At 71.8% G+C, this 83,352-nt stretch carries 89 protein-coding genes, 1 tRNA gene and 1 other RNA gene; 35 read left to right on the top strand and 56 right to left on the bottom strand.

Features of this window, described 5'->3' with window-relative positions; translation table 11 throughout:
* From VM889_08320 to VM889_08310, 3 genes are all read right to left on the bottom strand, one after another.
* On the bottom strand, nt 1–1,121 hold a 1,121-nt coding region (locus VM889_08320; GenBank protein ID HVL48545.1), incomplete at its 3' end, for a hypothetical protein.
* Nucleotides 1,122–1,185: 64 nt separating this feature from the next.
* Nucleotides 1,186–2,874, bottom strand: coding sequence for a hypothetical protein (locus tag VM889_08315; GenBank protein HVL48544.1), 1,689 nt, complete (start codon nt 2,872–2,874; stop codon nt 1,186–1,188).
* A gap of 75 nt (nt 2,875–2,949) precedes the next feature.
* The gene (locus VM889_08310; protein ID HVL48543.1) at nt 2,950–3,966 is read right to left on the bottom strand and encodes an LLM class flavin-dependent oxidoreductase; all 1,017 of its coding nucleotides are present in this window, start codon (nt 3,964–3,966) and stop codon (nt 2,950–2,952) included.
* A 123-nt stretch (nt 3,967–4,089) separates the two neighbouring features.
* Here VM889_08310 and VM889_08305 point away from each other — a divergent pair, with 123 nt between their 5' ends.
* A complete protein-coding gene (locus tag VM889_08305) occupies nt 4,090–5,733 on the top strand; it encodes a hypothetical protein (protein HVL48542.1) in 1,644 nt (547 codons plus the stop codon).
* 46 nt (nt 5,734–5,779) lie between these two features.
* Nucleotides 5,780–6,181, top strand: a complete 402-nt coding sequence (locus tag VM889_08300) for a VOC family protein (GenBank protein ID HVL48541.1) — start codon at nt 5,780–5,782, stop codon at nt 6,179–6,181.
* Nucleotides 6,182–6,691: 510 nt separating this feature from the next.
* Here VM889_08300 and VM889_08295 read toward each other — a convergent pair.
* From VM889_08295 to purE, 6 genes are all read right to left on the bottom strand, one after another.
* A complete protein-coding gene (locus VM889_08295; protein ID HVL48540.1) occupies nt 6,692–7,321 on the bottom strand; it encodes a choice-of-anchor J domain-containing protein in 630 nt (209 codons plus the stop codon).
* Nucleotides 7,322–7,744: 423 nt separating this feature from the next.
* A tRNA-Lys gene (locus VM889_08290) sits at nt 7,745–7,819 on the bottom strand.
* 113 nt (nt 7,820–7,932) lie between these two features.
* Nucleotides 7,933–8,241: a hypothetical protein gene (locus VM889_08285; GenBank protein ID HVL48539.1), complete on the bottom strand. Its 309-nt coding sequence runs from the start codon at nt 8,239–8,241 to the stop codon at nt 7,933–7,935.
* Between the two features lie 4 nt (nt 8,242–8,245).
* On the bottom strand, nt 8,246–9,241 hold the full coding sequence (locus VM889_08280) for a sodium-dependent bicarbonate transport family permease (protein HVL48538.1): 996 nt from the start codon (nt 9,239–9,241) through the stop codon (nt 8,246–8,248).
* Nucleotides 9,241–10,380, bottom strand: a complete 1,140-nt coding sequence (locus VM889_08275) for a 5-(carboxyamino)imidazole ribonucleotide synthase (GenBank protein HVL48537.1) — start codon at nt 10,378–10,380, stop codon at nt 9,241–9,243. The genes VM889_08280 and VM889_08275 overlap by 1 nt, the downstream gene beginning before the upstream one ends.
* Nucleotides 10,377–10,865: a 5-(carboxyamino)imidazole ribonucleotide mutase gene (gene purE, locus VM889_08270; GenBank protein HVL48536.1), complete on the bottom strand. Its 489-nt coding sequence runs from the start codon at nt 10,863–10,865 to the stop codon at nt 10,377–10,379. The genes VM889_08275 and purE overlap by 4 nt, the downstream gene beginning before the upstream one ends.
* Before the next feature lie 129 nt (nt 10,866–10,994).
* Here purE and ribA point away from each other — a divergent pair, with 129 nt between their 5' ends.
* A complete protein-coding gene (gene ribA / locus VM889_08265; protein HVL48535.1) occupies nt 10,995–11,618 on the top strand; it encodes a GTP cyclohydrolase II in 624 nt (207 codons plus the stop codon).
* Here ribA and VM889_08260 read toward each other — a convergent pair.
* Nucleotides 11,596–12,873, bottom strand: a complete 1,278-nt coding sequence (locus VM889_08260; GenBank protein ID HVL48534.1) for a DUF4147 domain-containing protein — start codon at nt 12,871–12,873, stop codon at nt 11,596–11,598. The genes ribA and VM889_08260 overlap by 23 nt on opposite strands.
* A gap of 37 nt (nt 12,874–12,910) precedes the next feature.
* The gene (locus VM889_08255) at nt 12,911–15,265 is read right to left on the bottom strand and encodes a PQQ-dependent sugar dehydrogenase (GenBank protein HVL48533.1); all 2,355 of its coding nucleotides are present in this window, start codon (nt 15,263–15,265) and stop codon (nt 12,911–12,913) included.
* 106 nt (nt 15,266–15,371) lie between these two features.
* Here VM889_08255 and glyA point away from each other — a divergent pair, with 106 nt between their 5' ends.
* Nucleotides 15,372–16,673, top strand: a complete 1,302-nt coding sequence (glyA, locus tag VM889_08250; GenBank protein HVL48532.1) for a serine hydroxymethyltransferase — start codon at nt 15,372–15,374, stop codon at nt 16,671–16,673.
* Here glyA and VM889_08245 read toward each other — a convergent pair.
* A complete protein-coding gene (locus tag VM889_08245; GenBank protein ID HVL48531.1) occupies nt 16,649–17,137 on the bottom strand; it encodes a hypothetical protein in 489 nt (162 codons plus the stop codon). The genes glyA and VM889_08245 overlap by 25 nt on opposite strands.
* Nucleotides 17,121–17,864 (bottom strand): helix-turn-helix domain-containing protein, encoded by a 744-nt coding sequence (locus tag VM889_08240; GenBank protein HVL48530.1) that lies wholly within the window; start codon nt 17,862–17,864, stop codon nt 17,121–17,123. Before VM889_08240 ends, VM889_08245 begins: the two co-directional genes overlap by 17 nt.
* Nucleotides 17,865–17,980: 116 nt before the next feature.
* Between VM889_08240 and VM889_08235 the strand changes: the two genes are divergently transcribed.
* Nucleotides 17,981–19,990, top strand: coding sequence for a 3-hydroxyacyl-CoA dehydrogenase/enoyl-CoA hydratase family protein (locus tag VM889_08235; protein ID HVL48529.1), 2,010 nt, complete (start codon nt 17,981–17,983; stop codon nt 19,988–19,990).
* Here VM889_08235 and VM889_08230 read toward each other — a convergent pair whose 3' ends face one another.
* The 3 genes from VM889_08230 to VM889_08220 are packed head-to-tail and all read right to left on the bottom strand — an operon-like array spanning nt 19,991 to nt 22,453.
* Complete coding sequence (locus tag VM889_08230; protein HVL48528.1) at nt 19,991–20,320, bottom strand: hypothetical protein; 330 nt, start codon at nt 20,318–20,320, stop codon at nt 19,991–19,993. It abuts the gene before it with no gap.
* The gene (locus tag VM889_08225; protein ID HVL48527.1) at nt 20,317–21,300 is read right to left on the bottom strand and encodes a S26 family signal peptidase; all 984 of its coding nucleotides are present in this window, start codon (nt 21,298–21,300) and stop codon (nt 20,317–20,319) included. Before VM889_08225 ends, VM889_08230 begins: the two co-directional genes overlap by 4 nt.
* 25 nt (nt 21,301–21,325) lie before the next feature.
* Nucleotides 21,326–22,453, bottom strand: coding sequence for a CaiB/BaiF CoA-transferase family protein (locus tag VM889_08220; GenBank protein HVL48526.1), 1,128 nt, complete (start codon nt 22,451–22,453; stop codon nt 21,326–21,328).
* Between the two features lie 91 nt (nt 22,454–22,544).
* Here VM889_08220 and VM889_08215 point away from each other — a divergent pair, with 91 nt between their 5' ends.
* The 3 genes from VM889_08215 (at nt 22,545) to VM889_08205 (ending at nt 26,343) form a co-directional block, all read left to right on the top strand.
* The gene (locus VM889_08215; GenBank protein HVL48525.1) at nt 22,545–24,317 is read left to right on the top strand and encodes a methylmalonyl-CoA mutase family protein; all 1,773 of its coding nucleotides are present in this window, start codon (nt 22,545–22,547) and stop codon (nt 24,315–24,317) included.
* A 181-nt stretch (nt 24,318–24,498) separates the two neighbouring features.
* Nucleotides 24,499–25,752 (top strand): zinc-dependent metalloprotease family protein, encoded by a 1,254-nt coding sequence (locus VM889_08210; GenBank protein HVL48524.1) that lies wholly within the window; start codon nt 24,499–24,501, stop codon nt 25,750–25,752.
* Between the two features lie 54 nt (nt 25,753–25,806).
* Nucleotides 25,807–26,343 (top strand): DUF1684 domain-containing protein, encoded by a 537-nt coding sequence (locus VM889_08205; protein HVL48523.1) that lies wholly within the window; start codon nt 25,807–25,809, stop codon nt 26,341–26,343.
* Here the strand turns inward: VM889_08205 and VM889_08200 are convergent, their stop codons facing one another.
* Both VM889_08200 and VM889_08195 read right to left on the bottom strand, forming a co-directional pair.
* The gene (locus VM889_08200; GenBank protein ID HVL48522.1) at nt 26,344–26,565 is read right to left on the bottom strand and encodes a hypothetical protein; all 222 of its coding nucleotides are present in this window, start codon (nt 26,563–26,565) and stop codon (nt 26,344–26,346) included.
* 26 nt (nt 26,566–26,591) lie between these two features.
* Nucleotides 26,592–27,029 (bottom strand): NUDIX domain-containing protein, encoded by a 438-nt coding sequence (locus VM889_08195; protein HVL48521.1) that lies wholly within the window; start codon nt 27,027–27,029, stop codon nt 26,592–26,594.
* A 104-nt stretch (nt 27,030–27,133) separates the two neighbouring features.
* Here VM889_08195 and VM889_08190 point away from each other — a divergent pair, with 104 nt between their 5' ends.
* The 3 genes from VM889_08190 (at nt 27,134) to VM889_08180 (ending at nt 30,994) form a co-directional block, all read left to right on the top strand.
* The gene (locus tag VM889_08190) at nt 27,134–27,982 is read left to right on the top strand and encodes a class I SAM-dependent methyltransferase (GenBank protein ID HVL48520.1); all 849 of its coding nucleotides are present in this window, start codon (nt 27,134–27,136) and stop codon (nt 27,980–27,982) included.
* A gap of 43 nt (nt 27,983–28,025) precedes the next feature.
* Nucleotides 28,026–28,742, top strand: a complete 717-nt coding sequence (locus VM889_08185; protein HVL48519.1) for a class I SAM-dependent methyltransferase — start codon at nt 28,026–28,028, stop codon at nt 28,740–28,742.
* Between the two features lie 68 nt (nt 28,743–28,810).
* A complete protein-coding gene (locus VM889_08180) occupies nt 28,811–30,994 on the top strand; it encodes a hypothetical protein (protein ID HVL48518.1) in 2,184 nt (727 codons plus the stop codon).
* On the opposite strand, the gene VM889_08175 is transcribed toward VM889_08180, so the two are convergent.
* The 3 genes from VM889_08175 to VM889_08165 form a co-directional block, all read right to left on the bottom strand.
* A complete protein-coding gene (locus VM889_08175) occupies nt 30,981–31,907 on the bottom strand; it encodes a site-specific DNA-methyltransferase (protein ID HVL48517.1) in 927 nt (308 codons plus the stop codon). The two genes, VM889_08180 and VM889_08175, sit on opposite strands and share 14 nt — an antisense overlap.
* Before the next feature lie 303 nt (nt 31,908–32,210).
* Nucleotides 32,211–32,384, bottom strand: a complete 174-nt coding sequence (locus VM889_08170) for a hypothetical protein (protein ID HVL48516.1) — start codon at nt 32,382–32,384, stop codon at nt 32,211–32,213.
* 64 nt (nt 32,385–32,448) lie between these two features.
* Complete coding sequence (locus tag VM889_08165; protein ID HVL48515.1) at nt 32,449–33,222, bottom strand: hypothetical protein; 774 nt, start codon at nt 33,220–33,222, stop codon at nt 32,449–32,451.
* An 85-nt stretch (nt 33,223–33,307) separates the two neighbouring features.
* Between VM889_08165 and VM889_08160 the strand changes: the two genes are divergently transcribed.
* From VM889_08160 to VM889_08140, 5 genes are read left to right on the top strand one after another with little or no spacing between them, the layout of a single operon-like run.
* Nucleotides 33,308–33,772, top strand: coding sequence for an NUDIX hydrolase (locus VM889_08160; GenBank protein ID HVL48514.1), 465 nt, complete (start codon nt 33,308–33,310; stop codon nt 33,770–33,772).
* On the top strand, nt 33,655–34,125 hold the full coding sequence (locus tag VM889_08155; GenBank protein HVL48513.1) for a DUF309 domain-containing protein: 471 nt from the start codon (nt 33,655–33,657) through the stop codon (nt 34,123–34,125). The genes VM889_08160 and VM889_08155 overlap by 118 nt, the downstream gene beginning before the upstream one ends.
* Nucleotides 34,122–34,796, top strand: a complete 675-nt coding sequence (locus VM889_08150; GenBank protein ID HVL48512.1) for a DNA-3-methyladenine glycosylase — start codon at nt 34,122–34,124, stop codon at nt 34,794–34,796. The genes VM889_08155 and VM889_08150 overlap by 4 nt, the downstream gene beginning before the upstream one ends.
* Nucleotides 34,793–35,314, top strand: a complete 522-nt coding sequence (locus VM889_08145) for a class II aldolase/adducin family protein (protein HVL48511.1) — start codon at nt 34,793–34,795, stop codon at nt 35,312–35,314. Before VM889_08150 ends, VM889_08145 begins: the two co-directional genes overlap by 4 nt.
* The gene (locus VM889_08140) at nt 35,311–35,598 is read left to right on the top strand and encodes a MazG nucleotide pyrophosphohydrolase domain-containing protein (protein HVL48510.1); all 288 of its coding nucleotides are present in this window, start codon (nt 35,311–35,313) and stop codon (nt 35,596–35,598) included. Before VM889_08145 ends, VM889_08140 begins: the two co-directional genes overlap by 4 nt.
* Here the strand turns inward: VM889_08140 and VM889_08135 are convergent, their stop codons facing one another.
* From VM889_08135 to VM889_08110, 6 genes are read right to left on the bottom strand one after another with little or no spacing between them, the layout of a single operon-like run.
* The gene (locus VM889_08135; GenBank protein ID HVL48509.1) at nt 35,599–36,753 is read right to left on the bottom strand and encodes a hypothetical protein; all 1,155 of its coding nucleotides are present in this window, start codon (nt 36,751–36,753) and stop codon (nt 35,599–35,601) included.
* A complete protein-coding gene (locus VM889_08130) occupies nt 36,750–37,307 on the bottom strand; it encodes an isoprenylcysteine carboxylmethyltransferase family protein (GenBank protein HVL48508.1) in 558 nt (185 codons plus the stop codon). The genes VM889_08135 and VM889_08130 overlap by 4 nt, the downstream gene beginning before the upstream one ends.
* Nucleotides 37,308–37,311: 4 nt before the next feature.
* Nucleotides 37,312–38,382 carry a 3-oxoacyl-[acyl-carrier-protein] synthase III C-terminal domain-containing protein gene (locus tag VM889_08125; protein HVL48507.1) on the bottom strand — a complete coding sequence of 357 codons (1,071 nt, stop codon included), beginning with the start codon at nt 38,380–38,382 and terminating at the stop codon, nt 37,312–37,314.
* Nucleotides 38,383–38,429: 47 nt separating this feature from the next.
* On the bottom strand, nt 38,430–39,365 hold the full coding sequence (locus tag VM889_08120) for a hypothetical protein (protein HVL48506.1): 936 nt from the start codon (nt 39,363–39,365) through the stop codon (nt 38,430–38,432).
* Nucleotides 39,362–41,077: a helix-hairpin-helix domain-containing protein gene (locus VM889_08115; protein HVL48505.1), complete on the bottom strand. Its 1,716-nt coding sequence runs from the start codon at nt 41,075–41,077 to the stop codon at nt 39,362–39,364. The genes VM889_08120 and VM889_08115 overlap by 4 nt, the downstream gene beginning before the upstream one ends.
* Nucleotides 41,058–41,849, bottom strand: coding sequence for a Ku protein (locus tag VM889_08110; GenBank protein ID HVL48504.1), 792 nt, complete (start codon nt 41,847–41,849; stop codon nt 41,058–41,060). Before VM889_08110 ends, VM889_08115 begins: the two co-directional genes overlap by 20 nt.
* A 109-nt stretch (nt 41,850–41,958) precedes the next feature.
* On the opposite strand from VM889_08110, the gene mtnA reads away from it, so the two are divergent.
* Nucleotides 41,959–42,954 carry an S-methyl-5-thioribose-1-phosphate isomerase gene (gene mtnA, locus VM889_08105; GenBank protein ID HVL48503.1) on the top strand — a complete coding sequence of 332 codons (996 nt, stop codon included), beginning with the start codon at nt 41,959–41,961 and terminating at the stop codon, nt 42,952–42,954.
* Nucleotides 42,936–43,067 carry a hypothetical protein gene (locus VM889_08100; protein ID HVL48502.1) on the top strand — a complete coding sequence of 44 codons (132 nt, stop codon included), beginning with the start codon at nt 42,936–42,938 and terminating at the stop codon, nt 43,065–43,067. The genes mtnA and VM889_08100 overlap by 19 nt, the downstream gene beginning before the upstream one ends.
* 5 nt (nt 43,068–43,072) lie before the next feature.
* Here VM889_08100 and VM889_08095 read toward each other — a convergent pair whose 3' ends face one another.
* Both VM889_08095 and VM889_08090 read right to left on the bottom strand, forming a co-directional pair.
* On the bottom strand, nt 43,073–43,807 hold the full coding sequence (locus VM889_08095; protein ID HVL48501.1) for a PAC2 family protein: 735 nt from the start codon (nt 43,805–43,807) through the stop codon (nt 43,073–43,075).
* 21 nt (nt 43,808–43,828) lie between these two features.
* Nucleotides 43,829–44,338, bottom strand: a complete 510-nt coding sequence (locus VM889_08090; GenBank protein HVL48500.1) for a uracil-DNA glycosylase — start codon at nt 44,336–44,338, stop codon at nt 43,829–43,831.
* A gap of 109 nt (nt 44,339–44,447) precedes the next feature.
* On the opposite strand from VM889_08090, the gene VM889_08085 reads away from it, so the two are divergent.
* Together VM889_08085 and rnpB are read left to right on the top strand one after the other, a co-directional pair.
* Nucleotides 44,448–44,696, top strand: coding sequence for an HRDC domain-containing protein (locus tag VM889_08085; protein ID HVL48499.1), 249 nt, complete (start codon nt 44,448–44,450; stop codon nt 44,694–44,696).
* A gap of 85 nt (nt 44,697–44,781) precedes the next feature.
* Nucleotides 44,782–45,145: RNase P RNA component (rnpB, locus tag VM889_08080), an RNA gene on the top strand.
* Between the two features lie 86 nt (nt 45,146–45,231).
* Here rnpB and VM889_08075 read toward each other — a convergent pair.
* From VM889_08075 to VM889_08060, 4 genes are all read right to left on the bottom strand, one after another.
* On the bottom strand, nt 45,232–45,621 hold the full coding sequence (locus tag VM889_08075) for a hypothetical protein (GenBank protein ID HVL48498.1): 390 nt from the start codon (nt 45,619–45,621) through the stop codon (nt 45,232–45,234).
* Nucleotides 45,622–45,704: 83 nt separating this feature from the next.
* The gene (locus VM889_08070) at nt 45,705–46,115 is read right to left on the bottom strand and encodes a hypothetical protein (protein ID HVL48497.1); all 411 of its coding nucleotides are present in this window, start codon (nt 46,113–46,115) and stop codon (nt 45,705–45,707) included.
* On the bottom strand, nt 46,112–50,728 hold the full coding sequence (locus tag VM889_08065; protein HVL48496.1) for a choice-of-anchor X domain-containing protein: 4,617 nt from the start codon (nt 50,726–50,728) through the stop codon (nt 46,112–46,114). The genes VM889_08070 and VM889_08065 overlap by 4 nt, the downstream gene beginning before the upstream one ends.
* A gap of 245 nt (nt 50,729–50,973) precedes the next feature.
* Nucleotides 50,974–51,480 (bottom strand): hypothetical protein, encoded by a 507-nt coding sequence (locus tag VM889_08060; GenBank protein ID HVL48495.1) that lies wholly within the window; start codon nt 51,478–51,480, stop codon nt 50,974–50,976.
* Nucleotides 51,481–51,639: 159 nt separating this feature from the next.
* On the opposite strand from VM889_08060, the gene VM889_08055 reads away from it, so the two are divergent.
* Nucleotides 51,640–52,617, top strand: coding sequence for a transcriptional regulator (locus VM889_08055; protein ID HVL48494.1), 978 nt, complete (start codon nt 51,640–51,642; stop codon nt 52,615–52,617).
* On the opposite strand, the gene VM889_08050 is transcribed toward VM889_08055, so the two are convergent.
* Together VM889_08050 and VM889_08045 are read right to left on the bottom strand one after the other, a co-directional pair.
* A complete protein-coding gene (locus tag VM889_08050; protein ID HVL48493.1) occupies nt 52,618–52,878 on the bottom strand; it encodes a hypothetical protein in 261 nt (86 codons plus the stop codon).
* 54 nt (nt 52,879–52,932) lie between these two features.
* Nucleotides 52,933–53,445, bottom strand: a complete 513-nt coding sequence (locus tag VM889_08045) for a helix-turn-helix domain-containing protein (GenBank protein ID HVL48492.1) — start codon at nt 53,443–53,445, stop codon at nt 52,933–52,935.
* A gap of 455 nt (nt 53,446–53,900) precedes the next feature.
* Here VM889_08045 and VM889_08040 point away from each other — a divergent pair, with 455 nt between their 5' ends.
* Nucleotides 53,901–54,470, top strand: coding sequence for an AAA family ATPase (locus VM889_08040; GenBank protein ID HVL48491.1), 570 nt, complete (start codon nt 53,901–53,903; stop codon nt 54,468–54,470).
* Here VM889_08040 and VM889_08035 read toward each other — a convergent pair whose 3' ends face one another.
* From VM889_08035 to VM889_07995, 9 genes are all read right to left on the bottom strand, one after another.
* Nucleotides 54,471–55,073 (bottom strand): dCMP deaminase family protein, encoded by a 603-nt coding sequence (locus tag VM889_08035; protein HVL48490.1) that lies wholly within the window; start codon nt 55,071–55,073, stop codon nt 54,471–54,473.
* Between the two features lie 55 nt (nt 55,074–55,128).
* Nucleotides 55,129–55,539 (bottom strand): SUF system NifU family Fe-S cluster assembly protein, encoded by a 411-nt coding sequence (locus VM889_08030; protein ID HVL48489.1) that lies wholly within the window; start codon nt 55,537–55,539, stop codon nt 55,129–55,131.
* Nucleotides 55,536–56,762 (bottom strand): cysteine desulfurase, encoded by a 1,227-nt coding sequence (locus VM889_08025; protein HVL48488.1) that lies wholly within the window; start codon nt 56,760–56,762, stop codon nt 55,536–55,538. The genes VM889_08030 and VM889_08025 overlap by 4 nt, the downstream gene beginning before the upstream one ends.
* A 446-nt stretch (nt 56,763–57,208) precedes the next feature.
* Nucleotides 57,209–57,478, bottom strand: coding sequence for an elongation factor 1-beta (locus VM889_08020; protein ID HVL48487.1), 270 nt, complete (start codon nt 57,476–57,478; stop codon nt 57,209–57,211).
* A 1-nt stretch (nt 57,479) separates the two neighbouring features.
* Nucleotides 57,480–57,650: a zinc finger domain-containing protein gene (locus tag VM889_08015; protein ID HVL48486.1), complete on the bottom strand. Its 171-nt coding sequence runs from the start codon at nt 57,648–57,650 to the stop codon at nt 57,480–57,482.
* Nucleotides 57,651–57,712: 62 nt separating this feature from the next.
* Nucleotides 57,713–60,409, bottom strand: coding sequence for an SNF2-related protein (locus VM889_08010; protein ID HVL48485.1), 2,697 nt, complete (start codon nt 60,407–60,409; stop codon nt 57,713–57,715).
* A 521-nt stretch (nt 60,410–60,930) separates the two neighbouring features.
* Complete coding sequence (locus VM889_08005; protein ID HVL48484.1) at nt 60,931–61,713, bottom strand: ATP/GTP-binding protein; 783 nt, start codon at nt 61,711–61,713, stop codon at nt 60,931–60,933.
* A 40-nt stretch (nt 61,714–61,753) separates the two neighbouring features.
* A complete protein-coding gene (locus tag VM889_08000) occupies nt 61,754–62,464 on the bottom strand; it encodes a hypothetical protein (GenBank protein HVL48483.1) in 711 nt (236 codons plus the stop codon).
* 24 nt (nt 62,465–62,488) lie between these two features.
* Nucleotides 62,489–63,130, bottom strand: a complete 642-nt coding sequence (locus VM889_07995; protein HVL48482.1) for a TOBE domain-containing protein — start codon at nt 63,128–63,130, stop codon at nt 62,489–62,491.
* A 63-nt stretch (nt 63,131–63,193) separates the two neighbouring features.
* Here VM889_07995 and VM889_07990 point away from each other — a divergent pair, with 63 nt between their 5' ends.
* From VM889_07990 to VM889_07980, 3 genes are read left to right on the top strand one after another with little or no spacing between them, the layout of a single operon-like run.
* A complete protein-coding gene (locus VM889_07990) occupies nt 63,194–64,009 on the top strand; it encodes a substrate-binding domain-containing protein (protein HVL48481.1) in 816 nt (271 codons plus the stop codon).
* Entirely contained in the window at nt 64,006–64,662 is a 657-nt protein-coding gene (locus tag VM889_07985) for an ABC transporter permease (protein ID HVL48480.1), read from the top strand. Before VM889_07990 ends, VM889_07985 begins: the two co-directional genes overlap by 4 nt.
* Nucleotides 64,659–65,369, top strand: a complete 711-nt coding sequence (locus VM889_07980) for an ATP-binding cassette domain-containing protein (GenBank protein HVL48479.1) — start codon at nt 64,659–64,661, stop codon at nt 65,367–65,369. The genes VM889_07985 and VM889_07980 overlap by 4 nt, the downstream gene beginning before the upstream one ends.
* Here VM889_07980 and purD read toward each other — a convergent pair.
* The 5 genes from purD to VM889_07955 all read right to left on the bottom strand — a co-directional run bounded on the left by purD (nt 65,366) and on the right by VM889_07955 (nt 69,006).
* On the bottom strand, nt 65,366–66,694 hold the full coding sequence (gene purD, locus VM889_07975; protein HVL48478.1) for a phosphoribosylamine--glycine ligase: 1,329 nt from the start codon (nt 66,692–66,694) through the stop codon (nt 65,366–65,368). The genes VM889_07980 and purD overlap by 4 nt on opposite strands.
* The gene (pyrE, locus tag VM889_07970) at nt 66,691–67,209 is read right to left on the bottom strand and encodes an orotate phosphoribosyltransferase (protein ID HVL48477.1); all 519 of its coding nucleotides are present in this window, start codon (nt 67,207–67,209) and stop codon (nt 66,691–66,693) included. Before pyrE ends, purD begins: the two co-directional genes overlap by 4 nt.
* A gap of 63 nt (nt 67,210–67,272) precedes the next feature.
* A complete protein-coding gene (locus VM889_07965) occupies nt 67,273–67,872 on the bottom strand; it encodes a CDP-2,3-bis-(O-geranylgeranyl)-sn-glycerol synthase (GenBank protein ID HVL48476.1) in 600 nt (199 codons plus the stop codon).
* Nucleotides 67,873–67,912: 40 nt separating this feature from the next.
* The gene (locus tag VM889_07960; protein ID HVL48475.1) at nt 67,913–68,716 is read right to left on the bottom strand and encodes a hypothetical protein; all 804 of its coding nucleotides are present in this window, start codon (nt 68,714–68,716) and stop codon (nt 67,913–67,915) included.
* Nucleotides 68,695–69,006: a helix-turn-helix domain-containing protein gene (locus tag VM889_07955; GenBank protein ID HVL48474.1), complete on the bottom strand. Its 312-nt coding sequence runs from the start codon at nt 69,004–69,006 to the stop codon at nt 68,695–68,697. The genes VM889_07960 and VM889_07955 overlap by 22 nt, the downstream gene beginning before the upstream one ends.
* A gap of 85 nt (nt 69,007–69,091) precedes the next feature.
* On the opposite strand from VM889_07955, the gene VM889_07950 reads away from it, so the two are divergent.
* The 9 genes from VM889_07950 (at nt 69,092) to VM889_07910 (ending at nt 76,020) form a co-directional block, all read left to right on the top strand.
* Nucleotides 69,092–69,388, top strand: a complete 297-nt coding sequence (locus VM889_07950; GenBank protein HVL48473.1) for a hypothetical protein — start codon at nt 69,092–69,094, stop codon at nt 69,386–69,388.
* 24 nt (nt 69,389–69,412) lie between these two features.
* Complete coding sequence (moaA, locus tag VM889_07945; GenBank protein ID HVL48472.1) at nt 69,413–70,435, top strand: GTP 3',8-cyclase MoaA; 1,023 nt, start codon at nt 69,413–69,415, stop codon at nt 70,433–70,435.
* A 218-nt stretch (nt 70,436–70,653) separates the two neighbouring features.
* Nucleotides 70,654–71,007, top strand: a complete 354-nt coding sequence (locus VM889_07940; protein HVL48471.1) for a hypothetical protein — start codon at nt 70,654–70,656, stop codon at nt 71,005–71,007.
* A 55-nt stretch (nt 71,008–71,062) separates the two neighbouring features.
* Nucleotides 71,063–71,350, top strand: coding sequence for a hypothetical protein (locus VM889_07935; GenBank protein HVL48470.1), 288 nt, complete (start codon nt 71,063–71,065; stop codon nt 71,348–71,350).
* A gap of 35 nt (nt 71,351–71,385) precedes the next feature.
* A complete protein-coding gene (locus tag VM889_07930) occupies nt 71,386–72,219 on the top strand; it encodes a carbon-nitrogen hydrolase family protein (GenBank protein ID HVL48469.1) in 834 nt (277 codons plus the stop codon).
* 25 nt (nt 72,220–72,244) lie between these two features.
* Nucleotides 72,245–73,480 (top strand): hypothetical protein, encoded by a 1,236-nt coding sequence (locus VM889_07925; GenBank protein HVL48468.1) that lies wholly within the window; start codon nt 72,245–72,247, stop codon nt 73,478–73,480.
* Nucleotides 73,477–74,556 carry a branched-chain amino acid ABC transporter permease gene (locus VM889_07920; GenBank protein HVL48467.1) on the top strand — a complete coding sequence of 360 codons (1,080 nt, stop codon included), beginning with the start codon at nt 73,477–73,479 and terminating at the stop codon, nt 74,554–74,556. The genes VM889_07925 and VM889_07920 overlap by 4 nt, the downstream gene beginning before the upstream one ends.
* Nucleotides 74,546–75,316 (top strand): ABC transporter ATP-binding protein, encoded by a 771-nt coding sequence (locus VM889_07915; protein HVL48466.1) that lies wholly within the window; start codon nt 74,546–74,548, stop codon nt 75,314–75,316. Before VM889_07920 ends, VM889_07915 begins: the two co-directional genes overlap by 11 nt.
* Nucleotides 75,313–76,020: an ABC transporter ATP-binding protein gene (locus VM889_07910; protein ID HVL48465.1), complete on the top strand. Its 708-nt coding sequence runs from the start codon at nt 75,313–75,315 to the stop codon at nt 76,018–76,020. The genes VM889_07915 and VM889_07910 overlap by 4 nt, the downstream gene beginning before the upstream one ends.
* 32 nt (nt 76,021–76,052) lie before the next feature.
* On the opposite strand, the gene VM889_07905 is transcribed toward VM889_07910, so the two are convergent.
* From VM889_07905 to VM889_07895, 3 genes are all read right to left on the bottom strand, one after another.
* Nucleotides 76,053–77,450: an ABC transporter substrate-binding protein gene (locus VM889_07905; protein ID HVL48464.1), complete on the bottom strand. Its 1,398-nt coding sequence runs from the start codon at nt 77,448–77,450 to the stop codon at nt 76,053–76,055.
* A gap of 77 nt (nt 77,451–77,527) precedes the next feature.
* Nucleotides 77,528–78,418, bottom strand: a complete 891-nt coding sequence (locus tag VM889_07900; GenBank protein ID HVL48463.1) for an MBL fold metallo-hydrolase — start codon at nt 78,416–78,418, stop codon at nt 77,528–77,530.
* Complete coding sequence (locus tag VM889_07895) at nt 78,409–79,251, bottom strand: FKBP-type peptidyl-prolyl cis-trans isomerase (GenBank protein ID HVL48462.1); 843 nt, start codon at nt 79,249–79,251, stop codon at nt 78,409–78,411. Before VM889_07895 ends, VM889_07900 begins: the two co-directional genes overlap by 10 nt.
* Before the next feature lie 74 nt (nt 79,252–79,325).
* Between VM889_07895 and VM889_07890 the strand changes: the two genes are divergently transcribed.
* Nucleotides 79,326–80,306 carry a CARDB domain-containing protein gene (locus VM889_07890; protein HVL48461.1) on the top strand — a complete coding sequence of 327 codons (981 nt, stop codon included), beginning with the start codon at nt 79,326–79,328 and terminating at the stop codon, nt 80,304–80,306.
* Between the two features lies 1 nt (nt 80,307).
* Here the strand turns inward: VM889_07890 and VM889_07885 are convergent, their stop codons facing one another.
* From VM889_07885 to VM889_07870, 4 genes are read right to left on the bottom strand one after another with little or no spacing between them, the layout of a single operon-like run.
* Complete coding sequence (locus VM889_07885) at nt 80,308–81,228, bottom strand: M48 family metallopeptidase (protein HVL48460.1); 921 nt, start codon at nt 81,226–81,228, stop codon at nt 80,308–80,310.
* Nucleotides 81,225–81,785 carry a LemA family protein gene (locus tag VM889_07880; protein HVL48459.1) on the bottom strand — a complete coding sequence of 187 codons (561 nt, stop codon included), beginning with the start codon at nt 81,783–81,785 and terminating at the stop codon, nt 81,225–81,227. The genes VM889_07885 and VM889_07880 overlap by 4 nt, the downstream gene beginning before the upstream one ends.
* 42 nt (nt 81,786–81,827) lie before the next feature.
* Nucleotides 81,828–82,781: a methylmalonyl Co-A mutase-associated GTPase MeaB gene (gene meaB / locus VM889_07875; protein ID HVL48458.1), complete on the bottom strand. Its 954-nt coding sequence runs from the start codon at nt 82,779–82,781 to the stop codon at nt 81,828–81,830.
* A gap of 4 nt (nt 82,782–82,785) precedes the next feature.
* A complete protein-coding gene (locus VM889_07870; GenBank protein HVL48457.1) occupies nt 82,786–83,199 on the bottom strand; it encodes a cobalamin B12-binding domain-containing protein in 414 nt (137 codons plus the stop codon).
* Nucleotides 83,200–83,352 lie beyond the last annotated feature (153 nt).

The following is an 83,352-nucleotide window of genomic DNA, read 5'->3' as shown; positions in this document are numbered from 1 at the left end:
GGGTAGGGGCGGGGCGGGAGGAGGCTGACGGCCGAGATGAAGGGCGAGTAACCGGGAAGGACGTCGGCCCAAGCGTGGAACGCCTCCTTGTAGTCGTCCGCGCGCCCCGGCTGCGCCGCGAACGGGTCGGACGCCTCCGTCTCGAGCGGGTAGTTCGAGTACACCGCGCCCCCGACGGGCGCGACGTCGTTTGCGGGGAAGGGCGGGAAGACGCAGGATTCCGGGCAAAGCCCGATGCCCGGCGTGTTCACGGCCTGGACGACGGGCGACGCGGTCGCGCGGTAGAGGGTTTCGATGGGTCCCGGCGCCACCGCCGCGTAGCGGTCGATGTCGACGAGACTCGACGCGCGGAGCGTGTAGGGACGGCCGGTCGTTTCATCGCCCAGGAGGATGGGCTCGCTCACGGTCTCCACGACGTACCGCTCGAGCAGGTTGCCGTCGAGGAAGAGGACCCCAGCCTGGGTCCGGTAGAGGCGGTCGACCGCGCTTGACGGGCGCGAGTACTGGAAGTCGGGCTGATCCTCCGCGGGCCGCGTTGTGTCGCCGGTCACCGGGTGGCTTCCCGGCTCGACGAAGGCGAAGGCCTCGATCGAGAGCGACACGTACTCGTTTCCGGGCGCGTACCCCTTGAAGCCGTTCGCGATGTTCTGGACGACGCGGAGGTCGATCTCGCCGTCGGCGTCGTCGTCGCGCCAGGGCCCGAGCCAGGCGACGAAGTCGACGCGGCCCGGGAGGAACACGTTCACAAGGCCGCCCGTCTCCCGCTGGAGGTTGGCGGTCGCCGCGGCGCTCGTCACGCTCTGCGCCGTCATGCGCGCGTCGTCGGGATTCGAGGTCGGGTCGCCGACGAGGTTGTAGGGATGGCTCGTCACGCCCGTCTGGGCGACGAAGCCGTCGAGGATCCGGATGCCCTCGGGAGGGTGCAGGACGGGATTCCCGATGTGGACGGTGGGCTCCGACGGACACGTCGAGGTTGCGGGCGCGAGGGCGTCGGGAACGCAGGTGCGCTGACCCGGGGCGAAGCCCTCCGCGGCCTCCCAACGCATCTCCCCGTGCCGCGCGGCGGCGGGGGCGAGGACGGTGGCGAGAAGGACGACGGCGGCGACGGCGGCGTGGCGCACGGTGAGGCCTCCCGGCGTGCGAGGGGGCTTCACCCCGCTTCAACCTTGCCGCGCGGCGTCCGCGTCACGGCTCGAGCCGCTCGATGAAGTCGCAGTCCCCGACCGTCTCGCGGACGTCGATTCCGGCGTGGCGGTACTCGAGCTCGCGGACCGCCGCGCAGATCGTGAAGCCGCCGGCCCGCGTACCCTCCGGGAAGTACAAGACGTGCTTCGTCGTCGCGCGGCCCGTTTCCACCGTCCCGCTTTCGCGCAAGGCGAAGGTCGTCGCCCCGGTGAGGACGCAGAGCGAGGACGGGTGGCCCGGCGCGGGGCAATCCTCCGAGGTGGCCCGGAGAGGGGTGCCGCCGCGCGTCAAGACGAGGATCCCGGCTTCGCCCCACGTCCGCTCGGGGACGAGCGTGAACGACGGGGCCGCGCCTTGGGGGAAACGGCCGTTCTCGGGAAGGAATTCGCCGCGCGCGTCGAGGTAACGATGGGGAATCGGCCGGTTTCCCCCCTCGTACGGGTCCTCGGGGTCGGCCGCGACACCCACGACGCCGTCTCGGCTCGCGTCCATCCAGAGACCCGTCCAGAGATCGACCGTGAACACCGCGCCGGGCGGCACGGCAACGCCGCCCGCGACGCCTTTGCCCGCAAGCGGGTAGGGACGCGCGAGGAGAAGGGATCCGACGGACACGTGGTGGAGTTGTCCGGGCACGAGGTCGGCCCACGCCGCGTATTCCCCGCGGAAGGACGCGGCGCGTCCCGGCGCGGCCGCATACGGGTCCCCGGGGTCGGTTTCGAGGGGGTATCCGCCGTAGATCGCGGAGGCGACCGCCGCCGCCTCGCCGCCCGCGAACGGGGGGAAGATGCAGCTTTCCGGACAAAGACCGATCCCGGGCGAGTTGACGGCCGCGACGGCGGGCGCAAGCGTCGCCGCGTTGACGGCTTCGACGGGTCCGGGCGCCACGGCGGCGTAGACGTCGATGTCGACGAGACTCGCGTCCCGCAGCGTATAGGGTCGCCCCGTCGTGGCGTCGGCGACGAGAACGGGATCGCTCACGCTCTCGACCGCGTAGCGCTCGAGCAGGTTGCCGTCGAGGAAGATGACGCCCCCGTTCGCGCGCCTCAGCCGGTCGGGCGCGCTCGAGGGTTGCTCGTAGACGAAATCCGGCTCATGCGCGCGCGGCCGCGTCGGGTCGCCGACGACCGGATGGCTTCCGGGCTCGACGAAGGCGACGAGGACATCGGGGATGCGCGCGAGAAATTCGTTGCCGGGACCGTAGCCGGTCCAACCGCTTTGCGGGTGCTGGGTCACGACGAGATCGATGGCCCGGTCCGCGTCGACGTCGTGCCAGGGGCCGAACCAGGCCGCGAACTCGACGTGACCCGGAAGGAAGACGTTCGCGAGGCCGCCGCTTTCGCGCTGGGGGCTCGCGGCGCGGTGAATCGAAGTCGCGCTCGTGGCGGTCATGCGCAGGTCGTCGGGGGATGCAAGAGAGTTCCCGACGGTCGTGAAAGGGTGGCTCGTCGAGGCGCCCGAGACGGCGAAGGCGTCGAGGATGCGGACCCCCTCGACCGGATGAGCCGAGCCCGTCGGCTCGACCGCGCAGGATTCTCCGCCGCCCGACACCGCGTCGGAGACGCACGTCCGCTGCCGCGCGGAGGGGGACGGCTCGTCGGCCTCCCACGCGATCTCGGCGTGGCGCGCGAGCGCCATCGGAGCGGCAAGGAGCGCGAGGACGACGAGGAGGGCGAGGGGGGGTCTGGCCATGAGGGACGCAAGCGCCCTCGACCGCTCTTCAATCTTCGTCGCGCTTCTCGCTCGACCCCTCGAACGTGTTCGAAATCAGAGGCTTCGGACGGCGGGCGCGACCTCGGTGCCCAGGATCTCGACGGCGCGCTTCACCTTCTCCCACGGCTCCCCCGCCCAGTCGAACTGGACGAGGAAACGATCGTTGGCGAAGAGGCGGTGGTAGAATCGCAGCTTCTCGATCGCGTCCTCCGCGTTTCCCGCGAGGAAGGCACCCTTAGGGCCCATCTCGTGGTCGAGGTATTCGCGCGGCACTTCGCGCGGCGGGAAGCGGTTCCGCAATCCGTTGCGCATGAGACCGCCCCACGCGTCGGCGAACGCGTCGCGCGCGGTTGCGGCGTCGTCCGCGAGGAGACCGTGCGTCGAGAGCGCGAGCTTCGGGCGGGGCTTCCCGGCCTTCGCGGCCGCCTCGCGGTGGATGGCGGCGAACGGCGGGAAGCGCTCGGGCCCGCCGAGGATCGCGATGTTCATCGGAAGCCCGAGCGCGCCCGCGCGGGCGGCGGACTGCGGCGTGCCGCCGACGCCGATCCAGAGCGGGAGGGGGCGCTCGGCGCGCGGCGAGACCTCCGCGTCCTCGAGCGCGGGCCGGAAGCGGCCGCTCCACGTCACGCGCTCGTTGGCGTTGATCTTCAGGAAAAGATCGAGCTTCTCCGCGAAGAGCGCGTCGTACTGGCGGATGTCGTAGCCGAAGAGGTCCCAGCTTTCCGTGAAGGACCCGCGGCCCGCGAGGATCTCGGCGCGGCCCCCCGAGACGAGATCGAGCGTCGCGAAGTCCTCGTACACGCGCACGGGGTCGAGCGTGTTGAGGAGCGTCGTCGCGCTCGAAAGCCGGATGCGCTCCGTCCGCGCGGCGACGGCCGAGAGGATGACCGCGGGCGACGAGACCACCATGTCGAGGCGATGGTGCTCGCCGAGCGCGAAGACGTCGAGGCCCACCTCCTCCGCGAGGGCGCCGAGCCTCACGAGCTGCCGCACGCGCTCGGCGTGGCTCACGCGTTGGCCCGTGACCGGGTGGGGGATGACGTCGCCGAAGCTGAAGAGGCCGATCTCCACGGCGTGGCGAGCGCGCCCGGGAGGATAAAGGGGGCCGTCGCCCGGGAGGCGGACGATGGGAGGCCGACCCGGGACCCGAGGCGTTAAGCCTCGCGACGCCCCGTAAGCGTCGGGAGGCCTCCGATGCGCACCGCCGTCGCTTTCACGCTCGCGCTCCTCGCTTTCGCCCCGGCCGCCGCCTACTCCTACGACGTCCCGGTCGCGTTCGAGGCGACGGAAGCCAACCGCGCCGCGCTCGACGACGCGGGCCAGGCGAATTGCGTCGCCGAGGCGCTCGCGGGAGCGCCGACGGCTGCATGCCCGCGCGTCGCCACGGGCCAGGCGGTGCCCGCGGAGGGATTCCTCATCCTCGACGCGGTGTACGGCGCGGAGGGCTTCGGCGCGCCCGTCGCTTCCGCGGAGGCGACCGCGCGTGACCCGGAAGCCGACACGTTCGCGCTCGTCTACGACAGCTACCACGGAGCGAACCTTCGCCGGACGAGCGGCGACAACCTTCCGGACCTCATCGCCCCGGGCGTCGGGCAGTTCACGGCGTGGCACGGCCTCTGGGACGACGCGAACGGCGACGGCGCCATCCAGGTGCGATGGAACAACGACTGGCTCGCCGCGAACGAATGGGCGCCGAGACCCGACGCGCACATCGTCACGTACCTCGAGCCGGGAAGCCACCCGGAGGCCGAGGCGCGCGTGCGCCCCTCCGCGGGATCGCCCGACTTCCACTACCGGGGCTCGTTCTTCGGCCACCATACGCGCGACATCCTCTTCACCGACGGAACGCTCCTCGCGAAGCGCGTCGCGACCACCGTCTCCGACGCGGTGCTCGCCCCGTCGCCCGGCGGAGCGTTCCCCTTCACGCCGGGCCCGCAAAGCCTCGTCGACATCGACGTGTACGCGGTCCTCGCGCCCTCGCCGCTCGAAGCCCTCTATGGCGCGACGCTCGCGGGCACCGTCGCCGAGGCGGGAAGCCCCTCGCTCGCCTGGTGCCCGGCGGGCTGCCGCGTGGGACCCGCGCCGCTCGGCGACAATCCCGCGGCCGCCGTCGTCGGGCCCGTCGCGGCGCTCGCGTGGGCGTCTTCCGAAGCGGAATGGGCGGAAGGAAGCGGGAACACCGCGGCCGGCCGCCTCGCCGCGTTCGAGGCGCGCCACGAGCCGTGGATCGACCTCAGGCCCCTTTCGGGGTTTGTCCCCAACATCGTGTCCCCCCAGACGGGACCGATGCTCGGGCGCAACGCACGCGGCGAGGCCGCGGCCGCGCCCGGCCTCTTCGCGTTCGAGGTGTGGACCGGCCTCTGGAAGGACATCGGCCAGGACGGCGTCGTCGGCCACGCGCGCCGCGACGCCGCGGGCGCGGCCGACCCCTACGAGGGGGGAACGCGCCCGTATCCGGACCGGTACGAGGATTCCGAGGGCGAGTTCCTCGGCGCCTACGCCGTGGGCCCGACCGGCGCGCGCCTCGATGCCTTCGAGGTCACGCTCGTCCCCGACACGGCCTGGCCGGACCCGGGCGTGGTGCTCGTGTGGTATTACGGGTTCCCGGGCCAGCGCGTGACGGGCGCGACGCCGGTCGTGCTCCAGGCCGTGTACGAGCCGGGAGGCGCCGACCAGACGAGAGGCCATTACACGTTCCAGGCCTTCGTGCTCCTCCCGCGCGGTTCGCCCGGCTTCACGATCTGCACGGCGGCGGTCGCGATCGAGCATGTGCGGGACGGCGCGCTGACGCGCGAGACCGTGCGCGACTGCGACCGGATCGCGGCGTTCGCGGACTGACGCCGCGAGGAGACAGGGTCAAGCGGTCGTCCGCCGTCGGTGGCGCATGGCAACCTTCCCTCCGCGCGGCGCCGCGCTCTCCCACATCCTCGTGGTCGCGGACCTCGCGCGCGCCCGACGCTGGTACGCGGACGTGCTCGGCGCGCGACTGTACCGCGAGTACGGCGGCACGACCGCCGTCTTCGATTTCGAGGGCGCGTGGCTCGTGCTCGTCACCGGCGGCGGGCCCACCGCGGACAAGCCGACGGTCACGATGGCGCCGCCCGACACGCCGGACCGCGCAAGCCACGCGATGACGATCCGCGTCCCGGACTGCCGCGCCGCGCACGCGACGCTCGCGGCGCGCGGCGCGGCCTTCCTCACGCCGCCGGTCGACCACGGGTCCGAGGTGCGGGCGTTCTTCCGCGACCCGGAGGGGCACCTCTTCGAGATCAGCGAGGCGCGGTGACGAGGCCCTCGCGCGCAAGCGCGTGATGCGAGGTCCTCGTCCCGTTGCGCAAGGCACGATGAGCCTCGACGACGTAGAGCCCGGGGACATTCCGCTCCGGCATCGTCGCGCGCCCTCCGCCCGAGCCCCCTCGCGCGCGATCGCTTCCTGTGGGAGAGGTCGTCCCCGGATCACCCGACCGGGATCCGCCCATCGCGACCCGCCTGCGCGCAGCGCCTTCCCGGCCTCGGAACGCTCGCCGCCTGCAGGGAGCATGCGCTTCGCGTCCTCGCGCGCCAGCAGTAGTCGTGCCTCCTGGCGGACGGCGACCCATCCTACGATGGGATCCGTCGCATCGAAAGGCCGGGCCCGGGTGCATAGCAACGGGATGAAGGTCGACTCGAAGTCGCGGGAGAAGGGGCGCGGCCGCGGCGGGAAGGCGGTTCGACCCGGCGACGCGGCGGACGCGAGTCGCGAAAGGAATGAAAGAAAAGACAGGGCCGGGATGTGCGCTCCCGGCCGGGGTTACCCTTACTTGCGGCGGTTCACGAGCGCAACGCCCGCGACGACTGCGACGCCCGCGCCCGCGAGGGCGAGGGAGCCGAGCTCGGGCGTCGGGTAGGCCGGGCCGCTGATGGCGACGTTGTCGATGGCCCATCCGAGGTAATTGTTGACCCAGCCGTCCCCCGTGTCGAAGTAGAACTGGACGCGGACCGAGTTGCCCACATAGGGCGTGAGGTCGACCGAGTAGAGCGTCCAGGCCGAGTCGGGGCCGCACTCGAGGTTGTTGAGGACGACGTTGTACGGGCCGTCATTGACGGACACGAGGACGTGCGCAACGTCGTAGGCGCCGCACCATTGTTCGGTCTGGATGTAGCTCTCGAAGTTCAGCGAGGACGGACCCTGGACCACGATCGGGGGCGTCGTCGCCGCGCCGTTGCTGTAGCCGACGTCGTAGTTGCACTGGGGGTGCACGTTGTAGACGAGCGCATACGTGCCGGAGGCCGCGATGCAGTCGTTGACGTTCCAAAGGCCCGTGAGGGTCCAGAGCTTCGCGGCGCCGGACTCGAAGCCCTCCGAGTAGGGCGTCGCGGCGGCGGCGGTCGGAACGAGGGCGAGCGCGCTTGCGGCGACAAGCGTGACCAGGAGTTTCAGTTTCATGCCTAACCTCACGCCCGTCAGGCACTGAATCCTCATATCTCGGCGCGGAAGCTCCGTTCGCGCGAATGGATCGAGGGCCCGGCTCTAGAGCGTAAGACTGTACGGGCCACGTCCTTCGAGGCGACCGATCGATCGGTCCCCATCGCGCGCGTCTGACGCCGCGGGTGCGGAGTGGCTCTCGAGCGACGACGCCGAACCGCAGCGCAGGGGCGGGCCGTGAGCGGTATCGACCCGCGCGGACGTGAGACGCACCCCCCTTCGCGACGCTCGACCGGCGGAGGATTGGACAAAGGCGCGGAATCATCCCCGCGAGGCCGGATCCGAACGAACCCTTTTCGCGCCGCTTCGCGCCGCAAAAGCGTTCACGGAAAAGCGCCAACCCGGCCACGCCCGATCATCGGCCACCTCCGGTGGCCGGAGAAGCGGGCCAGGCCGGATTCGAACCGGCGGCGACGAGATTAAGAGTCTCGCCCCTTGACCTGGCTAGGGTACTGGCCCGTGAGGAAACGCTCGGGAAAACCCGCGCGGCGCGCGCCGGGAGGCCCGGGCGGCGAAGGCGACAAATGCACTGCCCCTATAAAAGCTATGCCCCGGGCGCGAGGACGTGCGCGTCAGAAGTAGTCCGCGCCCGCGACCTGCACGTCCGAGAGGTACGCGATGCCCGCGTGCTTCTCGAGGACGACGAGCACGTCGCGGAGGATGCGCTCCGCGACCGCCTGCGTCGCGACGGTGGTGATGCGGACGTTGCGGGCCGGGTCGAAGATGTCGTGGCCGCTGCGGAGTCCGCGGTGGCCCTGCCCTTCGACGCGCGGGACGATGGTGTAGCCCTTCGCGCCGGCCTCGCGGATGATCGCGAGCACGCGCTCGCGGGCGGCGGCGTCGATCACGATCTCGACCTTCTTGCGCGTGTGCAGCTCCATGGTGTCAGCCTCCGCCGCCGAGGAGGACGCCGGCGGCCGCGTGGTAGAGGGGGATTCCGAGGACGATGTTGAACGGGAAGGTGACGGCGAGGGAGAGCGTCACGTACACGCTCGGGTCGGCGGCGGGAAGCGCGTGGCGCAGGGCCGCGGGCACCGCGATGTAGCTCGCGCTTGCGGCGAGGACCACGAGGAGGGTCCCGTCGCCCGCGTCGAGGCCGAGCGCGCGCGCGGCGGCGAGGCCGAGGAGGGCGCCGAGGATCGGCATGTAGAGGCCGAAGGCCACGCCGCTCCACGAGAGGTTGCGGCTCTGGCGCAGGCGCCGCACGACGAGGAGGCCCATGTCGAGGAGGAAGATCGCGAGGAGACCCTGGAAAGGACCGACGAGGACGCCGCCCACGCTCGCCATGCCGCGCTCGCCCGTCGCCCAGCCGATCGCGAGGGCGCCGAGGAGCACGAGGACCGATCCGCTCGAGAGGACCTCGCGCAGGAGCGGCCAGGGGACGAGCGGCGCTCCCGCGACGGGCGCGGTGCGACGCGCGAGGAGGAGACCGGAGACGATGGCCGGCGTCTCCATGAGGGCGAGCACGGCGACGAGGTAGCCGGAGGTCTCGAAGCCGGCGCGCTCGAGGAACGCGGCGGCCGTGACGAAGGTCACGACGCTCACGCTGCCGTAGGTCGCGGCGACGGCGGCGGCGTTCACGGGCGCAAGCTGCGTCGCGGCGCGGAGGATCGCGTACGCGAGCCAGGGCATGAGGAGGCTCAGGAGGACGGCGACGACGGCCACGCCCGCCATCGTGGCGGACCAGGAGGGCGTCGCGGCGAGCGCGACGCCGCCCTTGAACCCGATCGCGATCATGAGGTAGAGCGCGAGGCCCTTTCCGAGGGCGGGCGGAATCTCGAGGTCGCTCCGCACGAAGGCGGCGAAGACGCCGAGCGCGAAGAACAGGATGACGGGCGAGGTGAGGTTGTCGAGGGCGGGCCCGAGGAGGTCGACCGCCATCACGCCGCGTCTCCCGCGAGCCGGCGGTCGAGGTCGTGGGCGATGCGCCACGCCGCGTCGGCGTCCTCGTGGACCACGACGATGTGACCCATCTTCCGGCCCGGCCTGACCTTGCGCTTGCCGTAGAGGTGCAGGTGGGCCGCGGGCTCGTCGAGGACGACGCGCCACGGGGGCTCTCCGCGGGCCCAGAGGTCGCCGAGGAGGTTCAGCATCACCGCGGGTCGCGGGACGGCCGTGTCGCCGAGCGAGAGCCCCGTGATTGCGCGGAGATGCTGCTCGAACTGGGACGTCGCGCAGGCCTTGAGCGTGTAGTGGCCGGAATTGTGCACGCGCGGCGCGACCTCGTTCACGAGAAGCTCGTCCTCGGCGGTCACGAACATCTCGACGGCCATCATGCCGACGTGGCCCATCGCGTCGGCGACCTCGCGCGCGAGCTCGTTCGCGCGCGCGGCGAGCCCGTGCGGGATGCGCGCGGGGGCGCGCGTCGTGTGGAGGATGCCGTCGCGATGGACGTTCTCCGCGACGGGATAGAACGCGACGGCGCCGTCCTCGCGACGCGCGACGAGCGCGCTGATCTCCATGCGGAACGTGACGAAGGCTTCGAGCACGGCCGGCCGGCGGCCGATCGCGGCCCACGCCTGCTCCGCGTCCCCGGCGCGCGCGAGCCGCGCCTGACCCTTGCCGTCGTAGCCGCCGGTGCGCGTCTTGAGGATCGACGGCGCGCCCACCGCGCGCACGGCGCGCGCGAGGTCCTCATCCGTTGCGACGGGCTCGAAGCGCGGCTGCGGCGCGCCGATCGACGCAAGGAACGTTCGCTGCGCGAGGCGGTCCTGCACGCGCGCGACGACCGACGGCGCGGGATGGACGCGGCCGACGGCGGCCGCGGCCTCGAGGCTCGCCGCGGGCACATGTTCGGTCTCGACCGTGACGACGGCCGCGCGACGCGCGAGGGCGCGCACCGCCTCGACGTCGTCGAGGGACGCGACGACGCGCTCGTCGGCGACCTGGGCGCCGGGCGCGTCGGGGTCGGGATCGAGGATCGCGGTCCGGTAGCCGAGCCGACGCGCCTCGATCGCGATCATGCGCCCGAGCTGGCCGCCGCCGAGGATCCCGACGAGGCTTCCCGGGAGCGCCGTCAGAGCTTCTCCCCCAGCACGCGGTCGCGCTCGCCCGCGCGGAGCGCTTCGAGGCGCGCGCGGAGGGCGGGGTCGCGGAGCGCGAGGATCTGCGCGGCAAGGAGCGCCGCGTTCGCGGCGCCCGCCTCCCCGATCGCGAGCGTCCCGACGGGGACGCCGCGCGGCATCTGGACGATGCTGAGGAGCGAGTCCATTCCGGAGAGGGCCTTCGATCGGACGGGAACCCCGAGCACGGGGAGCGTGGTCTTCGCGGCCGCCATGCCCGGGAGGTGGGCGGCGCCGCCCGCGCCCGCGATAATGACCTCGATACCGCGCGCGGCGGCGCCTTCCACGTATTCGAAGAGGAAGTCAGGCGTGCGGTGCGCGCTCACGACGCGGCTCTCGTGGGCGACGCCGAGGCCGGCGAGCGTCTCGCTCGCGTGGCGGAGGGTCTCCCAGTCGCTGCGGCTCCCCATGATGATGGCCACCTTGGGCGCGGCGGACTCCATGCTGGGTGCGGGGAAGGGCCGCGGGATGATAATGGATGCGAAGGACGCTCGCGGTCCTGGCCCCCATCTACTCGAAATCGCGTAGCTACCCACAAAACGCTTTTATCCTCCGACCCGCCATGGCGCCGCGTGACCCTGCCCGCCGAGGACGACGTCGCGGCCGCGCCGGATCTCCTCGAGACCACGGACGTGGCGAGCCTCCCGACGATGCACGCGACCTTCCGCGTCGTGGCCTTCGGCGCCCCGCTGGCCCGCGAGGAGCACGTCGCCCTCGTCCTGGGCGATGTCGCGGGCGAGGACGTCCTCGCGCGCGTGCACAGCGCATGTCTCACGGGCGACGTGTTCGGGAGCGCGCGATGCGACTGCGGCCCGCAGCTCGACCTCGCCCTCGCCGAGATCGCGAAGGCGGGGCGCGGCGTCCTGCTCTACCTCAACCAGGAGGGCCGTGGGATCGGGCTTGCGAACAAGATCCGCGCGTACGCCCTGCAGGAGACCGGGCTCGACACCGTGAAGGCGAACGAGTCGCTCGGCTTCCCGGGCGACCTGCGGCAGTACGATTCGGCGGTCGCGATGCTCCGTCGCCTCGGCGTCGCAAGCGTGCGTCTCATGACGAACAACCCCGCGAAGGTCCTCGCCCTCGAGCAGGGCGGGATCCGCGTCGCCGCCCGCGTCCCGCACGTCGCGGGCGCGACCGAGGCGAACCGCGCCTATCTCGCGGCGAAGCGCGCCCTCATGGGCCATCTTCTCGACTGAGCGCGATCGCGAGGTCCGCGACGTTCGTGCCCGTGGGTCCCGTCACGAAGAGATCGTCGAGCGTCGCGAAGACGTGCGTCGAGGCGTGGCGCGCGAGCGCGGCCGGGACGTCGAGGCCCGCGGCCCGAGCGCGTTCGAGGCTCGTTCCGTCCGCGAACGCGCCGGCCGCGTGCGTGGGGCCGTCCACGCCGTCCGTGCCCGCAACGAGCGCGACGACGCGGCGGCCCGCGAGCCCTTCGACCATCGCGAGCGCCGTCTCCTGGTTGCGCCCGCCCACGCCCGCGTCGAGGCCGAGCGAGACCGTCGTCTCGCCGCCCGCGACGAGCGCGACGGGGCCGCGCTCCGCGAGCGCGCGCGCCGCGAATGCGCGCCCGGCGTCACGCGCCTCGCCCGCGAGCGCGAGGGCGGGCGCGACGCGCCACCCGCGCGCGGCGAGGGCGGCGCGCGCCGCGTCGACGGCCGTCGCGTTCGAGGCGACGAGACGGAAGCCGCCGCGCGGGGCGGCGCGGGGGGGAGGCGGCTCGTCCGCGAGAACGCGGGCGACCGACGCGGGAAGCTTCGCGAGCAGGCCGCGCGCCTCGAGCGCCGCTCGCGCGGCGCCGGGCGGAGAAGGGTCGGGCACGGTCGGGCCGCTCCCGATCGCGGCAGGATCGTCGCCGACGACGTCGGAGATCGCGAGCGTCGCGACGGTCCCGCGGCCCGCGGCCTCCGCGAGTCCGCCGCCCTTGAGGCGCGAGAGACGGCGCCGGACGGTGTTCACGACGTCGATCGGCGCGCCGCTTGCGAGCAGGAGCCGCGTCGTGGCGCGCAGGTCCGACAGCGGCACGCGCGGGGCTTCGGCGAGCGCGCTCGCGCCGCCCGAAAGGAGGAGGACGAACAGGTCTTCGGCATCCGCGGCCGCCGCAAGGGCGAGGAGCGCCTCGCCCGCCTCGAGGGAGCCGGGGCCGGGAACGGGGTGCTCGCCCGCGAGGGCGCGGAACCCCTCGACGGGGTCGGCGCGCGGCGCGACGACGAGCCCCTCGGACGGCGCCCCCGCGTGCGCGCGCCACGCTTCGGCCATCCCGGTCGCCGCTTTCCCGACGGCGGCGACGCGCACGCGCGCGAAGCTCGCGAGCTCGAGGCGCCCGGCCGCGAGGTCGACGACGCCGGGCCCGGCGAAGGACCGCGCGACGGCCGCGCGGGGGTCGACGGCGGCAAGGCCCGCGCGGAAAGCGGCTTCCGCGTCGCGGCGCATCGCGGACCGTTCGTCGTCCATGCCGTTCGCGAGCGCTTCGCGGCCCTAAGGGTTTGCGCTACGCGCGCCGCCTTGCGAGGCGCGCGCCCGCGAGCGCCGCGAGGGCCGCAAGCGCAAGGCCCGGGGCCGGCGTGGGAACGATGGAGGCGGGACCGCCCGAATCCGGCGACCCGGTCGCGTTTCCGTCCGGCGGCGGCTTCGTCGTGTTCCCGCCCGGCGACCCGCGCGCGCCGCACGTCGCGCCGTCGAGCGCGAAGCGCCAGACGGTCGTCCACCCGGCGACGTAGAGGCAGCCGTCGGGACCGCGCTCGACGTCGAGGACGCGCGCGCCGGACCGCTCCCAGAACACCGTCTTCGCGCCGGTCGCGAGGTCGACCGCGCGCACGCGCCCGTTCACGTAGTCGCCGAGGTAGAGCGTGCCGTCCGCAACGGCGATGCCCGTAGGGCCGAAGTGCTCGTCCCACCACGCGACGGGCTCCGCGAAGTCCTGCCGTCCGCACGCGCCGGTGCAGTGGGGCCAGCCGTGATTCGCGCCCTTCTCGACGCGGTTCACCTCCTCGCGGCCGCCGTTGTCGCTCACGTATACGACGGTGTCCCCGGTGACCGCAAGGCCGAAGGGGTTGCGGAACCCCTGCGCCCACGCAAGCGGGTGCCACCCATCGGGATTGCCGGGCGCGGGCTTGCCCTCCTTCGTGAAGCGGAGCACCTTGCCGAGGATCGATCCGCGGTCCTGCGAGGGCGACTTGAGGTCGTTGTCGCCCGTCGTCGCCCAGAGGATCCCGTCGGGGCCGACCGCGACGCGGCCCCCGTCGTGGAGCATCGCCCAGGGGATGTCGTCCACGAGCACCGTTTCGACGCCGTTCGCGACGCGGGAGATGCGGTTCACCTTACCTCGCTCGGCGCCGGGCTTCTCCATCGAGTAGTGCACGTAGAACACGCCCGCCTCGACGGGGTCCGCCGCGAGGCCCGTGAAGCCGCCGTTGCCGCCGCCGCTGGCCGGGATCGAGAACACCGGCTCGGTGACGACGCCGTCGGGACCGATCGCGCGCACGCGGCCCGTGAGGAGCTCCGCGAAGTGGAGCGTGCCGTCGGGCGCGAAGGTGAGGTCGACGGGCGTCTCGAGATCGGTCGCGACCACCTCGGGCTCGGCCGCTGCGGCCGCGGGCGTCGCGAGCGCGGCGACGACGAGAAGCGCGGCCGCCGCGCCGCGGCCCCTTCGCGGGACCCGGCGTCGCCGCGCCGCGGCGACCGCCCCCGCGGCGAGCGCGAGGGCCCCGAGGGCGGGGCCGGGCGTGGGCGTGATGAGCGCCGGACCCGCCTCGTCCGGCGGCGGGGCCGTCGTGTTTCCACCGGGCGGGTCCTCCGTCCCGTTCGGCGCGGGCGTTCCGTTCGGAAGCGGGAGGACGCGCTCGCCCGGCACCGTCACGACATGGATCGCGTCGTACGTGCTCACGTAGAGCCGCCGATCGGGGCCGGCCTCGACGTCGAGCACGCGCCCGCCGCCGGGAACGCGCCACACGACGTCCGCCGTCACGCTCCCGTCGCTCGCGCGGCGGACCCGGTGGACGGCGCCCGCGTTGAACTCGCCGAAATACATCGTGCCGTTCAGCACGGTCGCGCCGGTGGGGCCGAGCGTTGTCGCGTACGTGTGCACCGGGTCCTCGAAGCGCGGGTCGTTGAGCGCGCCCGTGCCCCGCGGCCAACCATAGTTCTTCCCCGCGACGAGGATGTTCACCTCGTCGTTCTTCTCCGGCCCGTTCTCGGTCTGCCAGAGCGTCGACGAGGCCGGGTCCCACGCGAGGCCGAACGGGTTCCGGTGGCCGTAGGTGTAGACGAGCGGATGGTTCGGGAACGGGTTTCCCGGGGCGCCCGCGCCGTCGCGCGTCATCCGGAGCGTCTTGCCGAGGAGATTCCCGAGGTCCTGCGCGACCTCGCGGCGCTCGTTGTCGCCCGTGACGACGACGAGGTGGTCGCCCACGAAGAGCAGGCGTCCGCCGTCGTGCATCTCGGCCCACGGGATGCCGTCGAGGATCACCTTCTCGCCCGAGGCGTCGAGGCGGCTCACGCGGTTCACCTTCGTCCCGTCGATCTTCGCGGTGTAGTAGACGAAGAAGGCCTTGGTGCGCTCGAACTCGGGGTCGAGCGCGAGGCCGAGGAAGCCTCCGTTGCCGCCCGGCGCCGCGGCGACCTTGTGGACGGGCTCGGCCCGCGGCGCCGTCTCTCCGGGCGGGATCGCGCGGATCGCGCCCGTGTTCAGCTCGGCGTAGTAGAGCGTTCCGTCCGGCCCGAACACGACGTCCACCGGGAAGGCGAGGCCGCGCGCGAAGGCCGCGCCCTCGAACGCGGCCTGGGCGCCCGCGGCGGGGACGAGGAGGACGGCGGCGAGCAGGGCGAGCGGGAGGGCGCGGCGCATGCGCGGCGCGCGGACCGGCCCGGGATTCCCGCTTCTGGATCAACGCTCGAACCCGGCAGGGCGAATGCTTTTACGGAACCCTTCCGTTGGGCGGCCGGGTGCGCCGGTGAGCGGACGGAGCGACGCGGACAAGGTCCTGGGCCTCGTGGAGAAGCACACGCAGTGGTTCGACCGCTCGATCCCGATGATCGCGAGCGAGAACCTCATCTCGCCCCTCGCCCGCAGGCTCCTCGCGTGCGACTTCCACGACCGCTACGCCGAGGGACACCCCGGCAAGCGCTACTACCAGGGCCTCACGTACATCGACGAGGTCGAGCGGCTCTGCGCGGACCTCGCGCGCAAGCTCTGGCGGGTCAAGTTCGCCGACGTCCGGCCCGTCTCCGGCACGGAGGCGAACATCGCGGCCTTCGCGGCGATGACGAAGCCCGGCGACACCATCACGGCGGTCGACACCGCGGACGGCGGCCACATCTCGCACGCAAAGTTCGGCGGCGCGGGCGTGCGCGGCCTCAACATCCTCACGTACCCGTGGGACCGCGACCAGATGACGATCGACGTGCCCGCCACCGTGAAGCTCATCCGCGAGGCGAAGCCCAAGCTCGTCGTCTTCGGCCAGAGCATGTACCTCTTCCCGACGCCCCTCAAGGAGGCCGCCGCCGCGGCCCACGAGGTTGGCGCGACTGTCATGTACGACGGCGCGCACGTCATGGGCCTCATCGCGGGCGGCCGCTTCCAGGACCCGCTGCGCGAGGGCGCGGACTTCATCACGGGCTCCACGCACAAGACGCTCCCCGGCCCGCAGGGCGCCGTGGTCCTCGCGGACTGGGATCCCGCGGACCTCGAGACGCAGGGGACGGCCGCGCGCAAGCTCGACCGCGCCGTCTTCCCGGGCACCGTCTCGTCGCACCACCTTCATCACCTGGCCGCGAAGGCGGTCGCGTTCGCCGAGCACCTCGAGTACGGGCGCGCGTACGCGGATCAGATCATCCGCAACTCGAAGGCCCTCGCGCAGGCGCTCCACGAGCGCGGCATCCGCGTGCTCGGCGAGAAGCGCGGCTTCACGGAGTCGCACCAGGTCGTCGTGGACGTGAAGGAGCACGGCGGCGGCAAGTGGGCGGCGGAGGCCCTCGAGCAGGCCGGCGTCATCACCAACATGAACATGCTCCCGGGCGACACGAGCGCGCTCCACCCGTCGGGCCTTCGCCTCGGCACGCAGGAGATGACGCGCATCGGCATGCGCGAGAACGCGATGGTCGACGTCGCGCAGTTCATCGTCGACACCGTCGCGAAGAAGCAGGACCCGGCGAAGGTCGCCGAGCGCGTCGCGGAGTTCCGCAAGGCCTACCGCGGCGTCCACTACTGCTTCGAGGAGGGCACGCCCGCCTACAAGTTCTGGAAGCTCGCCTGATCCTCGAGGAGCAGCTCCTCCCAGAACGCCGGCCCGACGCGGGTCACGAGCCCGAACGGTCCCGCTTCGAGCATCGCGGCCGCGCGCGGGTGCCGGAGCGCGAGCCACACGGCGTCCACGAACCGGCTCGCCTCCTCCTCGCGCTCCTCGCTCACGCCGTCGAGCTGGAGATGGACGTGCATCCGCTCGTGCGAGTCCACGAAGGCGACGGACTCGGCCTCGTCGAGGCCGAATCGCGCGCCGATGCGGAGCACGACCGGGAGCGCGAGGCTTGTCGCGAGAAGAAGGCGTCCTTCGTCGTCCTCGGCGAGGCGGAAGGTGAGCGCCGCCATGCCGTCCACCTTCCATTCGGGCGGCACGGCCGGGTCGATCGAGACCTGGTAGAGCAGCGCGTGGTCGCCGAAGTCGTGCCAATGGCCCCGCGCGCGCATCGCGGCGCGCCAGCCGTCAGGCGTCGCGCGCACCGCCCCGCTTGGGCGCCTTGGACTTCGCGCTTTTGGCCTTCGCTTCCTTCTCGGGCGGCTGCCGCCACGCTTCGAGGAGCGGCGCCGCGTTGCCGACGAGGCGCGATTCGCCCTTCCGCAGGTGCTCCTCGAGCGTGGAGCGCGCGAGGCCCTTCGCCTTCGCGAGCGCCTCCGTCGTGACGCGGCGCGGCGAGTCGTAGTAGCCGCGCTCGAATGCGAAGCGGAGAAGGTCGGCTTGCACGTCGGAAAGGCCGTCGAAGAGATCCTCCGTCGTCGTCACGAGGAGCCGCGGCACCTCGTTCGTCTCGCGCAGACGCTTCCCGAGGAGCCGGTAATGGCCCTCGTCCGCGAGCTCCTTGAGGAAGTTCTCGGCCTGACCGGGTTCGAAGGTGAGGAAGCGGAACGACTCCTCGCCCTTCTCGTACGTGACGGGATAGAGCGGCATGCAGCCGAGGCTCTCGAGCCGGTAGAGGAGCGAATGGTACTCCATGCACCGGCACTTCCGCAGGAGGTCGAGGCGCGAGCCCGTGTTCTCCGTGAAGTAGAACGTGCTCCCCTCCTCCTTGAGCCGCCGTACGACGTCCTCGCGCACGTCCTCGGGCCCCGTCGCCTGGATGACCTCGACCGCGCGGTTGCACCACTCCTGCATGCGAAGCGCGGGGTTCTCGCGCGTGAGCGTCGCGAGGAGGCAGTCGTGCGCGAGCACGACGCGGAACTCGGTGAGCACGCGCCACCAAGGCGGCCCCCGCGCCTTAAAGCTGCACCCGCCCCGCGTCACCCGCCGGAGGGAATCCGGGGAGCGCGCCTTTATCGCCGCGCGGAAGGATCGCCCGTCGATCGGTCATGGCTCGGGAGATCCGAACGGTCACGGTCCTCGGCGCGGGCGACATGGGTCACGGCATCGCGGAGCTCGCCGCGATCAGGGGCTTCGACGTCCGATTGCGCGACGTTTCGGAGACGCAGCTCGCGAAGGCGATGGAGAAGGTCCGCTGGAGCCTCGAGAAGCTCGTGAAGCACCAGACGCTCGCGCGCGAAACCGCCGATCTCGCCTTCGGCCGCATCGCGGCCACGACCGACGCGAAGGCGGCCCTTGCGGACACGGATCTCGTGATCGAAGCCGTGCCCGAGAGCCTCGACCTCAAGCGCAAGGTGTTCGCCGAAGCGGAGGCGCACGCGCCCGCGCACGCGATCCTCGCCTCGAACACGAGCACGATGCGGATCACGGAGATCGGCGAAAAGCTCGCGGACCCGTCGCGCGTCGTCGGCCTCCATTTCTTCAATCCCGTCCTCCTCATGACGCTCGTCGAGATCATCCCGGGCGCGACGACGACGCGCGAGACCGTCGCCGCGGCGGACGCGTTTTCGCGGAAGCTCGGCAAGGAGACCGTCGTCCTCAAGCGCGACTCGCCCGGGTTCGTGACGAGCCGTCTCATCGGCACCTGGGTCGGCGCGTCGATCATGGCGCTCGAGCACCGCATCGCGACCGTCGAGACCATCGACGCCGCGATGAAGTTCAAGGCCGGCTTCCCGATGGGACCGTTCGAGCTCGCGGACTACACGGGCCTCGACGTCGGCTTCCACGCGTCGAACTACATCGCGGCGCGGCTCGGACCCGGCTACGCGCCGTTCAAGTCGATGCGGGAGCGCGTCGAGCGCGGCGACCTCGGCAAGAAGACGGGGAAGGGCTTCTACACGTGGAAGGACAACCGCGTCGTCGAGCGCGTCGACGCGGAGGCGGCGAAGACGTTCGAGCCGAAGTTCATCCTCTCGATCGTCGCGAACGAGGCCGCGAAGCTCCTCGACGAGGGCGTCGCGGACGCGGCGGAGATCGACCGCGCGATGCGTCTCGGCTGCGCGTTCCCGAAGGGCCCGCTCGAGTGGGCCGACGCGACGGGCCTCGACGACGTGCTCGCGGCGCTCGATGGCCTTTACAAGTCCACGGCGCACCCGATCACGAAGCCCGCGGAGATCCTGAAGGAACTCGTGGAGGAAGGCAACCTCGGCGCGAAGTCCGGCCTCGGTTTCCACGACCACGGCCCGAAGGCCGCGACGGCCGGGGGCGCGCCCGCCGCCTACGAGACGCTCCTCGTCGAGGTGGATGATGCCGCGCGCGTCGGCGTCCTCACGCTCAACCGCCCGCACCGCCTCCACGCGATCAACGAGCGGCTCATCGACGACCTCTCGGCCGCGCTCGACGCGATGGAGGCCGACCCCCGCGTGCGCGTGGTGCTCCTCACGGGGTCCGGCGACAAGGCGTTCTGCGCGGGCGCGGACCTCGCGGACGGCGGGCTCACGCCCGCGAACGCGGCGCGCCTTGCGCGCAAGGGCCACCTGCTGTGCGTCAAGATGGAGAAGCTCGGGAAACCCGTCGTCGCGGCGCTGAACGGCCACGCCCTCGGCGGCGGCCTCGAGCTCGCGCTTCCCGCGGACTTTCGCGTCGCGGCTCGACGCGCGAAGCTCGCGCTCCCCGAGGTGACGCTCGGGCTCCTTCCCGCGATGGGCGGCACCCAGCGCCTGCCGAAGCTCGTGGGCCTCGCGCGCGCGAAGGAGATCGCGCTCCTCGGGAATCGCTTCGATGCGGAGGAGGCGCTCCGCCTCGGCCTCGTCCACCGCGTGTTCGAGAACGAGACGTTCGCCGCGGATGCGCGCGCCTTCGCGGCCGACCTCGCGACGCGCGCGCCGCTCGCGCTCGCCCGCACCAAGCAGCTCCTCAACATGGCGCCCACGACCGACATCCTCGCCGGCATGGAGGCCGAGGCCGCGGGGTTCGGCCTCCTCGCGGGCTCGGAGGACGCGCTCGAGGGCATCGCGGCGATGTTCCAGAAGCGCAAGCCCGAATTCAAGGGCGAGTGATCAGTCCAACTCGTCCCAGCCCTGCGGCCGGCAGGTCGGGCAGAGGAGGTTTCCCGTGTGGTCCGCGCTCCCGCAGTCGAGGTGGATCTCGAATGCGCACCGCGCGCACCGCGTGAGGCAGCAATCCGCCTCGCCGGGCATCCAGTCGTCGCGCGGCAGGCAACCCTCCTCGCCGCACGCGGAGCAGGCGTCGAACGCGTTCGCGGGCTCGCCGCAGTGCGGGCACGGCTCGCCTTCGCGGCCTACCCGCGGGTCGTCTTCGCCCTTGGCCTCGGCGAGGTCCGCCGCGAGGATGGCGAGCATCTCCTCCTCGGTCGGGTCGGGCATCACGGCTCGCGATCCGGGGGAGCGCCCGAGGGCGGTTCCGCGGGCGGAGGCGCGGTCGACGTCGACTCGACGGCGGGCGCGGCGCCGCCGCCCCCGCGGGTGCGCTGCCAGTGGGCGCGCGCCGCGTCGAAGGCGATGGGACCGCCGATGAGGAGGCCGAGCGTGAGGATGAGCATGACCCACAGGTCCTGCGGCGCGTAGGCCTTCCCGAAACCGATCCAGCCGCGGCATGCCGAGGACTTCGAGGCCTCGAAGAGGAGGAAGCCGCTCCGGCTCGTCGCGCACTGGGGTTCGTTGTAGTCGGGCGAGATGGCGAGCTTGATGAGGCCGAGCCACGGGACCTCGCTTCGCGCCTTCCCCTCGATCCATTCGGGCTGCACGATGTCGGAAAGGCCCGACTGCTGGTCGGCGCGCGAATTCGTGACGGGGTTGTCGCCCTTCGTGATGAAACCGCTTCGCCGCGGCTGGTAGTTCGCGACGCCGGCCGCGGGAAGGCTCACGCCGTTCTCGCCGAACCGGCACGTGTCGGCCTTCGTCCTCGTCGAGCCTCCGGGGCACGTCGCGCCGGGCTGCCACTTCACGTCGTAGTACGTCCTGCCGGACTGCTCGACGACGTCCACGTACGCGATCGCGCGGTGGATGATGGGCGTCGTCTTCCGGTTGCCGAGCTTGTAGTAGACGATGACGTCGCCCGATTTGCCGTAGTAGACGTCGCCGCCCATGGCCCACGTCTCGACGTCGTCCTTCCCGTTCACCTTCTTCACGAAGACGAGATCCCCGGGATCGATGGTGCCGACGCGACCGTAGGACCGCAGGAGCGGAACCACCACGACCTCGTCCTCGCGGTGCATCATCGAGCCCGACTCGACGATGACCGCGGGCGGCCAGAGGCCCGTGTAGAGGTAGAGACCCCCGAGCACGACGACGAAGGTGCCGACGAGGATGAGCGCGTCCTTCGCCACCGGGGGCAGGGACCGGGCCATGTCATCGTCGGGATGCCGGGGGCGGCTAAATAGGTTCCCGAAGGGACGCGCGCACGGACGCGCGCGCGAGGAGCCGGTCGAGCGCGACACCCTCGAGGCCCGCCTCCCGGAGGACCTTCTCCGTGTGCTCGCCGAGCGTCGGGGCGCGGCCCCGCGGCGCAAGACCGAGCGGGGCCCCGGGCGACCCGACGCCGCGCGCCCTCGCGTGCGGGTGCGCGAGCGCCTCCCCGGGCGCGAGCACGGGGGTTGCGGGGACGCCCGCGCCCACGAGGAGGTCCACCCAGACGTCGCGCGGCCGCGTCCGGAAGACGGCGGCGACGTCCGCGCGGAACGCGTCCGAGCGGTCGAGGTGGCGCTCGATCCAATCCTCCCGGCCGACCGCGCGCGCGAAGCGCTCCCAGAACTTGCCCTCGAGGGCCGCGAGGGCGACGTGGCCTCCGTCCGAGGCCTCGTACACCCCGTAGGCGGGCAGGGCGCCCGCAAGCTCGCTTTCGCCCAGACGCTGCGCGTCGCCCGCCCGCGCGCGCTCGAGGGCGAGCACGTTCACCGCGACCGCCGCGTCGTAGAGCGCGAGGTCGAGGACACGGCCGCGGCCCGAGCGGTCGCGCTCGCGGAGCGCGGCGAGGATCGCGACGACCGCGTAGAGCGCGCCCGCCATGTCCGCCGTCTGCGCCGCGGGCGGAAGCGGGCGCGCGTCGCCGTTCAGCGCCACGATCCCGGCGAGCGCCTGGTAGTTCAGGTCGTGGCCCGGCGCCTCCGCGAGGGGGCCCGTCGCGCCGTAGCCGCTCATGGACGCGACGACGAGCCGCGGGTTCGCGGCGAGGAGCGCGTCCGGCGCGAGACCGAGGCGCGCGAGGACGCCGGGGCGGAACGACTCGACGAGGACGTCGGCCATCGCGACGAGACGCCGCAGCGCCTCCTGCGCCTCCGGATCCTTGAGGTCGAGCGCGACGGATTCCTTTCCGCGGTTGATCGCGGTGAACGCGTGCCCGTGGCCCTCGACCTCGGGCGGCATCCATCGCGCGTAGTCGCCGAGGTCGGGCTCCTCGATCTTCACGACGCGCGCCCCGAGGTCCGCGAGGAGCTGCGTCGCAAACGGCCCGGGAAGGAGCCGCGTGAGGTCCACCACGAGGAGACCGGCGAGGGGGCGCACGTCCGTCGAACGGGCCGCGCGGCCATGAAAGTACCGCGCCGCGACCCGGGTCGCGGGCAGCTTCAAATACCGAGGCCTGAATCCCCCAGGCATGGCCGCGAAGCGCGCGAGGCCCTCGAAGAAGGCGAAGGCGAAGCCGACGAAGAAGCCCGTCGCGAAGCCGAAGGCCCGCGCCGCGCCGAAGCGCGCCTCGAAGACGCGCTCGCTCGCGTCGCCCGAAGCCCTTGCACGGTGGGAGCGCGAGGTGCTCGAGCCCTTCGCGAAGAAGTCGCCCGAGCGCCAGAAGACGTTCGTCACGACGTCTTCCGCGCCCATCGACCGCCTGTACGGTCCGTGGGACCTCGCGGACTGGGACCCCGCGGAGAAGCTCGGGATGCCGGGCGAGTTCCCCTACACGCGCGGCATCCATCCCACGATGTACCGCGGCCGCCTCTGGACGATGCGGCAGTTCGCGGGCTTCGGCACCGCCGAGGAGACGAACCAGCGCTTCAAGTACCTCCTCTCGCAGGGGCAGACGGGACTCTCGACCGCGTTCGACTTCTGCACGCTCCAGGGCTTCGACTCCGACCACAGCTTCAGCGAGGGAGAGGTCGGGAAGGTCGGCGTCGCGATCGACACGATGGCCGACATGGAGACGCTCTTCGACGGCATCCCGCTCGACGACGTCACCGTCTCGATGACGATCAACGGCCCCGCCGCGATGGTGTGGGCGATGTACCTCGCCGCGGCCGAGAAGCGCGGCTTCCCGCTCGCGAGCCTCGGCGGCACCATCCAGAACGACATCCTGAAGGAATATCAGGCGCAGAAGATGTTCATCTTCCCGCCCGCGCCGAGCCTGAGGCTCGTGCTCGACACCTTCGAGTTCGGGTCGAAGCAGGTGCCGCGCTGGAACACCGTTTCGATCTCGGGCTACCACATCCGCGAGGCCGGCTCGACCGCCGTGCAGGAGCTCGCGTTCACGCTCGCGAACGGCATGACGTACGTGCGCATGGGCAAGGCGCGCGGGATGGACCCCGACGACTTCGCGCCGCGCCTGTCGTTCTTCTTCAACTCGCACAACGACCTCTTCGAGGAGGTCGCGAAGTTCCGCGCCGCGCGCCGCATCTGGGCGGACTTCATGAAGAACGAGATCGGCGCCGAGAACCCGCGCTCGTGGCTCCTGCGCTTCCACACGCAGACCGCGGGCGTCTCGTGCAGCGCCGAGCAGCCCGAGATCAACATCGTCCGCACCGCGGTGCAGGCGCTCGCGGCCGTCCTCGGCGGCACCCAGTCGCTCCACACGAACTCCTTCGACGAGGCGCTCGCGCTCCCGACGGAGAAGGCGGTCCGCATCGCGCTGCGCACCCAGCAGATCCTCGCCCACGAGTCGGGCGTCGCGAACACGATCGACCCCCTCGGCGGGTCCTACTTCGTCGAGGCCCTCACGGACCAGATGGAGGAGGACGCCCGCAAGTACTTCGACCGCATCGAGAAGATCGGCGGCGTCGTCGCGGGCATCGAGAAGGGCTTCTTCCAGAAGGAGATCGCGGACGCCTCCTACCGGTACGTGAAGGAGATCGAGCGCAAGGACCGCGTCATCGTCGGCGTGAACGAGTACCGCATCCCCGAGCCCCCGCCGGAGATCCTCAAGATCGGCCCCGAGCTCGAGGCGAAGCAGCTCCGCAGGCTCCGCGAAACGAAGGCCCGCCGCGACGCGAAGCGCGTCGAGACGGCGCTCAACCGCCTCCAGGCCGCCCAGGAGAAGGAGGGCGAGAACCTCATGCCCCACCTCCTCGAGGCCACCCGCGCCTACGCGACGCTCGGCGAGTTGCGCGCCGCGATGGTCGAGGTCTTCGGCGAGTACCGCGAGCCGAGCATGTTCTGAGCGTCGAACGCGGCTCGCCCGAACCGCGCGTCTCCGCTCGCGCCCGACGAAAGCCCGCCGTCCGCGGCCGGGTCCGCCCGCGGTCGCGCGGACGCTGGGGTCGAGGACGAGGCCCGCCGGCGCCCTCCGTTCAACGACCGGCCGGCAAAGCTCTTGACGGGTCCAAGGCATCACGTCCGCCATGCGCGTCCTCCCGCTCGCCCTCCTCGCCGCCCTCGCCGTCGTCACCGCCGGCTGCCTCAACGCCGCCGTGGCGCCGCCGATCCTCGAGGAGGAGGCCGCCCCGGACCTGCCTTCCGACCTCGCGCCTTTCGCCCCCGCGGTCGAGCTCCGCGCCCTCGCGCGCGAAGCCGCCGCGACGGGCGCGACCGTCAAGATTCCCGCGACCGCGGTCGTCGAGACATTCCCCCTCAGCACGGGCACGGGCCGCGCGCTCGACCTTCCGGTGAAGCTCCGGCCCAGCCCCCTCCTCTCGAACGCGACGTGGGCCGAAGTCGACGGCGTCCGCGTCGCGATGCCGGCGATCGAGGTGTACGAAGGCGAGGTCGAGAACCGTCCCGGCTGGAAGGTCCGCCTCACGACCACGGACCAGTGGACGCGCGGCGTCGTCCTCGCGCCGCGATTCAACGTCCTCGGCATGACGCCCGCGGGCGGCGTCATTCCCTATCTGGTCCGCATCGGCCTCGAAGGCAACGTCCCCTACGGCACGGAGCTCCCCTCCGACAAGCCCGGCGCGGGGCCGACAGTCCGCACGGGCCCCGACGGCGCGTGGATGTTCGACGCGCCGAACTGGCCGCAGCAGGACTGCCTCGAGCTCGTGCCGCCGCACGTCGCGCCCGTCCTCGAGCGCCCGGCCACGCAGAAGGCGATCACCGCGAAGATCGTCCTCGACGGCGATGCGCGCTTTGGCGAGGCGCTCGGGAACCACTCGTTCCCGATGATGATCGCGATGCTCAACGAGGTCGACCCCATCTACGAGCAGGAGGTCGGCATCCGCTTCTCGCTCGTGGGTGCCCACCTGAACACGGACCCGGATTACTACCCGGACCCGAAGAAGGAGGCGCCCCTCACGAAGGCCGCCGAATACTGGAACGGACGCAAGGACGTCGACCGCGACGTCGTGCACGTCTTCACGGGATACCCATCGAACTACGCGATGGCGAACTGCATCGGCGGCGCGGGCATCCCGGACATCGGCTACACGTTCACGCCTCTCGGCTGGGAGATCGACAGCGTCTACTTCCACACGAGCGCGTTCGCGCACGAGCTCGGCCACATCTTCAGCGCGCACCACCACTACGGCAACCACGTGGAAACGGACGGCGGCCTCGCGACCATCATGATCCAGGGCTACACGCCGGGCTTCCGGCCCGTCTTCAGCACGCTCTCGAAGACCGTGATCCGCGGGTGGGCCGAGCAGTACATCAAGGACTGATTCCGCGGCCGCGGGCGCCGAAATCCTCAATGCGGGGGCGGCGCTCGTCCGCGCGTGGACGACGCAACGTCGTGGCGCGCGGACGTCGCGCGCGAGCAGCGGTGGCGCGCCGAGTCCTACCTCGGGCGCAACACGCCCCTCTCGGCCGAGGCGCGGCGCGCGTTCAAGGGACTCGGGTTCTACCCCATCGACCCCCGATTCCGCCTGCGCGACGTGAAGCTTGAGCGCCACGCGCAGCCGAAGCCGGGCAACCTCGGTTCGACCGGCCCCGATGCCGTCGCGATGCTTGAAGTCGGCGTCGTCCGCTTCGCGCTCCTCGGCGAGGCGTGCGCGCTCAAGGTCTTCGCGCCCGCGCCCGGCGAGGCCGCCGAGGACTATCTCCTGATTCCGTTCCGCGACGCGACGAGCGGGGACGGGACGTACGGCGCGGGGCGCTACCTCGACCTCGAGCCGAACGTCGCCGACCGCTACGAGATCGACTTCAACCGCGCATACCACCCGTACTGCGCGCACGACGACGCGTGGAGCTGCACGCTCCCGCCGCCCGACAACCGCCTCCCCGTCAAGGTGGAGGCGGGCGAGCGGCTGTGATCAGCCGCGCTGCGCGCGCCGGCGCTGCATGCCCGCCCAGAGGAGGCCGAGCGCGAGCGAGGCGCCGCCCACGACCATGAACGCGAACGTCGCTTCGCCGGGCACGAGCGCGAAGAGCGCCGTGAACGCCATGACGACCAGCACGAGGACCCCGAAACCGATGAAGAACACGGGTCCGGCCGCGGCAAAGGCGCGGCGTTCGAACTCGCTCGTCCGCTCCATGCGGGGTCCTCGCGGGGCCGCCCGCATCAGGCTTTTCGCGCCTTCGTCGCTTCGAGGGCGAGACGCGCGCACGCCCGCACGTTCGCCGGCATCCCGAGGGCGTCGAGGTCCTTCGCGCCGACCCAGCGGGCGTCCGAGAACGACCCGTCCGAGCGGACGGCGCGCGAGGGGACGCGGCAGGCGAAGTTGAAGTTCAGGTGCAGGCCTTTCGAACCCGCCTCGTGCTCCTCGTAGGCGAGAAGGGCCCCCGGCGTCCCGTCGACGCCGTGGGCGGCGGGAAGGCCGAAGTCGCCTTCGAGGCCCGTCTCCTCGAAAAGCTCGCGCCGCGCGGCCTCGAGCGGCGTCTCGTTGGCCTCGCATTCGCCGCCCACGGGAAGCCACTTCGCGAGGCGCTTGTGGTGGACGAGGAGGACGGCGTCGTCGTGGACGGCGTAGATGCCGACGGAGAAGGCGCGGCGCTGCACGCGGGCCGGCAGCCGGTTCTGCCACATCAAGCTGCGGATGGCCCTGTCGCCCGGCAATTGATATACGGGTGTTCGCCCATGACCGCCATGCGGAGTCGTCAAGGATGCTCGTACCTGTCCGCCTTAGACCTCTCGTGCGGCAAGTGAGAAACGTCGGTTACGACGCCTTTGACTGGGCCGCCCGGGCCACCACCGGTAAATTGGCGTATCCGCGGCGGTCCCTGAGGGAACTCGTCGGCGGCGCGCCAATCTACTCGCACATCGTGACGGGCGAGAGGTTCGCCCTATACCTCAAGACGCTCGCTCGCCTTCGACCGGAGGCCAGCGTGCTGGACACCGGCTGCGGAGTGGGCCGCATGGCCCAGCCTTTGAAGGACTACCTCAGGACTCCTCGCAAGGGTGGCCGAGCGAGCTACACCGGGTTCGATCCGAACGAGAAATGCATCCGGTGGTGCAAGGCGCACATCGAAGCCACCGACCCCGCATTCAGGTTCTATCACGCCGACCTATACCACGAATTATACAACCCGGGCGGTCGCGAGAAGGCTGAATCGTATCGGTTTCCGGTGGGATCGGGCACGGTCGACGTCGCGTTCGCCGGCAGCCTCTATACACATCTCTTCCGCGCGGCAGCCGCTCATTATCTCGCGGAGACAGCGCGCGCGCTGAGGCCCGGCGGGACATTCCTATCGACGTGGTTCCTCCTCAACGAGGAAGTGGAGTCCAGGATCGAAGCGGGCAAGTCAAGGTACCGCTTCGATCACACCATCGAGGACACACGCATCGGGAAACCTGAGAATCCAACGGTGCTCGTCGCGCACGAGGAACGATGGGTGAGAGCCGTCCTCGAACGCGAAGGACTCGTCGTTGAGACGATCCACCCGGGCGACTGGAGCGGATACGGCTCTGCGATTGAACACCACGATTTGGTCGTCGCCGCGAAACCCGAATGAGGGACCGGCAAATCCTACATAGGGACGGCTCGTTGCCCCCTCAATGTCGGACGTCCCTCGAACGGTGACGTGGGTGGACGGCCGCGGCGCGGAGTTCCGCGTCGTCCACGGGCAGCCGAGCGAGACGTTCATGCAGGAGGCCTTCGCGGCGGTGAACGTGGGCGACGTGGTCGCCGACGTTGGCACGGGGTCGGGCGCGGTCGCGCTCGCGGTCGCGAAGCGCGCGGACAAGGTGTGGGCGGTGGACTCGGACGAGGCCGCGCTCGTCGCGGGCGCCCGCGCGGCGAAGAAGCTCGGCCTCCGGAACGTGCAGTTCGTCGCAAGCGACCTCGAGACGGAGCCGTGGCGGGCGTGGGCGCCGAAGCGGCTCGACGTCGTCCTCGCGCACCTCTACCTCACGGGCAACCTCCTCGCGCGCGCCGCGGAGGCGCTTCCCGCGGGCGGGCGGCTCGTCGTCGCCGCGCTCGGGCCCGAGCAATGGGCCGAGACGGGCCACCCGCCGCGCTTCGTCGCGACGCCCGCGGACCTCGCGCGCGACCTCGACCGCGCGGGCTTCGACGTGGAGGCGCTCCACCACGAGCTCGCGATCGTGACGGCGCCCGATTTCGGCGTCCTCGAAAACGCCTACTTCCGCTCCTCGCCCGAGGTCGTCGCGAACTGGAAGGCCTCGGGTCGGTGGGAGGGGCTCCGGAAGTCCTACGAGGCCGGGCACGCGAACCTCACGGAGAGCCGGGTCGTGGCCCGCGGCCGGCGCCGGTGATGAAGGGGTTCGGAACAAAGTATATCGGTATCCACGACGCCTCGGGCCCCGGGAAGGCTATGCGTGGGATGACTCTCGCCCTCGTCCTTGTGCTGCCGGCGCTCGCCGGCTGCGTTCAACTGCCCGTGAACGAACCGCCCGCGAGCGTCCCGTTCAAGGCCGGAACACCCGTGCTCACGATGGATCTCCCGATCCACGTCGTCGCGGTCGGCTTCTCGGCCTTCGACGCGGAGGCCCTGAAGGCGCGCCTCGTCCAGCCCGTCCCGAGCTACCCGCTCATCCGCGCCGACCTCGTGGGCCGCGTCGAGAGCGAGCCGCTCCAGTACAACCTCCGCTACGAGATCCACGAGGCGCCGCCCGCCTTCGCCGAGGCGCTCTTCGCGTTCATGAAGACCGTGTCGAAGGAGGACAAGGTCGACACGTGGCTCATGCAGTACGATCTCAAGCGCGAGAAACCCCTTTGCCAGAAGCAAGACCCCATCGACCTCCCGCGCAACCCGGTCGTGAACCACATCCAGCGCCCGAAGTGCCCGCCGGTCGACCGCATCGACGCCTTTGCGGTCGAGAAGTGGATCGCCGAGAACCGCGCGGCGCACGGCCTCGACTTCGGCAAGCCCGGGCAGACGGTCTTCGTCCTCGATTCGTGGACCCAGGGCCACCTCGCGCAGGACCGCTACCACCAATACGTCGTCGAGGACGGCACCACCGAGGGCGTTCCGGACATGCGCGCCTGGGGCGGCACCCACGACTTCGTCTTCCTCGACCTCGGCGCCGCGCCGAGCCGCGCCGACTTCAGGCCCTGGCTCAACTTCTCGCGCTCCGACATCTCGCTTTGGGATCTCGAGGACCGACCCGTCTGGGACCTCGCGTCGGACCCCGACACGATGTACGACAACCTTGGCCGCAACGTGGTCGACGCGGCCCGCATGCTGTGGGCGCGCTCCCCCATCTATCCCTTCGAGTACGCCGAGAAATACATCCTCCCCATCTACGTGGTCCTCGACACGAACGCCCGCAGCAACGGCAAGGGCCTTCTCTCGAAGATCTCGCCCAACGACTACCGGAAGAACACGGACGGCGCGCTGCTCCTCAAGGCCTACCAGGACATGCTTCCGTGGGCCGAGATCGACCTCCGGCTCACGTTCATCGAGCTGCCGTCGGACGACCCCGGCCTCGGCGCGGCGCTCGAGGACGCGAAATCGCGCTACAACGCCAACGTCGACTTCGGCGTCGTGAAGCGTTACATTCGCCAGAACTGGGAAAAGTACGCTCCGCAGGAACCCGGCGCGATCACGTATCCGAGTTTCGGCTTCATCCTCGACGCGCCCTCGAGCGGCATCTACGCGTACGCCGACGGCGACGAGCATGGCCGGAGCTTCGGCGTCTTCCTTAACATCATGGACTACACGCTCTGTCTCCGCGCGAATCCCTTCTGCACGACGGAGGAGATGTTCGGCAGCGAGAAGACGTGGTGGGCCTGGTGGAACGGCGTGCTCCTCCACGAACTCGGCCACAGCTTCGGCCTCACGCACCCGCACGACACGGGCGGCCTGGACGGCGCCGGGTGGACCACCTACGAGATCAACTGGCTCTGGGACTCGACGTCGAGCATCATGACGTACCGCCACACGATCCCGGCGTTCAACGCGTTCGACAAGGAGCTGCTCCTGCGCGGCCACGCCGTGAACCTCGCGCGCGACGTGAAGGCGCTCGGCGACGCCGCGCCGGCCGATGCGCGCGCCGCGGCCGACCGCGCCCTCGCGCTCGTCGCCTCGGGCAGCTACGCCGACGCGCTCGCGGCCGCCGTCGAGGCGCGCCGGCTTTCGGATGCCGGAAGCCTCGCCGTCGCCGCGGTGGGCGTGCCCGGCACGCCCGTCAAGTTCACGATCGAACTCCCGATGGGCGAAGACCCGGTGGGCGGCGGACCCCGCCTGCCGATCCCGTTCATCCCGGTGAGCGTCGGAGCCGGCTCGCAGTCCAGGACGTTCCCGATCGAGGTCCCGGAGGGCGCGACCGCCGTCCTGATCGAATTCCAGGAAGCCGCCGCGCCCACGCACCGCTTCTGGTCGTCGAGCCTCACGATCCACGCGGAGGATGGGACCTACGTCACGGGCGCGTGGAACAACGCCTACGACAAGCTCGTGCTCGTCGGCCTCGAACGCTGCGGAGGAAGCTGCACGGGCCGCATCACGGCCTGGTCGGGCGTGAACCTGAAGTACGAGGTCACGGTCACGCCGTTCACGGCGGCGTAGGATACCGCGCCTCGAGCCCATCGAGCACGGCGTCCACGTCCGGCGGCCCGGCGAGGCCCGCGCGGAGCGTGGGCTCCAGCTCCTTCGTGATCTCGACGCCGATCGCCTTCCGCCCGAGCGCGCGCGCGACGCGCAGCGTCGTCCCCGTGCCCGCGAACGGGTCGAGGACCGCGTCGCCGAGGAGCGAGAACATGCGCACGAGACGCTCCGCGACCTCGTCCGGCCAGGGCGCGGTGCCCGCCGCGCGACCCGCCTCCTGGCGCGCGCCGCGCACGTCCCACACCTGCGTGAACCACCGGTCGCGCTCCGCCTTGCTCATCGCGCTCGCGTAGCGCAGCGGATCCATCGCGGGGTACTTCCTCGGCGGACCCTTCCGGTAGAGGAGGATGTACTCGCAGTCGAGCGTCACGTACGCGTTCGGCGGGAGGAACCCGGACCCGAGGAACGCGTTGGGCTTGTTCGTGGGCTTCTTCCACAAGATCGGGACAAGGGGATGCAAGCCGAGCGCGTCGAGTCGCCGCGCGACCTCCACGTGGTTCGCGAAGCACCGGAACGCGCCGTCCGCCGTCCGCGTCGCGTCCCCGATGTTGATCGCGAGGATTCCGCCCGGCGCGACGACGCGCGCACACTCCGCCCACACGCGGCCGAGGAGGTCGTGCGCCGCCGCGAAATGCTCGAGCGGCCGCGACGACGGCACGCCCGTCTGCGCCTCGAACGTCGCGTCCCACATCTCGATCATCGGATACGGCGGCGACGTCGCCACGAGCTGCACGGTCGCGTCCGCGAGGGGAAGGCGCGTCGCGCTCCCGAAGAAGACCCCCGGCGCGAGGTCCCGCGCCGCAAGCGCCGCGCGGATCGATCCGCGGTTCGCCCGCAGGAAGGCGCCCGGACCGTTCGCGTCGTGACCCGCCACGGCCTCCCCACGCGGCCGCGCGACATGAGGATGTCGCACGCGGGAGCCCGAGGCCGGGTGCCGGGCGGCGGGACCGGGACGGGCGTCGGGTGCCGGGCGGCGGGACCGGGACCGGGTGCCGGGCGGCGGGACCGGGACCGGGCGTCGGGTGCCGGGCGGCGGGACCGAAACCGGGCGCCGGGCGGCGGGATTCGGGCCCGGGCGTCGGGACGCCGGGTGCCGGGACCGGGCGCCGGGCGCCGGGACCGGGTCCGGGTCCGGGTCCGGGTCCGGGTCAGGGACCGGGTTCGGGACCGGGAGCGTTCAGCGCGTGAAGCGCTTCCACGTCATCCACGGGATCGCGGCCAGCAGGAGGAGCGGCGCCGCGAACACGAACACGACCGCGCTCCCGAGGAGGACGAGCGCCTCGCGGTGGGACAGGTCCCGCGGCTTCTCGTGCGTCTCGCGCGTCTCGTGCTCGTAGGCGAGGGCGCCCATGGACGCCCGTTGGGGCGCCCGTCCTATAGGAGACTTTCCCGAGCGGCCCTCGTCCGCCGGGGACCTACTGCGAATGGCTGTGCACGCGGAAGCGGCCCGTGACCTCGTACGCCATGTCCAGGTCCGCGAGTCCGCGGTTCTCCCAGAGGATCGAGTAGATCTGGCGCTTCGGGGCGGTCCAGGAGCCCTGATGGGCCGTGTATTCGCCCTCCTCGTGCACCGTCGTCTCGCCGTTCTCGTGGCTGTGGATGTTGAAGTAGAAGGCGGTCGCCCCGTCGGTCACCTTCCACGTGTAGTTGAACGTCGCGCCCTCCTCCATGATGAGGTTGACCTCGGCGAACCCGCGCTTCACGACGGTGAGGGTGTCCTTGAGCGTGTTCTCCTGGGGCACGAGGAGCCCGACGCGGGCCGACGTCTGGAACGCGACGTCGAGGGCGCGGTCGGTCGTGACGCGGAGCTTCCACGTGCCCGAAGGCGGCGCGTCCGCGAACGCGAGCGAGCGCTGACCGTCCTTCTCCGGGAAACCCTTCCCGACGGAGTCGCCCTTCGGCGTGACGAGCTCGAGGCGGACGACCGAGACGGGGTTCGGTGTCCACGTCACGGTGGCCTGCACCTCGACGGCGCCCTTCGGGACCTCGAAGGGGAAGTCCTGCGAGAACGGCGTCGCGGGGGTCGCGGTCGCCTTTCCGGAGGCGTTGGTCCACACGTATCGCTCCGTCGCGTGGTCCGTCGCGCCGTCCGGGTGGTGCTCGCCGTCGCCTTCCGCGGCGGGCGAGGACCCGAGACAGCCGGCGAGGACGGCGGGGAGGGCGAGGAGGACGGCGACCCAGGCGCGCATGCGGCGGGCGATTCTCCGGGCGGGGCCATAAACGTGGTGGCGACGTCGCGAAGGGCTTTTCCACGCGACGCGCCCATGCCCGGGCGTGGAACGCCGCCACGTCTCGCCCACGGGCTTCCCGACCCCCGGCCTCGCCGTCGACGGCGCGGTCGTCAAGGGCCGCGAGATCCTTCTCGTGCGCCGCGGGAAGGAGCCGTTCAAGGGCGCCTGGGCCCTCCCGGGGGGGTTCGTCGAGGTGGGGGAATCCACCGAGGACGCCGTCCGCCGCGAGGTCGCGGAGGAGACCGGCCTCCTCACGCGGGTCGCGGGGCTCGTCGGCGTCTACTCGGACCCCGCCCGGGACCCGCGCGGGCACGTCGTGGGCGTCACGTACCTTCTCGCCGTCTCGGGCATCCTCCCCGTTTCGGCCGGCGACGACGCGGACGAGGCGCGCTGGTTCCCCCTCGACGACCCGCCGGAGACGGCCTTCGACCACGCGCGCATCCTCGCCGACGTCCGCGCGCACCTCGAGTCGCACCCGCGCGCGCTCTTCGAGGAGGACTGCGACTGATCCCCGACGCGGTCCGCGACGGCATCCTCGCCTTCAACGAGCGCCGCTACTTCGACGCCCACGAGGCGTGGGAGGAGCACTGGGGCCTCGGCGCCCCCGCGGAACGGTCGCTCATGCTCGGCCTCATCAAGGCCGCCGTCGCGCTCCACCACCTCGAGCGCGGCAACGTCCGCGGCGGCGTGCGCGAGCTGGAGATGGGCCTCCCCCACCTCGTCGAGAATGCCGGGCACTGGCCGTGGCTCGACGTTCCCGCGCTCGTCGCGGACCTCGAAAGCGTCCTCGCGCAGGCGCGGTACTGGGGCGACGCTTTCGCCGAGCACGTCGAATGGCCCGTCCTCGGGGTGCGCGCGTGAAGCCCCGCGACGCGTCGTTCTTCGCGCGCGACGCGGACGTCGTCGCCCGCGCGCTCCTCGGCGACGTCCTCGAGGCGACGCTTCCCGACGGGTCGACGCGGCGCGCCCGCATCGTGGAGACGGAAGCGTATTTCGGGCCGCCCCGCGCGAACGCCGCGCTCGCGCGCCGTCGCGACCACGCGAGCGCGCCGTGGCGGCGCGCCGTCGTCGCGGAAGGCGACGCCGCAAGCCACGCCTTCCGCGGACCGACCCCGCGCGCGGGCATCATGTTCGGGCCGCCCGCGCTCGCCTACGTCTACATTGCGTACGGAATGCACGCGTGCCTCAACGTGGTGACCGGTCGGGCGGGCGACCCGCAGGCCGTGCTCGTCCGCGCGGCCGAGCCGCTCGACGGGGCGCCCGCGCGGGCCGCTTCGGGGCCTGGACGCCTCGCGCGCCACCTGGGCGTCACGCGGCGACTCAACGGGCACGCGCTCGACGCGCCGCCGCTTCGCGTCCTCGCGGGCGAGCCGCCCGAGGCGGTCGCGGTCTCGCGCCGCGTGGGCGTCGCGGCCGCGGTCGACCTCCCCCTGCGCTTCGCCGACGCGGCGAGCCCGGCCGTGACGGCGTTCAGACCGGGCGGAAGGCGGCGAAAGGGCTTTCAGCCGAGGGCGGCCTCGCGGGAAGCGTGACCCGCGCGTTCTTCCTCGGGGGCGAGCCTTCCACGAATCCGCTCACGGGCGACCTCGTCGCGATCGCCCGCGCGCTCGTCGAGACCGGCGTCGGCCACGGCGCGCTCTCCGCGCGCCACGGCCTGCGGGCGACGATCAATGCCGCGGCCGTCCCGCTCGAGGCCCTCCGCGTCGAGCACTTCGTCGAGGTCGCGGACTACGATCCGCACGGCGACCGCCTCATGGTGCTCGGCGCGCACGAGCCGTCCCCGTGGGCGGGGCTCCACGCGCTCCTCTACCGCGCGAAGCGGGAGATCGGCGCCGTCGTCCAGGTCGAGATGCCCTCGTCCGCGCTTCCCTCGGGCCTCGCGACGGTCGCGCGCGGTCGCACGACGCTCGAGGGCGCGCTCGGCGTCCTCGAGGCTCTGCGGACCGCCACCGTCGTGGGCTTCGCGGGCCGCCACGTCGTCGCGACGGGCGCGAACCCGAAGGAGGCCCACGCGGCCGCGCTCGGGGTTCTCGGCGGTGCGTCGCCGTGAAGGTGCGCGAGCTCCAGGCCCGCCTCGCGGACCTCTACCTCGAGAAGGACCGCAGGCGGGGCGTCGAGGGAACGTACCTGTGGCTCGTCGAGGAGGTGGGCGAGCTCTCGGTCGCGATCCGCGACAAGGACTTCTTCGCGACGCGGGAGGAGCTCGCGGACGTGCTCGCGTGGACAGCCTCCGTCGCGAACATCCTGGGCATCGACCTCGAGGACGCGTTCAACGAGAAGTATCCCGACCGGTGCCTGCGCTGCGGCGCGAAGCCGTGCCGTTGTCCCGAATGATCACGCGAACGCGGCCCGCGCAAGCGGCGGGAGCGCGCGAGGATTGAGCGCCGCGAGGGCGAGCACCGCGCGCAGTCGCCGCCACGCGGACGCGTCCGCGAGACCCGCGAAATCGTCGACCGCGAGCGACCGCCCCCGCCACGGCGCGAGCAATCGATCCCAGCCCGCGTCATCGAGCGAGGAGAGCCGCCGCGACGCCAGCCTGAGGGCGCGGTAGCCCGCCTGGTGCTCCCGCATCCACGTCCGTTCGTATTTGCCGAGCGACCGCGCGTCGGTCCGCCCCGAACGCGCGGCCTCGCCCGCGACGCGACCCGCGCGTTCACCCGCGGCAAGCCCCGCTTCGAGACCGCCCTGCCCGCCCGCGCCCCCCGCGACGACGACGCCGTCCGAGACGAGGCGGCGCGGCACCGTGAAGACGGGGTCGGCCGCGACGGCCGTCTCGCGCGCCGCGCGCGCGAGGTCGAGGGGAAGGTCCGAGAGCGCGAGGTCGCGCCCAAGCGCGCGCGGCGCGAGCGCGCGGGCGCGTTCGGCGTCCCCGCGGGCGAACGTCCAGTGGAACGCGACCCCGTCGATCGCGTCGAGCTGGCTCCGACCGCCGGGCGCATGCTCGCCGAAGGTGAGGACGGGGCGATCGAGCGGGGCCTCGCAGGGAAATTCGAGCGCGACGCCCCAGACGAGCGCCCCGGGATCCCGCACGGGCTCGAAGAACCGGCGCGCGAGCGTCCGGGCGCCGTCGGCAAACACGAGGACGCGGCCGCGCGCCTCGAGATCGGGCGCCGAAAGCGTCCGATCCGGGAGGACCTCGAGCCCTTCGACGCCGAAAGCGACCTCGGACCCCGCGCGCTCGGCCTCGGCGAGAAGCTGACCGTCGAAGCGCGCGCGGTCGAGCACGGAAAGCGGGGCCTCGATCGCGAGCGCGTGGCCTGCGGGCGAGCAGATCGTGACGCCCGCGCGTCGCGCGCGCACCGCCTTCGGGTCAGGCCGGGCTTCGGCCGTCCACAGGTGATCGAAGGCGACCGTCGCGGGAGGCGGCCGCGCGTCGACCGACGGCCGCGATTCGACGAGGAGGGTCGAGCCGCCCGCTTTCGCCGACGCCCAGGCGGCGCGGAGACCGGCCGGGCTTGCGCCGACGACGATGACGTCGAACCGCTTCACGCGGGCTGCTCCGGAGCGAGGGGCGCGGGCTCGCGCGCGGACTCCTCGAAGGCGGACTCCTCGAGCCGGATGCGGCCGCGAAGGAGCCACGCCTGCGCCGCGCCCATCGCGAGCGCGGATGCCGGGAGGCCGAACGCGAGGGCGAGGCTCACGGCGCCGAGGGCGACGCCGACGTAGTTCGGGTGTCGCAGTCGGCGGTAGATGCCGCGCTCGATGCGCTTCTCGCCCGGAACGGTCCAGACGCGCGTCGTCCAGCGGTCGCCGAGCGCGTGCATCGCGGCGAAACGGAGGCCTTCGCCCACGAGGAACGCGAGAAGAAGAGGGAGCGTGAGCAGGTGGGGTCCGGCCCACGGGGCGACGACGTGTTCGACGAGCATGAGGACGAGGAAAGCCGCGTGCGACGCGACGATGAGCGGGTACCGGTCGCCGGGGACGAGACGGCCGCCGCGCGCGCGGAGGGCTCGTTCGTGTCGCGATGCGATGAACACCTCGGCGACGCGCTGGAGGGCGATCGCGGCGAGGATCAGCCAGAATGCGGTGGTGGGCGGGCTCATGGTGTCAACCTTCGAGAAGCGCGAGCTCGGATGCGAAGCCCGGGCCGAGCGCGGCGAGAAGCGCGCGCTCGCCCGGCGCGGGCGAGCCCTCGGCGAGGGCCCGCTCGAGGGCGAAGAGGACCGTAGGACTCGACATGTTGCCGTGGGCGGCGAGCACGTCGGAGGCGTGGCGGAGGGCCTTGTCGTCGAGACCGAGGCTCGTCGCGTAGGCGTCGAGGACCTTCGCGCCGCCGGGATGGAGAAGCCAATGATGGATGGTTCGACCGCGCGCGAGCCCCTCGACGAGGGCGGCCATCTCGCGCTGGACGATCGCGGGGATCTCGGGGGAGATCACGACGTCGAGCGTGCGGTCCGTCACGTCCCACCCCATGACGCGCTCGGTCGCGGGGAAGAGATGGGACGCGCCGCCGGCGTGGCGCGGACCGCGCGCGCCCGACGCGTCGCCCGCGACGACGACCGCGGCGCACCCGTCGGCGAACAGGCTCGCCGCGACGAGGTGCTTGCGGTCGACGTCGGCGCGGCCTTCGTTTCCGGCGGCGCTAAAAAGGCTCGGGAGGTCGAATGCGAGCGAGCACAGCTCGAGCGCGACGAGGAGGAAGCGTTCGTCGGGGCGGGCCCGTGCGAGATCCGCCGCGCGGTTCAGCCCCGCGACGCCGCCCGCGCATCCGAGGCCCCACACGGGGAGCCGCACGGCGTCGCGGCGGAACCCGAGACGCTCGGCGAGGCGCGCGTCAAGGCTCGGCGTCGCGAACCCGGTCGTGGAGACGAACAGGATGCCCCCGAGATCCTCAGGGGATAGGCGCGCGCGGCCGAGGGCGCGCGCGGTCGCCTCCGCGGCAAGCGCGAGGCCGACGTCGGCGTAGGCTTTCGCCCGGTCCGCGTGACCATGGTCCTCGAAGTACCATTCGAGGGGCATGGCGAGGGCGCGCTCGCGGATGCGCCCGTTGTCGAACACGTCGAGGAGTCGATCGCCGGCGCCCCGCTCGGCGAAAAGGGACTCCGCGACGGCCTTCGCGCGACGCTGGGAGAGCCTCGTGGGCGGGACCGCGTGGGCGACGGCTTCGACGACGGGCACGAAACTCCTCGCCTCGGGATGACGGTCGCTTCGTATAAGCGATCCCACTACCGCGCCGGAAAGGCACCTTCCACGGTGAGGGACGGGGCATCGAGGTCGGGCCTGAGCCCGGCGTAGCGCGGGGCGCGCAGCCGTCCGTCCCGCGTCCGCTCGAGGAAACGGACGCGCACGACCACCGCCGGACGGAACCAGCGAGCGACGCCCCTGGGCGGATCCGCGAAGGGCGGATCCGCGACGCGGTGCGGCGCGAGGGCGCGTTCGAGCTCCGCGCGCGAGCGCTCGGAGAGGCCCGATCCCACGAGCCCCTGGAACACGAAACTCCCGCCGGAGAAGAGGCCGAGCGCGAGCGCCCCGATGCCGCCCGCGACGCGGCCCGCGCCCTCGGTGGCGCCGCCGACGACGAAATCCGCTTCGCGGACGGCCTTGACCTTGAGCCATGCGCGGCTGCGCTCGCCCGGGCGGTACGGGGCGTCGAGACGCTTCGCCACGACGCCCTCGAACCCGAGGGACACCGCGGCGCGGAAGACCTCGCGCCCGTGCTCCGCGTGAAGTTCGAGCGCGGTCACGCCCGGCGTCGGGAGGAGCGACGCCGCGAGGAGGGCCTTGCGCTCCGCGAGCGGTCGATCGAGGAGCGCCACGCCGTCGCGCTCGAGGACGTCGAAGACGAAGCACGTTACGGCGCCTTCGCCCGCGAGTGTCCGCGCGAAATCGGGTCGACCGAGGTCGTCGAGGACCGCGACCTCCAGATCGAGGACGGCTTCGTCGGGAAGCACGGCGTCGCCGAGGGCCTTCGCGGCCTCGGGAAACCGATCGTCGAGCGGGAGGCCGCGCCGGCTCTTGAGTCGCGCCCGGCCGTCGACGACGCGCGCGAGCGCGCGGAATCCGTCGATCTTCGGCTCGAATCCCCAGAGAGGATCGTCGAAAGGCGCCTTGGCCTCGAGCGCGAGCATCGGCTGGAGGCGCGCGAAATCGAGCGTGCTCACCCCTCCTGCGCGATGCGCGCGGCGCGCGGCGGCCGCGGGAACGGAAGCGGACCGGTCGAGGCGATGTCGCGGGGGCCCGCCCAGCCCCGTCGGGCCTGGACGAGCGCCTCGCGCGCGTTCGGACGCATCTCGGCGGGCGCGCGCGCCCCGCTCGCGAGGATCAAACGGGCCCCGACGCCTCGCGCGAGCCGCACCCGCGGACCGTCGAGGTCGAGTCGGTCGGGTTCCCCCGAGATTTCGAGCAGGACGCCTCGCTCGCGGGCCTCCTCGAAGACCCTCCGGAGATCGATGCCGGCCTCCGTCCGGGTCGAGAGCCGCCGTCCCGAGGGGTGCGCGAGGACGCGGACGCGGGGGTCGGCGAGCGCCTCGACGACACGCGCCGTGAGCTCGGACTTTCCGCCCGCCGCGTCGTCGGGAAGCGCGGCGACGACGAAGTCCGCGCGATCGAGCGCGGCGGCGGGCGCGTCGAGGCTCCCGTCGGGGAGGATGGCGGCTTCGATCCCGTAGGCGATCCCGAATTCGCCGCGTTCGGGCGCGTCGATGCCGTCGAGGAAACGGCTTGCGTTCTCCGGCCCCCATTCGGCGGCGGTGAGGACTGCGGCGAGCCACGCGAGTCCGAGCGCGCGCGATTCCCGCGCGAAATCCGGAACCGTGACCCCCTCCTCCGGCAGAGGAACGCGAACGAGGTCGCCCCGGAGATCCGTCCGCTCCACGAGCCGCGGAAGCGTCCCGCGCTCGGCCGCCTCGATCTCCCCCGTGTACTCCCGGATCTCGGGCGGCATCCATCGAAGGCCGAGCGCGCGGTAGAACGCGGCTTCGTCGGGCGCGGCGATCGGGACGCCGCCCTTGGCGATCGACACGTTCGCGACCTCGAGGCCGATGCGGTTCGCGCGTTCGCGAAGCGCGACGGTGTGCTCGAGCGCGCCCGTGAAATACTGGAGCGCCGGCCCGAACCCCGCCTCGGGCGCGACGACGAGATCGGCGTCGACGCCGTTCTCGAGCAGGACGAGCGTGCGCGTCGCGCCGAGGCTGAAGACGCGGCGGACCACGGGAAGCGAGGCGAACGCGCGCATGACGGGCCGCGGATCCGTCGCGCGCGCGACGAAATCGAGATCGCCGACGAGCGGCTTGCCGCGGCGCACGCTCCCGGTGACGTGGATCTCCTCGACGCCTGGGACCGTCGCGAGGGCGTCCCGGATCGCCTCCGCGAGCGCGCGGGCCTCCGGGAGCGGGATCGAACCCCGGCGCAAGGGCGCGAGGCGGATCGCCTCGCGAAGCGCGGTCGCCTTCCCGGAATCGACGCCCGGCAGTCGTCGACCGTCGTCGAGCGCGCGCGCGAGGTCCGCGACCGTCTCGATGGCCGCCTCCTCCTTGAGGCGCCGCGCGAGCCTGCCGCCCATGCCTTCGAGCGCGACGAGATCGTCGAAGCCCCGTGGAAGCCCCTCGCGGCGGACCTCGTAGGCGGCGACGCGGCCCTCGCGCAGGAACTCCGCGACCTCGTCGGCGATGGAGGCCCCGACGCCCGGGAGCCGTCTCAGGCCGTCGATTCCCTCGCGCGCGAGCAGGTCGTCGGCGCTCTCGCCGAGCGCCCGGAAGGCCTGGGATGCGCGCGTGTACGCGCGGGGACGATAGCGCTCGTACCAGGCGCTCTCGACGTCGGCGTACGAAAGGAGGAACGCCGAGACGGACTCGTTAATGAACGGAACGGGCATGCTCCCCGCTCTCGGCCGACGCGAGCGTCTCGCGCAGCGCCGCGACGAGATCCGCGGTGGGCCGGGGAGCCGCGGGCGCGGCCTCCACGGGAACGGCCCCGCCCGAGATCTTGGCGTCGATGAGGCTGCGGACGCGCGATTCGTAGGAATCCTTGTACTTCGAGGGATCGAATCCTTTCGTCATGCGGCCGACGATCATCTCGGCAAGCTCCTCCTCCTCGTCGCTGATCTCCGCCTGGCTTTCGACCTTCGGCAGATCGGCGACCTCGTCCGCGAACCGGAGGATGTCCGCGAAAAGACCGTCCTCGGTCGCCCGGATCGCGATGAGATGCTCGCGCTCGCGCAGGGTGGCCAGACCGATCGCCGCGCGATTCTCGCGCGCGAGGACGCGCCGGAGCAGCTCGTACACCTTCTCGCCCCCCGCCTGGGGCGTGAGGACGTACGTCCGTTCGTGGTAGACCGGGTCGATCGCGCCCGCGTCGACGAACTCGCGGACGTCGATGAGGCTCGAGGAAGCCGGCGTGATCGCCTCCAGCTCCTCGTCGGTGAGCTCGACGTAGCGCCCGCCGCCGAGGTCCGCGCCGCGCACGATCTCCTCGCTTTCGAGCGCCTTCCCGTCGGCTGAGCAGACGCGCCTGTTCTTCACGGGCGCGTGGTCCTCGGCGTGCAGCAGTCGGAACGAGACCCCCTTCGGGCGCGTGCTCGTGTGCATGCGGACGGGCAGGCTCACGAGGCCGAAGCCCACGCTACCCTTCCAGACGGTCTGGGGCATGCGTTCTCCTCCGACGCGACGCGGGGTGAAGCTTCGCGGACCCCCGTCGGGGGTCCCCCGGCGAGACGGGCGGGGAAACGTTCATCCCGCGCGGCGCGGGTGGCCGCGCGTGCGCATCGTGGTGAACGGCCATCCGCGCGAGGCGCGGGCCGTGCAGTGGGAGGACGACGCCGTTCTCGCGGTCGACCAGCGTATGCTTCCGGACCGCGTCGCGCTCGCGCGCCTCGAAACCGTCGACGCCGTCGCGGACGCGATCCGGACGATGATCGTGCGGGGCGCGCCCACGATCGGCGCGACCGCCGCCTACGGGATGGCCCTCGCGGCGATCGCGGGCGAGGACCTCGCGGCGTCGCGCGCGAAGCTCGCGGCCTCGCGGCCGACGGCGCGCGATCTCTTCGCGGCGCTTGCCCACATGGACCTGGCCCTCGCCCACGGGCGCGATCCGCTCGCGGCGGCCTCGGGCTACGCCGACGACGTGGTCGCGCGCTGCGTCGCGATCGGCGAACACGGCCTCGACGCGATTCCCGACGGGGCACGCGTCCTGACGCATTGCCACGCCGGCGCGCTCGCGGCCGTGGACGTCGGGACCGCCCTCGCGCCGATCCGTCTCGCGCACGCGTCGGGCCGTCACGTCTTCGCCTGGGTGGACGAGACGCGGCCGCGCCTGCAGGGCCGCATCACCGCGTGGGAGCTTGCGGGCGAAGGCATTCCCCACGCGCTCATCGCCGACAATGCGGCGGGCCACTTCATGGCGCGCGGCGAGGTGGACGTGGTGATCGTGGGCGCGGACCGCATCGCCGCGAACGGCGACGTCGCGAACAAGATCGGCACCTACACGAAGGCGGTCCTCGCGCAGCGCCACGGGATCCCGTTCTACGTGGCGGCGCCGCGGACCACGTTCGACGCCGCGACCCGGACGGGCGCGGACATCCCGATCGAGGAGCGCGACGCCGGGGAGCTCGGCGGCGGGACCGCGCGCAACCCGGCGTTCGACGTGACCCCCGCGGGCCTCGTCACCGGCTACGTCACGGAGGCGGGGATCCTCCGACCCGAAGATTTAAAGAGATCCACGGGCTTGGCCGCCGCATGGACCAGGGAACCGTGATTCTCGTCCTCACGTTCCTCGCAATCGGCCTCGGCATCGCCGCCATGTGGGCCGTGAACAACCTGTACCACCCGCCGGGCGAGGCCCAGCGGAAGAAGGCGCGCAACGACTGACCGCGTCAGGTGTACATCCCGGCCTCGAGGCTGTCCCCGTCGAGGCGGCGCGCAAGGCGCGTGAACTCCTCCGCGAGCTCGTCGGCGCGCTCCCGCAGGTGCGCGACGTCGATGGGCAATCCATAGAGTCGCTCGAGCGGAGCAAGGAGCGCGCTCGCCGCGCGAGGGTCCGGGAGCGCGGGATGCGTGGGCCCCACGATGGCGCCGACCGGCATCCCGAGTTCGGGGCCCCAGAGAAGGCACGCGCCCGGCACGCCGCCGAGGACGCCGTCCTCGAGCGGTTTCAGGTCGGCGGCGGCGAAGCGGCCCGCGAGGCCGCCGTCGGACGCGACGTACCAGGCCTCCGGCTTCGACTCGCCTTCGGGAGGCGAGACGAGGTCCACCGTGAGCCCCTCGAGGACGACGAGCTCCCGCGCGCCCGCTTCGGCGAGCGCCCCGAGCACGCCGCGCGCGAACCCGTGCGCGAGGACCCCCGGCACGTCGGTTTCGGCCTTGAGGAGCACGACGGACCCCGTGTCCGCGAGCACGATGGGCCACGAAGCGCGGCCGGACGCGACGAGCGCGTGCGGCGCGAGGCTTTCCCATCGTAGGGCCGCGACGGGCGTCGGATCGAGCGCCTGGAAGAGTTCCTCGAGCGCGATGCCGCCTGCAAGACCGGGTCCCGGGAAGCCTGCGACCACCGGCTTGCCGCGGATGCGCGCCCCGAGCGCGGGATGGAATTGAGGGACGTCCACGCTCATGCGTGCGCGCCCTGTCGCGCATCAACCTTCTGACCGGGGCGCGGGGAGACGGGCCGCGAGGGCGGCGACGTCGCCCTCCCACCTGCGGTAGCCGCGCAGGTAGTAGCTCGGGTGATAGATGAACAGCGGCTCGACGCCTTGCGCGCGCAGCCACCGCTCGGCCGTGCGCCCGAGCGCGAGGACGGCCGCGGGTCGCGCCTCTTGAAGCAGATGGAGGAGGTGGGCGCCGCACGCCGCCTGCTCGTCCGGCGTGGGTTTGCGGTTTCCGGGCGGCCGGCATCGCACCACGTTCGTGACGAGGACGTCGTTCTCGTCGAGCCCCCACGCCGCGAGCCAGCGATCGAGAAGGCGGCCGCTTCGCCCCACGAACGGCCTGCCCGAGGCGTCCTCCTCGGCCCCCGGCGCCTCCCCCACGACGAGGAGCCGCGGCCGGTCCGCGCGGCCGCGCGAGACGACGATGTGGGTCCGCGTCTCCGCGAGGGCGCATTTCGCGCAGCCGGGAGGCATCGGCGCGGGAAGGATGGACCGCACGCGGTCGCAAGCCCCTCGCGCGGATAAGCCCTGTTGGTCCCGCGCCGGGCGCACGTCGGGCGTGATCTCGGGAGCAGGTCCAAGGCCCGGCCGGCGTTGAGGGAGGCCCATGCCCTCCGCTCCCGTCCGCCTCCCCCCGGGCGATGCGCTCGTTGAGGCCCTCGCGACCTATCGCCGCGAAGCCGCGCGCCGTCTCGGCGCGCCGCCCTGGCGGGTCCTCCCGAACGCGACCCTCCTCGCGATCGCGCGCGAGCGCCCGCGAACGCGCGCGGACCTCGCGGGCATCCCGGGCCTCGGCCCGGTGCGCCGACGGCGCCACGCGCGGGCGATCCTCGCGATCGTGGCGCGGCGGCGGTGAGCGCGCGGCATCCCGAGCATGATGCCGCTCGAGGCCCGGCCGGAACGCACCCTTATCACGGATGAGCCCACATGACGGCTCGGCCTCGAGTCGGAGGACGGCCGACGGTGCCCCTCGAGGGCGCTGAGGAAAGTCCCCTCTCCACGCGGGAAGGGGGCCCGGCGCGACGCGCGCCTCGAAGCGCGCGCACCGCGACGGGGCGGGCGAGAGCCCGCACGGAGGAGCAGAAACGACACAGCCCCGCGTTGGGGTGAAGGGGGAGCCCGTCAAGGGCGGTGCCCCGGACGACGCGCGGGGAATTGATGAAACGCGCCATCCGCCCCGGAGCAAGTCCAAAGGCCCAGGGCGCCCGCGCCCCCAACGGCCAGTGGGACGCCTAGGCGAATGCCGTCAACCCCGACGCCGCAAGGCGCCGGGCGCGAACAGAAAGGGGCTTACTCCCGAGACGAGGCCCACGATCTTTCCGAGCGCGAGCCCTGCGCAGCCCCCCGGGAAGGTAAAGCCTCCCGGAACCCCCCGGAGGGTGCGCGATGAATCAGAACTCGTTCTCGGTGTCGGCGGCCCAGCAGATCTTGGGGATCTTGCCGACGAGGCAGCCGGGGCGCGTCTGGAGGCCGGCCTGCTTGTTCGTCTCCTCGTACATGGTGAAGCAGTTGGCGCCGAGCGTGCCGTTGCATCCGTAGCTGTGGGACCCGGAAGACTTCGGGATGTGGACGAAGTAGGAATCGGGCTCGCCCTGTCGCTTGGAGGTCTCGAGCTTGATGCAGAAGTGGCCCTTCGCGTTCTCGGCCGAGGGGGCCGTCCCGGGGACGTACCAGTACTTCTCGCAGTCGTCCTTCGCGTAGCTTCCCGCGGCCGCGCCGCTGTAGGCGACGAGGACGGCGGTGGCGAGGATCCAGATACCGAGCGACTTCAAGGTCAGCAACTCCGCGCCCGAAGCCCGCGGGACCCCCCTTGAAGTTTTTCCAAATCGGCTCTGTGTGTCCGGTCGGGGGTGACGCCGATTCCTCACCGTCGGTGAGGCGCGGGGGGTCGCTCCGCGACGGGTTCGCCGCGGAGCACGCCGCTCTGGCCGCAGTGGGGGCACGCGCCCGTCAGGGGGCGCGCGCCGGTGTCGGCCATCGTGAACGTCTCGCCGCAGCCGGCGCAGCGCAGGACCAGCTCGCCCGCGGGGGTCGCGGCCTGCGCTTCCCAGTCGTGCCATTCGCCGGCCTCGTCGAAAGCCTCGGCCTCGCCCGCGACGAGGAGCGCAAGCTCCGCGGCGACGGCGAGCGCGAGGAGGACGAGCCCGGCGACGATCCACATCGCCGCGTCGTCGAGCGCGAGGACCACGGCCGAGAGGGCAAGGAGGAGACCCACGAGGCCCGCCCCCGCCGCGGCGAGGATGAGGATGCGCCGCGTCCGGCCGGGAATGCTCACGGCGCCCCCCTCCACTTGCGCCAGGCGACGAAAGCGACGGCTCCGAGGGCCGCCGCGAGGAGGCCGACGAGGACGAGGAGGACGACGTTCTCCGCGACGATGTCGCCCGCGGTCGACTTGACCGTGAACTTGATCGCGTTCGTGCCGGACCGGCTCGTCACGGGCTCGTTGTTCTCGATGTAGGTCGCCTCCACGATGATCGTGTAGGAGCCCGTCGAGTCGACCGCGACGCGGGCGCTGTAGATGCGGTCGTTCGCGCGCGCGTCCCCGTTCTGCCCGTTGTCGAACATCTCGACTTCGGAGACCTGGACGCCGTTCTTGTGGACGAGGGCCTTCACGCTGCGCACGTCGGCCTTGTTGATGCGCGCCGTGACGAGGATCGACTCCTTCGGCCGGACCTCGTCGCGATCGACGCGCGGGCTCGAGATCGCCGGGCCCGCATTCGTGATGGTGATCGGGACCACGACGCGCGTCGACGCGAAGCCGTCGCTTGCGACGACGGTGATGTCGTACTTGCCGTCCGGCACGTCGAGCGTGTTCCAGTCGATGTGGGTCCCGTCGCTCACGTTGCCGATGAGGCGATCGCCGACCGACTGGCCGGAGAGCCGGTAGTAGGCCGTCACGACCACGCGGTCGTCGGCGTCGTCGTCCCAGGTGGTCCACAGGATCCGGAGGACGTCCTTCACCGTCGCGCCGCTCGCGGGCGACCGGATCGTGAGGCCGGGCACGCTGTTGCCGACGACGTAGAAGTACGGCTTCGTGGGCGAGCGCGAGTGGCCGACGTTGCCGACCTCGTCCTCGAGCTCGATGTAGTAGGTGACGTTCTCGCCGCGCTTGCCCGCGGGAAGGACCGCGCGCCACTTGCCGTCCTCGAGCGCGGCTTCGAGGCGCACTTCGGGGCCGCGGTCGAGGCGGTAGAACACCGTCACGCGCTTGACGCCCGACCCGGAGACGGCGCTGCCGGACTCGATGTCGCGCGCGGAGACGTTCACGTAGCGGCCCTGGTGGTCGCTCTCGAGCAGGTTCTCCGCGGGAGGATTCTCGTCGAGATAGACGCTCGCGGAGGTCGTGCCCGCGACGCCGCGCGTCTCGTTGTTGCCGACGTCGTCCGTCGAGTTCCACCGCACCACGTACTGGCCGGGGCCCGAGTACACCTCGGGGAGGCTCTTGAGGGTGAAGCCCCCGCTCGGGTAGCGCGTGAGGGCGCTGAGCGAGATGCGTCCGACCTCGTAGAAGGTCCCCGAGACGCCCGTCGGGAGGCCGTCGGGATCGGTGGCCTGCAGGACGAAGCGCGTCGAGGGACCGACGTACGTCGTGTCGCCCTTGACGACCGAGGGCTCGAGCGAGACGAGACGCGTGCGGGGCGGAAGCGCGTCCACCTTGAACGCGATGGGCGTCGTCGCCGAAAGCTCCGCGGAGGAGAGGTCCGCGCTCGTGATCTCGACGTGGATGCTCGCGTTGTGCGCGAGGGGCGCGCCGAGCGTCTGCGGCGGAAGCGTGATGCGGAAGCCTTTCCGGCCCGCGTCGTACTGCTTGTCGAACTTCACCGCGACGCCGTTCACCTTCACCGAGATGGAGGACTCGTTGACGTTGTCGGCTCCGTCCGCGGTGAGGAAGTGCAAGGTGGGGGAGCGGCCCACGTAGTTGACGCCGTTGATCGACACGCCTTCCGAGGACCCCGGCGTCCACGTCGTGCGCGGCGCCGTGTTCGGCACGCAGTCGAAGGGCCGCTCGACGTCGACCTTCTCGAAGCCCGCGGAGTCCGTCGCGGACACCCGGTACGAGAAGATCCCGGCCTCGGCGCAGCTCCACGTGTACGTCCAGTTGCCGGGCGACGTCTCCGTCATCGTCGCGTTGAGGAACGGCGCGGCGCTCTTAAAGAGCGTGATCTTCACCGAAACCTCGGTGTCGTCGCGCGCGATCGCGAAGAACGTCGCGTTCTCGCCGATCTGGAACGGCGGCGGGGGCGTGACGCCCGTCGCGAGCGTCGGCGCCTTCTGGTTGTCGCGCAGCGTGAGGTTGAACTTCACGTGATTGTTCCAGTTGTTGTTGATGTCGCGGATGAGGACCGTGACGTTGTAGAGCGCCTGGCGGCTGAGGTTCGTGCCGAAGCCGGTCGGGATGTTGGCCCACCACATGCCGGTCTTGGGCTTGTTCGTCGGTCCCTTGAGCGACGTGTTGTAGACGAACGGCGTGTCCAGGATGGTGATGTTGAGACGCGCTTCCGCGAGGCCCATGTCGTCGCTCGCGTTCATGTAGAACGTGAAGTTCTGGCCCGCGTCGAGCAGCTTCACGTGGGTCTTGTCGACGAGCTGCGGAACCTTGTCGAGGACCGAGAAGTTGTACGGAATGCGCTTGATCTCGCCCGTGACGTCCGAGACGTTGATCCACGCGGTGTACTTCCCGATCGCCTCCTTGGGGTCCGCGGAGGTCGTGAGCGCGACGCTGTACTCATCGTGCCCGCTCGTGCAGACGCGCTCGTCGAGCGGGAGCCCGGACCCGCGGCACGAGAGGTCGGAGGCGAAGGCGTAGCTCGAGACCGCGCTCTCCTTCGGGGCCTTGAGCCAGAGCGTCTTGCCGACGGGGTTGTGGTAGTCCGCCCGGTCGGGGTGACCCGTCTCGCGGGTGTTGTTGATCTTGATCGTGATCACGATCGACGTGCCCGAGGGGTCGTAATCATAGACGTGACCCTCCTTCGCCGCGGGGCGGAGGACCTCGGTCGTCTTCGCCCACTCCTTGAGGTTGAAGGACCGGAGCTGGGACTTCGAGGTGACCCAGTTGCCCGAATCGTCGCGCGCGGCGATGTAGTACTTGTAGATCCCGTAGACCTTCTTCTCGCGGCCGGCCGGCTTGAAGAACGACTCCTTGCCGTCGAAGACCTTCGTGTAGTTCGAGGACTGCCCGACGCGCGCGAGCGAGATGTTCGCCGCGACCGTGCCGTTCGGATAGAGGATGACCGCGTGCACGTCCGCGACGTTCGAGTTGTCGGTGACGGTCGCGTTGATGCTGAAGCGCGTCTCGGGCCGCATCGCGAAGCAGCCGCAACCCGCGGGCGCGGCCGGCTCCGTGTCGCGCGCGGTGTTCGCCTTGGGGTGGGAGGCGATCGCGTGCGAGTTGATCGCGGGGAGCGCGTCGTCCTTGATGTAGATGACGAGCGCGATGGTGTTGTTCAGCTCGTTGCCTTCGTAGACCGAGCCGAGCGGGTCCGTCTCCGGCGCGTCGGCCACGATGAGGAGCGTGTGCTTGCCCGGCGTGACGGCGCACGCCGAACCGTCCGTCTTGATGTGCCACTCGAACGCCTTCCGCTGCGCGCCGTTCGGCATGCCCCAGACGGCGCTTCCGGGGGAAAGCGAAGACGCCGCGACGTCGAAGACCTGGCGGTCTCCCGCGGCGTTGCAGATGAGGTTCGCCGGGTCGACCTCGTCGAGATAGATGCCGAAGCGCACCGGGTCGACGCCCGAGGGCGGAGTCACGCGGCCGACGTTCTTCATGCCGGCCCAGAACGTGAAGGTGCCCGTCTTCGGGAGCGGGTTCTGCGGGGTCGCGCCCTTGCCGCCGAAGAGGTTCGCGGTGGTGAGGTTCGCGGCGATGTCGGCGCCGACGACCTCGATGAAGCGAAGCTTCGTGTTGTTCGTGAAGTTCGAGTCGAACGTGTCACCGAACGGGTCGACCTTCACGGTGAGCGTGTAGTTGCCGGCCGCGGCGAGCAGGTTGAAGACGCCCGACGGCACGCGGTCCGCCGTCGTCGCGTCGCCGAGGCGGTTCCACTTGACGTTGTGCGACAGGACGGCCGCGCCCGAGCCGTTGTGCCTGAGCGTGAAGTTGACGTAGAACGAGGAGGGCGCGTTGGTGTTCGGGTTGACGAACGCGTGCCCGCCGTTGTAGATGACGGCGTCGAAGTGCGTCGGCGCGTTCGAGTAGTACGTGCGGTTGTAGTAGAGCGACGCGCCGCCGGCCTCGTCCATCCAGTTGCCGATCGGGCTGCAGTTGCGGTTGCTCTGCGGCGGGACGCCCGCGCACCATCGGATCTCGCCGACGCGGAAGTCGGGGAGCAGACCGACGTTGAGCTTGCGCGTCCCGCGGTTGTTCTCGTCGCGGGGCTGGGTGAGGAACTCCTCGCTGTACTCGGGCGCGTTGTTCGCGTAGTTGGCGCCGCACTTCGTGTTGAGCTCCGTCTTCGTGAGCGTGTTGAGATAGGCCGTGAACGTGTACGTCGCGTTCGTCGCGTCGGGACGGATGTTGTAGAACAGCTCGCGCGAGGCCTTGAGCTGGCCCTGGTCCCATTCCATGTACGTGCAGACCGCGGGGCCGACGCGGACGCTTCCGAGCACGCCTTCGACGACGAGCGTGACCCGCAGCGGCGGGTTGTCGTTCGTGGAGGTGCGGGTGGCGTTCACCCGGACCTTCACCTGGCTGCCGCGCTCGGTGAGGTCGATGGGGTCGCCCGAGGTGCCGGCCGAGGGCCGGAAGAAGGCGATCTCATCCTGGACGACGGCGAGGTCGGAGTTTCCGAACTGGGCGCTCGCGAGGGGAACGAAGAGACCGGAGAGGGCTCCAAGCAGGAGCATCGCGGTCAGGGCGAGAGCGGAAAACCTCGAAAAGGCGAGACGCATGGTACCACGGATCCGCCGGATGGCCGCTTGGACGCCTACGTCGCTATATAAAGCTCTCGAATTCGCGGTAGAGCGTGGCGTCGCGCGGGCTCCAGCGTCCGCCCGTCCGCTTCAAGCGAGTTAAGGGTTGTGGAGCGGCGGCTTGACCGGGCCCCGCGCGGGCGGGGTCGGCGACCGCCCGGCGCGGTCGCTGGACATGTTCGACAAAAAAAGAGGAAACGGGCGCCAGGGCGCCCGGGGCGGGCTCACGCGAGCGGCGCCTTGGACCACGCCGTGTCGGCGTGGTAGATGGTGACCCACACGCCGTCGGGCGCGAGGCACTGGTTGGGGAGGGGTTGGAACCCGGCGAGGCCGTTTGACTCGACATACCACATCCCCGTGTTCGTCGGGCCCTTGAAGCGCGAGAGATTCTCGGTGTTCGGCTTGGGCTCCTGGACGGGCCGACCGTTCTGGTCCTTGACCGAATCCGAGACCTTGGGGCCCGCCGTGTAGCCGACGAGGGTCCAGAGGTAGACGGTCTTCCCGGGCTCGAGCTCGCGGTTCGTGTCCTTGTCGAAGCGGACGACGAGGCTCCGGAGGGAGTCGTTCCTCGCCTTCGGGTCCTGCCACTGCGACTGACTCTCGAGGACGGTCGAATCGTAGTAGGGGCGGTTGTTCGGGCAGGGCGTGTGGTTCGTGGCCACCGCGCCCATGGGCAGCGCGAACGCGACCGCGAGAACGGCGGCCGCGAGCTTCTTCGTGAGCGGATTCATGAATTCAGACCTCCAAGCCGGGGGGTCCCCGGCGGCTCCAGCGCGGGAGGGTTCCCGGGACCTCAAATAAGTCGCCCCTTGTCACCCGGGAGGGAGACGGGGTGTCCCCCGACCCACCCCGGAAGCCTTATTTCGGGAAATTCCACATGGACCCTGCCCATGAGGAGCGACCTCGTCGGAGCGGTCCGCGCGACGCTCGCCCGCGCCGGGTTCCGCCTGAGCGAATCCGCCGACGCGCGCCCCGTCACCTTTGACGTCATCGCGCGCCGCGACGAACGGCTGCTCATCGTGAAGGTCCTCACCAACGTCGACTCGCTGAGCGAGGCGCTCGCGGACGAGATGAAGGTCCTCGCGCGATTCCTCGGCGCGACCCCCCTCCTCGTCGGCGAGCGTTCCTCCTCGCGCGAGCTCGAGGACGGCGCGATGTACCAGCGCCACGGCATCAACATCCTCACGCTCGGCACGCTCGGCGAGGTCGTCGAGGACGGCGTCGAGCCGCTCGTCTACGCGGCGCCCGGCGGATTCTACGTGAATCTCGACGGCGTCGCGCTGAGGCGTCTGCGCGAAGCCCGCGGCCTCAGCCTTGGCCAACTCGCGGAGGTCGCGGGCGTCTCGCGTCGCGCGATCGCGATGTACGAGGAGGGCATGGCCGCGATGGTGGACGTCGCGGCGAAGCTTGAGGACTTCCTCGCGGAGCCGCTCGTGAAGCCGCTCGACCCGTTCGCGAAGCGCGGGGAGGAGGGCGCTCCGAGCCGCGAGGCCGTCGTGGACCTCGAGCGGCTGCAGGCGGGCTTCGAGCGCGAGGCCCTGAGCCTCATGGCGGGGATCGGATTCCGCGTGGCGCCCCTCGGGCGCCTGCCGTTCAACGCGGTCGCGCGCGAGAACGCCGAACCCTCGAACCAGGCGGCGATCCTCGCCGGCGTCGTGCCCAAGGGCGCGGACGCGCGACCCCGCGCGGCGGCGCTCGCGGACCTCGCGGACGTCACGCTCGCGACCGGCGTCTTCATCGTCGAGCGTCGGACGACGCGTCTTTCGATCGAGGGAACCGCCATCGTCGGGCGCGACGAGCTTGCGAAGCTCGACGGCCCGACCGAGTTCGCCGAGCTCCTGAAGGAGCGGCGGGGCCGCACGCGCTGATCAGGGCGCCTCGTCGCTTCCCGCCGCGATCTCCTGGCGCTTGCGGGGGATGTACACCTGCTCGAGCGTCGAGGTCCTCTTGCGGCGCCGACGCTTGAATTCGCGCAGCGCGATGGGGCACGTCACGTGCCCGCAGTACTTGTGTCCCGTGCTCGTGCCGCAGAACGCGCCGCAACGCTGGCACTCGACGGGAAGACTGTTCCCGAAGAACACCACGTTGGCGCCGTTCTCCCAGTTACCGAGATGCCCCCTGAGAGGCATCGTCGGGATCGTTCCTTCCGTTCCGGTCGTCGTCGTATCGAACACCCCCTTGCTTCAGCTCCAGGCCGCATCGTCCGCTTCCGCGAAACGCGGCGCGCGGTCGTCGACGGTCGCGGCCCCCTGCCGCAGCGTCTCGACGATCCGGCTCCAGCGGTCGTCGGCGTCGTCGCCCAGGCTTTCGTTGAACATGACGAGGATCTTGGTCGCGATCTCGGGCTCCGCGATCCCGTAGTGGTTCTCTGGCCAGGCCTCCTCGCAGGTGAGGATGCCGGCGCCCACCAGGTTGCCCACGTGGAACGAGAGCGTCGAGCGCGAGACCCCCACCTCGCGCGCGAGCTCGCGCTGCGTGCGGCGGCCGCCGTCCGAGAGAAGCAGCGTCACGACCTTCCGCGGCACCCCGTGGCGGAAAGCGGACACGTAGTCCTTCTCGCGCCGGCCGAGCATGTGTCGCACGAAGAAGCGCTTGTAGCGACCGTCCCGCCGCACGACGAGCACGTCGCTCGACGCGAGGAAGTCGAGATGGTAGAGCGCGGTCCCGAGAGGCAGCTTGAGGCTCCGCGCGATCATGCGCAGATGAGATCCCGGATTTTGCCGGACATATTCGTAGACCCGCCGGCGCGAGTCCAGTGTGAGCACTGACAGTTGATCCATTCATGGCACCCCCTAGTGAGTTCCCGACCTGGTTTCGCCCGCTCGCCCCCTTCCAAGATGGAATATTCGGAGCGGGATCGGCTGGGTCCGGTCTCTGGGCGACGACTGCCCCCATTCGACTAATCAGTATCGCCTCTACCGTGCGGGGTTCTCGATCACCGGTTTTGACCGAGTCAACCGCGGCCGCCGGGCTGATCGACAATGGACGGCCCCGATTTTGACGATCGTGGTTGAATCTTGGCGACCGCGATCAAAACGAGCTTCGCGCGTCGCCTCCGCCGTCGGCGCGCGCGGACGCGATCTGGGCTCCGCTCCCGCGGCGCGCGGGCGCGAGCGCAACGGTTTTCTCCCCCTCCCGCGTACCCGCGCCCATGACGGAACAGGCCCCGCCCCGCGGCGTGCGCGCCATCGCGTTCGCCGGCATGCCGGGCGCGGGCAAGACCATCGCCGTGGAAGTGGCGACGGAGATGGGCTTCCCCGTCTTCCGCATGGGCGACGCCGTGTGGGCCGAGGTCCGCGCGCGGGGCCTCGCGCTCGCGCCCGACGTCGTCGGGAAGGTCGCCTCCGAGATGCGCGAGCGCCACGGCAGGGGCGTCTGGGCCGACCGCACGGCCGACCGCGCGATCGCCTCCGGCGCGCCCGTCGTCGTGATCGATGGCGTGCGCAGCATGGACGAGGTGGGCGTCTTCCGCGCGCGGCTGGGCGAAGACTTCATCCTCGTCGGGATCCACGCGGCGCCGAGGCTGCGCCTCGCGCGGCTGCTCGCGCGCCACCGCGAGGACGACGTCCGCAACGAGGCCGAGTTCGAGGCGCGCGACACGCGCGAGCTCGGCTGGGGCCTCGGGGCGGTCCTCGCGCTCGCGGACGTGATGCTCGTGAACCACGGCTCGGTCGAGGGCATCCGCCGGGAAGTCGCCGCGGTGCTCCGCTATTCGCGCTGATCACGGCGTCGAGGACGCCGCGCCCCGCGAGGCCTTCCCCCGAGGGTCCGGGACGATGGGCATCGACGCGATGACGCTCTCGAGCGGCTCGCCGCGGCCCGCGATCGTCGTCTCGCCCTTCTCGCCGAAGCGCCGGAGCTTGAGCGCGGGCGCCTGCGCGAGCATCCATCGCCCGAGCTCGTCTGGGTAGCCTTCCTCGAAGACGACCTCGACGATCCGCGCATTGAGGATCATCTTCGCGCACGTCACGCACGGGAACGTGGTGGTGTAGAGCGTCGACTCGGCGATGGACACGCCCGTCACGGCGGCCTGGATGATGGCGTTCTGCTCGGCGTGCAGGCCCGTGCACAGCTCGTGGTGCTGGCCGGAGGGGACCTGGAGCATCTCCCGGATGCATCCGATCTCCGCGCAGTGCTCGAAGCCCGCGGGGTTGCCGTTGTAGCCCGTCGCGAGGACGCGGTTGTCCCGGACGAGGACGGCCCCCACCTGCCGGCGGTGGCACGTCGCGCGGCGGGCCGCGAGGCGGGCCATCTCCATGAAATACGTGTCCCAGGCGGGCCGGGCCGCGATGAGGGCTTTCGGGTCGATCCGCCCGGGCTGCATGGGCGCGGATGCCCCGGGCCGGCTAAAAGCCATGCCCGCCCGTTTCCGGTGGAACTCAACCGGGGGCGTGCGATTTCTCGTAGAGCTCGACGCCGTCGCGCAGGACGACGAGGCTCAGGATGGCGCACTTGAGGCGCACGGGCGATACCGTGATGCCGAGCATCTGGAGGAGGTCGTCGCGCTGGAGCCCCTTGATCGCTTCGAGCGTGAGCCCCTTCGCGCGCTCCGTGAGCATCGAGGCCGAGGCCTGCGAGATGGCGCAGCCCCGGCCGTGGAAACGGACGTCCGCGACGCGCCCGTCCCCGTCGAGCTTGAGCATCATGCGGATGTCGTCGCCGCAGAGCGGGTTGTCCTCGCGGTGGTCGATGTCCGCGCCCTCGAGCACGCCGAAGTTGCGCGGGTGCTTGTAGTGGTCGAGGATGTGCTCGCGGTACATCGCCTCCGCGTCGCCGCCGAATTCGGTCACGCAAGCACCTCCCGGGCGCGGGCGACCGCGGACGCGAGCGCCTCGACCTCCGCCTCGGTGTTGTAGACGTAGAAGGACGCGCGCGCCGCGCTCGGGACGTCCAGCTCCCGCATGAGCGGCTGCGCGCAGTGGTGGCCCGCGCGCACCGCGATGCCCGCGTCGTCGAAGAGCGACGCGAGATCGTGCGCGTGCGCGCCCTCGACGTTGAACGCGACGACGCCGCCGCGCTCGGGGCCCGGCTTCGGGCCGTAGAGCGTGACGCCCGGGACCGCCGCAAGCGCGGCATAGGCCTTCGCGACGAGCCTCTCCTCGTGCTCGCGCACGTTGTCCATGCCGAGCCCGTTCAGGTAGTCGACGGCCGCGGCGAGGCCGATCGCCTCCGCGATCATGGGCGTCCCGGCCTCGAACTTCCACGGGAGATCGTTCCACGACGAATTCTCGTCCTCGACGCGGCGGATCATCTCGCCGCCGAACTGGAAGGGCGGCATGCGCTCGAGGAGGTCCATCTTGCCGTAGAGAACGCCGATGCCCGTCGGGCCGAGCATCTTGTGGCCGGAGAACGCGAGGAAGTCCGCGTCGAGCGCGCGCACGTCCGTCTTCGTGTGCGGCACGCTCTGCGCGCCGTCCACAAGCGCGACCGCGCCCGCGTCGTGCGCCATCCGAATCATCTCGCGCGCGGGCGTGATCGTGCCGAGCACGTTCGACATGCCCGTGAACGCCACGATCTTCGTGCGGCGCCCGAGGAGGGCGCCATAGGCCTCGAGGTCCACGCGTCCCTCGGCGTCGAGCGGCGCGATGCGCAGCGTCGCGCCCTTCGCGCGCGCGATCTGCTGCCACGGAACGAAGTTCGCGTGGTGCTCCATCCGCGTCACGACGACCTCGTCGCCGCGCTCGAGGTTCGTGAGGCCCCATGCGTACGCCACGGTGTTGATGGCCTCCGTGCAGTTCTTCGTGAACACGATCTCCTCGAGACCGCGCGCCCCGATGAAGCGCGCCACCGTCTCGTGCGCGCCCACGTACGCCTCCGTGGCCTCCTCCCCGAGCGTGTGGATGGACCGGTGCACGTTCGCGTTCGAGCGCGCATAGTAGCGCGCCATCGCCTCGAGCACCGGCGTCGGCTTCTGCGTCGTCGCCGCGCTGTCCAGATACACCAAACGGCGGCCCTTCACCATGCGGTCCAGGATCGGGAAATCCTTCCGCACGCGCTCGACGTCGAAGCTCACGACGACACCCCGGTTCCTCCGTACTCGCTCACGGTATAAGAATCGTAAGGCCCGCCCCTTCAGATGATTTGGGGTCGCGGCAACGCCGAGGATCCTCGAACGGCGGCACGGGCGCCAGGAAACCGGGACCGGGCGCCGGGAGCCGGGAGCCGGGAGCCGGGACCGGGCACCGGGATTCGGGACCGGGAGCCGGGAGCCGGGCGCCGGGATTCGGGACCGGGAGCCGGGAGCCGGGACCGGGCGCCGGGATTCGGGACCGGGAGCCGGGACCGGGCGCCGGGATTCGGGACCGGGAGCCGGGACCGGGCGCCGGGATTCGGGGCCGGGTCCGGGCGTCGGGTCCGGGTCCGGGTCCGGGTCCGGGACCGGGTCCGGGACCGGCGGAGGCTGCGCTGTCGCGTTCGAGAATGGCGGGCGAAGGTTCGCCCGAAAACGAAGGGTGTGTTTCAGATGCGGCCGACGTCGGTCATCTGGACCGAGCCGACGCCCGCGATCTCGCTGAAGGCCAGCTCGACGCCGTCGGGGCCCGCGCCGGACTCGTCCTCCATCACGACCGTCACTTCGAGCGCCTTGAGGCCGAAGGCGACGGGGACGACCTGCCAGCCCTGGAGCTCCGCGTCCTTCGGGACGCTCGCCTTCACGCCGGCCTTGATCGTCTCGAGGTCGACGTCGGCGTCCTCGGGCATGACGCGGAAGACCGCGACGAGCTTGCCCATGTCAAGGCCCCGCGTAGCCGCAGGCTTCGTGGACGTACGCGACGCCCTGGTCGCGGCACTGCGCGCAGCGGCCGACGGCGCCGTCGCCGCAGCCCGGGCAGGGGAACGACGTCGTGGCCTTCCCGATGAGCCGGGTGCCGCAGGAGGTGCAGGTTTCGGTGAGTCGAGGCATGGACGAACCTCAGGGGAGTCGCTGAACCGCCTTCCCCTTCATATAGGTAACGCGGGGCCGGATCACGGGGTGGGGGCGTCGGCCGTCATCGCCGTCTGGAGCGCAAGCCGCGCAACAAGGCGGGCCTGGCGCCGGCGCGCGAGGAGGCCGAGGGCGTCCTCGTCGCCGTCGAGGAGGAGCGCCGTGTCCTGCGACTTCATGTCGAGGAGCTTCGCGACGTCCTCGTCCACGGTGCGGCCCGCGATGAGGTAGTGCAGGAACACCTCGCGCGTCTGCGAGATGCGGTGCACGCGGTCGCCGGCCTGCTCGTGGTTCGCCGGGTTCCAGTCGAGGTCCACGAACACGACGTGCCGCGCCGCGGTGAGGGTGAGGGCCGTGCCCGCCGCGACGAGCTGACCGAGGAACACGCGGCACCCGGGGTCCTCCTGGAACCGCTTCACGGCGGTCGCGCGGTCCTTGTCGTTCACGCTCCCCGTCACGCTCACGGGGTCGTACTCGGCGAGCGACTTCTCGAGCGCCTCGAGGTGCTGAAGGTACACGGCGAAGACGACGACCTTCTCGCCGGGCGTCTTGAGGAGGTCGCGCACGTAGCGCTCCGCGTGCTCGCCCTTCGCGTTCGAGGCGAGCTGGCGCAGGCGCATGACGTGGCCGCGCGTCGTCTCGTACTCGGCGCCGAACGCGGTGTCGCGGTGCGTGCGCATGTGCTCGCGCAGGAGCGCCGCCTCGGCCTCGTACTCCTTGCGCCACACCGGCGAGAGGCGCACGTGCTCCGTGAGGACGTGCCGCTCCGGCAGGTCGCGCAGCACGTCCGCCTTGCGGCGGCGCAGGATGATGCCTTCGAGATAGCCGCGCAGGCTCTGGAGCGCGAGGCGCCGCACCTCCGGCACGCCCTGCACGAGCGGCTGGACGAAGCGGGCGCGGAACCACATCTCGTTGCCCCATTCGTCCGGGTAGAGGAATTCGAGCTGCTTGCGCACCTCCTCGGCCCGGTTCATGACCGGCGTGCCCGAGAGGAGGACGCGGCGGGGGATCGCGCGGAGGCCTTCGTGCACGGCCTTCGTGCGCTCCGCCTCCTTGTTCTTCACGTAGTGCGCCTCGTCGAGGATGACGAGGTCGTAGGGCTGGCGGAGGATCGCGTCGCGTTGCGTGAGGAGGCCGTCGTAGCTCGCGATCACGAACTTGGCATCGCCGAAGTCGAGGCCGCCCTTGCGCGCCGCGTGGCTCGGCTGCACGACGAAGACGTCCTCCGTCGTCGACGCGTTGATCTCGCGCTTCCACACGTTCCTCGCGCCCGCGGGGCAGACGACGAGGATGCGGCCCGGAAGGTGGAGCGCCGCGACGATGGCCTGCAGGGTCTTCCCGAGGCCCGGCTGGTCGCCGAGGTACGCGACGTAGTTGGTCGCGCGGATGAACGCCACGCCCTCTTCCTGATAATGATACAGCTGGACGTGCGGCCGGAGGCCGGGCGGGCGCGGCGCGCCGATAAACGGCGCGAGGTCGGGCGTCGCGCGCTTCTTCGGCGTGCCGGGCGCCCATTCCTCCTCGCTCGGCTCCTTCCACTCGGTGATCTCCTTCACCGGACGGAGACGCTTGCGCACGAGGAGCGCGCCCTGGTCGGTGAGCGCCTGGCGCACCGACGGATAGTCCTTCGGGAGGATGAGGTGGAGGTCGCTCACCTCGTCGAAGACGTGCGACCCCGTGCGCTGGAGGATCTCGACGAAGCCGGGGAAGGCCTCCTCCGCGCCTTCGGTCACGGCCTGGAAGCGCGCGCGGCGGCCCGTCGCGTCGACGTAGAGCGCGAGGCCGTCGAACGGGAGGTCGACGAGCTTCGCGGGCTCCTGCCGCGCGCCGAGGGCCTCCAGGCGGCCCACGAAGCGCGGGTACGCGTCGGGCGGCGAGACCCACACGCGGCGCGGGCTCGCCCGCGCGGCGCCGGGATCCTCCTCGGTGAGCTTCGTGAGCACGCGCCGGAACACGGGGTTCGCCGCGTTCTCGGGCCGAAAGAAGATCGGCCCCGCCTTCGTCGCCTGCACGAGGAGACGCTGGCCGGCGAGCGGTTGAGGTCGCGCCTTGCCGCGCGGGATCGCGGACGCCTCCGCGACGGGCGCCTCCTCCTGCGGTTCCGGGAGCGCGCCGCGCCAATGCTCGATGAACGTCATGTCGACCGCGACCGCGGGCGCCTTCCGCTCGTCGTCGTCGCGCTTCGGGGCGGGCGCCTTCGCGTCGGAGAGGCGGCTGTACCGGTCGAGCCGCTCGCGCAGCGCCGAGGCGGCCCACGGCCCGATCTCAGGAAGATCGCGCAGCTGCCGCTCCGTCGCCGCGAGAAGATCCGGCACGTTGCGGAAGACGCGCGCCACCTCGCGCGCGCGTTTCGGGCCGATGCCCGGGAAAAGATCGGTGAGGAACTTCTCGACCGCGGGATCGGGCGCGATGCTCCGCGTCGCGGCGACCTTCGTGCCCTCCTCGCTCGCGACCGCCGGCACGAAGGCGATGACCGCGACGAGGAACGCCGCCACGTGCTCGCACGCCTTGACCCGGCTCTGCGCGCAGCCGCACGAATACGACCCGTCCTCGAACGACACCCGGACGTTGTAGCCCGTGTCCCCCCGACGGCCCCGCACGCGACCCTGGGCCGCCTTCGGACCCACCACGGTCCGCTCGACGTGGCCGCGATTCCTGAGATCCACCGCGGTTTTCCGCAGCTCGGGATCCGGAACGAGCCGATGGATGAGCGCCTCCACGTCCGACTTCGTCGCCATCGCGCACGTCCCCGGAGTGCGCTCCTCCTTCAAGTCCTATCCGGCTTGGGCTCTGGGGGTGCGCCGTCGCGGGCACCCGTACAGGGACGCGTAGAGGGACCGAGAACCTGGGCGCATGGAACGGGGGCCGGGTGATGGAACCGGGCGCCGGGACCGGGACCGGGACCGGGACCGGGAGCCGGGACGGGGAGCCGGGATTCGGGCGCCGGGCGGCGGGACCGGGACCGGGAGCCGGGCGTCGGGACCGGGACCGGGAGCCGGGCGCCGGGACCGGGACCGGGAGCCGGGCGTCGGGACCGGGACCGGGAGCCGGGCGCCGGGACGGGGACCGGGAGCCGGGCGCCGGGACCGGGACCGGGAATCGGGAGCCGGGACCGGGAGCCGGGACAGGGACCGGGACCGGGAGCCGGGACCGGGCGCCGGGAGCCGGGAACCGGGGCCGGGTGTCGGGTCCGGGCGGCGGGTCCGGGACCGGGTCCGGGTCCGGGTCCGGGTCCGGGATCGGGACCGGGGCGAGGGCATCAACTCTTTTCGATGTCCTCGCCGCCTTCGAAGGCGCTCTGCGCGAAGGTGTAGACGTCCTCCATCCCTTCGAGCGTCTCGCTCGAGACGGGGACGAGGCCGGTGCCGGCGCCGAGGCCCTCGAGGACCTTGAACACGTCCGTGTTCATCTGCGTCACCATGTCCGCCGGGTCGCTGTAGAGCGCGTCCGCGAGCGCGTCGAGGCTCTCGCCCCATCGCACGAGCCGGTCGCGGTCGGCCGCGGGGAGGAGGTCCGTCTTCGTGAGCACGTTCACCGTCGGGCGCTGGAACCGGAACTGCGCCGTCGCGCTGAGCATGAGCTGCGAGACGTAGGCGGCCGGCCGGCGGGCGAGGAACGGGTCCATGAGGAACGCGACGGCGCTGCGCTCCCGCGAGAGGTAGTCCATCACGATGCGACCCGCGTCGCGGAACACGAAGAGCTCCGTCTGGCCCGGTGTGTCGAGGATCACGTAGTCGGTCCGCGTCTCCTGGATCTGCTCCGCGATGTCCGCGGTGCGGAGCGCGACGAGGTCGGCCGCGACGACCTGCGCGCCGTTCGGGCCGAGGCTGTATTCGTCCATGACCTCGCCGAGGAGGATCCATTCGCGGATGTCCACGTCGGGACCGTACGGAAGCCGCTCCGCGCCGGGGTCGAGGTTGACCGTGATCGCGTCGTGGCCCGCCTGCTTCATCCACTGCTGGAGCGCCCCCGTGAACCGGCTCTTGCCCGATCCCGCCGTTCCCGTCACGTAGAGGTAGATCGGCTCCTCGAGGCTCGCCACGCGGGGCCGATGCCGCCCGCGGCGATAAAGCTTCGCGGCCTCAGGCCGGCGTCTTGCGGATGACCTTCTCGTAGATCGCCTTCGCGACGACCGGCAGGACGAGCAGCGAAAGCGTGACCACGATCGAGACGATCTTCGGGACCTCGAAGTCCTTGTAGCCCATCATGTGGACGACCTCGACGAGCACGAGCTTCAGGCCCACGAAGCCCACCGCGAGGTAGGCGAGGGTCTCGAGCTGCGGGAACCAGTCCATGAGGCGCGTCATGTAGCCCGCGCTGATCCGAAGAAACAGGATGGCGACGAAGGACGCGGCGATGATGATGGCGAGCTCGTTCGTCATCGCGACGGCGACGAGCACCTGGTCGAGCGCGAACGCGATGTCGGCGAGCTCGACGGCGATGACCACGCTCCAGAAGGCGCTCAGGCCGAAGTACTGAACGGGCTTGATCTCGTGGTGCTCCTTCTTCGACTTGAGGAAGTGCGAGAGGGCGAGGTAGACGAGGTAGGCGCCGCCGACGAGCTTCAAAATCGGGTTGGCGATGATGAAGGAGACGAACACGATCGCGAGCGCGCGGAAGAAGTACGCGCCGCCGAGACCGTAGAGAAGCGCCTTGCGTCGCTGCTCCACCGGGAGCTTGCGGACCATCGCCGCAAGCACGGCGGCGTTGTCGAACGAAAGGACGCCTTCGAGGAGGATCAGGGTGAAGAAGACCGCGATGTCCGTCTGATCAATGGCGAGGTCGAAGACCACGGCCGCGCAAGATCCGACCGGACTTTAAAGCCTTGGCAAGCCCGGGGTTCGTGGACCCCCGTTTTCCCCGAGCGGGCGGACACGCAGCGTCGAGGCCTTGAGGCTCGCGACGACGCGGCTTCCCGGCCGCAGCCGCAGGGCCCGGACCGCGCCGCGGGTCACCGCCGCGTCGAGCCGGAGGGCCCCGGCCGCGAGGCGGACCCGCCAGGTCCCGTCCGGGCCCGCCTCGATCGCGTGGACGCGCGCGGGAAGGTGGTTGCGCGTCGATCCCCCGGGCGCCGCCCGCGCGAGGGCCACGTCCTCCGGCCGGAAGCCGACCTGCACGAGGCCCGGGGGCACGCGACCCGCGGCGTGGAGGACGCGCCGTCCGACCGCAAGCGGCGTCGTCCCCTCCTCGGGGTCGAACGTCCCCGCGCGCGCCCACAAGACCGCGGGTCCGCCGTCCGCGACGAGGCCTCGCCCCGCGCGGGTGAGGCGCGAGCCGCCGCGCCCGGCTCCGCCCTTCGCGCGCTCGATCAGCCGCGCCCCGGCCCGCCGCTCCGCGGCGCGGACGTGCCGGAGCGCGTTCGAGGGGTCGAGGCCGACGGCGCGCGCGGCCGCGCTCACGCTGCCGAGGCGGTCGACGGCGTCGAGGATCGCCCTCGTTCGGTCGGCGAAGTCGAACATCCCGATCGGTCACATGACCTATCGGACCATGGCTTTTTCGTCCTCGGTGGCGCATCGGAGGGCGTGCGCCCCGCGCTCGCGCTCGTCGCCGTGCTCGTCGCCGCCGGCTGCCTCGCGGCGGACGCGGAGCGGCCGCTCGCCGTCGGCACGACGACGAGCGTCCACGACCCCGGCTTCGCCGACCATCTGCTGGCCCGGTTCGCGTCCGAGACGGGGCGGCGCGCGATCGCGGTCGTCGCGGGATCCGGCGAGGTGCTCGAGAAGGCCCGTCGCGGGGACCTCGACGTGGTCCTTGTCCACCACCCGGAGGCCGAGGCGGCATTCGTCGCCTCGGGGGCGGGCCGCGCCCGCACGCCGGTGTTCGAGAACCGGTTCCTCCTCGTGGGTCCGAAGGACGATCCCGCCGGGATCGCGAACGCGACCTCCGCCGCCGACGCCTTCGCGCGCATCGCGGCCGCCGAGGCCCGCTTCGCGAGCCGGGGCGACGGCTCGGGGACGCACGCGCGCGAGGTCGCGCTTTGGCGCGCCTCCGGCGTGGACGCGACGCGGCTCGCGGGCCCCTGGCGCTTCGAGACGGGGTCCGGCCAGGCCGCGACGCTCCTCGTCGCGAACGAGCGCGGCGCCTACGCTCTCGCCGACGAGGCGACGTGGGCCGTTCTCGAGGCGCGCGGCCGCCTTCCGCGCCTCGCCGAGCATCCCGTCGAGGACGGCGCCCTCGCGAACGTCTACGCGGTCGTCACCGTCGCGCACCCGCGCGCGGACGTCGCGGCCGCCGACCGCTTCGCGTCGTGGCTCGCGGGACCCGGCGGGCGGGCCGCGGTCGAGGCGTTCGCGGTCGAGGGACGCGCGGTCTTCCGCCCGGTGGGGGCGTTGCCGTGATCCCGCCCGGGGAAGTCGCCTCGATCCTCGCCCTCACGGTGCAGGTGAGCGCGGCGGGGACGCTCCTCGGCGCCCTCGTCGGCGTACCCGCGGGCCTCGCGCTCGCGGGCCGGGGCGCGGGACGACGCGCGGTCCGCGCGGCGGTGTACGCGCTCTATGCGCTCCCGCCCGTCGTCGCGGGCCTCCTCGTGTATCTCGCGTTGAGCGCCTCAGGTCCGCTCGGCGGCCTGGACCTCCTCTTCACGCCCGGCGCGATCGTCGTCGCCGAGGCGATCCTCGCCGCGCCGCTCATCGCGGGCCTCACGGTCGCGGCCGTCGCCGAGGTCCCGTCGAACGTGCGCGAGGCGATCGAGGCCGCGGGAGGCTCCCGCTTCTTCGCGGCGCGCGCGCTCCTTTGCGAAGCCCGGCACGGCGTCGCGGCCGCGGTGATGGTCGGATTCGGACGCGCGCTCGCGGAGGTCGCGGCGGCCCTCGTCGTCGGCGGGAACATCCGTCACGAGACGCGCACGCTCGGAACGGCGATCCTGCAGGAGATCGGGCAGGGCCGCTTCGAAAGCGCGCTCGTCCTCGCCGCGATCCTCCTCGCCCTCGCGCTCGCGACCGTCGCGGCGCTCGCGCGCCTTGCCCGCGCGCATCCGGAGGCGGCGCCGTGAGGCTCGAAGCCGAGGCGCTCGTCGTCCGCTACGGCGCGCGCGCGGCGCTTGCGGGCGTCGACCTCGTGATCGCCCCGGGCGAGCGCGTCGCCGTGCTCGGCCCGTCGGGCTCGGGCAAGACCACGCTCCTGCGCGCGCTGCACCTCCTCGTCGCGCCGACCTCCGGCCGCGTGCGGGTGGACGACGCGGTCGCCGGCGACGCGGATCGCCGGGCGGCGCTCTCGCGCTTCGGCCTCCTCCAGCAGCGGCCGGGCCTCGTCGCGGGAACCGCGCTCGCGAACGTTGCGTTCCCGCTGCGGGCCCGCGGCCTCGCGCGCCGCGCGGCCGAGGCCCGCGCGCGGGATGCGCTCGCGCGCGTCGGGCTCGCGGAGCGGGCGGAGGACGACGCCGCGCGCTTGTCGGGGGGAGAGGCCCAGCGCGTCGCGCTCGCGCGGGCGGTCGTCGCGGACCCGGAGGTCATCCTCGTGGACGAAGGCACGAATCAGCTCGATCCGGCGACGGCGCGCGTCGCGGAATCCGTGCTCCTCGAGGAGGCCCGCCGCGGCGCGAGCCTCGTCGTCGTCACGCACAGCCCCGCGCAGGCCCGTCGCCTCGCGGCGCGCGTCGCGTTCCTCGACGGCGGGCGCGTCGTCGCGGACGGGCCGACGGCCGCGGTGCTCGACCATGTGGATTCGCCCGCGATCCGCGCCTTCGTGGAGCGCGCCTAGCCGCGGATCTTCTCCATGTGGCGCACGCGCTCCGCAAGAAGCGACGCCGAGCCGATGTCGCGGCGCGCGAAGAGCCTCGGACCGCGGACGCCCGCGAGGGCGCGGTCCGCGCGCTCGTTCGCCTCCGCGAGCGTGGGCGCGCACGCGACGATGCCGACCGTGCGGCTCGTCGTCGTCGTGAGCCGCCCGTCCCGCTCGTTCACGGCGGCGTAGTAGGCCCGCGCGCCAGCCTCCGCGATGGCCTTCTCGTCGACCTCGAGAGGTTCGTTCGCGGCGGATTTCACGCCATAGCCTTCGGGCACGACGTATTTGCACACGGTCGCCTCGGGCGCGAACGCGACGCGGCGCTGGCCGAGCGTGCCGTCCACCATCGCATGCAGCACGTCGAGGTAGTTCGTCTTGAGCGTGGACAGGACGTTCATCGCCTCGGGGTCGCCGAAGCGCGCGTTCACCTCGATGACGCGGGGGCCATCCGAGGTGAGCATGAACTGGACGTACATCGTCCCGACGTAGGGCCGGCCCTCCGCGGCGAGGGCTTCGAGGATCTTCTGCGCGATGACGGCGGCGTCCTCGTAGTCCGCGCGCGTCATGAACGGAAGGAGCCCGTTGGCGTCGGAATAAGAGCCCATGCCGCCCGTGTTCGGCCCCTTGTCGCCTTCCCAAGCGCGCTTGTGATCCTGCACGGCGGGCATCGGGACCGCGACGTTTCCGTCGCAGAAGCACTGGAGCGAGAACTCCTCGCCCTCCACCTTCTCCTCGACGAGCACGCGGCTCTCGCCGCCGAAGCCCGTGCGGAGGATCTCGGATGCGTACGCGGTCGCCTCGGCCGCGTCGGCGAGGTGGTCGCCCGTGACCTTCACGCCCTTGCCCCCCGTGAGCCCGATGGGCTTCACCGCGACCTCGCCGAGGGACTCGACGTAGCGCGCGAGGCCGCGGTCGTTGTCGAAGATGCGGTACTGGAGGCGGCCCGGGACCTTGCGCTCGTCGAGGAGTCGGCGCATGAACGCCTTGCTCCACTCGATCTCGCCCGCTGCGCGCGTCGGGGAGGCGGTCGGGATGCCGGCGGCCGCGAGACAGTCAGCGACGCCGGCCGCGACCGCCGCGTCCATGCCGAGGACCGCGAGGTCGACGTTCCAGCCCTTCGCCGCGGCCACGATGTCGGAAACCGCCGTCTCGTCGACGAGCTTGTGCTCCTTCGCGAGCCGGAGGATGCCGGGGTTGCGGTTCTTGAGCGTCGCGTAGACGGCTCCGCCGCTCCGCTGGACCGCCTCGGCGATCGCGTGCTCGCGCGCGCCGCCGCCGACGACGAGGACCTTCTCGCTCAACGGCGGGCCCCCATGAGCTCGCTCACGCGCACGAGGGGGAGAAGCTTGACGTTCGCGTCGCCGAGGAGCTTCTCGGCGCCGGATTCGCGGTCGACGACCACGACGGCGAGGTCGACGACGGCGCCCGCCTCGCGCAGGACCTTGACGGCTTCGAGGCTCGATCCGCCCGAGGTGGTGACGTCCTCGACGAGGAGCACGCGGAGGCCCGACCTGACCTCGCCCTCGATGCGCGAGCCCGTGCCGTGGGCTTTCGCCTGCTTGCGGACGATGAGGATGGGTTTGTCCGCGGCAAGGCCGGCCGCGACGGCGATGGGCACCGCGCCGAGCTCCATCCCGGCGACGGCGTCGTACGGCCGCGCGAGGGGGGCGATGCGCTCGCCGATCGCCCGGAGCACCGACGGGCTGCCGCTCGCCTTCTTGATGTCGACGTAATAGCTGGAGCGGGCGCCCGACGCGAGGACGAAGTCGCCGAACTTGACGGCCCCGCAGGCGAGGATGTGTTCCCGGAGATCCAACGTGCCCACCTCGGCCGTCGCTGAAGCCACGAAGGTCCGATAAACCTTCTCCGGGTCGGCCCCTTACCAGGGCACGTCCTTCTTGCCGAGCTTGTATCCGACGATGTTCACGAGAAGATGGAGGCCGGGCGTCAGGATGACGAGGGCGACGATCCGCTCGAGGGTGAATCGCTCCGAGAACCAGGCCCCGTTCCCGCCCGCAAGCCCCCAGAGGGCCGAGGCCGCGGCCGCGAAGAGGAGCCCTCCCGCGACGAAATCGAGCTGGTCGAAACCGGGCCACCGGGCGCCCCGGTCGCGGCCGCTGCGCCGTTTGAAGAACGACTTGACGGCGTCGCCCACGAGCGCGCCGAATCCGATGACGTACGCGAAGACGAACGTCTCGGCGGCGCTTCCCCACCCGACGAGGCCCGCGGCGCGGCCGGCTTCCGACGGCGGCACGACGCTGAGGCCGAGGACGATCGCGCTTGCGACGAGCGGTCCGAGGAAAAGACCGCGCCACGTCTTCCCGTCGCCGAGGATCCGGCGGCCGTCCCTCCAGACCCGCCCGCCGTCGATCGGGGGCGGCCCGCCGACGAAGACGGGCGCCATGTTCGCGAGGAAGGCCGGGAGGAAGAGCCAGAGCGCGGTGAGGACGATCGCTCCGATCTCGCCCGCCGTGGCCATCGCGCCCGCATGCGGCGAGCCTCACAAAGCCCTTTTGCCCTCACGCGAGAGGCGACCCGAGCGCGAAGGCCGCGCCGATCATCGCGGCGTAGGCGCCGAGGGGGACGAACAGGTTGTCCTCGACGCGCGGGAGCGTCTCGATGAGCGCGCCCGCGAGCGCGCCGAGCGCGACGACCCCGTGCATCGCGGGCGGCATGACCTCGAGGCGAACGGTGTAGGCGATGGACGCGAGGAGCGCGGCCGCCACGTAGGACGCGACGAAGCCCGCGAGCGTCCCCTCGAAGCTCTTGCGCGAATTCCACGGAAGCATCCGCCGGCCGTAGGCCACCCCGATGAGGGCGCTCGCCGCGTCGCCGACCCCCAGGATGCCGAAGGCGGCGAACGCGTACGCCTTCGAGAAACCCGCCCACGTGTTCGCGGTCCCGATCACGATGAGCGCCACGAGGAAGAGGATGGGCGGCCACGGGAAACTCTCGTGCGGGCGCCGCGTGACCTCGAGGGCCGTCGCGACGGGCTTGTGGAGGAAGGCCGGAAGGCCCGACGCGATGCGGCGCCGCTCGGCGACGTGCACGACCACAATGAGAGCCATGATCGCGAGCGCGAAGAGGAGCGCCGCCTCGAAGGGAAGGAGCAGGAAGACCGGGACCGCCACGATCGCGCCGAATACGTGGATGGCCTTCCGTCGCGCCTCGAACGCGACGCGCGGGCTCGCGAGCCGTTCGCGGGCGTCCGCGGCGCCGGCCATCGCGTTGGCGAGCCAGGTCTCCCACGGATTCTGCACGGTCCGCCACGGGAGCGCGCGGACTTCAAGCTGCCGGACCTTCACGTCCAGCGGCGCGACCACGCCGCGAGCGCCTCGAGCACGGGCGCGAGGTCGCACGCGGCGGGCGTCAACCGGTACTCGACGCGCGCCAGGGCCCCGTCTGCGCGACGTCGCTCGACGAGGCCGCGCCTTTCGAGGTCGGCGAGCGCGGAGGCGAGCACCTTCGCGGTGACGCCGGGCATCGCGCGCTTGAGGGCGTTGAATCCGAGCGGAGCCTCGGCAAGGGCCCTGAGCGCGGCGGCCCGCCACTTGCGGCCGAGCACGTCGCTTGCGACGTCGAGCGAGGGTCTTCGCGGGGCGGCGTCGAGCAAGCGCGTGCGCTCGCGCCCGCCTCCGACTTGTACGTTGGCCGAGTGGCGCGACACCTTCTAATAGGGTGCCGCGCGAAGGTCGCGCGTGGCGCTCGACACGCCTTCCCGTCGTCCCGCCTTCGACGCGGACGCCGTGCGCCGCTCGGCGCGGGCGAGGGCCGAAGCCATCCTCTCGGCCCAGCTCGCCGGCGGCGAGCGCATCGTCCGCGAGCGGTGGGCCGCGGACCTTCTCGCGCGCATGGAGGCGATCGGTCGGCACGTCTCGCGCGACGACCTCGTGCGGCGGTTTTACGGACGCACGGAGGCCCACGCGGACCGTCTCCTCGGGGAGGCGCGGTATCTGGAATTCGCGCGCGAGGGCGCGTCCCCCGGCAAACGTTAAGGAGGCCGACGGGCTAGGCGCCGCGTGGCGGGCCCCCTGCTTGTCGACGGGTACGGCCGCGGCGTCACCGACGTTCGCGTGTCGCTCACGAACCGCTGCAACTTCGCGTGCGTCTACTGCCACAACGAGGGCCTCGGGGACACGCTCGGACCCCGCGACCCGAGCCCCGACGAGATGACGGCGGACGAGGTCGTTCGTCTGCTCACGATCGCGCGGGAATTCGGCATCGTGAACGTCAAGCTCACGGGCGGGGAGCCGATGCTCCGACGCGACCTCGAGTCGATCGTCGCGAGGGTGGCGACCTTCATGGAGGTGTCGCTCACGACCAACGGCACGCTTCTTGCGAGCCGCGCCCGCGCCCTCGCGGACGCGGGCCTCGCCCGCGTGAACGTCAGCCTCGACACGCTCGACCCCGATCATTTCAGGCGCCTGCGACGCGGCTCCATCGAGCCGGTCCTCGACGGCCTCGAGGCGGCCCTCGCCGCCGGCCTCGCGCCCGTCAAGGTGAACGCCGTCGTGATGGACGACACGCTCGATGCGCTCCCGTCGCTCCTCGATTTCGTCGCCTCGCGCGACGGCCTCGAGCTTCAGCTCATCGAGCTCATGCCCGAGATCCGGCACGACCTCGCGGGCGCGCGCGCCGACATGGCGAAGGTCAAGGCGTGGCTCGCGGGCCGGGCCGACCGCGTGGAGGTCCGCGCGATGCACCATCGCCGGATCTACCGCGTCGGCCACGCGAAAGTGGAGGTCGTGGACCCGGTCGGCAACGCCGAGTTCTGCGCGCACTGCAGCCGCATCCGCATCACGCACGACGGCCGGCTGAAGGGGTGCCTGAACCGGCTCGACGACACCGTGCCCACGCGCGGCCTCGACGACGAGGGCGTGCGCGCCGCGTACAGGTCCGTGGTGCGCGATCGCGTCCCGTACTACGTCGCCGACGCGCGCTCGGGGCGCGCGTTTGCGCCCGCCGCGGGCGCGTCGGCACTGTACAAGGCGCTCCGCAGACCGTCCGCGACCTCGCCGGAGAGCCCTCTTGCCCCGCCTTGACCCGTCCCGGAGCGGACCTCCTGCGTCCCTCGCGCAACGGGCCTCCTCCTCTGAGCCGCTTTGTAAGAAAAACAAACCTTAAGACATCGAACCGCCCCTGTTGGCTCGACGAGCCCCGCCCGGTGCTCGTCGCACCGGCACACGAACGGGGCAGGCTCCTGTTCTTGTTCCTGCGACGTCCCTTACCCAGGGGTCCAGGCGGGGTTCGAGGTGAACGGATGAAGACGATCCTGATCGTGGAGACGACGAAGGGCCGCGACCGACTCCTCGCCGCTGCGGAGCAGAACCTCAGCGAGGGAGAGGCCATCGTCAAGATCACGGACACGATCAGCCTCGAAAGCTCGACGCTCACGGTCCCGACGGACGCGCGCGCCGAGGTCATCGCGCGCGAGCCCCCGAAGCTCCTGCCGGGCGGCGTGACGGCGCTCATCTCCTACGTCAAGCTCCCCGCCGGCGCCCTCACGGCGGTCGAGTACCGCATGGAGAAGACGAACGTGACGGCGACCCGTGACGTGAACCTCCGCGCCGAGCGGATCGGGAAGCAGAAGAAGGCCTCCGAGCCTTCGGCGTGATCATCCCGATCACACGGCCACAATCCTTTTCCACGCGACCCTCCGCGAGGATCGCGTGCTCGAACTCACTCCGGCCGACGTGAGTCGCCTGCCCTCGGTGTTCCGGGGGCGCACGGCGAGCCTCGCCGGCATCCTCCTCGGGTGCGACGTCGTGGACGCCCGTCACACGCGGGTCGGTCGCGTCGTCGCGCTCCTCGTCGACCGCGGAGAGATCGTCGCCCTGCGCGTCGACCCGGACGGAAACTTCGGCCCGATGCTCGAGGTGCGGCTCGACGACGTGGCGGAGGTCGAGCCCGGCCGGATCGTCCTCGCGGCGGACCTCGAGGATCTCGCGCCCTCATGAGAAAGCTTGACGCCCGCCGCCGCGCCTCGCGGAGCGTGCGTTTCGACGTCGCCTGCCTCCAGACCGAGCACCGCGCCACCGTCGAGGCGACCCTCGCGGGCGTCGCGGATCTCGCGCGCGCGGCGACCCGCGATCCGGCGGGTCCCCCGCGCCTCATCGCGCTCCCCGAATACTTTTTCGTCCCCCGGGGCCACGCCGAGGGGGAGTCGCCGCGCCGGACCGTTCCGGAGGCCGAGCGGTTCGTCGCCGATCTCTCCCGCGACCTCGGCTGCGCCGTCGCCGGCACGACCCTCGTGGAAAGCGGCGCCGCGTTGAACAACCGGGGCATCGTGTACGACCATGGCCGCCTCGTCGGCGCTCAGACGAAGATCCACCCGATGCCGCGCGAGGCGGCGAACGGCATCGTGGGCGGCGATCGCCTCGCGACCTTCGAGGTCGCAGGCCGGAGAGCAGGCATCCTCGTCTGCGCGGACGTCCTCTATCCGGAAGCGGCGCGCGTCCTCGCCCTCGATGGCGCCGAGATCCTCCTCGTCCCCGTGATGAGCCCGCACCTCGAGCCCGACCCCACGCGCGAGGCGCGCGAGGCCCTGTTCGTCGCGCGCGCGTACGACGCGGGCGCGTTCGTGCTCAAGGCGGGCGGCTTCTCGAGGGTCGACCCGGCCGTCGCGGGGCGGAGCTTCATCGCGGCGCCGTGGGGGATCCTCGCGCGCTACGGAGATCCTTTCGAGCCCGCGATCGTCCGGGCCACCCTCGACTTCGACCTCCTCGCGAGGTTCCGCACGCGCTCGCGCGGGCTTGTCGACCGTCGCCCGGAGGTCTACGCGGACCTCAGCCGCGCTCCCGCGCGATCCAAGGAGGAAACGATATAGGCCGGCCCGCATCCTTCCTTGTCTCATGGCGTCCATCGCGGACGTGATCCAGTACGGCGTCAACGGCGTCGCGCTCGGATCCGTGATCGCGCTCGCCGCCATCGGCCTCACGCTCATCTACGGCATCCTCAATCTCGCGAATTTCGCGCACGGGGATCTCCTCGCGGTCGGAGCGTACGGAGCCTTCTTCTTCTCCGTCTCGGTCCCGCCCGTCGAAGCCGCCTTTTGGGCCCTCGGCCTCGCCGTCGTCCTCGCCGCCGTCGGCGTCGCGGGGCTGCTCGCGCCCCCAACGCGCGGGCGATCCGCGGGATCATGGCGCGCCGGCCTCCTCGAGCCCTCGGAGGCGCGCGCCGCCGTCGTGGGCGCGGCGGCGCTCGCAGCCGCCGTCCTCGGTCTGTCCCTTCCCGCGCGCGGCCTCGCGCTGCCCGCCCTCGCGGGCGCCCTCGCCCTCGGGGCGGCCGCCCTGGTCGTCGCCCGCCGCCGCACGGCGCGCGGCCGCGGGTCCGACGTCGCGTGGGCCCTCGGAGGAGGCGGGACGGCCCTCGCCGCCTGGGCGCTCGCCTCGCCGTTCTTCCTCGCGGCCGCGCTGGGCGCCGCCGCGGCCGTCGTGGTCGCCGTCCTCTTCGAGGCCGTCGTCTGGCGCCCCCTCAGGGCCCGCCGCGCGACCATCCTCACGCTCCTCATCGTGAGCATCGGCGTCGCCTTCATCGTGCGGAACGCGATCGCCATCCGCTTCGGATCCGATTTCCTGAACTACGCGCGTCCCCTCGAGCTGCCGTGGCGCGTCGGACCGGCGATCTTCACCGTCGACCAGGCGACGACGCTCGTTGTCGCCGCCGCGGCCATCGCGGGCGTGCACGCGTTCCTCGCCTTCACGCGCACCGGCAAAGCGCTCCGCGCCCTCGCCGACAACCCCGACCTCGCGCGCCTTTCCGGCATGGACGTGAACCGCCTGGTGGTCGCGCTCTGGATCCTCGCCGCCGGCCTCGCGGGCCTCGCGGGCGCGCTCCTTCCCCTGAACAACTTCGCCGTGAGCCCCGGCGTCGGATTCACGCTGCTCCTCACCCTCTTCGCGGCGGTCATCCTCGGAGGCATCGGAAGCGCCTACGGCGCGATGGCGGGCGGCCTCGTGATCGGCGTCGTCATGGAGCTCGTCGCGGGGCTCGCCTCGCCCGACTACAAGTTCGCGGCGAGCTTCGCGGTGCTGATCCTCGTCCTCCTCGTCCGGCCGCAGGGCATCCTCGGGGGGCGGGCGACGTGAAGCTTCCCGCGCTCTCCCGGGACGGGCGCGAGTGGGCCGTCGTCGCGGCGCTCGCCTCGGGCGTCTTCCTCCTCCTGACCCTCATCTCCGCGCGCAACGGCTCCGTTTCGGGAGAATTCCTCGTCGGCGTCGCGCTCACGATGGCGCTCTTCGCGCTCCTCGCCCTCGGCCTCTCGCTGCAGTTCGGCCTCGCGGGACTCATCAACTTCGGCCACATCGGCTTCGCGGCGATCGGCGCCTACGGCGTGGGGCTCGCGCATCTCAACGGGTGGCCGTGGTTCGCGGGGGTCGCCCTCGGCCTTCTCGGCGCCGTCGCCCTCGCCATCGTCGTCGGCATCCCGACCCTGCGCCTGCGGGAGGACTATCTCGCGATCGCGACGATCGGCGTCGCCGAGATCGTTCGGACGATCGCGCTCTCCGAGGTCTGGCTCACGCGCGGACCGTTCGGCATCTACAGCTTCCCGCTTCCGGGCCGAGACTTCGCGACAAGCGGGCCGTGGGCGGCCCTCGCGGCCTCCCTCGGCGTCGTGCCCTACTCGCCGTTCTTCGTGGCCGTCCTCGCGCTCGTTCTCTTCGGCGTCCTGTACTGGACGTTCTCGCGGCTCGCGCGCTCGCCGTGGGGCCGCGTCCTGCGAGCGATCCGCGAGGACGAGGACGTGGCCGGCGCGGTCGGGAAGAACCCGTTCCGGTTCAAGCTCCAGGCGCTCGCGCTCGGCGCGGTGCCGGCGGCGCTCTACGGCATGCTCTACGCGTGGGCCTTCGCGCAGATCATTCCCGCGTTGTTCGTCCCCCTCGTCACGTTCTACGCGTGGACCATCGTGGTCGTCGGCGGCGTGACGACCCTCCGCGGCGCCCTCGCGGGCTCGATCGCCTTCTGGGGCCTCACGGCCTTCGCGCGGGTGCTCCGGCTCGAGACGATCCCCGTCGTGGGCGGTCCCCTGGAGAGCGTCGTGGGTTTCCTCACCCGTCCCGGTCCCGGGCAGGAGCTCCTCATCGGCGTGCTCCTCGTCCTCGTCATGCTGCACCGTCCGCAAGGCATCGTCGGCCGTAGGGAGGAGCTTCGCTTTGGCCGCTGAGGCGATCCTCGAGGCGAAGGGGCTGCGCAAGGCGTTCGGCGGCGCGGTCGCGGTCGCCGATATGGACGTCGCGGTCGCGCCCGGCGAGATCGTGGGTCTCATCGGACCGAACGGGGCCGGCAAGACGACGCTCTTCAATCTCGTCGCCGGCGCGCTCGAGCCGGACGGGGGGCGCGTGACGCTCGCGGGCGAGGACGTGACGGGCCTTCCCGCGCACGCGCTCGCGAAGCGCGGGCTCGCGCGCACCTTCCAGCTCTCCCGGGCGCTCAACCGGATGAGCGTGCTCGACAACGTGGCGCTCGCGGCGCCCGACCAGCCGGGCGAACGCCTCGCGGTGGCGATCACCCCGTTCTGGAGGAAACGCGAGGAGGCGGTCGAAGACCGCGCGCGGGAGGTGCTCGATTTCGTGGGCCTCTCCGCCAAGCTCGACGATTACGCGGGAAGCCTGTCCGGCGGCCAGAAGAAGCTTCTCGAGATCGCGCGCGCCCTCATGCTCGAACCGAAGGTGCTCCTTCTCGACGAGCCGATGGCGGGCGTGAATCCGACCCTCGCGAAAGGCATCATGGAGCGCATCCGCGCGATCCGCGACGAGCGCGGCGCCGCGATCCTCATCGTGGAGCACGACATCGAGTCCATCATGGCGAACTCCGATCGCGTGATCGTCATGGCGGAGGGCACGACGCTCGCCGCGGGCGATCCCGAGACCGTGCGGAACGATCCGCGCGTCATCGAGGCCTATCTCGGGGGCCGCGAGCCGTGAGCGTCCTCGTCGCCGAGAGCGTCGTCGCGGGCTACGATGAGGCCGTCATCCTCCATGGCGCGAGCGTGAGCATCCGCCGGGGAGAGGTCGTCACCATCATCGGGCCGAACGGCGCCGGGAAGAGCACCCTCCTCAAGGCCATCGTCGGCCTCATTCCGCTGCGGGAAGGCCGCGTCGCGCTCGAAGGCGAGGACCTCGCGGGCCGACCGCCGCACGCGATCGTCCGCGCGGGCGTCGGCTACGTGCCGCAGGTCGCGAACGTGTTCCCCAACCTCACGGTCCGCGAGAATCTCGAGATGGGAGCGTTCACGCTCGAAGACGGCGTCGACGACGCGCTCGAGCGCGTCTACGGGCTCTTCCCCCTCTGTCGGGAGCGAGGCGGGGAGAAGGTGGGCCGACTCTCGGGCGGTCAGCGCCAGATGGTCGCGATCGGACGCGCCCTCATGCTTGCGCCCCGTGTGCTGCTTCTCGACGAGCCGTCCGCGGGCCTCGCGCCCACGCTCCAGAACGAGGTGTTTCGCCACATCCGCGGCATCGCGGACGCGGGCACGCCGGTCCTCCTCGTCGAGCAGAACGCCCGGAAGGCCCTCGCGATGAGCGACCGCGGTCTCGTCCTCGACATGGGCCGCAACCGCTTCGAGGGTCGCGGGCCCGAAGTCCTCGCGAACCCGGACGTCGCGAAGCTCTATCTCGGCGGAAAATAGGAGGAGGGGGGCTTCCGCCCCCCGCCCGCGGCCTAGGGTCGCACGTCGCTGCGCACCGTCGTGATGGCGCCGTCGGGTCCGACCTGCCAGACCGAGTAGACGCCCTCCTTCGGATCGCCGCGGGTGTCGAAGTCGAAGTCGTGCGCGGCGCCCTGATAGTTGATGCCGCACCCGGCCTTCGCGGAGTTCAGCGCGAGAACGGCGTTCGAGCCGCTCACCGCGACGTCGGCGGGCCCGTCCCGGTTCACGACCTTGAGGACGTTGTCCTTGATGCCGCTCCCGGTGTTCGCGCCCGCGCATTGCGCCGCGAGCGCGATGATCCAGGTCGCGTCGTAGCTTTCGGCCGCGAAGAGGCCGGGGGCCCGGCCGTGCTTCTCGTGGAAGGTGCGGTTGAAGTGCTCGAAACCCGGCGAGGCGACGCCCGTGGGGGCCGTGCCCTTGAGACCCGCGAGCACGAACTTGCCGTCCGAGGTCTTTCCGACGCCCGTCACGAAGGCGGGGGCCCGCACGCCCTCGCTGAAGAAGAACACGCTCTTCCCCATCGCGCCGCGCTGGAAGGCCTCCTTCATGAGGGGAACGCCCTCCTGGGGATAGCCGACGAGGACGATCGCGTCCGCGTTCGCGGAGGCGGCTTTCTGGACCTCGGAGCTGAACGTCTGCGCGTTGGCCGGGAACTTGACGGTCTCCGCCTTGATCGTGCCGCCCAGGCTCTTGAACGTCTCCTCGAACACGCGCGAGAGGCCCACGCCGTAGTCGTTGTTGACGGCGATCAGCACGGCCGAGCGGCATCCGTCCTGGTAGACCGTCTGCGCGAGGACCTTGCCCTGGAGGGCGTCCGAAGGCGGAATGCGGAGGAAGTAGCCGCCGTTGTCGCGGTCGAGCGTGAGCGTGGGGCTCGTCGACGCGGGCGTCACGACCATCACGTTGTTGTTCTTCGCCGCCTCGAGGATCGAGCCCGTCACGGCGGAACCCGCCGCGCCGACGACGCCCGAGACCTTTTCCGAGACGAGGCGCTGGAAGGCCTGCGGCGCGGTCGCGGCGTTGCTCTGGCTGTCCTCCTTCACGACGCGGACCTGCTGACCGTTCACGCCGCCCGCGCGGTTGATCTCGTCGACCGCCATCTCGACCGCGCGCTCCATGTCGCCGCCGTAGGCTTCGAGGCTCCCCGTGAGCGGCACGAGGGTGCCGATCACGAGCCCGCCGGACGGTTGCGCCGCCTCTCCGACTTCGCTCCCGATCGCGGAGGGAGCGGACGCGGCTTCGCGGAGCAGGCCTGCGCCCGCCCCGGAGAAGGTCGCGGCGCTCGTTCCGCCGCACTGGGTCTTGATGCCGCCGGCGCCGTCGCCGCCCTCCTGCTGGACGCAGCCCGCGAGGAAGCCGGACGCGAGAACGACCGCGACGACCAGGGACCATGACGCGTGATGTTTCATCGTTTTCCCCCTTGATGACGCCCAGAAACCCGTCGCGCGACCCTTAATGGTTTCTTCTTGGAGGGATCCCTGGCCCGTCAGGCCCGCTTCCAGAGGAGCGCGCCGCGCTCGAGGACGGGCGCGAGCCGTCCCCGCCGGGCGAGGGCGGCGACGGTCCCCCGGAAGGACGCCGCGTCGAGGACCCATTGGCCGACCGTTCCGGGGGGCGACGGCCAGCGCGACGCGACGCGCGCGAAGGCCTCCTCGACCCCGCGCGGCGCGTCGAAGGCCTCGAGGGCCGCGGCCTCGGCGGCGTCATAGGCCGCGACGTTCATCGCGACGAGCGCCGAGACGTCCGAAACGCGGCCTCCGTGATAGGCGTGCACGACGTCGTAGCCGAGCCCCGCGACGCGGGCCGCGGAGGCCCGCGCCGCGTCCGGGTCCACCGAGAAGGGCACGGGATGCTTCGCGAGCACGGCTTCGCCGAGAAGCGCGTCCGCGACGAAGAGGACGCCGTCCGCGCCGACCCCGATCTGTCCCGGCGTGTGGCCCGGCAGCGCGTGGACGGTCACGTCGAGGCCGGCGAGCGTCGCGGGTCCCGGCGCGAGCGTCGCGTTTACGGGCGTCTCGGGGCCGCGCAGGAACTTGTTCACGACGTCGGGCGGCGGGGCCGCGGCCCAGAGCGTCCACGGCTCGAGGTCGGGATGCCCGAGGGTGAGGGCGTCCACGGCGGGCGCGAGCACGCGGGCCCCCGTCCGCGCGGCCGCGAAGGCCGCGCCGCCGAAGTGGTCCGCGTGCGCGTGCGTCACGACGACGGCCTCGAGCGCGATTCCGCGCTGCGCGAGGTCGTTCACCATCTTTCGCGCGAGGTTCTCGTCGAGCCCCGCGTCCACCATGAAGGCGCGGCGATCGTTCTCGACGACGGCGACGGACGTCGCGTGGTCGACGCACCAGGCGCGGTCCGAGAGCGCGACCCGCTTCAACGCCACGCGGGCGCCCCTCCGACCGGCGGACGGATCGGGAGCGGGAGCGTCGCGTCGGGCGGCAGGACGTCCACCGAGGCCGCGCGGATGATGAACGCGAGCGGGTCGCCGAAGAGGCGGTGCTTCTCGTTGCCGGCGCGCGTGTAGGCGTCCTCGGGCGCGATGCGGACGGCGCGGACGTGGCCGGCCTTGAGGCCGGGGAGCGCGGCGTCGAAGCCCGGAATGACGTTCACGTAACCCGACCGGTTGTACGGCTCCGGCGGACGTTTCCCGCGCTCGCCGCCCACATACACCTTGAGCGGCTCGTAGTCGGCGGGCTCGTCCGGGGAAAGGTCCACGTCGGGCGCGGCCCCGCCGTCGACCACCGCCTTCCAGTTCGTGTAGAAGATGGTCCCGTTCGGCCAGACGCCCACCGTGTGGAGCTGCATCCCGACGCCCTTGCGCGCGGCTTCGCCCGGGGCCTTCTCGACGATGGCGTGGAGCGTCACGCGCGCGCCGCCCACGGAGACGACGAAGGGCGTGTGGCCGTGGCGCGCGTCGATGGGCGGCTGGGCCGTGAGGAAGAGCGCGCGCGCCTCGCCGCCTTCGAGCGCGAAGCGGGCCTCCTCGGCCGCAAGCCGCCAGCCCGAGGGCGTGTCGGGGAAGGTCACGTCGTAGGACTGCCGGACGGTCGCCGCGTTCGCGACGTAGAGCCCGAACGAGGCGACGCCCCCCGGCTCGACGTGCGCGACGTCCACGTACGGGGCGACGCTCCCGTCGCGCTCCACGACAGCCGCGAGACAGCCGGAGAGGGCGACGGCGGCGAGGAGGGCGGCGGCAAGGAGCAAAGCGCGGCGCATACGCTCGGGAAGCGCGTCCCCCGTCAAGAGGCTTTCAGGAGAAACGTTATCCCGCGCCCGGCCGGTCGCGTCGCATGCGCCGCGCCGCGGTCCTGCTCGCGCTTGCCATCCTCCTGCCGGCCGGCGCCGCGACGACGCCCTCAGCAGTCATCTCGACCGCGGACTTCGCCTTCTCGCCAAAGATCGTCCTTCTCGCGGGCACGGGCGAGGTCGTGCGCTGGACGAACCCGAACGCGACCGTGAACCACACCGTCACGAGCGAAGCGTGGCCGCGCCATTTCGACGCCGGCGTCGGGCGGCTCGCGTCGACCGACCTCGCGTTTGCGACCGCCGGCACGTACCCGTACCTCTGCCGCCTCCATCCGGTCATGAAGGGCACGATCGTGGTCGGTCCCAACAGCGCGCCCGCGGTCGCGACGACGTTCGACAACTCCACGCCCCTTGCGGGCATCGTGCGTCTCGAAGGGACGGCCCCCGACGCCGAGGGCCCGAACGCGTGGGTGCGCATCTTCCTCGCGAACCGGGGCGTCGTGCAGGGATACGGGATCCAGACCAACGCGTCGAGCGGGTGGGCGTGGAGCTTCGACCTCGACACGCGGACCTTCCACAATGGCAAGACCAGCCTCCGGATCCAGGCCACCGACGGCCACCTTGGATCCGAGGTCCGCCTGAACGTCACGCTCGCGAATCCTCTCCACAAGGACATCGCGATCACGAACGTCACCCACGTGCAGGAGGCGACCCAGGTGCGGGTGAACGCGCAGGTCTCGAACCGCGGCAACGCGCCGACGGGCGTGTTCACCGCGACCTTCAGCTACCGCGTCGACGACGAGGACCGCGTCTTCCGCTCCGTATGGCCCCTTTCGCTTGCGGGCCATTCCATGATGCCGCTCACCGCGACGCTCGACGCCAAGGGCAAGATCGGCACGTTCGTCGTGAGCGTCGTCGGCGATCCCGCGAACGCCGTCGCGGAGTCCGACGAAACGAACAACCGCGGCGAGACCACCTTCACGCTCCTCCTCGCGGGGCCGCCGACCGACTTGCTGGAAAGATGAGTCACATCCGGCGAATGCGGGCGACGCGCTCGTCGAGGGGCGGGTGGCTCGAGAGCACGCTCGAGAGATCCATCCTCCGCCACGGGTTCGAGATGTAGAGCCCCGCGACCGTCTTCGACCCCGGCGGCTCGCCCGCGACATCCCCCTTGATCTTGAGGAGCGCCCGCGCGAGACCCTCCGGATTGCGCGTGAGGCGCACGCCCGTCGCGTCCGCGAGGTATTCGCGGCGGCGCGACAGCATGAGGTGGACGAGGCGCGAGAAGACGGGCGCGAGCACGATGAGGACGAGCGCGACGATGATGAGCGGTCCGGCTCCACCGCCGCGGCCGCCCCCGCGCCGCCCGCCGCCGAACCACAAGGCCCGGATCGCGATCTCGGAGAGCATCGCGATCGCGCCCACGACCGCGACCGTGACCGTCGCGAGGCGGACGTCGTAGTTCAGGATGTGCGACATCTCGTGGCCGATCACGCCCTCGAGCTCCTCCTGGTCGAGCTTGCGGAGCGCGCCCGTGGTGACGCACACGACCGCCTCCTTGGGGTCGCGGCCCGCCGCGAACGCGTTGATGCCGTCGGATTCCTGAACGTAGACGCGCGGGGTCGGGAGGCCCGATGCGATCGCCATCTCCTCGACGCGGTGGAGCAGGAGCTGCTCCTCGCGGACGGCCGGGTTGGCGGGCCGCGCCCGAGCGGCGCGGATCACCAAATCGACGCTCCGGTTCCACGTGATCGCGAGGTAGATCCCGACGACGAGGAGCGTGCCGACGCCCGTGAACACGGGCGGCGCGTCGAGCAGGAGCCCGAGGGCGAAGACGAGCGCGAAGAGGATCGCCCCCATGAGCCCGACGACGAGCACCGTCTGGCGCCGGTTGTGCGCGATCTGGTCCGCGAAGCTCCACTTCGGCTGCCGGGTCGCCATCGTCATCCGAAGGACACGCGGGGCGTCTCGCGGGCGGCGGGCTCGATCTCGAGCATCTTCTTCTCCGCGCGGCCCATGGGGCCCGCCACGAAGCGGCTCGGGATGGTCTCGACGGTGTTGTTGTATTCCAGCACCGAGTCGTTGTAGTGCTGCCGCGCGAAGCTCACCTTGTTCTCGGTGTGCGTCAGCTCGTCCTGCAGGCGCAGGAAGTTCTGGTTCGCCTTGAGGTCGGGGTATGCCTCGGCGACCGCGAAGAGCGACTTGAGCGCGCCCGTGAGAAGATTGTCGGCGGCGTTCGCCTCCTCGCGCGAGCCCGCGGACATGAGCGCGGCGCGCGCGCGGGTGACGTTCTCGAGGACGGTCTTCTCGTGCGACGCGTAGCCCTTCACGGTCTCGACGAGGTTGGGGATGAGATCCGCGCGCCGTTTCAGCTGCACGTCGATCTGGCCCCAGGCGTTGTCGATGCGGTTCTCGAGCGTGATGATCTTGTTGTAGATCGCGACGATCCACGCGACGAGGAGGACCACGATCGCGAGCGGGATCACGACGAGGTGGAACGACATGCGCGACGGGAAGCCGCGCGCGAGGGGAAAGAGGTTTTGGCGCTATCCCTTGCCCGCGGGAAGGCGGTCGAAGAGGTCCTCGGACGCGGAGTATGGGTCCGTCTCCCGCCGCGCGATCGCGCGCGCGAGGTCCGCGAAGGCGCGCTTGCCGTCGCGGCCGCCGAGCACCATCGTCTCGACGCGCTCCTTGAGCGCCTCGAGCAGCTCGTGCTGGCCCTGCTCCGCGCGGCGCGACTCGAGGCGGCCCTCCCCGTCGAGCCAGGCGCGGTGCTCGGCGATCGCCTTCACGAGGTCCGCCACGCCCTCGCCCCTCGAGGCCACCGTCTTCACGACGGGCGCGTTCCAGCCCGCGGTCATGCCGATCTCGAGCCACGTCGCGAGCTCCGCGACGGTCTTGTCCGCGTCCTCGCGGTCGGCCTTGTTCACGACGAAGAGATCCGCGATCTCCATGAGCCCGGCCTTGATGTTCTGGATCTCGTCGCCGAGGCCCGGCACCGCGACCACGATGACCGAATCCGCGAGGCGAACGACGTCCACCTCGCCTTGCCCGACGCCGACGGTCTCGACGATGACGACGTCCTTGCCGGAGGCGTCGAGGATGCGGACCGCGTCGACGGCCGCGCGCGCGAGACCGCCGAGGTGGCCGCGGCTCCCCATGCTGCGGATGAAGACGCCGGGATCCGTCGCGCGGGACTGCATCCGGACGCGGTCGCCGAGGAGGGCGCCCCCCGTGAAGGGCGAGGTCGGATCGACCGCGACGACGCCCACCGTCGCGCCGGCCTTGCGGTACACGCCGACGAGCTGGTCGACGAGCGTGGACTTGCCGGACCCCGGCGGGCCCGTGACGCCGACGACGTGCGCGCGCCCCGTGCGCGCGTAGACGCGTTTCAGGATCTCGCGGCCGGCCGGGTCGCGGTCCTCCGCGAGGCTGATCGCGCGCGCGACGGCGAGACGGTCGCCCGCGAGGAGGCGCTCGGCGAGGTCCGCGGCGCTCATGGCGTCACGCGGCGACGCGGCTCCGCGCGTGCGCGCGGATGTACGCGATGATGTCGTCGGTCGGCGTGCCGGGGCCGAAGACCTCGGCGATGCCTTCCTTCTTGAGCGCCGCGCCGTCGTCGGGCGGGATGATGCCGCCGCCCAGGATGAGGACGTCGCGGGCGCCCGCGCCGTGGATGAGCTTCACGATGCGCGGGAAGAGCGTCATGTGGGCGCCCGAAAGGCACGAGAGCGCGACGACGTCGGCGTCCTCCTGGATCGTCGCCTCGGCGACCTGCTCGGGCGTCTGGCGGAGGCCCGTGTAGACGACCTCCATGCCGGCGTCGCGGAGGGCGCGCGCGATGACCTTCGCGCCGCGGTCGTGGCCGTCGAGGCCGGGCTTGGCGACGAGGACGCGGATGCGCTTCTCGGGGGCCATGCGGCGCCACCCGAGTCGCGGCCTATAAGGATTTGCGCCCGCGCGCGAGGAGCGCCACGCCGACGAGGGCCAGGGCGAGGGCCGCGGCCTCGAAGCCGGGGAGGCGGAGGGCCGGATTGGGCGTCGTGGTGGGGGGCGTGGCCGGCGTCTGCC

This window comes from Candidatus Thermoplasmatota archaeon (assembly GCA_035540375.1).
Taxonomy (GTDB): Archaea; Thermoplasmatota; SW-10-69-26; order JACQPN01; family JAJPHT01; genus DATLGO01.
Note: the sequence above shows the minus strand (reverse complement) of the source record. Positions and strands in the feature narration are given on the sequence as shown.

What these genes read in the sequence shown, in the direction of transcription:
- VM889_08130 (HVL48508.1), bottom strand. Translation starts at nt 37,307, where the DNA reads ATGAGCCCGCCCACCACCGCATTCTGGCTGATCCTCGCCGCGATCGCC.
- VM889_08055 (HVL48494.1), top strand. Translation starts at nt 51,640, where the DNA reads ATGAGGAGCGACCTCGTCGGAGCGGTCCGCGCGACGCTCGCCCGCGCC.
- VM889_07890 (HVL48461.1), top strand. Translation starts at nt 79,326, where the DNA reads ATGCGCCGCGCCGCGGTCCTGCTCGCGCTTGCCATCCTCCTGCCGGCC.
- VM889_07880 (HVL48459.1), bottom strand. Translation starts at nt 81,785, where the DNA reads ATGTCGTTCCACCTCGTCGTGATCCCGCTCGCGATCGTGGTCCTCCTC.
- VM889_08035 (HVL48490.1), bottom strand. Translation starts at nt 55,073, where the DNA reads ATGCAGCCCGGGCGGATCGACCCGAAAGCCCTCATCGCGGCCCGGCCC.
- VM889_08260 (HVL48534.1), bottom strand. Translation starts at nt 12,873, where the DNA reads ATGGACGACGAACGGTCCGCGATGCGCCGCGACGCGGAAGCCGCTTTC.
- VM889_08215 (HVL48525.1), top strand. Translation starts at nt 22,545, where the DNA reads ATGGCCGCGAAGCGCGCGAGGCCCTCGAAGAAGGCGAAGGCGAAGCCG.
- VM889_08010 (HVL48485.1), bottom strand. Translation starts at nt 60,409, where the DNA reads ATGGCGACGAAGTCGGACGTGGAGGCGCTCATCCATCGGCTCGTTCCG.
- VM889_08095 (HVL48501.1), bottom strand. Translation starts at nt 43,807, where the DNA reads ATGAGCGTGGACGTCCCTCAATTCCATCCCGCGCTCGGGGCGCGCATC.
- VM889_08100 (HVL48502.1), top strand. Translation starts at nt 42,936, where the DNA reads ATGGACCAGGGAACCGTGATTCTCGTCCTCACGTTCCTCGCAATCGGC.
- VM889_08180 (HVL48518.1), top strand. Translation starts at nt 28,811, where the DNA reads ATGACTCTCGCCCTCGTCCTTGTGCTGCCGGCGCTCGCCGGCTGCGTT.
- VM889_07940 (HVL48471.1), top strand. Translation starts at nt 70,654, where the DNA reads ATGAAGACGATCCTGATCGTGGAGACGACGAAGGGCCGCGACCGACTC.
- VM889_08110 (HVL48504.1), bottom strand. Translation starts at nt 41,849, where the DNA reads ATGCCCCAGACCGTCTGGAAGGGTAGCGTGGGCTTCGGCCTCGTGAGC.
- VM889_08315 (HVL48544.1), bottom strand. Translation starts at nt 2,874, where the DNA reads ATGGCCAGACCCCCCCTCGCCCTCCTCGTCGTCCTCGCGCTCCTTGCC.
- VM889_07925 (HVL48468.1), top strand. Translation starts at nt 72,245, where the DNA reads ATGGCGTCCATCGCGGACGTGATCCAGTACGGCGTCAACGGCGTCGCG.
- meaB (HVL48458.1), bottom strand. Translation starts at nt 82,781, where the DNA reads ATGAGCGCCGCGGACCTCGCCGAGCGCCTCCTCGCGGGCGACCGTCTC.
- VM889_08305 (HVL48542.1), top strand. Translation starts at nt 4,090, where the DNA reads ATGCGCACCGCCGTCGCTTTCACGCTCGCGCTCCTCGCTTTCGCCCCG.
- VM889_07885 (HVL48460.1), bottom strand. Translation starts at nt 81,228, where the DNA reads ATGACGATGGCGACCCGGCAGCCGAAGTGGAGCTTCGCGGACCAGATC.
- VM889_07995 (HVL48482.1), bottom strand. Translation starts at nt 63,130, where the DNA reads ATGTTCGACTTCGCCGACCGAACGAGGGCGATCCTCGACGCCGTCGAC.
- VM889_08165 (HVL48515.1), bottom strand. Translation starts at nt 33,222, where the DNA reads ATGCGCGCCTGGGTCGCCGTCCTCCTCGCCCTCCCCGCCGTCCTCGCC.
- VM889_08015 (HVL48486.1), bottom strand. Translation starts at nt 57,650, where the DNA reads ATGCCTCGACTCACCGAAACCTGCACCTCCTGCGGCACCCGGCTCATC.
- VM889_08040 (HVL48491.1), top strand. Translation starts at nt 53,901, where the DNA reads ATGACGGAACAGGCCCCGCCCCGCGGCGTGCGCGCCATCGCGTTCGCC.
- VM889_08210 (HVL48524.1), top strand. Translation starts at nt 24,499, where the DNA reads ATGCGCGTCCTCCCGCTCGCCCTCCTCGCCGCCCTCGCCGTCGTCACC.
- VM889_08255 (HVL48533.1), bottom strand. Translation starts at nt 15,265, where the DNA reads ATGCGCCGCGCCCTCCCGCTCGCCCTGCTCGCCGCCGTCCTCCTCGTC.
- VM889_07870 (HVL48457.1), bottom strand. Translation starts at nt 83,199, where the DNA reads ATGGCCCCCGAGAAGCGCATCCGCGTCCTCGTCGCCAAGCCCGGCCTC.
- VM889_08045 (HVL48492.1), bottom strand. Translation starts at nt 53,445, where the DNA reads ATGATCGCGCGGAGCCTCAAGCTGCCTCTCGGGACCGCGCTCTACCAT.
- VM889_08115 (HVL48505.1), bottom strand. Translation starts at nt 41,077, where the DNA reads ATGCCCGTTCCGTTCATTAACGAGTCCGTCTCGGCGTTCCTCCTTTCG.
- VM889_08235 (HVL48529.1), top strand. Translation starts at nt 17,981, where the DNA reads ATGGCTCGGGAGATCCGAACGGTCACGGTCCTCGGCGCGGGCGACATG.
- VM889_08190 (HVL48520.1), top strand. Translation starts at nt 27,134, where the DNA reads ATGCTCGTACCTGTCCGCCTTAGACCTCTCGTGCGGCAAGTGAGAAAC.
- VM889_08170 (HVL48516.1), bottom strand. Translation starts at nt 32,384, where the DNA reads ATGGGCGCCCTCGCCTACGAGCACGAGACGCGCGAGACGCACGAGAAG.
- VM889_08200 (HVL48522.1), bottom strand. Translation starts at nt 26,565, where the DNA reads ATGGAGCGGACGAGCGAGTTCGAACGCCGCGCCTTTGCCGCGGCCGGA.
- VM889_07965 (HVL48476.1), bottom strand. Translation starts at nt 67,872, where the DNA reads ATGGCCACGGCGGGCGAGATCGGAGCGATCGTCCTCACCGCGCTCTGG.
- VM889_08300 (HVL48541.1), top strand. Translation starts at nt 5,780, where the DNA reads ATGGCAACCTTCCCTCCGCGCGGCGCCGCGCTCTCCCACATCCTCGTG.
- VM889_07905 (HVL48464.1), bottom strand. Translation starts at nt 77,450, where the DNA reads ATGAAACATCACGCGTCATGGTCCCTGGTCGTCGCGGTCGTTCTCGCG.
- VM889_08050 (HVL48493.1), bottom strand. Translation starts at nt 52,878, where the DNA reads ATGCCTCTCAGGGGGCATCTCGGTAACTGGGAGAACGGCGCCAACGTG.
- VM889_08285 (HVL48539.1), bottom strand. Translation starts at nt 8,241, where the DNA reads ATGGAGCTGCACACGCGCAAGAAGGTCGAGATCGTGATCGACGCCGCC.
- VM889_08060 (HVL48495.1), bottom strand. Translation starts at nt 51,480, where the DNA reads ATGAATCCGCTCACGAAGAAGCTCGCGGCCGCCGTTCTCGCGGTCGCG.
- VM889_08085 (HVL48499.1), top strand. Translation starts at nt 44,448, where the DNA reads ATGCCCTCCGCTCCCGTCCGCCTCCCCCCGGGCGATGCGCTCGTTGAG.
- VM889_08295 (HVL48540.1), bottom strand. Translation starts at nt 7,321, where the DNA reads ATGAAACTGAAACTCCTGGTCACGCTTGTCGCCGCAAGCGCGCTCGCC.
- VM889_08185 (HVL48519.1), top strand. Translation starts at nt 28,026, where the DNA reads ATGTCGGACGTCCCTCGAACGGTGACGTGGGTGGACGGCCGCGGCGCG.
- VM889_08020 (HVL48487.1), bottom strand. Translation starts at nt 57,478, where the DNA reads ATGGGCAAGCTCGTCGCGGTCTTCCGCGTCATGCCCGAGGACGCCGAC.
- VM889_08225 (HVL48527.1), bottom strand. Translation starts at nt 21,300, where the DNA reads ATGGCCCGGTCCCTGCCCCCGGTGGCGAAGGACGCGCTCATCCTCGTC.
- VM889_08280 (HVL48538.1), bottom strand. Translation starts at nt 9,241, where the DNA reads ATGGCGGTCGACCTCCTCGGGCCCGCCCTCGACAACCTCACCTCGCCC.
- VM889_08065 (HVL48496.1), bottom strand. Translation starts at nt 50,728, where the DNA reads ATGCGTCTCGCCTTTTCGAGGTTTTCCGCTCTCGCCCTGACCGCGATG.
- VM889_07895 (HVL48462.1), bottom strand. Translation starts at nt 79,251, where the DNA reads ATGCGCCGCGCTTTGCTCCTTGCCGCCGCCCTCCTCGCCGCCGTCGCC.
- purE (HVL48536.1), bottom strand. Translation starts at nt 10,865, where the DNA reads ATGGAGTCCGCCGCGCCCAAGGTGGCCATCATCATGGGGAGCCGCAGC.